We start from the raw sequence: 112,578 nt of genomic DNA on the forward strand, positions 1-112,578 counted from the left end.
GTCATCCCATCTGCGGCCAGTCCCTTGATGACCTGCAGCACTTCCCCCACCAGTTCGGGATCGAGGGCGGAGGTCACTTCGTCAAACAACATCAGCCGGGGAGACATCGCGATTGCGCGCGCGATCGCAACGCGCTGCTGTTGGCCACCGGAGAGCTGACCCGGATAGTGATTGGTGCGCGCCGAAAGGCCGACCCTGTCGAGCCAACGCTCGGCGATCGACCGGGCTTCGGCCTTCGGCGTCTTCTTCACCTTGATTAGGCCGAGCATGACGTTTTCGGCAGCCGTCATGTGAGGAAAGAGATTGAACTGCTGGAACGCCATGCCGGTCAGGGCACGCTGGCGGGCGATCTCCCTTTCGCTCTTGCGGCGGCGCGAAGTCCCTTCGATATGATAGCCGATCTCTTCTCCATCGAGGCTGATCGTGCCACCCTGAAACTCCTCCAGCATATTGACGCAGCGCAGCATGGTGGTCTTGCCGGACCCCGAAGAGCCTATGATCGAGATGACCTCGCCTTCCTCGACCGAACAGTCGACGCCCTTGAGCACCTCGTGGTTGCCGTAGGTTTTCCGCAAACCTTTGATTTCAAGCATGGTCTTGGCCATTGGTCAGCTTCCTCAGGATGGAAGGGCGGTCTTACGCTCGACGAATTTGCCGAAGCGCTCGATGCCGAAGTTGACGATGAAATAGAGGGCACCCGCCAAGAAATAGAACTGCAGGCTCATGAAGTTACGCGAGATGATCTCCTGCGTCCGCAAGAGCAGCTCGGCCACGCCAATGACCGACAGCAGCGTCGATGCCTTGACCATCTCCGCGGCGGTGTTGACCCAGGTCGGCAGGCACTGGCGCAAGGCTTGCGGCCACAGGACGGAGGTAAATGTCTGCCCGAAGGTCAGTCCGATCGCCTTGGCAGCTTCGGTCTGCCCGCGCGGTATCGCCTGAAGCGCGCCGCGCACGATCTCGCCGACGTGGGACGAACAGAAGACCGCCAACGCCAATACGCCGGCAGAGAAAGGCCCCAGATCGACGCCGACGGCGCTCGACACATAGTAGCTGGCGAGAACCAGGACGAGAACCGGCGTGCCTCGGATGATATCCGTATAGGCCCGGACGACCAGCCGGAGCACGGCATTGCCATAGGCGAGCGCCAGCCCGACGAAGACGCCAGCGACAGAGCCCGCCAGGATTGCGAGCAGCGAGATGGAAACCGTCATCATCAAACCGTTGAGGATGACGAAGCGGGCAATCCAGAGCTGTTCCAGGAAAGTGTGTGACATCGGCTTACCTCGGCAGGGCCAGCCGGCGCTCGACAAAGCGCATCGCGGCAGCGATGAGAAGACAGGTCGCGACATAAAGGGCGGTGGTCACCATCCATGTCTCGATGACGCGGAAACTCTCTACATTGATCTTACGGGCCGCGAAGGTGAGTTCCGAAACGGCAATCGTTGCTGCCAGCGACGTATCCTTGAACAGTGATATGATCGTCGAGGACAATGACGGAAGGACATTGCGGAACATCAGCGGCGCTATGATGGAGGTGCGGATCTGGTTGGAGGTCAGGCCAATCGCCAGGCCGGCTTCTGTCAGCCCCCTCGGGATCGAAAGCAGCCCGGCCCGAAAGACCTCTGCCAGATAGGCGCCCGAATAAAGCGAGAGCACCAGAACGAAGCTTTTGATCTTGTCGAGCCTGAAGCCCATTTGCGGAAGCGCGAAATAGGCAAACAGCACCAGCACGAGGATCGGCAGGTTGCGGATCAGGGTCACGTAGCAGCGCGCCGGAACGGCAGCCATGCTTTTCCTGGAAAGCAGGGCGAACGCCACGATCAGGCCGAGCAGAGCGCCGATCAAGATCGAGATCACCGCCAGCCCCAGGCTCAGCGCCAGGCCACTTATGAGAAAATCGAAATTGCGCCAGACCGCGGAAAAATTCAGCGTATAACCCATCTCGGGCTGCCCTTCGAAAGGAGGGAGCGAGGTTTCCCCGCCCCCTCGGAGTCAATTACTTGAATTCGACCGGGAAGCCGATTTGCGGTGGTGTCAGATCCTTGCCGAACCAGGTCTTGTAGGACTTCGCATAAGCATCGAACTCGACGCCCGTCATCGCCTCGTGCAGCGCGGTATTGACGAAGTTCAGCCAATCCTGATCGCCGCGCTTGACGCCGCATGCGTAGGTCTGCGGATTCCAGCCGTAGCCGGCGTCCTTGTACTTGCCGGGGTTCTGGGTCATGTACCAGGCGAGCGAGGACTGGTCGGTCGCAGCCGCATCAGCGCGGCCGGACTCAAGCGCCTGGTAGATCAGGTCGACGGAGTCGTACTGGTCTACCTTCGCATCCGGGAGTGCCGCGTGCACCATGGCTTCGGCGTAGACGTTCTGAAGCACCGACACAGTAACCGACGAGCCCGCAGCCTTAAGCGCGGCGTAGTCGGCATACTGGCCGCCTGCCTTAAGCATGAGGCCCACACCTTCGCGATAGTAGGGAATGGTGAAGGCGATCTGCTGGGCGCGCTCGCCGGTCACGGTCATGAACTGGCAGGTGATATCCACCTTGTTCGTCGTGATGTTGGGTATACGTGCGTCGGAAGACTGGTTGACGTATTCGATCTTGTCCGGATCACCGAATAGAGCCTTCGCGATAATATGGCCCATGTCGATGTCGAAGCCCTGAAGCTTGTCGTCGGCGCTCTTGAAGTGCCACGGCGCGTTGGTGCTGCCGGTTCCCATGATCAGGTGGCCGCGGGTCAGTACTTCATCAAGTTTGCTGCCGTCGGCCAAAGCCGGTGTGGAAAGTGCTGCAACGGCGGCCAGGGCGATCAGGCCGGCACGGAAAGAAATAGTCATCGCGTTCCCCTTTCTTATGAAACATTTTTATGTCCAATATACCAGACGTAAGTCTGTTTTATTGGATTTTCATAGGAAGCTGCATCGGAAATGAATTGTCAATAGAGACTGCCCCAAAAATCTGCAGCGAACGATGCTGGCTGCTTTTTTGGCGGCGCAGCATTCTTCGAGCCGAGGATTCCATGCTCTCGAGCGGCAACATTCCACTGAGATGGATACGCCGGTCGCGATGGTTGATCTGGATGTAACGAAGGGAAATATCGAGCGTTTTCAGAGTTATGCAGATCCTCATAGGTTGTGGGTTCGCCGCATATCGAGACCCACAAGCTGCCTGCCATCGCTGAAATGCATCTCCAGTCCGGCGCTTGCAGCATCAGCTACAAGGAAATGTCGGAAGACGAAGCCATAGGCAGGTCAGCGACGCCATTACCGGTGCAGTGATTGCCTGGAATATCCTCGGTCAAGCCAAGCTGAGGCGACCGCGCGCACTGGCGAACAAAACGCCCATATTGTTTGAGCGATGCTTTCGGGAAACGAAGGCTACGAGATGCGCCAATCCCTTGGCGAAGCCGTGGCATGAGATAACGGGAAGAAGCTTACACGCCCTACAGGGGCAGCAAGTGGCAATGGATGGAATATGGTCACGACTGTCGCTTCCTGAGCCTGACATTATGGACCGGCATGGCGTTATCGCCGATGTCTTCGGGCCATTGAGGTGAAAGCGTGCGAAACCCCATCGAGGCTCGCGCGGCGAATGTCGCGCTGCATCAAGAAGCCGAATATACGTCCGCAATTGTGATCTGATATCCAGAATTTGCCAGGCTTGTTGCAATCGGGCAGGGTCCATATACGCCCCACATATGTGGAAGACCCATTAACCGGCAAGAGCTGCTGTAACGAACGCATTCTCGCGTTTAACTGCCAAACGGCACGGGGATAAAATATGGGATATCTGCAAGCACCAGCTCATGGTGCATGCCACGCCCGTTTGAGACGCCTAGACAGATGCAAAGGGCTGGCGTTAAGCTTTGATTTTGTAACAGCGATGCCAGAACCATGAATATGATTGGATCCCCCGGGCAATCGGGAGAAGACAACGAGGAAAAGATACTGACCAATCCGACACGGCTTGGAGGCCGCCTGAGGCTCGCCCGACAAACCCGTGGCTTGACCCTCAAGGCTCTCGCCTTGGCTGCGGATTGCTCTGAAAGCCTGCTGTCGAAAATCGAGAATGGCAAGGCTTCGCCCTCGTTGCCGATGCTGCACCGGCTTGTCGGTGTTCTGGGCACGAATATCGGTTGGATGTTCGAGGAGGCCGACGGTGAAGAGGGTATCGTCTTTCGTTCCGGAACAAGGCCTTTAATCGGGCTGGACCCATTGCGCAGAGGGGAAGGCATTTCTCTCGAACGGATTATCCCTTATTCGCAAGGTCATCTACTTCAATGTAACATCCACCACATTGAAGCCGGCGGTCAAAGTGCCGGACCGATCCAGCATATCGGCGAGGAGGTCGGATACGTTCTTGCCGGCGAAATCGAACTTATGGTCGGTGAGCGCACGTTCCGGCTCTCCATCGGCGACAGTTTCGTCTTCAACTCGGAACTTCCCCACTGGTATCGCAATGTCGGTGCTGAGCGCGCGAGCATCTTCTGGGTCAACACGCCAGCGACTTTTTAGCTCCCACAGCTGTCACGGGAGCGAACTCGCGATCATCGTCAAAATCATCAATTCAAGTCACTTGACAAGAATTCAAGTTACTTGAATACTCTCCATGCAATCCAAAAACATGGGGAACAATCATGCGTCTTAACAAATACCTGTTCGCTTGCGCGCTTGGCGCAACGCTCACCCTCGCCTGCAGTCCCGGCGCCGCGATAGCGAATACGCTGGCTCTTGTGACAATCAATCAGCAGGCTCTGTTTTTCAACCAGATCAATGATGGCGCCAAGGAGGCGGCAAAGAAGGCCGGCGCCGATCTTGTCATATTCAATGCCAACAACGTTCCGAGCGCACAAAATGACGCCATCGAGAACTACATCACTCAGAAGGTTGACGGCATCATTTTGGTTGCCATCGACGTAAACGGTGTCAAACCGGCAATCACCGCCGCCAAGAAGGCCGGCATCCCCGTTATCGCCATCGATGCTCAGATTCCCAACGGCGACAATATCGCCTTCGTGGGTGTTGACAATACCAAGGCGGGCGAAGAGATCGGCAAATTCTATTCCAACTACGTCAAGGACAAGATGAGCGGTAGCGCCAAAGTCGGCGTGGTCGGCGCACTCAATTCCTTTATCCAGAACCAACGTCTCGACGGCTTCAAGTCTGCGGTAAAGACGGGTGGCCAGAAGGTCGATTTCCTCGATACAGTAGACGGCCAGAACGTGCAGGATGTCGCGCTTAGCGCAGCGGAAAATCTCATCACCGCCAATCCCGACATGACGACACTCTATGCGACCGGTGAGCCGGCACTCCTTGGCGCTGTTGCGGCCGTCACCAGCCAGGGCAAGACGGGCAGCGTGAAGGTCTTCGGCTGGGATCTGACCAAGCAGGCGGTCGAGGGCATTGATCAGGGTTGGGTGACAGCCGTTATCCAGCAGGATCCTGCCGGCGAAGGCAAGGCGGCCGTCGAAGCGCTCGTCAAAGTGAAAAAGGGCGAGAAGATCGATCCAATCATCAATGTGCCGGTGACCATCGTCACCAAGGAGAATGTCGACAAGTTCCGGGGCATGTTCAAATAACTCCCGCACCTCGTCACGTCATGGCCGATCGCTTCGGCCATGACGTTGTGGCATCATGGCTGAGGCCATTTCCGCAAGGCAGCATTGATATGACAAACGCTGATACCTACCGCGTCAAGATGACCGGTATTTCCAAACGCTATGGCACGATGCAGTCGCTGGACAATGTATCGTTGGCCTTGAAACCGGGCGAGGTTCTTGGCCTTGTCGGTGACAACGGCGCCGGAAAATCAACCTTGAGCAAGGTTCTTTCGGGTGCGGTGATCCCGGATTCGGGGACGATCGAGATTGACGGCAAACCGGTTTCCTTTGCTTCGCCAGCCGACGCACGCGCTGCGCATGTCGAGATGGTCTATCAGGACCTGTCTCTTTGCGACACGGTCGACGTGGCGGGCAATCTCTTCCTTGGGCGAGAGCCGAAATGGAAGCTTGCGGGCATTCCGATCCTCGACAAAAAGACGATGCATGAACGGGCGCGCCATATGCTGGAAGGGCTCGGCATCGTCATTCCGGACACGTATTCGAAGGTCGAAAATCTTTCAGGCGGCCAGCGCCAGTCGATTGCGATCGGACGAGCGGCGTCATTTAACCCGTCGGTCCTCATCATGGATGAGCCGACGGCAGCGCTGGCGGTTGCCGAGGTAGAGGCGGTGCTGGAGCTTATCCGCGCGGTCAGCGCGCGGGGCGTCAGCGTCATTTTGATCACGCATCGCCTCCAGGATCTATTTCTCGTCTGTGATCGCATCCAGGTGATGTACGAAGGACGGAACGTGGCCGAGCGCCTTATCGCAGAAACGAATATCGAAGAGGTCGTCAACCTGATCGTCGGTCGTAAGTTCTCTGCGCGCTCGGCCGGTCAATCCACTGAGCGAGGCGCTTCCGCATGACCATGACGTCTTCTCACACTCAAACCGGCCCGTCGTCTCGCCTGCGCAAGGCGCGCCTGTATGACAAGGCCATAGCCAATGGTGGTATCGTTTCGATTGCCTTGTTTTTCATCGCAGTCTGCGTTTTCTTCTCCCTGTTCACCAATGTCTTTCTGACCGCGCCCAATCTTCTCAACGTCGTCAGGCAATCCGCTCCCTTGTTGATCGTGGCGGCGGCAATGACTTTCGTCATCACCACAGGCGGTATCGATCTGTCGGTTGGATCCGTATTGGCCCTTGCCGCAACGCTTTCGGCTGCCTGCCTTCAGGCCGGAATCCCATGGCCGCTTGTTGTTGTTCTGATGATGTTTCTTGGTGGGACAACTGGATTGATCCAGGGATATTTCATCGCTTACGAGCGGATCCCCGCCTTCATCGTCACGCTGGCAGGATTATCGGTCATCCGGGGCCTGGCGCTCCTCATTACCGGCGGCTACTCGATCCCGATCGCTCCGGAAAGCCCGTTCACGGCGATTGGCCAGGCCTGGTTCTTTGGCGTTCCCGTACCTGCAATGATTGCGATCGTGGCCCTTGTCGCAGCCTATGTCGCCTTCAACGAAACGCCCTTCGGGCGATACGTTACCGGTATCGGCGCCAATGCCGAGGCGGTACGTCGCGCCGGCGTCAACACTCGACGCGTCACCTTGTTCGTCTATGTGATATCGGGTGTCGCAGCCTCTGTCGCTGGGATCATTCTCGCAGCGCGTCTGGGCTCCGGCTCTTCAAACGCCGGCCAAGGCTTCGAGCTAGATGTCATTGCCGCGGTGGTGCTGGGCGGCACGAGCCTCTTCGGTGGGCGCGGTTCGCTCGTCGGCACGGTGCTTGGAGCATTGACCGTCGCCGTTATCGCCAACGGTCTGATCCTCTCGCACCTGTCACCCTTCTTCACGCCGATCGTAACTGGCGTCATCATCCTTGTGGCGATCTGGCTGAACTTCCGCCTTTTCAAGGGCGCGACGAGGAGCCGTTGAGCATGATGGATCATCTTTTTTCGGACAACGCCAAAACGCGACATCCCATCGGCGTTCAAACCGGATGCGTTATGACCGTACTAGGCCCGATCCCGGTCGCGGATATGGGCGTGACGCTCATGCACGAGCACATTTTTCTGGACGGGGCGAGTTCGTGGAAATGCCCCTGCCATCCCGATGAAAAGGCGATCGCCGAACGGCCCGTGGGGATAGAGATCATCGGCGAATTGCGGATGAACCCCTATATGAACCGCGACAACGTCTCGCTGGATAATGGGGATCTGGCGCTCGCCGAACTCGGCCGCTTCCAGAAGCTCGGCGGCCACACCGTGGTCGAAACCACCAACTTTGGCATAGGGCGCGATGCCGAACAATTGCGCCGCATCGCCAGCATGTCCGGTCTGAAAATCATTATGGGTACGGGCTTCTATCTGGAGCATACGCATCCAGAATGGTTGAAAAGCATGGATCTGGACGAGGTCACGGCTTTCATCGTCAACGATGTCGGCGGTGGCGAGACTCAGCCGGACATCATGGCTGGCATCATCGGCGAGGTCGGCATCAGCAAGGATTTTACGGCCGAAGAGCAGAAGTCCCTGCGGGCATCGGCGCGAGCCTCGCGGCTGACTGGTCTACCTTTATCCATCCATTTGCCAGGATGGGAGCGCCTTGCCCACCGCGTCCTGGATGTGGTTGAGGAAGAAGGCGCGGATCTGCGTCACACCGTGCTCTGCCACATGAATCCCAGCCACAATGATCTTGATTATCAAAAGAGCCTCGCGGAACGTGGCGCTTTCCTGGAATACGACATGATCGGCATGGACTATTATTACGCCGATCAGGATGCCCAATCGCCGTCGGATGAGGAGAACGCCAAGGCGATCCGGGCGCTCGTCGACTTGGGCTTTGCCGATCGGTTACTTCTGTCTCAGGACGTCTTTCTCAAGATCATGCTGACCCGCTATGGCGGCTTCGGTTACGGCTACATTCTCAAGCATTTCCTGCCGCGACTGAAGCGCCACGGTGTCGATCAGCAGGCAATCGACCAAATGCTGATCACCAATCCCCAATCGGTATTTTCCGCCTCGGCCTGAAGGCTGGGTGCATTCAAGGAGCAGTTATGAGCAAGAAAAAGGTTCTTCTGGCGGGTGAATCGTGGGTTTCGACCGCCACCCACATCAAGGGTTTCGACCAATTTCCGACGGTTACCTATCACACTGGCGCCGACGAGCTGTTGAAGGCGTTGAGGGACAGTGCCTTTGACGTCACCTTCATGCCGGCCCATGAGGCGCAGCGCGATTTTCCGCTGACAGCCGAAGCGCTCGCGGAATATGAAGCGATCGTTCTGTCCGATATCGGCGCGAACACCCTGCTGCTGCACCCGGATACATGGATTCATTCCAGGAGGACGCCGAACCGGCTGAAGCTGCTGCGCGACTATGTGGCAAATGGCGGCGCGCTGTTGATGTTCGGCGGCTACTACAGCTTCCAGGGCATCAATGGGGGTGCGCGCTACCATAAAACGCCGGTCGAGGACGTGCTGCCGGTAAGCTGCCTGTCAATTGATGACCGCGTCGAGGTTCCCGAGGGATTCACGCCGATCGTATCGGGTAATGCCGACCATCCCGTTCTCAAGGGGCTGGGAAGCGATTGGCCTTATCTTCTCGGATTCAACGAGGTCGTCGTCAAACAGGGTGCAGAAATCCTTGCGACCGTTTCCAGCGAATATGGTTCGCAGCCGCTGCTGGTGACCGGCACCTATGGCGCGGGCAAGACGCTTGTCTGGACGTCGGATGTCGGCCCGCACTGGCTGCCACCCGAGTTCATCAGCTGGAACGGCTACAAGACCCTGTTCGAGCAGATGCTGGCCTGGGCGACAGCCAAGGACTGACCGCCATGCGCCTCCATGTCGTCGGCAATGTCTGCGTCGATACGAGCTTCCGCTTACCGCGCCTGCCGCGCCCGGGCGAAACGCTCAACGCGACCTCGGCGATTGAGGGCCTCGGAGGCAAGGGTGCCAACCAAGCCGTTGCGGCGGCCCGAAGCGGAGCAGATGTGCGCTTCTGGGCGCCGGTCGGCGATGACGATATCGCCGAGAAAATGACAAGGATGCTGGCGGGCGACCTTGATGTCGATCGACTGATCCGCCTGCCTCTTGCCACCGATCGTTCGACGATCCTGCTGGAAGAAGGTGGGGAAAACGCCATCGTCAGTGCCGTCGCCTGCGCGCAAGGCTTCGATCCGATCCATCAGACGGATCTGGCCCAGAGCTGGAGGAAGGATGACATCCTCTTGATGCAGGGTAATCTGCCGTGGTTGGCCACCGCTGTCTGTCTGAAACTTGCCAAAGAGGCGGGCCTGAAGACGGTGCTCAATCCGAGCCCCCTGTCAGACGTACACGTCGAGGATCTTGCCGATGTGGATCTTGTCATCGTCAATCAAGGTGAAGCCTCGACGTTGACCGGCGTGGAGACCTCTGCTGCTGCAGACCTGCTCTTCGACAAAGGGGGCAGAAGCGTGGTCGTGACGCTGGGAAGCAAGGGTAGCCTCGTTTGGGATCGGGAGGATGATGCACCTCTTGTTCTTGAGGCGCCCGAAAGCGCCGCTGTCGATACCAGCGGCGCCGGCGACTGCTTTGCAGGTACCCTCGTTGGCTTGCTCGCGCAGGGAAAGAGCTTGGTTGCGGCTGCAAGGGTGGCAACCAAGATCGCAGCCATCTCGGTTACTCGTCTTGGAACGCTCGCCTCCTATCCCTCGCGAGCGGAATTTTCGGAAATCATAAAGATATCAGAACTGGAAAACACATGACTGGGACAATGAAGCCAATCGGGCAGGTGGAGGGCAACGCGCTCATCGATCTCTTTGGGCGTGACAAGGCGATCATCGGCGTCGTTCACCTGGCGCCGCTTCCCGGAGCGCCACGCTATTCAGGAGAGGCGATTGAGACAGTGTACCAGCGCGGCCTCGACGATGCCCGCGCCTATCTTGCCGGCGGCTGCGATGCAGTGATCATCGAGAACCATGGCGACATTCCATTTTCGAAGCCCGATGATATCGGTCCTGAGACTTCGGCCTATATGGCCGTCGTCTCGGATCGCATCCGCCGTGAACTTCGCCGGCCGATCGGGATCAATGTTCTTGCCAATGCCGCCATCCCCGCGCTTGCGATCGCCAGTGCGGCAGGCGCGGGCTTTGTTCGTGTCAATCAATGGGCAAACGCCTATATCGCCAATGAAGGCTTTATCGAGGGAGAGGCCGCGCGTGCGATGCGCTATCGTGCGCGGCTCAATGCCCATGGTATCCGCATCTTCGCCGATGCCCATGTCAAACATGGAGCGCATGCCATCGTTGCGGACCGACCGGTCGAGGAACAGGTCAAGGATCTCGTCTTCTTCGATGCGGATGTGGTTATTGCCACGGGGCAAAGGACAGGGCATGCGGCGGATCTCGATTACATAAGCATGATCAAGCAAGCAGCGGGCCTGCCGACGCTTGTCGGCAGTGGCGTGACGCCGGAAAATGGCAACGATATTCTGTCGGTTGCCGATGGCGTGATCATAGCAAGCTCGCTGAAATACGACGGCGTCTGGTGGAATGCGGTCGACCCGCTGCGCGTGACGAACTTCGTGGCAGGCATCCGCCGATGAATGCATACCCGAAGATCAATGCGCCGCGCCTACTGCAGCGCATTGCCGATTTTGCAGCCGTCGGAGCGACCCCAGCAGGCGGGGTGAACCGTCAGGCGCTGAGCGCGGACGATCGCGCAGCCCGACGGCTGCTTGCGGAACTGGCCGTTGCACGGGGATTTGGCATCTATCAGGATGCGGTTGCCAACCTGTTCATCCGGCGCGGGGGGCGCGATCCCTCACTGCCGCCCGTGCTGATCGGTAGCCATCTCGACAGTCAACCTACAGGAGGTAAGTTCGACGGCGCGCTCGGCACGCTGTCTGCCTTCGAGGTACTGGAATCGTTGGAGGACGCGGATGTCGTTACGGAACGATCCATCGAAGTCGCGTCCTGGACCAACGAGGAAGGCAGCCGCTTTTCTCCCGGCTGCATGGGTTCAATGGCCTTTGTCGGAACGGGCGACATACTGGGCTGGCAGGACATGCATGGCGTCGACGGAGTAAGATTTGGCGATGAACTGGCGGCTACATTGAATGCGCTGCCGGAAGCTGTGACGCGGCCGATTGGCCATTCCGTTTCCGCCTTCGTTGAAGTGCACATCGAGCAAGGCCCTGTGCTTGAGCGCACGGGCGTGCCGATCGGCATCGTCACCGGCGTACAGGGAACCAAATGGCTGGAGATATCCTTCACCGGCGAAGCGGCTCATGCCGGTACGACACCACTGGAATTCCGCAGGGATCCGATGGCGGCAGCGATCGGCGCAATCGCGCGCTTACAGCAAGTCGTCATGCCCGCCGATCCACTGGCGCGGCTGACGGTTGGCCGAATGACCGTTGAACCCAGTTCGGTCAATGTCATCCCGGGCAAGGTCACGTTCACGGTCGACATTCGTCATCCGGAGGAAGGCATGCTTTCCTCCATCGAGGCTCAGGTCATTGCGGAATGCCGGGTGTCGTCGGAACGACATATGGTCGATGTGCATATCGAAAGGCGCTTCGACTTGGCGCCCGGCAAATTCGACAAGGCAATCGTGGATTTGATCGACAACGCTTGTGAACGGCTCGGCATTTCCAGCATGAAGCTGGTCTCGGGAGCTTTCCATGACGCACTTTTTATCACTCGCGTTGCACCGACAGCGATGATCTTTGTTCCATGCCGAGACGGCATCAGTCATAACGAGGCTGAATTCGTTACCCCGGAAAATATTGAGACGGGCGCAAAGGTACTGCTTGAAACCACCCTTTCTTTAGCTGGGGGAATAATGCGCGCCACCGGTTAGAGGCGGCCGACGATGACAGCGTTCCAATAGCCGCACGTTCATGGTTTGGTATGCAGGTCGCCGGCTGCCCAAATGCTCAGCCAATCGCCGAAGTACTGACACCCCAACAAGCACAGTCCCGTGCCATGTGGGAACCATGGCAAGGCGGCTGTCGTCCACACTTTAGATAGGACAGACCGCAAACAGGTATTCTTGAGGGGATTATGAATCTGGCAGCGCGCCCAGATAGGCAAGTTGGTGATATAACACCTTGCCGTAGAAGCTACTATTCCGTTTGAAGATCCTCTTTGTTGCTCGTATCGTCGAAGGCTGGACTTGCGCTTCCGGATTGTCGGCTTGCTCTCAAATCATTCTCGTCGAAGGCGTAGCGACGCAAAAGAGCGAAAAGTGCTTCGTTCATATGAGCCCCGTCCAAAAGCTCCGGATTATCACAGATCACGTTGATGGTTCGCTGCACAACGCGATCGGCCGCAGCCTCCGAGTCGACGAATTTTCTTGCCCATTTCAGAAGGGTGGCGCGAAGGTCAGGATCTTGCGACATTTCTGCCGGTTTCGGAAGCGGCATAGAATTCCTCGTATTCCTGAGACACCCGGTTCACACGTTGGCCTGTGGTCATGAGCATCTAGAGATTGATGGCAATGGCTTCATACTACGCGTCAAAATACGGGTGTCCACTTGGGAGCCTGATTTTATTACGGCACCCATCCTTGGCCTGAAATGCTCGACGGAACAACAAAGCTGGTCCGTCTACATGGAGAATTCGGCAACTGACCGACGACGTCAGGCTATTGCGGGCGGATCATCGCATAGCAAGGATAACCATCCCGCGCCGAATTACCCAGAAATCTCCTCAAACCTGATATCCTGAGCACCTTCCCATAACACCAGGCGGCCCAGTTCCGGTAGTTTGTCGAGGTTCGATGTAAGCGTGATGAAATGATTGCCGGCAAGCTGCCCCATCTTTGACGAGAAATCGACGCCGCCATAGGCAAGCAGGATTTCCGTTTCGCTGATGCCGCCGGGATAAAGAATGATCTGCCCGGGGGCAGGATGACTGGTATGGTTCTCGTAAGATACGCCGAAATCTCGTTCCCCAAGCGGAATCCACACGCCCTCGCCCGACCAGCGTACGTGTACGATTTTTCCTTCGAAAGGCATCTCCTTCAGAAAGGCCTCGCAGGTCTTGGGCGCCTTTGCCGTCTCCAGCATGGCATCGAATTCAAACGGGCCGGCGGTGATCTTCAGTTTCATTCCACTCTCTCTTGCTTCGGTTGTCTCTATTGTGGTCGGTTCCGGTCGAGGCGATGCGGTTTCCGCCGCATGTGAGCATCCATCAATGCCGGAGGATCTTGCCGAGGAAGGCTTCCGTTCTCGGATTATGACTAGCGGTGAAGAATTCTTCACTCGGCCTATCTTCGACGATCTCGCCCTGGTCGATGAAGATGACGCGGGTGGCCACGCGGCGGGCAAAACCCATCTCATGGGTCACCACCATCATCGTCATTCCGTCCTTTGCCAGGCCGGTCATGACGTCAAGCACTTCAGACACCATTTCCGGATCAAGCGCAGACGTCGGCTCGTCGAAAAGCATCGCCAAGGGGTCCATGGCGAGCGCGCGGGCTATGGCAACGCGCTGCTGCTGGCCACCGGAAAGCTGGCTCGGAAACTTCTTCGCATGATCGATCAGGCCGACGCGATCGAGCAATTGCATGGCCTTGGCCTCGGCCATCGCCGGGCTGCGTCCGAGCACGATCTTCTGAGCCAGCATGATGTTATCGAGGATGCTGAGATGTGCGAAGAGTTCGAAATTCTGGAAGACCATGCCGACGCGCGTGCGCAGGTTCGGCAGATCCGTTTTCGGATCGCCCACCTCGATCCCGTGCACCTGGATGGACCCCTCCTGGAAGGGCTCCAAGCCGTTGACGCATTTGATCAAGGTCGACTTGCCCGAACCGGATGGGCCGCACACCACGACGATCTCGCCGCGCTCGACCTTGACGCTGCAGTTCTTCAGGACCTGAGAGGTGCCGTAGAATTTGGAGACGCCGTTGATCTCGATCATGAGCGGCCTTTCGTAAAACGAGTGATGGAAAAGGGTTGCAGCGCCCTGCCGGTCTCGCGGCCAAGGACGATCTGGGCGGTAAGTTGGCCGACCAGGGGGCCGAGCGTATAGCCGTTGGAGGTCACGGCGTTGAAAAAGCCGGGTTGCAGCGGATGTTCGCCGAGGATGGGCGCGCCGTCGATATTGATATTCATCGCCGCCCAGCTACGGATCACATGGAGTTTGCGCAGCGCCGGCACCACATGCTGGGCCACCCAGAGATTACCTTCAAGGCTCGACAGCAGCGGGCGGGGATGCTGATGCACTGGATCGAGGCCCGCCGTCCAGCCGCCGCCGATGATGAAATTGCCGTTGCTTGCCTGCTTCAATGTCAGATGGCGATCGGCATGAGCAACGAGGCAGGTTATCAATGGGGCAGCCGCCTCCGTGACGACCATCTGCAGCGGTGCGCCGAAGACGGGAATGTCGAGCCCAAGCATAGCACCGATGCGCGAAGAAAAGGCGCCGGCCGCATTGACGATGCGTTTCGCTCTGATTGTCCCGCGCGACGTCGCCACCTCGAAACCAGAGGCATGCGCCGCAATGGCGACGACCTCGCATTTTTCGATGAGGCGCGCTCCCCTTGCGCGAGCGGCCTCGAGGATATGCTGTGTCGCGACGAGCGGGTTGATCTTGCCTTCCTGCGGACAATAGGCGGCCCCGACGAATGCGGGTGACAATGCCGGCTCCAAAGACCGCAACTCGTCTCGATCGATCAGGCGGCACTCGACACCGGCGCGTTGCTCGACGGCGACCTTATCGGCAAGGAAACGCATATGCGCCTCGCTCTCGGCAACCATCAAGCCGCCGGTCACCTTCATCTCAAAATCGCAGCCGAGCTCCCGCTGCAAGGCGGCCCAAAGGGCGATGGAATCGCGCTGCAAGGGCAGCGTCTGCGCCGCCGGCCCGCCACCACCTTCGGCACGCACGCCGTGATCGAAGGATAAAAGCTGCGCATGCAAGCTGCCAGCATTGCCTCCGGAGGCGAGCGAATTGGCAAAGGCACGTTCGACAACCGCAACGTCCTCACCTTCGCGTGCAAGAAAAAGCGCGGTCGATAGACCGGCGATCCCTGCCCCGATCACCAAGGTCGATGTTTCCGAGAACGGCAGAGGCTCAGCCGATTGCAACGGCTGCTTCTCGGGCAGCATTGCGCGCTTGTGTCCTCCCCATTCGGGCTTTTCGACTGCAAGGGCGGCCAGGGGAATGGGCCGCAACGGCATTTGCGGCGCCAAAAAGCCCTGCGTCTCTCCAGCGTTGCGCCTCTCGCCTGCGACCTTAGCCAGCATATGACCACAGTAACGGCTCTGGCAGCGTCCCATGCCGGCGCGCGAAAGTCGCTTCAATGTGGCGATATCCGCTGCACCTTTTGCAATGATCGCTTTCAAGGTGCCGGCTGTTACGCCTTCACAACGACAGATAATCGTCTCATCAGCAAGCGCCCCGCCTCGATCGGCGGTTGACGGCTTGAACGCCGTCCAGAGAGCGACCTGGAAAGCGCGATGGCGGGCAAGCCTGCGTTCGGCTTCATGATCGGATGTGCCGCCAAGACCCAGCTTGCGCGCGACCGCGAGCCCGGCCAGCCGGCCTTGCGCCCTGGCAATATGGGCACCGCCAAAGCGTGCAGCCTCGCCGACGACATGAATGTGAGAACGCGTCGTCTCGCCATCATCGGCGCTCGTAACCGCAAGCTCGCCATCGGCGACTGCGTGGCCGCAACCCAGTAGCCGCGCGAGCTCGTTCGAGGAAGCAAAGCCGCCGCCGATAAGGACAGTATCTGCGTCCAGTTTCCTGTCACCTTTCGGGCCGGATACGATAACGGAGTGGACGCCGGCGGGTCCATCAATGGAGGCAATCCTGCTCTCCCAGTAGAGCGGGGTACCGGCTGCCTGCAAAATCGCAAGCTGTCGGGCGCCGTGGATGGCAAGGCCGCCACCGAGCTTCAGTAAGCTCAAAGTCTCGAAAGGCTTCGACCATGGCGGCGCTGCGGCTTCGACCAGCGCGACCACCGTGCCGCCCGCCCTATGGATCTCATTGGCGACCTGGATATTGAGAGGCCCGTTACCCGCGATGAGGATCCTGCCGCGCGGTACCGTACCGTAGCTTCTCAGGAGGGTCTGCGCTGCCCCGGTCGTCATGACGCCCGCGCGCGTCCAGCCAGGCACCGGGTATGGTCGCTCGTAGGCGCCGGTTGCAATCACGATCATTCGAGGCCTGCAATAGAATGCGCCCGATGGGCGATAGCAGGCGATAACGGTAGCGCCTTCCCCGTTTTCAGCGCCCCAGACGACCGTTTCGCCGATCAGGGTCACGCCGGCCTTGCTGGCACTTCGGATCAGGTCCAGCCCTTCGCGTGCCTGCGCGTCGTGTTCCAGCTGCGCCACGGCCGTCGACGTCGCAGGCTGCTTATAGTATTGGCCGCCTGCAATCTTGCGTTCATCAACGATCGTTACCTTCGCACCGGCGCTGGCAGCCGCTTCTGCAGCGGCAAGACCGGCTGGTCCAGCGCCAATGACCAGCAGATCCATCTCCATGGTTGCGATAGATGCCGGGACGTCACAGAGATTTGCAATTTGCCCGGACGCGATAGCCGGACGCGAAGATGGCCTATGAACATGCATGCCAGCTTCGACGGTGGTCATGCAGGCGCGCTGGCTGACTTTGCCGTCGACGGTCACGAGACAATCATGACAAGCGCCCATGCCGCAAAAAAGCCCGCGCGCCTCGCCCTTCAATCCGCGCGAGAAACCGTGCGGCCCACTGGCCTCGATCGCCGCGGCAATCGTCATGCCGTGCACGGCATGACGAGAACGGCCATCGACGAAGAATTCGATGGTCGGCTCTGCTGCGGATCGAGGAGCGGGTGACACGGACGGCATCCTCAGGCGTCGAATTTCAGGCCAAAATCCTGAACCAGCTTTTTCATGGCCGCATCCTGTTCAGTGGGTAGAGGCAGACGCGGCGGGCGCGGCGCACCGGCGCCAAAACCCATATGCCGCAACAGCGACTTCGAACCGGCAACATAGGCCTGCCCGCCGACGGCCTGAATGATCGGCAGCCAATGGAGATAGAGGGCGCGGGCCTCGTCGATCTTCTTTTCGTCGGCCACCAATTCGAAAATACGCGCCATCGGCCCTGGAGCGATGTTGGAAGCGACCGCCACCCAGCCCTGCGCGCCCATGACGAAGGATTCAAAGCCGAGAATGCCGCCGAAAACTGTCATATTGTCGCCTGCAAGCCGGATGATATCACGCACGCGCGTCACCTCCAGCGTCGACTCCTTGATATAGTCACAGCCATCGATTTCAGCGATCCGCTTCACCAGCTCCGGCTTCAGGTCGACATTGGCCGTTGCGGGATTGTTGTAGACCATGATGGGAATGGAGATCGATGATGCGACGGTGCGATAGTGGTGCACCAGTTCGTCGTCGGTCGGGGTCGAATAAAAAGGCGGGATAATCATGACGCCGTCTGCGCCCATCGCTTCCGCCTTGCGGCTCAGACGAACACATTCCCGCGTGTCTTCCGCACCGGCGCCGATCAGGACCGGCACACGGTCGGCCACGGTTTCGATCACCGTCCGTGCAACGCCATCGCGCTCGTCTTCGCTGAGCGAGAGAAATTCTCCTGTCGACCCCAACGGTATCAATCCGTGGATGCCTTGGCGAACCTGCCAATCGGTGAAGGCGGCAAGCGCCTTCAGATCCACCGCACCATGCTCGTCCAGCGGCGTGATCATCACGGTATAAACACCGCGAAATTTCTTGGTCATGTCGATTATCCTGCTTCTAGCGCTTTTCCGTCATGGACAGCCGGGAGTCTGCCTGACCGAAGCGTTTCTCGATGTGGCTCTGGAAAAAGTCCCAGAGCGTAGTCAAAAGGAGGTAGTAGATGGCGGCTACCGAGAAGAGCTCCAGCACCATGAAGCGCTCCTGGATGAGGACCTGGGTGCGGCGCAGAAGTTCCTCCATGGAGATGACCGAGGTCACCGACGTCGTTTTGAGAAGGCCGTTGACCGAGTTTCCAAGCGGCGGAATGATGACCTTGAACGCCTGCGGCATGACGATATGGCGCATGATCTGACGCTCGGTCATGCCGAGCGCGCGAGCGGCTCTCGCCTGCCCTTCGGGGACGGCTTCGATACCGGCACGAATGATCTCGGCCAGATAGGCCGCCTCGTTGAGCGCCAGACCGATCAGCGCCGCCTCGACAACCGAAAAGCGGATGCCGAACTGCGGCAATGCCGTGTAGATGGCGATCAGTTGGACGAGCAACGGCGTGCCACGGAAAAGCCAGATGTAGGCCTTGGCTACCAGCTGAACCAGACGCGCCTTCGAACGCCGCATCAATGCCAGGGCGAATCCGAGGATCAGGCCTGCACTCAGCGAGACCACCGTCAGCCATATAGTGGTGAAGACACCCCCGAGAATGAACGGGTTGAAGAGGTATCCGAAGAAACCCGACCAGCTCCAAAGCTGCATGAACGTAACCTTCCTTCCGAAGCGCGCGGCCAAGCCGCGCGCAGCCCTTCCGATGGACCGATCAGTCCAATCAGCGGCCGGGCCCCTTCACGGAATAGTCGCCCGTCACCATCGGCAAGCCATACTTGTCGAACAACGTCTTTAGCGAACCATCAGCCTTCATCTCCTTCAAGGTCGCCGAAACGGCATCGGCAAGCTTGGGGCTTTTAAAGGCAAGAGCGACAGGGGCAGGATAGAGGCCGCTCACGGCGCGCTTGAAGTCGCCGCGCGCATCGTAGTCCTTTGCAACGGCATCGATCGAGACCACGCCTTGAACCTGACCGGCGCGAAGGGCCTGGTAGGCAAGCGCGAAATTGTCGAAGGTCTGGATCGTCAGGCCCGGCTTGCCCGCATCCCGCAGTTCCTTGTCGAGCAGACGCGTCTTGGTTTCTTCGAAGCCGCCGATTTCCACACCGATCGTCATGCCGGCCAGATCGTCCTTGCCGGCGATCTTCTTGTCGTAACCCGGCGCGACGGAGACACTGATCGCCTGATCCTCGTAAGGGATCATCTGCATGATCTTGGCACGTTCTTCGGTAAAGAAAATACCGGTATCGATCATATCCCAGCGCCCGGATTGCAGGCCCGGCACCATGGCGGAAAACTCGATGCGAATATATTCGGGCTCAAGGCAGAGGCGTTTGGCGATCTCGGTGCCAAGTTCGATGCGCATGCCTTTCAGATCGCCGCTGGAATCGACGAATTGCAGGGGCGGCAAGGTCGGGTTCGTCGACATGACGAGTTTGCCGGGAGCGATCAAATCGCCTGCCGCAACCTTCGGCGTGCAGGACTGGGCGAAAGCGACTGATGTCGTCAAGGATAGAAGCGAAGCGGCGAGCAGGCCGCGTGACATTGAAAATCGAAACATGCTGACCTCTGGAGTTATTTTTGTTATGCCCAGACACTTGCATTCATCTGGGATCCCAGTTTTATACAACACTTTCCCATCGATGCAAGAGATGACTCGATTGCCGTCAGAAATTTGTGAGAACGCCTTGGCGAACCGCCTCGAGATGACGCGTCATCGCTTGACGCGCGGCCTCGGGATCGCTGCCCGCCAAGGCGGCAAGAATGTCGCGATGCTCGGCAACGCCGGGCTTGGCCCGGACGACAGCCATCTGCCGCTCGAAGATCGTGGTATAGCGGCGCATTTCGCTGATCGTTGCCGCCATGAAACCATTACCGCTCGCATCGGCAATCGACATGTGCAAGGCATCGTCGAATTGCCAGACAAATTCCGGATCCGGCTCGGCATCCGCCTCGATTGCATCGAGCATCGCTTCCAGCGAATGCAGTGTCGTCGCCGGCATGCGCCCCGCCGCGACCGCGGCCGCGCTGGGTTCCAGCAACATGCGCATCGCAAGGCTATCGAGATAATCCTTCAAGGTAATGACGCGCACGCACAGTACGCCCTTATCGTTGCGGACAAGCAGCCCCTCGCCTTCGAGGCGTCCGAGCGCATGGCGCATCGGCGAGCGGGATACGGCATATCGACTTGCCAGCCGCCTTTGCTGCACCACCGATCCGCCTGCAAGCCGAGCCGAGAGAATTTCTGCCAGAAGCAGCCGATAGGTTTCCTCAGCCAGGCTTTCCTCGGCCGCATCGTCCATCCGGTCGTCCATGTATCCCCTTTTTGCTTCTTCATGAGTTCGGCTATCATATGTAACACCAATTGCGCCAAGGAAAGCCGTTCGTTGCCAGCGATGTCGGCTATGCGCAGAGCGAGGAAAAGGTGAGCGACATTTTAACCCTGCAGGATGTTACATCGACTAGCGGACAGCACAATCTCGCCTCGCTCGCATACAAGGCCGTGTCGGACATGATACGCCATCGCCGGCTGAAAGGCGGCCAGGTCATCGTCGAGGCGAAGCTTGCCGAGGCCCTGGGCATTTCCCGGACTCCTTTGCGTGAAGCCCTGCAGCGGCTGGAAGGTGAAGGCTCGGTACGCAAGGGAGACGGCCGCAACTACGTTGTTCGCCGTGTCGATATTGGCGAATATCTGCAGAGCCTGCGCCTGAGACTTTTGATTGAACCTGAAGCAGCCGTGTTGGCAATCCCCAACATCCCGCGCCGGCAACTGATCGTCGTCAGGCGTGAAATCAACGATCTTCTCGACGCAACGGCTTATCACACAGATGCCCATTGGGTATCGGACGACAATCTGCACAATCTCATCATCGACCATTGCGCCAACGCGGTCATGGCAAAGGTCTTGCGGGAACTGCGCGCCACCACGCGCCTGTTCGAGATCGATCGGCTGAAAGATCGGCTCAAGCCGGATTCGACAGAACATCTGCTCATCATCGAAGCATTGGAACGCGGCGATGCCCAACAAACACGCCTCGCTGTCGCTGACCACGTTGAGAGTCTGATTGCTTTTGCGAGAGATCAGTTGGAATGATGGCTTTTGAAGCATTGAACCCGCTAGATCGAGCGCGCGTCCTGATGGGACTGCTTACCACTTCCGCTGCCTAACGAGGAACCAGCGCGCCCTTCAAAATCGCACATTCTTCGTGCAAATTTTCAGATTGCCGAAATTTTCATCAACGGCGTGGCGCCCTTCCTCAAACAAAATCAATAAGTTATGATCTGGCACGCCACTTGCTTTGTGTCTGTCGAGTTGGTGGCTAGGGTTCCGGCGCTTCACACAGAGGCGTGTCTGGTCCGAGAGCCACCACCGGCTGGGGGAGAAATCCCACCGGATGCACGGCGGGATAAAAGCCCGGGAGACCTCGTAAGCCAAGGGATTGGCGGCGCGATGGTCTTTGCCGATCCCTTTTTGAAAAAAGCAAAAGGGGAATTTCAATGCAGACTTTTTCGAAAATCCTTTCCGTCACAGCCCTGTCCGTGTCGCTTGCCCTCGGGCTCGGCTCCGTCGCCAGCGCTGCACCGAAGACCAGCTTCAAGGTTGCCTGGTCGATCTATGTCGGCTGGATGCCCTGGGGCTATGCCGCCGATCATGGCATCGTCAAGAAATGGGCCGACAAATACGGCATCAATATCGAGGTCACCCAGTTCAACGATTATGTCGAGTCGATGAACCAGTACACCGCCGGCGCATTCGATGCCGTGACGCTGACCAATATGGACGGCCTGTCGATTCCGGCGGCGGGCGGTGTCGACACCACAGCGGTCATCGTCGGCGACTTCTCGAACGGCAACGACGCCGTCATCCTCAAGGACAAGGCCAATCTCGCCGACATCAAGGGCCAGAACGTCAACCTCGTCGAATATTCCGTCTCGCATTATCTGCTCGCCCGCGCGCTCGACAGCATCAAGCTCAGCGAACGCGACGTGAAGGTCGTCAACACCTCGGACGCCGACATGGTCGCGGCCTACAAGACGCCTGATGTTTCCGCTGTCGTCACCTGGAACCCGCTGGTTTCGACCATCCTCGAGGACCCGACGGCAAAGAAGGTCTTCGACAGTTCGCAGGTGCCGGGCGAAATCATCGACCTGATGGTCGCCAACAGCAATGTGCTGAAGGACAACCCGAATTTCGGCAAGGCGCTCGCCGGCATCTGGTATGAAACGGCCGCACTCATGAAGGCCGACTCGCCGGAAGGCAAGGCTGCCCGCGAGGCCATGGGCAAGGCGTCGGGCACCGACCTCAAGGGCTTCGAAGCGCAGCTCGCGGCAACGCGGCTTTTCGACAAGCCCGCCGACGCGCTCACCTTCACCACCTCGCTGAACCTGCCGAAGACCATGGACCTGGTGCGCAACTTCCTCTTCCAGAAGGGGTTGCTCGGCAATGGCGCGCCTTCCGCCGATGTCATCGGCATCGAAATGCCCGACGGCAAGGTGCTTGGCGACAGCAAGAACATCAAGCTTCGCTTCACCGACGCCTACATGAAACCCGCCGCCGACGGCTTGCTCTGAGCCTTCTTGAACGGCGGCGCGCCAGCGCCGCCAGCCATTCCTTCCGCGGAGCTCTTCATGCGTTGGATCAATACCAAGCCAAGTCCCGGTGCGCAGCTTGCCTTGACACTTCTGCCCTTTGCGCTGCTGATCATCGCCTATTCGATCGGTTCTGCCGCAAGGCTTGCCGAAAATGCCAATGACAAGCTGCTTCCCAATTTTTCGGGCTTTGCCGACGCCATCAACCGCATGGCCTTCATCGCCGATCCGCGTACGGGGGACTATCTGCTGTGGTCGGATACCGGTGCAAGCCTGGTGCGGCTGCTCTCCGGCCTTGGCATATCGACGGCGATCGCGCTTTGCCTGGGCATGCTGATCGGCATGCTGCCTTATGTGAGGGCGCTTCTGTCACCCTTCGTCGCCGTCATTTCGATGGTGCCGCCGCTGGCATTGCTGCCCATCCTCTTCATCGTCATGGGTCTTGGGGAAACCTCGAAGATCGCGCTGATCGTCATCGGCGTCGCACCGACGATGGTCCGGGATCTCGCCCTGAAGGCGCTGGAACTGCCGCGCGAACAGATCGTCAAGGCCGAGACGCTTGGCGGCTCCTCCTGGCAGATCGCCCTTCGGGTCGTGCTGCCGCAGATCCTGCCGCGGCTCATTACCTGCCTCAGGCTGCAGCTCGGCCCGGCCTGGCTGTTCCTGATTGCCGCCGAGGCAATTTCGTCGGACTCCGGTCTCGGCTACCGCATCTTCCTCGTCCGCCGCTATCTGTCGATGGACGTGATCTTTCCCTATGTCGTCTGGATCACGCTGCTCGCCGTTCTGATGAACTACCTGCTCGATCGCGTCCGCATCGCCGTCTTCCCATGGTCCGAACTGGAGAAGCAGGCATGAGCGAACTCAGAATCGAAAAGGTCTGGAAGGAATATGGCGACCAGATCGTGCTCGAGGATGTGTCGCTGACCGTCGCCTCGCGCGCCTTCGTCGCGCTCGTCGGCCCCTCCGGCTGCGGGAAATCCACCTTCCTTCGCATGCTGCTCGGGCAGGAACAGCCGACGCGGGGCACGATCCTTCTCGACGGCGCACCCCTTCCCTTGGAACCGGGCGCCGATCGTGGCGTGGTCTTCCAGCGCTATTCGGTCTTTCCGCATCTGACGGCGCTCGGCAACGTGCTGCTCGGCAAGGAGCTTGCCGCCTCGCGCTACAAGGCAAGGCTCTTCGGCCAGGCTCGCCGCAGCGCCATCGACGAGGCGCGCGCGCTACTTGCCGAAGTCGGTCTTGCCGGCGCGGAGAACAAATATCCGGCCCAGCTTTCAGGCGGCATGCAGCAGCGCCTGGCGCTTGCCCAGGCGCTCATCATGCGCCCCAAGGTGCTGCTGCTCGACGAACCTTTCGGTGCGCTCGATCCGGGCATCCGCGCCGAAATCCATACGCTGATGAAGCGCCTCTGGCACGAGACGCAGATGACCGTCGTCATGGTGACCCATGACATGCGCGAGGCCTTCACGCTTGCCACCCGCGTCGTCGCCTTCGAGCGCCGCCGCGATCGGCCGGAAGAAAAAGAGCGCTACGGCGCGACAATCACCAAGGACATTTCCATCTGGCCGCCGCGCATCGCCGGCACAGCCTCGATCTTTGGCCCCGACCGGGACGGCCCGGTCTCTTCCCTGGGGCACCGCCGGGACGACCTGGCACCGTCGGGAGACTTTTAGCCATGCAGCACGTCAGACGTTCGCCGGAAGAAATCGCCGCCAATCGCGCGCGATATGAAGATCATCAGAGGAAGGGGCTCAAATTCGCGCCCAAGGCATTGCCGGCGCCAAGTCCGCTTCCAGCCCCGTCCGTCGACCCCACCCTTGTCGTCCACCGGGAAATCCTGCCCGGCGGCTGGTACTGGTCGACACCTATCAAGACGGGCGAGACCTTGCGTATCGCGCAGGAGCAGGGTTTTTCCACCGTATCGCTGATTGCCTGGAACGAAGCGGATAAAAGCGAGCGGCTGAACCTCGTCGATACCGTCAAGATGCAATGGACGACGGCGCTGTCGAAGGGCCGGGTGATCTTTTCCGACATGGGGCGCGTCATGTTCTCGGTGACCGAGGATTCCTCAGGCGCCCATGATTGCCTGATGGGAGGCTCCACCGCCGCCTCTACCCTCGCCAAATTTGGCGAAGGCAAGCGCAACAGCCGCGATAATTTCATCCTGCTTGCGACCAAGGCCGGGTTGGATCGGCGCGACATTCCCGCAGCCCTTGCGCTTTTCGCACCCGTCCGCGTCGATGCGGACGGCAAGTTCGCATGGAAGCCGGAACTCTCGCATGATGGCGACTATGTCCACCTTCGCGCCGAGATGGACATGATCGTCGGCTTTTCCAATTGCCCGCACCCACTCGATCCAAGCCCGCATTATGCGCCGAAGCCTGTTGTCATCAGCCGCCTGGCTGCCCGGCCCGTCGCGTCCGACGATCTCTGCCGGACTGCCACCGCCGAAGCCGTGCGCGGCTTCGAGAACAACGCCTTCGCCAATCTTTGAGCCGGGAGAAGATCATGAGCGATTTCATCCAGACCGCGCCTTCCCGCACACTCGACAAGGCGGTGCAGGATCATTTCATCGCCGCCGAGGCGCCGTTTTCGACCATCGTGCGCAAAGGCCAGACGCTGCGCATCGAGGACAGCTACGGCCAGCAGGCGATCGACACGCTGTTCTACAATGCCGGGGATTATTCCGAGCGCTATTCCAACCAGGACACGATGCGCGAACAGGGTGCCGCCTACATCACCACGGGCACTCGCATCATCTCCAACGAGGGGCGCGTCATGCTGACCATGACCGCCGACAGCTGCGGCCGTCATGACACCTCGGCCGGCGCCTGCTCCTGCGAAAGCAACACCGTGCGCTTCGGCCATGGCACGAAATATCTTCACGCCTGCCGCGACAATTTCGTGCTCGAAGTCTCCAGGCACGGGATGGGCAAGCGCGACGTCGTACCCAACATCAATTTCTTCATGAACGTGCCGATCGAACCCACAGGCGAAATGACGATCGTCGATGGCATCTCCGCTCCCGGCGACTATGTCGAACTGAGGGCCGAGATGGACGTGCTCCTGGTCATCTCGAATTGCCCGCAGATCAACAATCCCTGCAACGGCTTCGACCCGACGCCGATCCGCGTACTCGTATGGGACGGCGAGGCTTGAGATGTTCAAGAAAATATTGATCGCCAATCGCGGCGAGATCGCGGTGCGGATCATCGGGACCCTGCAACGCATGGGCATTGCCTCGGTCGCGGTTTACTCCGATGCGGACCGCTTCTCCAAGGCCTCCCTGATCGCCGACGAAGCCGTCAGGCTCGGCCCGGCGCCGGCTCTCGAAAGCTATCTCGATATCGATGCCGTCATTGCCGCCTGCAAGGCAACGGGCGCCGAGGCCGTACATCCCGGCTACGGCTTCCTTTCGGAAAATATCGGTTTTGCCGAACGACTGGCAGGGGAAGGCATCGCCTTCATCGGGCCGACGCCCGACAATATCGCCGCCTTCGGGCTGAAGCACACGGCGCGAGAACTGGCGCGTAGCAGCGGGGTTCCGCTGCTTCCCGGCAGCGGCCTCGTCGAAACCAGCGAGGCGGCCCTCGCTGCCGCGGCGGAGATCGGCTACCCGGTCATGCTGAAGTCGACGGCCGGCGGCGGCGGTATCGGCATGCAGCTCTGCGACGATGCCGGCAGCCTGAAGGCTGCCTTCGACAGCGTGCAGCGCACCGCCAGGGCGAGCTTCGGCGATGCCCGTGTCTATCTGGAACGCTTCGTTTCCAATGCCCGGCACGTCGAGGTGCAGATCTTCGGCGACGGCAAGGGCCGCGTGATCGCGCTTGGCGAGCGCGACTGCTCGCTGCAGCGCCGGAACCAGAAAGTGATCGAGGAGACACCCGCGCCAGGCCTCTCGCCCTCCGTGCGCGAACGCCTGCATGGTGCGGCGGTCGCGCTCGGCACCTCCGCGCACTATCGCTCGGCCGGCACGGTCGAATTCATCTATGATCCGGCACGCGAGGAATTCTACTTTCTCGAGGTCAATACGAGGCTTCAGGTCGAGCATCCGGTCACCGAGGCCGTCTACGGCATCGATCTCGTCGAATGGATGATCCGCCAGGCCGCCGGCGAAGAGGTGATATCAGGCAATGACCGGCTTGTTCCGAAGGGTGCGGCGATCGAGGCGCGCATCTATGCCGAAATGCCGCATGCGGGCTTCCGGCCGAGCGCCGGCCTTTTGACCGAAGTGACCTTCCCGCAAGACACGCGCGTCGACGGCTGGATCGAGACGGGCACGGAAGTCACGCCCTTCTACGACCCGATGCTCGCCAAGGTGATCGTCGCTGCCGAGGACCGGCCGGCGGCGATCGAGAAACTCAAAACCGCACTTTCGCAAAGCTCCATCTGCGGCATCGAAACCAATCTCGACTATCTGAAGGCGATCGCCGGATCGGATCTGCTCGCCAGCGGCAAAGTGGCGACGACGGCGCTCAAGGATTTTCCCTTCGTGCCCGATGTGATCGAGGTGGTGGCGCCCGGCGCGCAGTCGAGCATCCAGGAACTCCCCGGCAGGCTGGGGCTCTGGCATGTCGGCGTGCCGCCGAGCGGCCCGATGGACGAGCGCTCGTTCCGCCACGCAAACAGACTGGTCGGCAACGCCGACGAGACCGCGGCCCTTGAGCTGACCGTCTCGGGGCCGGTGCTCAAGATCTTCTGCGACGTGACGATCGCGCTTGCGGGCGCTCGCATGCCGATGACCCTCGATGGCGTTCCATTACCTCATGATGAGGCCGTCATCGCCAAGGCAGGGCAGACGCTTGCCATTGGCGCCATAGACGGCCCGGGCCAACGCTCCTATCTCGCGGTAGCGGGCGGCTTTGCCGCGCCGCTCATGCTCGGCTCCAGGGCGACCTTCGGCCTCGGCCAGTTCGGAGGCCACGCCACCGGCACGCTCCAGACCGGGCATGTGCTGCGGCTGGCGCGCACCCCCCAACTTCATATCAAACCAGCGGCGATGCCCGCAGCCCTCACCCGGAGCTGGGAGGTCGGCGTCGTCTACGGGCCGCATGGCGCGCCGGACTTCTTTCTGGATGACGATATCGAGACCCTGTTTTCGACGGATTATGAGGTGCATTTCAACAGCGCCCGCACCGGTGTGCGCCTGATCGGGCCTACACCCAAATGGGCACGCAGCGACGGCGGCGAGGCCGGCCTTCACCCCTCCAACCTTCACGACAATGCCTATGCGATCGGCGCGATCGATTTCACGGGCGACATGCCGATCATTCTGGGTCCCGACGGACCGAGCCTCGGCGGTTTCGTCTGCCCGGCCGTCATTGCGCGCGACGAACAATGGAAGATGGGCCAGTTCAAGCCGGGCGACAAAATCCGCTTTCACCCGGTGGCACGCCGCGAGGACGCCATCGCCGGCCCGACGGTTCGCCGCGCGCCCGAAGAGACCGGAACGGCGATCATCGGCGAGAGCCGGGACGGACCGGTGCCTGTCGTCTATCGCCGGCAGGGCGATGACAACCTGCTGATCGAATATGGGCCGATGACGCTCGACATCGCGCTTCGTCTGCGCGTGCATCTGCTGACGCAGGCGATCGTCGACGCACGCCTGCCCGGCATCATAGATTTGACGCCAGGCATCCGCTCGCTGCAGATCCACTATGACGGGACGACACTGACGCGCAAACGCCTCCTTGGCCTCCTGAGCGAGATCGAGGCGGACCTGCCGACGGCGGATCAGGTGAAGGTCCCAAGCCGGATCGTGCATCTGCCGCTCTCCTGGAACGATCCGCAGGCCGAACTTGCCATGCGCAAATATCAGGAGCTCGTGCGCCCGAATGCGCCATGGTGCCCTTCCAACATCGAGTTCATCCGCCGCATCAACGGCCTGCCCGACGAGCAGGCGGTACGCGACATCGTCTTTGACGCCAGCTATCTGGTGCTCGGCCTTGGCGATGTCTATCTCGGTGCACCCGTTGCAACGCCGATCGATCCGCGGCACCGGCTGGTGACGACGAAATACAATCCTGCACGCACCTGGACACCGGAAAACGCCGTCGGCATCGGCGGCGCCTATATGTGCATCTACGGCATGGAAGGACCCGGCGGCTACCAGCTTTTTGGCCGGACGATCCAGGTGTGGAACAGCTGGCGGCAGACGCCGGCCTTCGCCAGGAATAAGCCGTGGCTTCTCAACTTCTTCGACCAGATCCGCTTCTTCCCCGTCAGCCACGAGGAGCTGAATGAAGCGCGTGCGGCCTTCCCGCATGGTGGCTATCCGATCAGGATCGAGGAGACGGAATTCTCCTATGCCGCCTACGAGGCCAGCCTCACACGCGAGGCGGCGGCGATCCATACCTTCAAGTCGAGGCAGCAAAGCGCCTTCGAGGAAGAACGACGGCGCTGGAAGGAGCTGGGGCTCGACAGCTTCTCGGTTGACGAGGGATCAGGTCCCGCTCTTGCCGGAGATGTGCCGGAAGGCTGCTTCGGCATCGAAAGCGCGGTCCCCGGCAATGTCTGGAAAATACTCGTCGAGGAAGGCCAGCCGGTTGCAGCCGGCGATACTTTGGCCATCATCGAGTCGATGAAAATGGAAATCAACGTCACTGCCCATGCCGCGGGCCGCGTCCGCGATCTGCGCGCCGCACCGGGGCGCAACGTCAAGGCCGGCGACGTGCTCGTCATTCTGGAGGAAATCTGATGCTGCCCACCATTCTCGATCTCACTTCGGTGCGAAACGCCTACAAAGCAGGTCTCTCGCCGCTCGACCTGGTGGAGGAGATTATCGAACGATGCAAGGCATCCGACGATCCGGCTGTATTCATCACCCTGACATCTCCAGAGGCCCTGCGACAGGCAGCCCGGGACTTGCTGGCGAAGGCACCCGAACCCAACAGCCTGCCGCTCTGGGGCATTCCCTTTGCGGTCAAGGACAATATCGACGTTGCCGGCCTGCCGACGACAGCGGCCTGCCCGGCCTTTGCCTATCATCCCGAGGTGGATGCGACGGTGATCGCGCGCCTCAGGGCAGCCGGCGCCATCGTCATCGGCAAGACCAATCTCGACCAGTTCGCAACCGGCCTCAACGGCACGCGTTCGCCCCATGGCGCGCCCCGCTCGGTTTTCGATCGCGCCTATGTCTCCGGCGGCTCCAGTTCCGGTTCGGCGGTCGCCGTGGCCGCTGGTCTTGCCAGTTTCTCGCTCGGGACCGATACGGCGGGCTCCGGCCGGGTACCGGCTGCCTTCAACAATCTCGTCGGCATCAAGCCGACACCGGGGCTCGTTCCCAATGTCGGCGTGGTGCCGGCCTGCCGCAGCGTCGACGTCGTCACGGTTTTCGCCGCGACCGTCGGTGATGGCATCACCATTCGCCGGATCATGGAAGGCTATGACGGGCGCGATCCCTTCTCGCGGGCAGCAACACCGGCGGCCCTGCCGGCAACACGCCCGCGCGTCGGCGTGCTCGAAGGAGCCGAGCGTGAGTTCTACGGCAACGGCCAAGTCGAGGCCCTCTACGATGCGGCTATCGACAGGGCGAGATCGCTCGGCGCCGAGATCGTGCCCTTCGACTACGCCCCTTTCCGACAAGCAGCCGAACTTCTCTACAGCGGCCCCTGGGTCGCCGAGCGCCTGGCGGCGGTCAAGGATTTCCTCGCCACCAACGCCGGCGATTTCGATCCGACGGTCAGAACCATCATCGAAGGGGCAAGGGGCTACGACGCGGTCGCCGCCTTCGAGGGCAAATACAGGCTGGAGGCATTGCGGCAAAAGACGAAGGCGGAATGGCAGAAGGTCGACTTCCTGATGCTGCCGACATCGCCCACGACCTATACGGTCGAGGAGATGCAGGCCGATCCGATCGTCAGGAACAGCCATTTCGGCCGCTATACCAATTTCGCCAATCTGCTTGATTGCGCGGCAATCGCCGTTCCCGCGGGCTTCGATGCCAAGGGGCATCTGCCCGCCGGTGTGATGTTCGTCGGACCTGCCTTCACCGATGATGCGCTCGCACCCTTTGCCGATGCCATGCATCGGACACTCGGCGCCGGAATGGGCAAGGACCGCACCGCCACCCTGCCCGAGGCAAGCCGCGTCGAGCCCGTCCCGGACGATATGCTCCCAATCGTTGTCGTCGGCGCACATCTGACCGATATGCCGCTCAATCATGAACTAACCCGTGTTGGAGGATATAAACTAAAGACCTGCCGAACCGACAACAGCTATCGCCTGTTCGCACTCCCAGACACCGTGCCGCCCAAGCCTGGGCTGGTCCGAGAACCACATTTTTCCGGCGCCGGCGTGGAAGTCGAGGTTTGGGCTTTGCCAGCCGAGGCGTTTGCACGTTTCGTCCAAAAAATTCCGGCACCGCTGGGCGTTGGCAAGATCATGCTCGATGATGGCGATTGCATCACCGGATTCTTATGCGAGGCCCATGCGGTCGTAGGCGCACGAGACATCACCGAATTCGGTGGCTGGCGCCATTTCGTTCTTTCCCACAGCTCGGCTATCTAAGAGGAAACACGATATGCGACTTCTGTCCAAGGCAATGAACCTCGTTCGCCAAGGTCTGATCGCCAGAACCGGTGCCATCGGCATAGGTTATTCCACCAGACGCAATTGTCGACGAAGAGTACCCCGAACCGGAAGCTCTTGAAAGGTGCCGAACCATCGCCCCCATTCTCGAAATTGCGTAAACCTCTGTAACAATTGATATTCCGCAATCTCGAACCAGATTCCCTCGTCCGGGGGGCAAATCAATTCAATTCCTGCTTCCCGCTGCCAATGCATCTGCAATTGAATTTTGGATTTCACGGAACGCCGTTAGCCACGAACTCGGACAGATGTAGCGGTCACCGAGAACAGGAAACGGCTTTAACGTGCTTGCGAGATTAACAACTTATGCCTGCACAGGAAGCGCCGGACAATCCGGCGCTTCCCTCGTGGCTAATCAGCTTGCGTGCTTTTCCGGCATGGCAGACGAATGGTGCGTCGAGATCAGCCACTTGCCGTCCTTGAACTCGTAGGTGAAGGTGTAACGTGCGGGCACCTTGGAGCCGTCCTTCAAGGTGAAGGTGTAGGTTCCGGTGTCGGTCGCCTTGTTGCAGCCGATCTTGATCGTGCGGCTATCGATCTTGCCCTGCGGATGCTTTTTCAGGAATTCGACGAAGTAGTCCCTTCGCTCCTCCTGCGTCAGGCGCGGCTTGTTCGAAACGGTTGGCAGCAACACCGCGTCCGGGGCATAGTTCTCGATCACCTTGTCGGGGTTGAGCGTTGCGAGCGAAGCATTCCAGCGGTCGAACAGCTGCTCCACCTGGGGCTTGGTGATCGGCGCGCATTCGCTTGCGAGAACCGGGGTCGCCATCAGAGCGATCACGGAAGCGGCAAGCATGTGTCTTATCATTTCAGTCTCCATCTTGGGTCTTGTCTTCCGGCAGCACTTGCGCCGGCTTCCAAGAGATGGTCTGCCGCCTCCCGTGTCGCGTCTGCTGGATGGCGCCAATCGAATATGCCGAATGGCCTATGCACCGTGACGGATAGGCATACTATCTAGGGCTATCAGGACGTTCGAAGGATCGGCAAGCAGATGGAAGAGGCAAACGAGGGTGCAATGGCATCCCCCATTCGCGAATTGCGGCGGCTTTACAGAGATGCCGAAGCCAAGGCCGCCCGCCTGAGGTTGATCGTCGACGTCCGCTCCATGCTCGACCGTTCGCCATGGAAAACCTCCGTGCACGAGGTCCTATCCGCGATTGCGGGCTTTGCCGGTGCGAACAGGGCTTCGATCCATTCGCAGACCGGGGAAAATTGGCAATACGGTGCAGGGTCAAGCCCACCAACTGCCGATACCGTCGAGATGCGATTCATCGGCGCGGCATGGATGGGCATAGAACAGTTGGAACTGGCCTTGTCGCGGTCCGCTTTTCCCATTCACGAGGACGATCGCAAGACGATCCAGATCGTCACGGATCAGCTTGCCGGTTCCTTGGCGGCCGAGCGTCAGCACGCCGTCCGCGAGCAACTGACGATTAATCTTCAGGCACGGGAGCGTGAACTGGCCCGCCTGGTGGAGGCCATGATCGGCGCACAGGAACAGGAACGCCGCCGGATCGCCTATGACCTGCACGATGGCGTCGCCCAGTCGCTTGTCAGCCTGCTTTTTCACCTGGAAGCAGCCGGCGTTGCAATGGATGATGCGGACACGGCAAGACGGGCGATCGAAAGCGGCATCGAAATCGCTCGATCGTCCATTCGGGATGTGAGAGGCGCGATTGCAGCACTTCGCCCTGCCGAGCTCGACGATCTCGGGCTCGAGGCGGCGCTGCGGGCACGGCTCGACAGCATTGCCAATATGGATGTTCAGTTTCGGTCGGACCTGAACGGGCGGCGGCTGGCCGGTCCGCTGGAGGTTACGTTTTACAGGGTCGCTCAGGAGGCACTGGCCAATGCCACCAAACACTCCGGATGCAGCAGGATCGATTTGCGGATCGCGTTGGAAAGTCCGCAGTCCGTTTGCCTCACCGTAACCGACAATGGTCGTGGTATTGCCGTTGCTCCCGCCTTCAACGATCAGGAAGGAGGGGGTGTCGGCCTGTCCGCCATGCGCGAACGAATGGCGTTGATCGGCGGCTCACTGACTATCCATTCAACGCCTGGCACGGGGACTGTCGTCGTCGCACAAGCCCCCATTCCCAACCCCATGAAAGAGCTCTCTTGAAGCGCCATCGAATATTGATCGCAGACGATCACGATCTTGCCCGCTCCGGCCTTAAGGCCATCCTGACAACGGCTGATGATCTTGAGGTCATCGCCGAAGCCGCCGATGGCCAAACGGCCGTCTCGCTTTGCTACGTCATCCGGCCGGATATCGCCCTGCTCGATATACGCATGGCCGGCATGGATGGGCTGGAGGCGGCTGCCGAGATACGCCTCAAATCGCCCGACACCCGCGTCATCATGCTGACCATGCATGACAGCGTCGACTATCTGGAAGCCGCCATCAAAGCCGGAGCAAGCGGCTATGCGCTCAAAGATATCAGGCGCGACGAACTGCTGCAGATGATCCGCAATGTCGCCGCCGGGCAGTCCTTTTTCAATATCGAGCTGATGCGCCGCTTATTGCGTCGCGTTTCGCCTGAGGCGACCGACGAAGGTGCGATCGAGAAATTGACCGTGCGCGAGCGAGAGATCCTTGAGCGTCTGACGACCGGTGAAACGAACAAGGAAATTGCCAAGGCGTTGGCGATTTCGCCGGGCACGGTCAAAGTACATGTCGAGCGCATTCTCTATAAGCTTCGCGTCACCGATCGAACGCAAGCAGCCGTCGTTGCCGTGAGAGCCGGGCTGGTCGATCGGGAGCGCCTATGATCCACCGGCGTCTCTTTACCTCGCTTTCGAGGCGCTTTCTCGATCAACCCCTCGCCTTCAAGGGATTGATCGTCATTGCCGTGCCGTTGATCTGCTTTCTCATCGCACTGACTTCGGTCTTTTTCGCGGACCGCGAAAGCCGCAAAGCGGAAAATTACGTCCGGGTTACACTCGCTATCCAATCCGATATTCTCGAGCTGCACGCCCTTCTGGCCGAGGCGGCTTCCGGCGTGCGCGGTTATCTGCTCACCGGCAACGAGACATTTCTTGCGCCGTTCGACAAGGCGCGCTTAGAGCTTCCCGGCGTCTTTGCATCCATGCGGCCGAGGATCAGGGACGGCGAGCAGCTTGCCCGGCTCGATGCGATGGAGCCGCTGGTGACTCAAAAGCTGAAGGGTCTCAGCGCGCTCCGTGACACAGCCGGCAAGGCTGGACAGCCATCAACGGAGGACATTCGCAAAACCCTTGTAGAAAACAAGGTGCTGCTCGATACGCTTCGAACGAAGATCGACGAGATGCGCGAGCGGGAAGATGTGCTTCTGGCGGTGCGCACGGGCGAGGCCGACGCCATCCGGGACCGCTCGCAGTGGATTACCTTGTTCGGCGCCCTCTTCGGACTTCTAGGCGGCATTACGGCCATCATGCTGATGTCCAACGGCATCGTTCGACGCGTCGGGGTGCTCAAAGAGGCCGCCCACAAACTTGCAGGCGGCCAGGAACTTGAGCGCATCCCGACGGCACGCGATGAGCTCGGCGAGCTCGCGGCCGCACTCGAAGATTCGGCGCGCCTGCTCAAGGCTCGTGAAGGTCAATTGCGTGAAAGCGAGGAACGTTTCCGCCTCCTCGTCGACGGCGTGCATGATTACGGCATTTTCGGCCTTGATGACGCTGGCCGTGTCGTTAGCTGGAACAGCGGAGCGGAACGCATCACCGGCTATGAGGCAGACGAGGTCATCGGTACGCATTTCTCGGTCTTCTATCCCGAGGAAACGCGCAGGACCCATCCTCAGCAAGAGCTCTCGCAAGCCAAGGACCACGGCAGGGTCGAGGACGAAGGCTGGCGCATTCGCAAGGATGGCTCACGCTTCTGGGCCAATGTGGTCGTGACCGCCCTTCGGGACGAGCAAGGCAAGTCGCGCGGCTTTTCCAAGATCACCCGCGACATGACGGATCGAAAGAATGCGGAGGAAGCGCTGCTTTCGGCACGGCGGGAGGCCGAGCGCGCAAGCCAAGCCAAAAGCGAATTTCTGTCGCGCATGAGCCATGAGCTGCGCACGCCTCTTAACTCGATCCTGGGTTTTGGCCAGATCCTCGAGATGGACCTTCACGATCCCGATACCCAATCGTCCGTCAAGCAGATCCTGACTGCCGGCCGGCACCTGTTGAGCCTGATCGATGAAGTTCTCGATATCGCCAGGATCGAAGCCGGGCGGATGGATCTGGTATTGGAGCCGATCGATGCGGCCGAAGCCTTGCAGGAAGCATTGGCGCTAGCCCGCCCGCTGGCGGAGGAACGCAGCATCAGCCTGCATCTCGACGATGCGCAGCTTGTGGGGACGTACACGCATGCAGATCGGAGACGGCTGCTGCAAGTGCTCCTCAATCTTCTATCCAACGCCATCAAGTTCAATCACGCTGGCGGCAAGGTCATCGTTGCTGCACGAAGGGATCGGTCCGGCCGGCTTGCGGTCGATATCGGTGATACCGGAAGCGGTATTTCTCCCGACGAAATGAAGCGTCTGTTCCAGCCCTTCGAACGTCTCGGCAAAGATCGCAATGCAACAAGTGGCACAGGATTGGGGCTCGCCTTGTCCAAACATCTGATGGCGGCAATGGGTGGCGAGCTGGAGCTGTTACGGACCTCGGGTCAGGGGAGCATCTTTTCTCTCCATCTGCCTGCTGGTGGGAGTAATGAGTACATGGCGCACACCCAACCGATGCAGATGACGGCAACGGATGCAAAAGGGGTTGGAATTGCCAGGGTCCTGTGCATTGAGGACAACTCTCAAAGCCTTGACCTGATCGAGAATGTCATGGCGCGCAGCTTCGGATGCAGCGTCATACCGGCGATGCTCGGAGAATTGGGTATTGCTCTTGCCGTCCAGCATCGGCCCGATCTGATACTTCTCGATCTCGACCTTCCTGACATCAGCGGCCTTGATGTTCTTAAGCGATTGCAAAATGATCAACGGACGCAGGCAATCCCCGTTATCATCATCAGTGCCGATGCCACGGATACGAGCCGCCAGAAGGCCATGGCAGCTCGGGCTGCAGGCTATCTGACCAAGCCCCTAGACCTGCACCTTCTCATACGGACAATGGAAGACCTTGCATGCAAATGAGCACGACGATCGACATCCCCAGCGAGGCGAAGATACTGATCATCGATGACGAACCGGCCAACATCGCCCTGCTGACACGCCTCTTGCAGCGCGAAGGCTTTGGCAAGATCAGCTCCACATCCGATCCTCGCCACGCACGGGATCTGTTTCGAAGCCTGCAGCCCGACATCGTTCTCCTGGACCTCATGATGCCGCATGTCGACGGCTTCCAATTATTGGAAGCCTTCTCTCGCATCGCCGGCCCGCAAACCTTCATACCGGTCATCGTGCTTACGGCGGATGTTTCGACCGAGACCCGCAGGCGGGCGCTCTCGTTGGGCGCCAAGGACTTCCTCGTAAAGCCGCTCGACGCCGTCGAAACAGTCTTGCGTATCGTCAATCTGCTTGAGACGCGCTTTCTATTTCTGGAACTACAGAGACTGAATGCCAACAAGGCATGATCGCAGTGCGGCATCTCGTATGGCCACAGCAATGGAAACGAAAATGAGACTTCGCTCTCCGCTTCCTTCTGCTCGCCTTGCCCCGACGAGCGAGGCAAGGGCATCGTCGCAAGATACCTGACACGTTATCCGCCAATCAGGCGACTTCCTCCGACAGACGTTCAAAGATCGGCTTCAGCCGTCGATGACGTCCCGCTGGCGGATGCTCAATTTCCACGCGGCGCCCTGATTTCTTCTGTCGTTTCAGCCATTCGCGCAGGGTTTCGGCACTCGTATGATCCAGATAGTGCAGGCGAGCGCCCGCGATCCTGATCTTACGGCCCTCGGGAAGCGTTTCCAGCATGTTGAGCAGGGTGGGAACGTCCTTGCATGTCGCCACGCCGACGAGGTCGAGATGGATGGTTTCCCCATCTTCCAACCTGTCGATGGCAAGTTTGCGACGCAGATATGGAAGGATTTCCAGTATGGACAGCGCAAGGCCGAGCGCCACGCCGACAAGCAGATCCTGAAGCACCACCATCGCCACCGTCGCGGTCCAGATTCCCACGGGAACCCAGCCGTGATGGTCGAAGAGGTGCCGGACGTGATGGAGGCTGATCAGCCGCCATCCAGTCACGAGCAGCACCGCGGCAAGCGCCGTTAGCGGCACCATTGCGAGCAACTGCGGTAAAAATGCCACCAGCCCAAGGATCCAAACACCATGTAGAACGGCTGACACCCGGGTGCGTGCGCCGGCCTGAATATTGGCGGACGATCTGACGATGACACCTGTGATCGGTAGAGCACCCAGCAGGCCGCAAAGCCCGTTGCCGATGCCTTGGGCAAACAGTTCCTTGTTGAAGCGGGTCCGCACGCCATCGTGCATGCGATCAACAGCGGCGGACGACAGCAGCGTTTCCGCACTGGCGATCACCGCGATGACCAGTGTCGTCATAATGATGCCGGATTCGACCATCCTGGAGAAGTTTGCAAGCGTCGGCAGCGAAATGCTTTCGACGAGAGACGACGGCACCTCCACTCTTGCGATCGGCAGCTGCATCGCAGCTGTCAAGATCGTACCGGCTGCCACCCCCACCAGAGCACCAGGCACCAGCAACAGAGACTTCGGCCTGAACTTCTCCCAGGCAATCATGGCAAGCAGCGAAATCAAGCCCACGAGAAGGGCAACCGATTCCCGCGTCAGCCCAGCACCCCATACACGAGCAAGTGTCTGCTCCATGGCTGTGACGTTCTCTATGCCGCCGGCGGCCGGTCTTGCCCCCATCAGCACATGGATCTGGCCAAGAATGATGAGGATGCCAATGCCTGCAAGCATGCCATGAACGACCGCAGGAGATATTGCCCGGAACCACGAGCCAATCCGCAAGAACCCCGCAACGACCTGCAGAAATCCCGCGACGATCAGGACAGGGCCGAGCATGGCGATCCCATATTGCTCGACGAAGCCGAATACAATCACGGCAAGGCCCGCCGCCGGACCCGAGACCTGAAGCGGAGAACCGGCCAGAAGGCCAACGACGATGCCGCCGACAATACCGGAGATAAGGCCCATGGCCACGGGAACTCCCGACGCCACCGCAATCCCCAGGCAAAGCGGTATGGCGACCAGAAACACGACGAGCGACGACGCGAAGTCGCGCGAAAGAACGGAGCTGGAAATCATCGGCCTACTCCGCAGCTTGCGGGATCACATGCGGACGACCACGACCGGTGACCCCGACAGGCAAGGGCCTGTCTTCATGGATTTCCGTGAAACGAGCCGCGGCACCGTCATAGACGAGCACCTCCCCCGTCTGAATATCGAAGAACCAGCCATGCAGAGTAATGTCGTTGGTCGCCAGCTTGGCCGCCACGGAAGGATGCGTGCGCAGGTGATCGAGCTGGACGACGACGTTTTCCATCGCGATGGCGCGTATTCTTTGACGCTCGGATAGGTCTGAGGGGTAGGCCTCGCAAACAATCGAATGGGCGGCATGGCTATGTTTCAGCCAGGCGGCGACATTCGGCATCGGTTTCAAAAGATCGGGATGGCAAAGTCCCTTCATCGCACCGCAATCGGAATGCCCGCAGACGATGACATCCCGAACGCCGAGCGCGATGACGGCATATTCGATGGCCGACGATACGCCGCCGTTCGCCGTGGAAAACGGGGGAACGATATTTCCGGCATTGCGGCAGACGAAGAGTTCGCCGGGACCAGATTGCGTGATCGTTTCGGGCATGACCCGGCTGTCGGCGCAGGAAATCATCAGCGCTTGCGGCTGCTGCCCCTCCTCCGCCAGCTTACGATAAAGTGCCTGATGGTTAGGAAAGACGGCACCGCGAAAGCTGGAGATACCCTTGAGCAAATCACCCATTGTCGAGTCCTTGTGATGGGCCGGACGGCAGGCAGGGGGCATACCCATGCCCGGCGGGTTGGAATGCGCGATCATTTCGCAAGTGCGAGATAGGTATGGGCGACGGGAAGAAAATAGCCCTCGTAAATTTAGGTTGACCTAATTTATAAAAATCTTGTGAGTGGCTTGTGAGATGTTTTCAGTTGACCTTCGAAACACGCGCCACGCGAAAGGTTACGAGTTGCATCGTCGATTGAACGATATGGAGAACCTCATACGGCATGAGGCTCGAAAGGTTTCGGTAGATCGAGATCAATTGGTCCTTGAACAGGCTGGCTGATCCGCTCGACAAGGTATGTCCGTGCCGCCGTTCGGCGGTGCTCGGCAAGAGGTCACGGGATACAAAAGGGAAATCACATCGTCCGCTTCGACCAGAAGAAGTCTCGCCCGTGCGAGGGCCATCCGACCATAAGGAAGGATCCGATCATCGATTGGTGCAAGTTGGTCCACAAAGAGTGCACATCAGTGCAGATTGCAAGCCCCCGCTCCACATCCCATCGACATTCAATAGCTAGCTGCTATCAGCGGCTGTTTCATCAACACGGAGGATCCTCCTTTGCGTAAGAAAATCATCTCGATCGTTTTGGGCTGTGCACTCGCATCTGCGTCTCTGCCCGCCATGGCAATCGCCAGCATTCCGCATGCGGCCGACAACAGCCTGACCGGCGTTGCCGTACCCTCGCAGAAAGGCGTATTGCAGCTTTCCGCAGCCCGCATGTCCGCTGAGCCGGTACAAGTGGCGCTGGTGGATTCCTGCTCCGATGCATGGTACTGGCGCAGCTTGATCGAAGAATTCGCCTGCGGCTTCTCGGGCCAGGGCTGGATCAACTGAACAAGGACTTCGAAAGAGCGCCCGATCGGGGCGCTCTCTCACGACTGCGACCGATCCCTGGAGAGCAGAATGCGGCAAATGCCTTGTCCGCCATTTCGTTGCATCCGGGCCGTCGCCCGATCGATTCCGGCTAAGCTGAGGGGACGAACGGCAAGGATGGACATCCGGACCATTCCTTGAGCAAGGCTTGTGCCAATCCTTTTCTCCAAGTGTTTCCTGCGATATGTCACTTCCGAAAAACAGCCCTCTCCGCGACGAACAAAGCGGCCTCTCGCCTGAGACTCGTTACCCGCTGAATGCGATACCCGCTGTTAAGACCAGCAGGAAACGCAACCGTAGCTGGTTGTGGTTGATCGCCCTGCTTGCTGTCGCAGGCACGGGCTATTGGTTTTGGAACCAATATTCCGCTGGGCCGGCCGCGAGTGCGAAGGCGACACAACCTGTCATTCGCGGCGATATCGATAACGGCGTAACCGCTGTCGGTAAATTGGAGGCGGTCAAATCGGTTGATGTCGGCGCGCAGGTCTCTGGTCAGTTGAAGACGCTTTACGTCCAAATTGGCGACATGGTCGCACAAAACCAGCTCATTGCCGAAATCGACCCGGCGCCCATAGAGCACAAGCTCGAAATCGACGAGGCCGAACTCGCGATGCTCGAGGCCCAGCGCATCGCAAAGAAGGCGCAGCTCGCCCTGAAACAAACCAATATTGATCGGCAGCACACATTGGTCGCGGCCAGAAGCATGGCGCAATCGTCGCTGGACCAGGCCGTTGCGGATCTTGCCACGGCACAGGCCGACGTTGACGCGATCGAGGCACAGATTCGTAAGCAGCAAGCAACGCTTGACAGCGACAAGGTCGATCTCGGCTACACGAAAATCTATGCGCCCATCTCGGGCACCATCGTCGCCAATCCCGCAAAACAGGGGCAGACCCTCAATGCGAACCAGACTACGCCCACCATTGTCACCGTTGCAGACCTGTCGACGATGGTCGTGAAAGCGCAAGTCTCCGAAGCCGACATCGGCAAGCTCAAGCTCGGAATGCAGGCCTACTTCACATTGATCGGCGAGAGCGGCAAACGGTTTCCCGGAACGCTTCGCCAGATTCAGCCTATGCCGAGCACGGACAATAACGTCGTGCTCTACTATGCTCTTTTCGATGTGCCCAACCGCAACGGCGAACTGATGATGTCGATGAGTGCGCAGGTCTTTTTTGTAAAGGCTGCTGCGGCCGGCGTCTTGCTGATCCCTGCCTCCGCGCTCCATCCAGTTGCCGGCAAGCCCGGAGAGGCGCAGGTATTCGTGACAAACCAAAATGGCAGCATCGAAACGCGTCACGTCGACGTCGGCATACGCAACCGCGTGAATGTCGAAATCAAGGACGGGCTTCGCGAGGGTGAGGCCGTAGTCGTCAATGACGACGGCAAAACGAAGCACGCCAGCGATACGCATTCCAGCCCGCTGTTCTAAGGTCGAGACCATGCCCGAGCTGCTGTCGCTGAGAAATGTCTCCAAGAGCTACATTAACGGCGATCTTTCCACCGCTGTCCTGCACGATGTTTCCCTTGATATCGCCGCCGGGGAATTCGTGGCGATCATCGGACAGTCCGGCTCCGGCAAGTCGACATTGATGAACATTCTCGGCTGCCTGGATCAGCCTACCGGGGGTGAATACAGTATCGACGATGAGCCCGTGTCGCAGCTGCACGGCGACGCACTGGCCGCCCTTCGCCGCAAAACCTTCGGCTTTGTCTTTCAAAGCTACAATCTCATCGCGACCGCGACAGCAAGGGAGAATGTCGAGGTTCCGGCAATTTATTCCGGCATGTCCGCTCGCGCGAGGCATGAGCGCGCCGAAAGGCTGCTACATTCCCTGAAACTCGGAGATCGGCTGGATCATCGTCCAAGCCAGCTCTCGGGCGGTCAACAGCAGCGTGTGTCGATCGCACGCGCCCTGATGAATGGCGGCCGCGTGATCCTGGCGGATGAGCCGACCGGCGCGCTCGACAGCGCAAGCGGCAACGATGTCATGGCGCTGCTGCGCAGCATGAACGACAAGGGCCACACGATCATCGTCGTCACCCATTCGCGATCCATCGCCGAACAGGCCGACCGGCTGATCGAGATTCATGACGGCCGGATCGTCAGCGATCGGAGACAAAAGAAACAGGGGAGCGTGGTTCGCCCCCTGCTGTCGCAGCTGTCGGCGGTAGAAGGATCGGCGGCGATCGCCGACATGAGCGAAGCTGTGAAAATGGCGCTGCGGTCGCTCCGCGCCAATCTCTTTCGGACCATCCTGACGTTGCTTGGCATCATAATCGGCGTCTGCTCGGTCGTCGCTATGCTTGCGATCGGAACCGGCGTGCAGGAATCGATCCTGAACCGCATCACTGCGATGGGATCGAACCTACTGATCGTACACCCGAACATGGCCAATTTCCGTGGCAATATCGACAATGCCAGCGCCACGCTGGTATCCGCCGACGTTGATGCGATGCTTGCCATCCCAAACGTCGCCTTCGCGGTGCCTGAAATGCAAAAGGCGGTCACAATCCGTCGCGGCGGCATCGACTATCGTACCACCGCCAACGGCATCGTACCCCAGTTCACGGCCGCGAAATCCTGGCAAGTCCTACGCGGAGAGTTTCTGAACCAGCAGGACGTCGACAGTTATGCGCCGGTGGCGGCGCTTGGCCAGACCGTCGCCAAGGCGCTGTTTATGGAAGGCGAGAATCCGATCGGACAATATGTTCTGGTTGACCAGGTCCCGTTCCAGGTGATCGGGATCATGACGGAAAAGGGAGCGGGCGCAGGCATAAACGACCAGGACGACGTTGTCCTCGTACCTTTGACAACCGGCAGCGTGAGACTTTTCGGCGAGCACAACGTTCGTAGCATCACCGTTCAGGTAAGGGATAGCGCCGCGCTCGAAGCCACCCAGCAGGCAATACAGAAACTGCTGGATGAACGGCACAAGCGTCAGGACACGCAAGTGACCAATATGTCTTCGGTGCGGGAAACCTTTGCCAATACCTTCGCGATGATGAAACTCTTCCTGGGATCCGTCGCGGCGATCTCGCTGCTCGTAGGCGGAATCGGGATCATGAACATCATGCTTGTCAGCGTCAGCGAACGCACGAGAGAGATCGGCGTAAGAATGGCGACTGGCGCGCGTCGACGCGATATATTGTGGCAGTTCATCATCGAAACGATGGTCGTTTCCATCGTTGGCGGGGTGATGGGCATTGCCTGTGGGATCGGCATCGGTCTTCTGGCCCACCTCGGCGGACTGCCGGTGAGCTTTACCCCAGGTCCTATCGTGCTCGCACTTGCCTGCTCGTTTCTGACGGGGCTTCTCTTTGGTCTGCTACCAGCACATAAGGCGTCCCACCTGCATCCGGCCGTGGCCCTTAGCTCGGATTAAAGCCAGCCTGACTGCATCACGCCTTCAGAGTTAGGTAGTAACGCCTGTTGAACTTCTGCCCTGACTTGTCTCTCGCCTGGAGGTGACCCACTCGGCGAAAGCCTGCATATGAATCGCCAGGTCCGGAAGTACGCCCCAGAGACCGAATATCGTTGAACTAGTTTTCGGCATCGAACCGAGCGCCCTGACGGAAGTCGTAGCCCTGCTCGCTCGGAACCTCGGGCACAGGGCGCATGGCAATGGAGAACACGGGTCTCTCCCATCGAAATGCTAGCAGCAGAGCCAGTGAACGCGCCTCATGGTAGGCTTTCGCTATGGGTAAGTTATCTTGCGCTCCGCTCCCGACAACTTTTCTGACGGCAAAGGGCAAGGCCATGAGTAAGCAAGAATCCAACATAACTGCCAGGCGACGCGTCAAATGCCAATGAATACCCGGATTCACGCACGATATGAGGCTTCAGACCGCAGGTGTCGGCTCGCCCAAGGAAAGCATCAGCCGGTTCGCCCAATTGAAGAAGGCAGCCCCATGGATCACGTCCGCTATCTCCAGATCGTCTAGACCCTCCTCGCGCAACCTGACGATCTCTTCGGCTCCGAATTGCGATGGCGTCGCCGTGAGCGCGGCTGAAACCTCGACGACGGCATTCCAGCGGCTGCCAAGGTCCGCCTGAAGCCCATCATCCAGCAGACGCTGCACGTCATCCGTCCGCTTGGAATGATGAGAGGCGAAGCGAGAATGGACCGATGCGCAGAAAATACAGCCATTCGCCCGCGATGCCGCCGTGGCAGCCAGTTCACGCTCAGCGCGGGGAAGGCCCGCCGAGACATTGTAGAAGATATCCTTGTCCGTCTTGGTACGGGCCTGGAGGATGTCGGGGTCGCGCACCAGCAACATGAAGTACGGCGACTTCGCGCGGGATGCGTCCACAAGGCCTGCCCAATGACGCTCGGTCAGATCGGCTTCGTCAATTGGCTGCAGCCAGGGCGTCCAGCCGATTTCGGCTTGGGTAAAGACATTTGGCCGGTTTGCGATTTCGGGATGAATGACGGTTTCGGTCATGAAAGGATTCCTTGTTCGTGCGACTAGAGCAATCCCAGGAAAAATGCGTAACGGTTTTCCGTCCGGAATTGCGTGAAAACAAAGAGATAGAGCGGTTCGAAGATTCAGCGAAAAGCTGAACCGCTCTAGGCTTGCGCGACCTGTCCGATATTGGCCGGGCTCTTCGCGAGCGCCCTCAACCCGGCGACCACCCTGATCTGAAACGCCAGAAATGCCGTGATCTGTGACAAGGTGACAATGCCTGTGGTCGTCCAGCCGGCGTCCAGCAGCTTCTGCAGCGCCGCAGCGCTTGCCTCCCTCGGACGGAAGACCAGAAGATGGCTGTGCTCGAGCGCCGCGCTGAGCTTCAGGTCCAGAAGTTTCCGGCTTTCGCCCGAAACCTCATAGACGAGGCCCGGCCGGTCCTCGCGGGAAAGCGGGCCAGCCGGATAATGGCCGTAAGGTCCGGTTGTATCGCCGGCCTCCAGCTCCGCGCCGATGACGGCAACGAGCTCGGGGCCGTGTGCCTCATCCCGCAGCTTGGAAGAATAGAAATTCGCGATTTCCGGTGCCTTGTGAAGGCCGGCGACAAAGGCGGCGACAGCAAAGCGCTCCGCCGGGGTCACGCGTCCCCAATGCGCGGGCTCGAAAAGAGCTTCATAGCTCTTCTGAGCATTGAGGCGCGTCTCGGGCCGTTGTGCCCGAAGGCTGTCAAGATCGGACCCAGGATCTATTCCTGCAAGGAAATCGATGACGTCTCTGATCTGCAAAGTCATAGTCTATGCCTTTTCTTCGGATGCAGCTATTGGACTTGTGCCGCCAAGCGGCGTTCATTTCCGATGGGGCGCTGTTGTATCCAACCAAGCGCTGGGGCGACATGAGCAGCCGTCAGTTCCAGCGAGCGCAGGATATGTTCATGCGGCGGATCGACGGAATGCACCTGAAAGACCAGGTCCGTGACCCGCGCCAATGCTGTGTCTGCCTGAAGCGATGCAATAACGTCGTCAGGGGTGCCAACGTGAACATCAAACGCTCTGATCAAATCAGCCGTGGTTTCGCCTGGGATCACAAAACCCGTTGCCTTGAAGTGCTCGATGATCCGCCTCAGGCCGATATCGGCAAAATGAAGGGCCTCTTTCCTGCTGTCGGCGACAAAGAGGCTGCGTGAACCCAATATTCGTGGCTGACGCCCTGCCGGCAATGCCGACAGATAGGCATCGATAATGGGATCCTGCAGATCCCACAGCTTGGCGTTCGGCGTCTCGGGCGGCCGAGGCTGCGTGCGCGACAACATCAACCCGTCGCCATCGCGGCCGGCACGTATGCCGCCGCCAACGGAAAATGTCGCCTGCCAGACACGGTCGCGCAAATGCGGCGCTGCCGGATAGAGGTGGTTGCCGCCTGTAAGCTCTCCACCCGCCCAGGCATCGCGCACCAGAGCAAGATGATTGCCGTAGACCTCCGTGCGCTGGCTGCTTTCCAGACCAAAGGGAAGGAAGGCTTGGGGGGTGCCGCCCGTACCGAAGCCGACCTCCAGCCGCCCGCCGAGCAGCTTGTCGAGCACGGCCGTATCCTCGGCGACCCGCACCGCGTTCTCCATCGGCAGCGTAATGACACCCGTCCCCAAACGAATATGCGAGGTCTGCGGGGCCAAGGCTGCGAGAAACACCAATGGCGCAGGCAAGCCACCTTCGTCTCCGTTGAAGTGATGCTGCGCCACCCAGGCCGTATCGAAGCCATGCTTTTCGGCATGGACGATCTGCTCGGCAACCAGCCTGTAGCGGGTTCCGGCATCCACCTGGTCCAGAACCCGGCTGAAGAAGCCCAGTCTCTTCGGTGATGTTGGCGTACTCATGGGATCATCCTGCGCTGATTAAGCTGGGCTTGGTGGCCCGCGGAAACTTCTTGCCTGGCACCGCATCGATCAGCTCGCGCGTGTACGGGCTGCTGGGATTGGAAAAGACGTCTTCGACCCGACCCGTTTCGACCAGCTGCCCGGCGTTCAGCACCGAGACAGTGTCCGCGATCTGTCGCACGACGGCGAGATCGTGGGAGACGAACAGATAAGTCAGCCCGAGCTCGCGCTGCAGCTCGTCCAGGAGAGCAAGGATCTGCGCCTGTACCGTTACGTCAAGTGCGGACACGGCCTCGTCGAGCACCAGGATCTGCGGGTCGAGCACCAGGGCACGCGCAATCGCGACGCGCTGGCGCTGCCCTCCCGAGAGGGCATGCGGCCGACGTTGCAATATGTCGGCTGGCAGCCTGACCTTGTCGAGCGTGGCCGCTACCTTCGCCAGTCGCTCGCGCCGGGATAGGCGTTCGAAATTCAGCAACGGCTCCTCGACGATCCCCGTAATTGTCTGGCGCGGATCGAGCGAACCATAGGGATTTTGATAAACGAGCTGGATCTTCTTGCGCAGCAGTCTCAACGTTTCGCCGCGCAACGAAGACAGGTCGAGCCCGTCGATCAGCACCTGACCCGAAGTCGGCTTCTGAAAGGCGGAAACGATCCTGATCGTCGTCGTCTTGCCGGAACCGGATTCACCGACGATTGCGTGGGTGCTGCCGCGGCGAACACGAAAGGATACATCGTCGACCGCCCGGAAACTGCCGCTACCACCGGCATCGAAATCCTGCACCAGTCTATCGACGACAACGATGTCGTCGGCCGGCGCGACGGATGCAACCGGGTGTGCCGGCGAGGCCTTCGGCCGCGCATTCAACGATGGCGCGTCGGCAAGCAGACGGCGCGTATAGTTGCTTTGCGGGTTTGCGAGGATATCGGCCGTGCGTCCCTGCTCTTGGATGCGGCCGTGCTGCAGGACGATCAGCCTGTCGGATCGATCGGCAGCGACCCCGAGGTCATGGGTCACCAGAAGAACCGCCGTGCCATATTCCCGTCTCAGATCGTCGATCAGATCAAGAATGTGCCTCTGCACCGTGACATCCAAGGCGCTGGTGGGTTCGTCGGCGATGATCAGCGAAGGTTTCAGCGCAATGGCAATGGCGATCAACACGCGCTGACGCATGCCGCCGGAGAGCTCATGCGGATATTGCCTGGCACGCAATTGAGGCTGGCTAAGGCCGACGCGTTCCAGCAATTCGATCGCTTGAACGCGAGCAGCCGCTCCAAAGGCCCTGCCATGCACCGTCAGGATTTCGGCGACCTGTTCGCCGATCGTCCTCACAGGATTGAGCGAATTGCCCGGATCCTGCGGTACGAGGCTGATGATGGACCCGCGAATGCCGTCCAGCCGCTTTTGTGGCCAGCCGGCAATATCCTGACCATTCAGGCGGATGGTTCCCTGCTGGAGAAGGCCACCTTCGGGTAGAAGGCCGATCAGCGCCTGTGCCGTGGAACTCTTGCCGGAACCGGATTCGCCGACGAGGGCGACCACTTCGCCGGCGCGAACCTCAAAGTCAATATCGTGGACAACCGTGCGCTGGACGCTCTTGTCGCGATAGGCAACCCTAAGGCCCGCAACATCGAGGATCGGTGCACCCTTTTCCGCAATCGTTCCAATGATCGGAGCCGTCATTTCCCGATGCCCCCGATTGCCCGGCTGATGCGATTGATGGAAATAACCACCAGGACGACGACAAGACCGGGCGCGGCCGTCAGCCACCAGGCGGTTGCGATATAATTGCGTCCTTCGGCAATCAGCAGGCCCCATTCCGGTGTCGGTGGCGGGGCGCCATAGCCGAGAAAGCCGAGCGTCGCGAGCTGCAGGATCGCCCAGCCGGCCTGAAGTGCCGCAAAGGCGATCACCGAGGTCAGTGAATTCGGCAGGATGTGGCGCCAAAGCACCTTGAGGAATGTCCCGCCGCTTCCGAAGGCGGCCTCGACATATTCGCTTCGGCGCACCGTCACGACTTCGGAGCGAACCAATCGGGCAAACTTGGCGATCAGCGTGCAGCCGACCGCGATCGCGGCATTGACGGTGCCGAAACCGAGCAGAACGATGATGCTGAGCGACAAGAGAAGATCCGGTATCGACAGCATGACATCGACCAGCCTCATGATGACCGTCTCAATCCTGCCGCCGAACGATCCGGCAAGCACGCCGAGCGTCGTGCCGGCCACAAGCGCGATGCCAACGGCAGCGAGCGCGCCCGATAGCGAGTGGATAGCACCATGGACGATGCGGGCATAGAGATCTCGCCCAAGCGAATCCGTGCCCAGGAGATGGGTGGCACTGGGCGGTCGTAGATGTTGCCCGGGCAGGCCCTGGACAGGGTCATAGATCGTAAAGAGGCTTGGGAAGAGTGCCCAAAGGACAGCCAGTGCCAGGATGAGGCACGCAAGGAAGAGACCAGGCTGCATGCGCGGAAAACGCCCGCCAGCTCCGGCGTTCTCGTGAAAATCGGCCTCAAGCGTCACGGGCGATACACTGACTTTCCGGTCGGACGCATCGAGGTCTGCATGATGTCGAGCGGTTTCGATCGTCGCCATCATGCGGCTCCCAGCTTGGTCTTCAGACGTGGATCGAGCACGGGATAGAGAAGATCGACCACGAGGTTGATGACGACGAACGCGGTCGCGGCAATAACGACGATCGCCTGAAGAACGGCGACATCCTGGCTGTCCACAGCCTGTTTCGTCAGCCCGCCGATACCATTGAGGCCGAAGACCGTTTCGGTGATGACCGCGCTGGCGATCAGCTCTCCGAACAGCAAGCCGGCAACGGTTAAAACCGGCAGCAGCGTGTTCTTGGCGACATGCCGCCACAAGACTTTGGCATGAGAAAGTCCCTTGGCCCGTGCCACGGGCACGAAGGGCTTCGTCAGGACCTCGTCTATGTTCTTCAGCAATATCTGCGCGAGCGGCGCCGAAATCGGCACTGCGACCGTCAGGATGGGCAGGAAAAGACCCTCCCATGGACCCGGATTGATGACCGGCACGAGGCGAAGCCGGAAAGAGAATATCTGAATGAGCATGATGCCGAGCCAGAAGGTCGGCACCGATATGAACAGCGACGGAATGGATTGGATCAGGCCACGCAGCCAGGCAAGACCGGAAAGATTGCAGGCGATTGCGATCAGAACGGCAAGAAGCGTCGCCACCATAAACCCCGATGCTGCAAGCAGGAGGGACGGTGGCAGGTTGGTGGCAAGCAGCGAGCTCACCGGAACGCCTGCCTGCAGGGAATAGCCGAAATCCCCCGTCAGAAAATTCCAGACCGCATGGGCATATTGGTGCAGGAACGATCCGTCGGCGCCATAAGCCGCCCTGATATCGGCAAGCTGCTCGGGGCTCAATCCGTAATCCGGGTTCTGGAATTTGATCAGCACCGCGTCGCCTGGCAGCGACTGCAGCAATACGAATGAAACGGTGAAGGCAGCCCACAAGACGAACAAAGCCTGCCCGAACCTCGATAATATGTATCTTGCCATGCCACTACCATGTCTTCGCGGAAGGACGGCCCGGCACCACGCCGGGCCAGCCCCGTTTTTCCTCAATGTTCGGCAAGCCAGGTGCTGTAGAAGGACGGACGTCCGACGGCCTCGAACGCAATTCCCTTCACGTAAGGTGCGCCGGCAAAAACCTGTGGCTCCTCGAAGAACGGGATGACATAGGCCTGATCGAGCAGATATTCCTGCGCGGCCTTTGCCGCCGCCAGTCGCCTGCTACCATCGGTCTCGGAGGCGACGGTTTCCAGGATGCCGTTCAGCTTGTCATCCGAGAAGCTTGCCTTTGGATTGAGGCCACCCTTCTGCAGCAGGGCGTCGCGGTTCTTGGCATAGAACTGGCTCTTGATGACATCAGGATCGGCGCGGCCGACTTCGGCGACGACCAGCGGCGTCTTTGCCGGATCGACATTGTCGGTCACCAGATTTCCCGAGGTGCCAGCAAGAACCTGAAGCTTGACGCCGAACTTGGCCCATTGCTGCGCGACCAGCTGCAATACGGCCTTGTTCTGTGGCTGGGGCAGGGATTCGTAAACGGCAAGCGAAAGCGGCTTGCCATCCTTCTGGCGAACGCCGTCGGCGCCCTTCTTCCAGCCCGCCTCGTCAAAGAGCTTTTCAGCAAGAGCCGGATCATAGATCAGTTTTGACGACAGATCCGCGTAGCCGGCCGCAGCCGACGAGATGATCGATTTTGCCTGCGGATAATTTGCCGAAAACAGCGTATCGACGATTTCCTTGTTATTCGTCGCATGCAGGAGCGCCTGGCGAACCTTGATATCGGCAACGAGCGGATTGTCCGGCCGGAAGGCGACGCTGTCGTTGACGCCGCGGGTTGGCGCCGCATAGATCGAAAAATTCTGGTCGCTTACCTGCTTTTCGTCATAGGCCTGCAGCTGGCGGATGAAATCGGCCTGGCCGGAAAGCAATGCGCCGATGCGCACGCTGTCTTCGCCGGTGACGATGTATTTGATACCGTCCAGATAGGCCCGGCCCTGATGTTCCAGCTTGCTTGGACCCCAGCTATAATCTGTCCGCGCCTTCAGCGAGAGCTGCTTGCCGAGCGTCTCGCTCTCGACGACAAAGGGGCCGGACCCGATGATCTTCGTCGCATCGCCGAGCTGGTCGAAGGACAGCGCCAGCGTCTTCAACGAGACCAGGCCGGACCCGATGACGGACGTTCCCTGCAGAAAACCCGGGGACGACTTCTTGAAATAGAACTTTACGGTATAGGGATCGACGACTTCGCTGTGGTCGTAGTTGTTGATGACCTCGGAAACCGGCTGTTTCAGCTCCTTGTTGCCAAGGCCGAACGTATCATAATTCTTGGCGACGGCATTGGCATCGAGCGGAGTACCATCGGAAAAGGTCACGCCCTTGCGGATCTTGAACGTATATTCCGTCGCCGCATCGTTGACCGCCCAGGATTCTGCAATCCACGGTTCGATCGCGAGCGTCTTGGGGTTCTGATAGGTCAGCTTGTCGGTGATCTGGTTGAGAACGCCGCCGTTCGGATAGAAACCGCCGGCCGGCGGGTAAAGGTTCGTATGCGCCTGCTGCTCAAGGTAAATCAGCGTACCGCCTTTGACCGGCTGGTCATCGGCAAATGCTGCCGGCGCCGCCAATAGCCACACGCTCAGTAAACTTGCCGCTTTGAGTTTGGCTTTGATGCCCATTGTGTAAGCCTCTGTAGGAAAATGCGCATCAACCTACGGCAAACCCCTATCTATCTATAGAATTAATATTCTAATTTCCGCACAGCTCGGGAAACGAACGCGCGACAATCGCACTATGGTCGAATAGGCCCGCCGAGCCGCCTTCGGGCCTATCGCGCCGCAACCTCGGAACCTAGCGGGCCTACGGATCTCAGTCTTGCACCCGGTCGTATCGACCTGGACATCCAACCATTCACGCCGCCTTCAACCTGCTTTCGACAAGACGGGCAAACAAGGTGGCACCGACAGGGAGAATGGCGTCATCGACGATGAAACCGGGATTGTGAGCCGGAACATTGCCGGCGTGCCCCAACGTGAAGAATGCGCCCGGAGCATGCAGCAGCATGTCGGCGAAGTCCTCGCTACCCATCGCCCGCCCAGGCACCGTCGAAACCCGATCCTCGCCAAGAACCTCGCGGCCGATATCGGCGATGATCTCGACATGATCCTGATGATTGGTCAGAACGGAAAAAATGTCGCGGATATCGACGCTGGCTTCGATGTCGTAAGCTGCGGCTATATTGCGGGAAATCGTGGTCAGGCGCTCGCGGATCAGACGCCTGATGTCATCGGAAAAAGCTCGTATCGTTCCGCCGACGCTCGCGCTTTCGGGTATGACATTGTAGGCGGACCCACCGAATATCTTCGTCACGGACAGCACAGCCGGCTCCGTCGGCGGGACGTTGCGGCTGACGATCGTCTGCAGAGACTGCACGAGTTCGGCAATTGCGGGAATTGGGTCGCGAGCGACATTCGGATGAGCGCCGTGCGCACCCTTGCCCTTGAACGTCACGTCAAAAAAATCGGCCCCCGCCAGTACCGCTCCGGCCGAGACATGGAGATGATTGGGCGGCAGTTGCGTCGCATTGTGAAGCCCATAGATTTCGTCCACCGGGAAGCGTTCGAACAGGCCGTCGGCGATCATGGCCCGCGCGCCGCCCAATCCCTCTTCCGCTGGCTGGAAGATGAAGGTCACCGTGCCTGCAAAATCCCTCGTTTCGGCAAGATAGCGTGCAGCACCGAGCAAGATCGTCGTATGGGCGTCATGGCCGCAACCGTGAAACCGGCCGGGATGGACCGAGGCATAGGCAAGACCGGTTTCCTCCGGCATCGGCAAGGCATCCATATCGGCGCGCAGGCCCACCGATCTGTTGCCGGGATGGCGTCCCTTGAGAAGGCCGACAACGCCCGTCTTGCCGATACCACGATGAACTTCGATCCCCCAGGACGACAGCTTTTCGGCGACGATCCCCGAGGTACGCACTTCCTCGAAGCCGATTTCGGGATGGGCATGGAGATCGTGTCGGATTGCGACGAGCTCTGGCTGGTAGCCTTCGATCCGATCGATGATATTCAAAACAGGCTCTCCTGCGAGCGATGCGACGGACTTATTCATGGCGCGGATATCCAAGGATGGAGAAAGACAGAGCAGCGTTCACCTCACGCCGGACGCCTGTGATCGACACGCCCATGTACCTCGTTTCCTCGCTTCAGAAGATTGAGGATTGGGCAAAGCCTCTCCACGGCGGCCTGCAACCTTGCTATCTCCTCCCCGCTTGCAGACGACACCAACGTTACAACGTAATTGATGTCGTGGGGATAGACGGGAATATCGTCATGGCCCTCGGCACCTCCACGCGGATCGATCGAGGCGGAGACTTCCGCTTGCAACGATTCCAACGGTACCCCCTGGTCGGACGCATGAATGAGATATGTATGCGTCAGGCAGCTCGAGAGCGCGCCGAGCAAAAGTTCGGGAGACGAAGGCCCTAGATTGTAGCCGGCAAAATCCGGCGGGCTGTCGGAAATAACCTGAAAGTCCCTGATTCTGATGCGACGCACCCCACTGCGGCCCTCGGCACTTGCACTCGCGTTCAACGTAACTGCGCCAAGCTCCCCGGATTTTACCCGCTTGCGCCGGCTGTGCAGGGCTTCCCGCTTCTGCCCGAGATATTCGTTCAAATTTGTCACTACCGATTTCCTTCACGTCGACGGCTGGCGCCTCAGGCGTCAGTTCAGAACCACAATGATTGACGGCACCATTTATAGCCGGACGCCATCATAATAGTCTATTAAAATTATAGACTATAGGAGCACAGCAATCCCTTTTGACGAGGAGCCGAGACCTCCAGCTACGAAATGGCATCCCTACCCGAACTCCAAAGTCCGATCGATGCCGGATGGCAGCGTCCACGAGCCTTGCATGTTTGACGCGATCGGCTTCCGCCCGGAAATCGAGCGCAGCAATCCCGGTTCGTTAAAGAACACCTGCGCAACCTCCGGCCTCTGCTCTTTAAGAGTCAGCGCATCTTGTATTAGAATTGTTTTTCGCCATGACGCGATTATTTGGCATCATGGAGAATGGTCTTCCGCATTTACCATACATATAATCTATTAAATTGATGGACTAATCGAACTTGGAATGCCCGGATAGTTCGTTCGGAAGAAGCAATTTCAACAGGTGGTGATAATGACCAGACAGGTGATTGAATATGCCGGCATTCCGGTGGGCATCGTCGTTCCGGACAAGGGCGCGCTGAAGTTCATCGCGGTCAAGTTTCATGTCCATGATCTCGACGGCCAACATTTTTCTGCCGCCTCGGACGTGCTGCGAGCAATCCATAAATTGGCATCCACAACGTCTGGCGGCCTCAACCGGGCAGCGTAGAGGAGGCGTATCATGGGCAGGCTGCATCATTTCTTTCGCCTCTCGGCACAACGCGACGAGATAGAGACAAGGCTGCTCGCTCAGGAATATCGGGCGCTCATTCTCGATGATCTTGTCGATGATGGTACTAGCCATGAGCTGCAATCGAAATGCGCCGAACTATCTCATGAGATCGGTTCGCATCGACGCCGGCATTACCGTTGATTAAGAAAATCCTGTCCGATACATATTCATGAGCAGCCACGGATACTCTTCCTCCTATCGACCTTGCAGTCCTGCAACCGACCCTCATCGGTTTGCGAACATGGTTGCTGATGTGATCGCTAAAATCGCGACCTTCCGGATGCGACAATCGTTATCCAGCTCAGCAATAAAAAGGGACTAAGCGGGCCGTTAAGAGCTGCATGAAGCGGTAACAGCACCTACCGGCGCGTCTTCATTGGCAGCGAAAGCACAAGATCGACACCAAAACCAAATGCAGCAATCGACGGGGAACATGGCAGATGCCTTATAGAATGTACATCAGGAACACTTTCTCCATGGCTCTTAGGCTCGGCGCAGCAATCGTTCTGGGCGTCGCCATGCCGATGGTCTTTCACAATACGGCGGCAGCAGGCCAGAAGGTGCTTTTATCCTATGAGGCGACGCCTTCCTCCGGCTTCAACCTGCCGGGGCTTGCTCGCGCAAGCTACGACGATCGTGCGGCGTTCTCGGCGCAAGTGCTAAAGCAGATCATACCGCAAATCATATCGGCAAACGGCATCGATCCGGCGACCTTGGAGACGGAGGTCACGCCCGGCGGCTATCTGCTGAAAACCAATGCGTCGCTTCAAACGGAGGGCGAGCTCGACGATATCACCGCCGATCGGCTGGCCGGCTCGCTTGGCTATGTCTTTCGTCAATACAGCGTGCTCGTCTCTCGCCTCGACGATACGTCGGGCAAGACCGGCTTTGTCATTGTCCAGTTTCCCGAAAACACCCTCAACGCCGCCGTCGCGCAGAAATTCTTCGAGGCGGCCGACGCGACGAAGAAGGGGCTGGGCGGCGGCTACACCGCATTCGGAGATGAGCAGATCTACCTCAACGTAACGAATTCCGAAGGCAAGCCCTATAGCGGCCTTGATGACGACGCCTTCCTGGATGGCCTGAAACAGACGGCTGCGTCTTTTCATGCTCCGAAGCCCGAAATCGCCGCATCCGGCAAGGCGACCGCCCGCTTTATCGGCAATGACTGGGACAAATCCGGAGGTGGTGAAGACTACTTAGGCCAGCTCGGCGGCCCCCATTCCGCCTTGGTGGAAAAACTCGAGACGATTGGCAAGGACTACGCATCTCTCGTCGCGACAACAGCCGAAAAGAATGGGTGGAACCACGATTTGACCTATCTCCATGCCCTAACCTATCTCTATGCCGGGAGCCCCACATATGGCCGTTACTGCCCAACCTCTCATCCTCGATCACGCGGTCGTTGGCGTCCTTGACCGGCTGGACGAGGCAGCCGCTGTCTATCGCAAACTCGGCTTTGCATTGACCCCACGGGGCTACCATACGCTGGGCTCCATCAATCATCTTGCCGTGTTCGGTGAGAACTATCTGGAGTTGCTCGGATTTCCGCCTGACAGTAACGAGAAACGCGCCGATCTCTGGTCTTATCCGACCGGTTTGAACGGGCTTGCCTTTCGAACCGCCGACGCAGCCAGCCTGCAACGCGAATTGGGCGAAGCCGGCAAACCCGTCACCGAATGGCGTGATTTCTCGCGCCCCGTCGACGTGGGAGGTACGCAGAAGTCAGCCAGTTTCCGCACCTTTCAGATCGGCAAGGAGGCGATTTCCAACGGCCGCTTCTTCTTTTGCCAGCACAATACGCCAGACCTGGTATGGCAACCGCGCGACCAGAGCCATCCCAACGGTGTGCTCGATATCGTCGACGTCTTTATCGTCAGCCGCGCTCCCCAGACGCTAATCGAACTGCTAGGCGGATTTGCCAATACCGTTGCTCCTGAAATCACCAGGGACGGCATTGCAATTCACACCGGCATCGTCACACTTCATATTCTGTCCGAGGCTAACGCGACTTCCCGGTTCGGCTTAGCCATTCCGGCAAGCTTTGACGGCAACGAAAGAAAAGTGGCGCTGGGACTGAAAGTGCGATCGCTTCAGGTGACGGCAGACGTCCTGGCGCAAGGGGGCCTTTCATCTCGTCCCTTCGAGGGTGGCCTGCTGGTCGATGCCGATGCCGCCAATGGAGTCGCGCTGTGGTTCAAGGAGTGAAAGAGCCGAAGCGCATACGCGACGCCGGCGCGCAAACAATACGGCAGGAGCTTCCGAACGACTGCAATTGAGATGCCGGTTCCGGCATTGCGGTCATTCAGCGCTTCGATATCGAAATCAATGCAAGGAACGCGACATGGCCAATCAGCCCGTCACCACCCGCATCGTGCTTGCCTCCCGTCCCGTTGGAAAACCGGTGACGGCAAACTTCCGACTTGAACGGGAAACATTGCGGGATCTCGACGAAGGCGAGGTTCTTCTGCAAATCCTTTATCTTTCCCTCGACCCCTATATGCGGGGTCGGATGGACGACGCGAAATCCTATGCCGCGCCGGTCGAAATTGGCGGCGTGATGGAAGGAGGAACCGTCGCGCGCGTCGCCAAATCACGCAATACGGCATTCACGCCAGGAGACATTGTTCTCTCCCATTCCGGCTGGCAGAGCCATGCGATCTCAGACGGCGCGGGATTGCGCAAGCTTGACCCGGATGCAGCACCGATCTCGACGGCACTCGGCATTCTGGGAATGCCGGGCTTTACCGCCTATGCGGGGCTGCGCAATATCGCACGACCCAAAGCCGGAGAGACATTGGTCGTTGCCGCAGCAAGCGGCGCGGTCGGCTCAGCCGTCGGGCAGATCGGCAAGATCTTTGGTGCAAGGGTGGTCGGGATCGCAGGCGGCCCGGACAAGTGCCGCTATATCCACGACGAACTCGGCTTCGATGCCGCAATCGATCACCGGGCCGACGACTTTCAAACCCAGCTCGCGTCGGCTTGTCCGAACGGCATCGACATTTACTTCGAAAATGTCGGTGGCCACGTCTGGAGCGCCGTGTTTCCACTGCTGAACGATTTCGCGCGCGTGCCGATCTGTGGACTGATCGCACACTATAACGAGGATCAGTCCACTTCGCGCGGATCAGACCAACTGCCCGCGGTGATGCGCGCCATCCTGAGAAAGAGCCTGACCATCCGGGGTTTCATACAGCGCGAATTCGCCGATCAGCGTCCCGATTTCTATCGCGAAGCCGGAAAATGGATTTCCGAGGGGCGCCTCAGGTACAAGGAGGACATCGTGGACGGGCTCGAAAACGCTCCGGACGCTTTCCTTGGGCTGCTGGAAGGGCAAAACTTCGGTAAACTGATCGTGCGTGTCGCACAGAGCTGACAGCGATCAGCACGCCACCGAAGCCGGCTGTCTCGGCTCCTTCAGCGCAATCTGCCAGCAATGGCCTGGGCGACGTTTCTTGCCTGCACGCGGATATCCGGCACGGCGGTAATTTCCCAGAATTGGCCCGCAGTCAGTGCGCCAACGGCATAAATGACGGCATCGTTGCCGCTCGAACCAGGAACGCGCGAGCGAGCGTCGACCGTCAACCCAAGACGAAGCGGGTCTGCGTTGATCAGGCCCTTGCGCTGCATTTCCTGCAGCAATGGGGAATGCGCGATGCCTGCCCGTTCCATGCCAGTGCAGTTCACGATCCAATCCGCCTCAATCCATGCGGCGAGGCTTCCGCCGCGAGGCCGGTAATGCAATGCCAAAGCCCCCGCCTCCTCCACATTCTGCAGGTAGCCGGCTCGGACGGAAACCTGGCCGCTTTGCATCATCGTTTCGAATCTCCGGAAGACGTCCGGTGCAACACGGTGACGATGGACGTTCCACCATGGCAACGCATGACGTAAAAAGCGGCGACGCTCGAGTTCGGGCAATCTCGACCAGAGCGCTTGCGTTTTAGGGCGCAACCCATCCATGACGCTGCGCCAGTCGCCCGCATCCTTGCTTTTGCGACGGAGAACGTGCAGGAGTTCGCTCATCCGCGTGGGCAACGCACCGACATCGATCTCCGCCGCCGGCTTCGCATGACTGGCATGATCGAGCGGAACGAGGCCGCGTCGTGACAGCACGACTATCTTGCCCATGAAGCCGTGGGCGGACAGTGCCAAAACCTGGTCGATCATCGTCAGTCCGGAACCGAGGATACAGATCGTATCGATCTTACCCACCCGCCTCAGCCATGACAGCCGCCAAGGATTTTCGATGATGTGGGAGCGTGCGCCAGCGGATAGTCGGGAAACATCAAACGGCAATTGCGCATTTCCAACGCCGAGACAGAGCACGATGCTTCGGCCGGCGATCTCATTGCCATTGTCCAATAAAAAACCGAGTGCGGAACCGTAACGTTCGACGCATCCCGTCGCCTTCGCCTTGATGAAATCGACCCGGCAGCGGCCCTTCCTGTTGCGCAACAGGGCAGCCAAGCTATCTCGAATGTAGAGGCCATAATCCTGTCTGGAGGCGAAATCTCCCGCGTCCAGTGGTCGCTTGCGTTCCCGCAACCATTCGACAAAGGCGTTCGGGCGGTCCGGAAAAAGGCTCATGCGACCGGCCGGCACATTCAGGCGGTGCAGATAGAGTTCTGTCCGATAGGCAGTCCCGCGACCAAATCCGGGATCGTCGCCGACAATGGCGATCGATGCCGTTTCAGGGAGTAGCTCCACGAGATTGCAGACGGTGGAGATGGCGGAAAAACCAGAACCCACGACAACGGCATCATAGATCATCGCTTGCCTCCTCTACGTTCCGACGCGCAGAATGAACAACCGACGCCGCCTCATTTCATCTAGGCGATGGGAACGGATTTTATAGACCCCGTCTCTTGAGCAAGACGTACTAGCTAGACCGTTGATGAGATTGCGAAGGCACGTTCGAGGTCAGCGATAAGATCTTCGACATCCTCCAGCCCGATCTGAAGGCGGATGACCGGTCCTTCCGTGGGCACCTGCGCAATGCGACGATCACTGAGATCGACGCGCAGCGCCAGGCTCTGATATCCACCCCAGGAGTAGCCGAGACCGAACAGCGAAAGCCCATCGAGAAACCTTTCCGCCTTCAGCTTGAAATCCTCTCCTCGACCGGCTGCGAGCACAAAGGAAAACACACCGCCGGCTCCCTTGAAGTCACGCCGCCAAAGCGCGTGTCCAGGAAAGCTTTCCAGAGCCGGATAGAGAACGCGAACCACATCGTTCCGTCCCTCCAGCCATTTTGCAACGGCAAGACTGCCTGCTTGATGCCGCTCCAACCGAACGCCCATGGTGCGCAGTCCACGAAGAACCTGATACGCATCGTCCGGCGTACCGCAAAAGCCAAGCGCGCCATTGGCACGTTTCAACGTTGGCCAATGCTTGGCATTTGCCGAAATCGTACCCATCAGCACATCGGCATGGCCGGCTGGATATTTTGTCGAAGCCTGGATAGACACGTCGACGCCAGCATCAAGGGGTCTGAAGAAAAGCGGTGTCGCCCAGGTATTGTCCATGGTAACAATCGCGTCATGCCGATGAGCGACTTCGACGATCGCGGGAATGTCCTGCATCTCAAACGTGTTTGATCCAGGCGCTTCCGTATGAACCAGTTTCGTGTTGGCCCTAAAAAGCGCCTCGATATCCCGGCCAATCGAAGGGTCATAATACTCAACATCGACGCCGAAACGCGAAAGCATCGTATCGCAAAACTGCCGGACATTGCCGTAGACGGAATCGACGATCAGTGCGTGGTCTCCGCGCGACAGATACGCCAGCAGCGCGGTCGTAACGGCGGCAAGGCCGGACGGGACCAGGATCGTGCCGGCCGCCCCTTCGAGTTCATTGATCGCATCGCAAAGCGCGTCCGTGGTCGGCGTGCCTCGCGTCGCATAGGTGTATTTCTGCCCGTTGCGATCCATCGTTTGCGCATCCGGAAACAGAACCGTCGATGCATGAACCTTCGGTGGATTGATGAAGCCATGATAGTCGAAGGGATCGTAGCCTGCGCGTACAAGCTGGGTATTGGGACCTGCCGGGTTAGTCGGATCATTGCCCCTGGTCATTGTGTCTGCTCCGTCGAAATCGATAAGTAGCGCTCACCGGTATCGGGCAAGATGGCGACGATGACCTTGCCGGCATTCTCGGGCCGGGCGGCCAACTGCGTTGCCGCCCATAGAACCGCCCCCGACGATGTTCCCGCGAATATCCCCTCCTCCGCAGCAAGCGCATGCGCCGTCGCGCGAGCATCGGCAGTGCTGAGAGCGATGATTTCATCGGCGATCGTCGTATCGAAATTGCGCGGCAGCTGCTCCGGCGAGACTTCGCTCACCTTGTGGACACCATCGATCTCATCAGGATAGGGAGCGTCCTCAGTGGGCAGCGACTCTGCCGCCGGCTCCGCAATCACAACCTTCAAATCAGCCTTTTGCGATTTCAGGAACCTGCCTGCTCCAGAGATCGTGCCGCCAGTGCCGACACCGGCAACGAAGATGTCGACCGCGCCATCCGTGTCACGCCAGATTTCCGGGCCTGTCGTTTCAAAATGTGTCTGCGGATTTGCGGGATTGGACAATTGATCGGTGAAGAATGCCGTCGGGTTCTCCTCGCGTATGCGTGCCGAGATTTTGTCCAGTGCTTCGGGATCAAGGAAGAACTCGTTTTGCACCGTAACGATCTCGGCGCCGAAGTGCCGCAGGAGCTTCACCTTATCCCGGCTGATATTGTCACTCAGGTAGAATTTCGTGCGATAGCCGCGCGATGCCGCCACCGCCGCCAGGCCTATCCCGGTATTGCCGCTCGTCACGTCGACGATGAGATCTCCTTGCCGCAGCCTTCCCTCATCTTCCGCCTGCCTGACAAGGCCCCAGGCGATCCGATCCTTCACGCTGCCCGCCGGATTGAAATATTCGATCTTCGCAACGATACGGGCACCGAGCGCCCGGCTCCGGCGATAGTTATGGAGTTCAAGCAGTGGCGTATTGCCGATCAGCTCCGAGAAGCTTTGATAGATTTTCGTCACGCGATACTTCTCCGATATCCGGCAAGCAGGAGCAAAGATCGAGAGGGAGGCGCGAAATTACGCCCCGGCCCCTTCACGCTGTGCGCAGCAATAGAAGCAGTGACAGGAGGAGCGTGAGGCCGACAAGAGCCAACTGTGCAATCGTCCAGGATCCGAGACCCACTGGGCGACGCGTTTGCGTTGTGAGCGAGGCGAGGTAGAGAACAGTATCCATGCGAGCTCCTGATTCCGGCGTCGGCCGCGCACTGAGCCGTTAAACGGCATCGCGGTGGCAAACGCCCATCCAATGCCGAGACATTATCCACAAATCCAGTAGATTAAAGGAATAGGTTTCTGCCGTTACCGCTCGAATCGGCAAAATGAATTTCTTCGCCTTAATATCCAGGTCGGAATCATCACGCCCCGGACCGATGCTGGCGCCTGGAGGCATCTGCTATAATGGATAAATCTCTGCAATAACAACGATACCGATCAAACAAACAGAGACATCTCTATTCTATTGGAGGAAAGAATATTAAAATAATTTTTTGCATTGAACGGGAAAATTAGTTGGCATAACTCAACTTTCATCGAAGGCCAGAACACGGCCGATTTCGGGAGATGACGATGATGAACCCTGCAATGAACATGATGCCGATGATGAACCCCATGATGAGCAACATGCCGATGATGGGCGCGATGCCAATGATGAATCCCATGATGAACCCGATGATGGGTTCCATGATGGGCGGCATGCCGATGATGAATCCGATGATGATGCCCATGATGCAGATGATGATGGGCAAGATGACCTGCAAGATGACGCCGAAGGGCATGGTCTGCGAGATGATGCCGATGGAAGGCATGGACAAGGACATGTTTATGGAATGCTGCAAGCGCATGATGTCCATGATGTCCTCGGGCATGCCGATGATGATGATGTGCGGCAACATGATGATGTGCTGCATGATGGAAGCTGCCTGATATTATCAGGCAGATACGAGCACAAAAGCGGCTCACCGCTCAAACATATCACGCAGAACTGTGCCGCGGCTTTGCGTGATATGCACGAAAGCAATAACCTGAAGCGCAGGAGCGAATCTTAGGAGATCGCGACTGCTTCAGGGATTACCTCTTCATTCGCATGGCGCAAACTCAGCCGCGAACTTCCTCGACATAAGTGGTGACGAGATAGAGCACTGCCTCGTTGCCGGTCATGTTGCGATAGCTGTGGGCAACATCCGCCTCGAATATGATGGCATCGCCTTCGCCAAGGATCTGCGGCGCATGTCTGCCGGCAACGACCTCCACCGTACCGCGCGACACGACGAGATTTTCAACGGTGCCAGACCGATGCGGTTCTGCGGTTTCAGTATGGTGGGGAGCAATTCGCAGCTCGTAGAACTCAACCTTACGCTCGCTCTCATAAGGGAAAAGCGCCCTGGTCTGAAAGCGCCCTTCGGATGCGGAAAGGACCTTTGCTTTCGCGTGCGTCAGCACATGGAGGGTGGCTTCATGCGGCTCGGCGATCAATGAACCACAGGATACTTCGAGGGCAGCCGCGATTTTCCACAGGATAGCGACCGTGGGACTGCTCTTGCCGGTTTCAATCTGCCCGAGCATGGCCCTGCTGACGCCCGATATCTTGGCCAGCCGATCCAGCGAATAGCCCCGCCGTGTTCTCAGACGCCGCAGATTTTGGCCGGTCAACGTCGAGATTTCGTCGATTGCCTCTGCCCTGGAGACCAGATGCAGCGGCCCGCCCAGTTCAGCTGCCATAGGTTTGATTGCCGAACGGCATCACGGGAATAAAGCCGACGAAGGGCACCCACATCAGAAACGGCTGGGCCGGCCAAGTTGCGCCGGCAGACGACACCACCGCTGAGGTTTTCTCGCGGGCATCGCGATAGGCCTGGAAATCAATGATATTGGCAGCCTGACGGGACATTCTAGTTCCTCAAATCTAACATGATAAATCTACTATTTCACTGCACTACTGTGGAGAGAGCCGTACCCAATCTTGGCAAGAGCGGCGGAATGTTTTTGCAAAAGGGCGCGTTTGCGACGAAAGGCCTGCCCGAGAAACGGTCGATCAAGTGGTTGTTGATCCTCCTGTTGCCAGGCAGGTCCCATTCGCGCCGCCGCGGCTGCAGCAATCGCACTCCAGCGCGCTTCATGCGCTCATTGAGAATGGCAAAGTCCGCACTGCACGCGACAGATTTCCCGAACCCCAGCGGCGCAGGATCTCTAACGACGGCTATCTGTCGAAACCTCAAAGGAGACCTCAGCTTCTCGGTTGGCCGGATTCAAAGCATAAATATTCTACAAATTTTATAGAAAAAGAACGACCTGTCTTTCTGCAGCATTCCGGCGACGTTAGCATCCTGTCCACAATCCGGTGAAGCAAACCATAGGGACATAGACATGCCGACCGAATTCATCAGCGTCACCTTTCCAAATGCCTCGACCGAGCTCAACCCTCTCGAAAATCCCGCGCTCGACCCACAATTCATCGAGCGCTATGCCCGTTCGCTCGATGATTATGGCTTCAACTACACCCTCATTCCCTATGACAGCGCGTCCTTCGACCCCTTTACCATCGGCGCGACCGTGGCGGCGCACACCAAGAACATCAAGATCATCATCGCCCTTCGTCCGAATACGATCTATCCAACGGTCGCTGCGAAATCGCTGGCGACGCTCGATCAGCTGAGCGGCGGGCGGGTGGTTGTCCATTTCATTGCCGGCGGGAGCGATGAAGAACAGGCCAAGGAAGGCGACTTCCTCGACAAGCATCAGCGTTATGAACGGCAGGAGGAGTATATCCGCATTCTGCGACGCGTCTGGCAGTCGAGCGAACCCTTTGACTTCGATGGCCGCTACTATCAATTCAAGCAGTTCCACAGCCGCGTGCGTCCAGTGAACGGCACCATCCCGGTGTCGGTCGGCGGCTCATCGGACGACGCCTATCGCATCGGCGGCGAGCTTGCCGATATCTTCGGCCTGTGGGGTGAGCCGCTGGCCGAAACCAAGCAGCAAATCGACCGGATCCATGCAGAAGCCGCCCGCGCCGGTCGCAAGGATCGTCCGCGGATCTGGGTGACGTTCCGTCCGATTGTCGCAGAGACGGATGAGCTTGCCTGGGCCAAGGCGCATCGCACCCTCGACCTTTTGAAGGAAAATCGCGCAAAAGGCCTTGGCAAGGTGCCGCCAACCGCGCCTTCTCCGCAGAATGCCGGCTCGCAGCGCCTGCTTGAAATCGCCTCGCGCGGCGATGTGCATGATCGGGCTCTTTGGTACCCGACGGTGACGGCGACCAATGCGCGCGGTGCCTCCACCGCCCTGGTAGGCTCGCCAAGAACGATTGCGGATTCCATTCTCGATTACGTCGATCTCGGCGCGGATCTGATCTCGATCAGAGGCTATGACAACCTCAACGACGCCATCGACTACGGCCGCTATATTCTGCCGCTCGTCAGGGCGGATCTGGCGGAGCGAGAAGCACCGCGTCAAGCGGTCGCCTGACCGCCGCATTGTCATGCATCAACAAATGAAATTTGGCGAACGCCATTCGGTTTGTGTTTGCAAAGACAGGCCATCGCGCGGCAAAGCCCGCGCATGGCGCCGCTCACTGCTTCAAAAAGGCTGATGCAAAGTGTCCTATAGCACCAACGATCTGGCGGATGTGACCCGCAAGCTTGCTGCCGCAGCTGTGTCGGCAGATGAATCCGGCGCCTTCCCCTGGGCCGGCATCGAGGCCGTCCATGCCGCGGGCCTTCTCGAAAGCACGGTGGCACCACGGTTCGGCGGGAATGGTGCGGGTATTGCCGATGTCGGACGTATCCTCGCAGCTCTTGGGCGCGGCGATCCTTCGGTCGCTCTGATTAGCGCGATGACCATATTCACCCATCTCGGACAGGCCGCGGGCAGCAAATGGCCTGAGCCGCTTTATCGACGTTTGCTCGACGACGCGCGCGATCGTCCGATCCTGCTGAATGCGGCACGGGTCGAGCCCGACCTCGGTTCTCCCGCCCGGGGCGGGCTTCCCGACACATTGGCGCGCCGAACCGCCGGCGGATGGGCGATCTCTGGGCGCAAGCGTTTCGTTACCGGCGCGCTCGGCCTGACCCATTTCCTCGTCTGGGCGCGCACCGATGAAACACCGCAACGCGTCGGCACCTTCGTCGTTCCGTCGCAACGCCCCGGCATCACGGTGATCGAAAACTGGAAAAGCCTGGGAATGCGGGCCAGCGGCTCGCACGATGTCGAGTTCAAAGATGTCGAGGTGCCGCTCGAAGACGTCCTCGATCTGGTCGACACCTCCGTCGGCACGCAGGACAATCGTGCCCATGCTGCTGCTTCCGTCGCGCTGACCGCCATATATCTTGGAGCCGCGGAAGCGGCCCAGGAGGCATTCATCCGCTTCGGTCATGAACGGATCCCCGCCAATCTCGGCGTTCCGATCGCAAAAACCGAAAGGTTCATTTCCGCAGCCGGCGAGATCGACCTGCTCGTGGGCGGCGCAAGACAGATCCTGTTCAACGCGCTCGACCATTCGCTGGATGAAGCGGAAACACTCATCAGGGCGCGCCTTCTTGCGGCACGCAACATACGCGACGCGGTTCAACTCGCCGTGCGCACGCTTGGCAATCCCGGCCTCAACGGTGATCTCGGGATCGAGCGGCATTTCCGCGATATCCAATCGGTTCTTGTCCACGCGCCCCAGGAAGACACTTCTCTTTCCATTCTCGGGCGCTCGGCATGTGACAGATGGAGCCGCAAGACAGAAGAGCAGCCGCATCTTTTCACAGGGGAAAGGGCACACGCTGCACCCCCCGCCCCCCGGCAAGCAGGCGACACACGAGAGCTCGTGAATGCCGTTTCAGGAAGGCGAGCATGACGCGCTACGTCATCATCGGAGCAGGTGCCGTGGGCGCCAGCCTTGCCGCGCAGTTTGAGCTTTCGGGTGTCGACTACGCCCTTGTCGGACGCGGCGCCCAGATCAGGCACATCATCGATCACGGCCTCGCCTACCATCGGCCTGCCGGCATGAGGCGGCTGCGCCTGAACGCCTTCGATACGGCAGAGCCGCCATCACTGCGGCAGTCCGATATCCTGCTGCTGACGGTAAAATCGCAAGATGCCGCCGAAACCCTCGCTTTTTGGGCCTGGCGGCCAATCGACCATTCTCAGGGACTGACAACCTCCGCCCTGCCGATCGTCACATTTCAAAATGGCCTGGCCACGGAAGCGACAGCTCTTAGACTTTTTTCGAATGTCTACGGCGCCAGCATCCTGACGCCCGCCCGCTTTACGGAAACCGGCCATGTCGTGGTCGGAGGCGATCCGCAGGTGGCGATCGTGACCGTCGGTCGTTATCCGCACGGCACCGATGAGACGGCAGCCAAGATCGTCCTGGATCTTAGACGATCGGATTACATCGCCGAGACAACAAGCGATATCAAGCGATGGAAGGCGGCGAAGCTGCTTCACAATGTGCGCAATGTGCTGGAGCTTTTCGACGGAGCGGACGCCGAACGAACGGCATTCGGCACAGCCCTTGTCCAGGAAGCCGAGACGGTTTTGAAGGCGGCAGGCCATGCCTTGGCATCACCCTTGGAACGGACCGTCAGTATCGCGCACTGGAAGATCGCCGAAAACTCCGGCATTCGGCCCGGCCAGCAATCGACCTGGCAGAGTTTCACGCGCGGCGCTTCAAGTGAAGTCGACTATCTGAATGGAGAAATCACTCTTCTCGGGCGTCTGCATGGGGTAGCGACGCCCTATAACCGTGCTGCCCAGGAAATTGCCGGATCGACGGCGCAAAAAGGTGGCTTCACGGCGCTCCTTCCTTTCGCTAGTCTGCGCCGGCTTGCCGAGAACTACCTGTCTTTCTCTACCCCTACCCCTTCGAGGCCGAAAGCACATCAGACGGGCTAGTCCCGAGATCATGCAATGACGGCATCCGGACCGACGCAATGAAAATATCAGATCATATCCTGACCACCGCCGGCACCCTTTTCTACAAGGAAGGCATTCGCGCTGTCGGTATCGACCGCATCGTCGACGAAGCCAATGTTGCAAAAGCCACACTCTACCGGCACTTTCCGTCCAAGGATCATCTTGTCGCGGCCTATCTGACCGACCGTCACGAACGCGTCCTTCTTCAACTGAGAGAGGTCACATCCACTGTGACGCTACAGCCGCGTGATCAGATCGCCCTGATTTTCGAACGCCTGTTCGAAAAGGCCGACAGCCCGGAGTTTCGCGGCTGCGCCTTCGCATTGGCGGTCGCTGAGCACGGTGATTCCGAACGGGTCGTTTCCATCGCTCGCGAGCATAAGAATGCCGTGCGCGATATCTTCCGTTCCGTCATGTCGGCCGCAAGGTGTCCGACCGAACAGGCTGCCGCGCACATGTCGCTGCTTTACGAAGGGGCGCTGGCGACGGTTGCCGTCGGCCGTGATCCCCATGCTGTTCTGGTGGCGCGCGATTGCGCGCTGTCCGTCTTCGATATGGCGACGACAGCGACCTTTAAAGCTACTGCATAATTCATCCCGTCAGGAGAAATGCCTTATGACCAAAACCATTGATTACTTCTTCGGGATCGGATCGCCATGGGCCTATATAGGCCTCGATGCGTTTGTCGAACTCGCTGCGCGATCCGGCGCTGAAATCCGTCCCTATCTCATTCCGCTGATCGTCGAAAATGGCGCGATCTATTCGCGCGATCGCCCCGACGCGCGCCGCGCCTATTGGCTGAAGGATCTCCGGCGCTGGGCCGCTCTTCGCGGCAAGCAGCTCGACTTTACGAATCGGTCGGCGCTGTCCGACCCGACGCCTGCGGGCTTTCTCGTTTTGGCCGCTCAGCTCGAAGGGCAGGATTGGCCCGGCCTCGCCCGCGCGCTACAGCATGCTTTCTGGGGCACCGCCGCGGATATCGGCAATCCCGATGTGCGAAAGGCGATTGCCGACGCCGCAGGCTTTGACGGTGAAGCGCTCGAGGCGCGCGCGGCGCGCGCCGATATCTCCGAACTCTGGAACAACAATCGCGACATTGCCAAGGAGGCGGGCGTCTTCGGCCTTCCGACCTTCCGCTACGAAGGCGAGCTCTATTGGGGGCAGGACAGCCTCCCCTTCCTGGAGCGTCATCTAAATGGTGAGAAGCTGGTGGCCTGACAGGCCGCCAAAAGACTTCAGGCCGAACGGGCCTGAAGTCTGTACCATTCTTTGCCATATCGGAGATGGCAGCGACGATTCCGTATTTGCCATCGGGCCAGAAGGCCAAATATTTTCACGCAAGGCATCGGGAGCTTGTAATTGCTCCAGGGATCGACCGGCAAACTTGCACGGGTCGAGGCGGAATGATTTGCCGGCAAACTACCGCCGGCGCGGATCGTCGAGATCCCTTGTTCAAAATCGATCCTGATAAGAACGGCACCGAGGCGCTGAACACCAACGAGGGTTAAGCCAGCAAATCCCTCACCAAGCCGCCTGAAAAATGCTGATCCCCGCACAAGACCAAACCCGACAAAATAATCCATAAATTTAGTAGAAAAAGAACAACCAGTCTTTCTCCTTTTGGCTCGACCTGAATAGGCTTTGCTTCAGATTTCGCGGAACCCGAACCATCAGGATTTCTCCATGACCGAACGCCTTTTCTCGCTGTCTCTTTCCCGACGCCGTCTGCTGATCACCACTTCGGCCGTGGCGACGGGCGCCCTGGTTGCGATGGCGGGTCTCACACCGGCGCATAGTGCCGGTGAGCCGGCCAATGGCGGCGACATCACCTTCCTCATCGATTCATTGGGCGACAGCTGGATACCGAACAACAGCGCGATTTCCAGTTTTCAGGGTCACATCTGGGGTCACGTAACCGACAAGCTCGTCTACGTGGACGCTGACGGCAAGGTCAGCCCCTGGATTGCGGAGCGTTGGGAGCAGAACGACAGTGCCACCGAGTTCACCCTCCATCTCAAGAGTGGCGTGACCTTTTCGGACGGCACACCTCTTGATGCGTCTGCCACGGTTGCCAACCTCGACATCTGGTATGCCGGACGCAAGAAGGAAAGCATCAATCCGATTGGGCTCTTCCCGAAGACCTACGATCACGCCGAGGCGGTTGACGCAACCACCGTAAAGGTCTTCTTCAAAAAGCCGACGCTCGGCTTCATTCCGACCCTGGGCTATCACGGCTCCATTCTGATCTCTCCCAAGACCATCGCACAGCCGGCCGCGCAGCAAGCCAATCTCAGCAAGACCTCCGGCAGCGGACCTTATGTGGTCGATTCCTGGAAGGAAGGCGACTTCGTCAAGCTCACCAAACGCAAGGATTACAACTGGGGGCCGGCGGCCGTTGGTCATACTGGTCCGGCCTATCTCGATACGATCACCTACAAGTTGGTGTCCGAACCGTCACTGCGCGTCGCCGCGGTCCAGTCCGGCCAGGCAGACATTGCCTATAACGCCTCGCCGCAGGAACTGACGTCACTCAAGCAGGACGGCTTTACCATCGCGACACCACGTTATCTCGGCTTCGTCAACGGCTGGGCGATCAATACGAAACTCGCGCCTTACGATGACGTCAAGGTACGCCAGGCCTTGCAGGCCGGCATCAATCGCCAGGAAATCATCGATACGGTCTATACGCCCGACTGGAAGCTCGCGACGTCATTCATTCAGAGCAACGTCCCCGGAGCGACCGATCACGGCGACCTTTTGGCCTATAATCCCGACAGGGCCGAGAAACTCCTCGACGAGGCGGGCTGGATCAAGGGGGCCGACGGCATACGCGCCAAGGACGGCAAGCAGCTGTCATTGACGCTCAACTCCAACCCCTACCTCGTAACCTCGAAGTCGATCGACGAACTCATCGCCCAGCAGCTCGGCAAGATCGGTTGGAAGGTCGATATCCGGGCCTATGACGTCGTGACATACGGTCAGAAGGTTCAATATGGCGGTGCCGGTGTGCCAGCCTACGAGGTGACGCGCAGCTTCATCGACGCCGGTACCGTTGCAAGCATCCTGACCGACGCCAATAACGGCGAGAACTGGTTCGCACTCGGAGAGAGCGACAAGAAGATCAACGAACTGCGCGACAAGATCGCCAGTGCAGGTTCTCTCGAAATCAGAAATCCGCTGCTGGACGAGCTTCAGAAATATGTTCTTGAGCAGGGCTATTTCATTCCACGCACGCAGATGGTCCAGCGCATCTATGTCCAGTCACCAAAGCTGAAGGGCGAGATATACAACGGCGTCGCCTATGCCAGCTACTACACGGCCACGATCAGTGACTAACCCACAGCACAGCCAAGGAGCGCAAGGAGATGACCGGCATGAACAATGCCTATCTTAGCTATGCCACAAAGCGCCTCGTCCAGGCCGTCATTGTCATCCTGCTGGCCTATGTCTTCACCTTCATCGTCGTCAGCGTTCTGCCGGGCGATCCCGTTACCAACGTTCTGCGCAACCCGCAAAACGGCTTCAGCGAGGCGGAGATCCAGGAAATCATTGCCGCCCAGGGCCTCGACAAGCCGGTTCTCGTGCAATTGTCGACATCGCTTTCCCACTTCCTCATCGGCGACTTCGGTTTGTCGATGCGAACCAACCGTGCCGTGACGACCATGATCGCCGAGGTGCTGCCCTCGACGCTCGTTCTCGCCCTTGTCGGTCTGGTCGTCGCACTGATCCTGGCGACCGCAATTTCCTACGGCACTCAGTTCCTGCCAAAAAGGTTTGGCCAGGGCTTGCTGCGAGGCTTCCCGTCCCTGTTCCTGTCCGTGCCGAACTTTGTGATAGGGCTGGTGCTGATCCACATCTTCGGCTTCCAGCTCGGTCTCTTCCGTGTGATTAACCCGGACAGCTTCTGGGCAACCTTTTTCGCGGCGATCGCGCTCGGCATTCCCATCTCGGCGCAGATCGCCGAGGTGCTCATCGCCAACCTCGATCACGAAACCGGGCAGGAATATGCCGCCGTTGCGCGCAGCCGCGGCCTCGGCCAGCTGCAGCTTTTTGCCAGGCATCTCCTCAAGCCGTCTTCGCTTCCGGTCATCACCGTCGTCGCGCTGACGATCGGCGAACTGCTCGGCGGCTCGCTCATCACCGAGGCGGTGTTCGGACGCAACGGCGTCGGCAGCCTGGTGCAGCGCTCGGTCAGCACCCAGGATCTGCCCGTACTGCAGGCGATCGTATCGCTCGCGGCGATAGTTTTCGTGCTGGTCAACCTGATCGCCGATCTTGTCTACCCGCTGCTCGACCCACGCGTAAAGGTGCTCGGCCGTGCCGCGCATCGACCCGTCACCTCTGATGGGGGTTCCGCGGGAATTTCGAAGTCGGTGCTGTCATGAGCCTGATCTCGACCAACACCTCCTCGCGCCTCACCACGGGCAGCCGGTTTGCCGGTTTCCGATTGCCGGCTGCCGTCGCGCTCTCGTTTGCGATCGTGGCGATCGTGATTGCCTGGTCGCTCGCACCTGGCCTGTTCACGAGCCACAATCCGGCGGTGGGCATTCCCTCTCAGAAACTGCTCGGCCCGAGCGCCGAACACTGGTTCGGAACCGATCAGCTAGGCCGTGATCTCTACACCCGCGTCGTCTATGGCTCTGCCTCTTCGGTCAGGAGCGCACTGATCGCCGTCGTCATCGGTGCGGTCGCTGGTGGCTTCATCGGCCTCAACGCCGGCTTCTTCGGCGGTCGTGTGGACACGGTACTTGCCCGCCTGGTCGACGTCCTGCTTGCAATTCCGAAATTCCTGCTTGCTGTCATCGTCGTCACAGCAATCGGCTTCGATACCACGAATGCCGCGATCGCCACCGGCATCTCGTCAGTGGCCGTCTTTGCCCGCGTCATGCGCTCGGAAGTCATCAAGACGAGGCAGGCGACCTTCATCGAGGCTTCTTTTCTTTCCGGAGGCTCGCGCTGGCACATCCTCTGGCGGCACATATTACCGAACGCATCCCGTTCCGTGCTTCCGCTTGCCGTGCTGCAGTTCGGCGACTCGATCCTGGTGATCGCCAGCCTCGCCTTCCTCGGCTACGGCGATCCACCGCCGGCCTCCGACTGGGGTTTGCTGATTTCAATTGGCAAGGATTACCTGAAATGGCCGTGGCTGGTTTACGCACCCGCCTTCGTCACGATCGCGACCGTCCTCTCTGTGAACAGGATCAGCCGATGGCTTCGCAAGATAGACTAGACATATCTCTCGACCGCGCTGGCGAGCATGCGCGGATAGCGCAGCGGTCAACGCCATTGCTTCAGGTAGACGGTCTGTCCGTTTCCTACGGGCCGAATGAGGTCGTCAGCAATGTCGGCTTCGAACTTGGGCGCGGCAAGAGCCTTGCGCTCATCGGGGAATCGGGCTCGGGCAAGTCGACCATTGCGCGCGCGGTATTGCGATTGCTTCCTCGCACGGGACAGGCGACCGGCCGCATTACGATCGAGGGCCAGGACATACTGCAGCTCTCCGAGCGCCGCTTTCGCCAGCTTAGAGGCCGGACTATCGGCTTCGTGCCGCAGGACCCGGGAAACGCGCTCAACCCGGTGCGGACAATCGGTGCGCAGGCGATGGAAGCCGCAGCCCTTGTCGACGAGCCGAGCAAGGCAATCCGCAAGGCGCTTGTGTTAGAGACGTTCGCCCAGGTCGGGCTGGACAATCCCCAACGTGTCTATGATTCCTATCCGCACCAACTGTCCGGCGGCATGCTTCAACGCGTCCTGATCGGCCTTGCGGTCCTGCCGCGGCCGCTGCTGCTGGTCGCGGATGAGCCGACCTCTGCGCTTGACGTCACGATCCAGAAGCGAATCCTCGACCTGCTCTCACGACTACAGCAGGATCTCGCCATCAGCCTGCTGCTCATCACCCATGATCTCGCTATCGCGGCCGAACGGGCAAACTCGCTGGTGGTGCTCAGGGATGGCGTCGTTCAGGAGGCCGGCAGCACCGCAGCGGTTTTCTCGTCGCCGACATCGGCATATGCAAAAGAGCTGCATGCCGATGTTCCAGCTCTTAATCCCGACCGTTACCACAAGCTTCGAGACCCTGGCTTTCGTTTCCTTGATGTCGACAACAACAAGGCACCGAAGATCGAAGTCAGGGGTATCACCAAGAGCTTCACGGTCGACGGCAAGGTTCTGACGGCCGTCGATGACGTCTCCTTTACCGTTCCGGCAGGCACCACGCACGCGCTGGTCGGCGAGTCCGGTTCCGGCAAGACGACGACGATCCGGCTGCTGCTTGGGCTCGATCAGCCGGACGCCGGCAATATTTCGGTCGCCGGAGAAAAACTGAACGGTCGCTCGCACCAGTCACTGCGTTCGGTGTGGCGCCAGCTTCAATTCGTCTATCAAAATCCGTTCACCTCGCTCGATCCAACCTGGAAGGTCGAACAGCTCGTGCGCGAACCACTCGACAGGTTCGACATTGGAACGCGTGTTGAGCGGACGGAACGAGTCCGCGAGGCATTGGCCAATGTCGGGCTTGGCGAGCACCTGCTTTCACGCAAGCCGCAGGCCCTGTCAGGCGGTCAGCGGCAGCGCGTTGCAATTGCCCGGTCGCTGGTTCTAAAGCCGGAGGTGATCGTGCTTGACGAGCCGACCTCGGCACTTGACGTCAGTGTCCAGGCCGACATCGTCGAAGTATTGCTCTCGCTGCAGGCAAGCCTTGGCCTGACCTATGTATTCGTCTCCCATGATTTGGCCCTCGTACGCCAGCTCGCGCATACCGTGTCCGTCATGCAACGTGGGCGCATCGTCGAACACGGTAACGTCAAGGACATCTTCGACAAGCCACACGAGCCCTACACGGTGTCGTTGCTGGAATCGATCCCAACCGCCACAGGTACTGTTCGAGTACCACCCGCAAAAATCCGCCGGATCATTAGCCAGGAAACGATCGCATGAGTATCGCTGCCCCTGCCAATACGCTGCCCGCGACGTTCCGCCCGAAGCAGCGGCTTGGCTTCAACACCCGCGTGTCGTTCAACGATAAGGCCGGTCCGGCGCAGGGACTGCGCGACGGGATAGAACTGTTCAAGGCAGCCGAACGGCTGGGCTATCAGTCGGGCTGGGCCTACCAGCGCCACTTCGATCACTATTTGTCCTCGCCGATCCCGTTCTTCGCCGCAGCCGGCCAGCATACAAGTCATATCACGCTGGGATCGGCTGTCATCCCGATGCGCTACCAGGACCCGATCCTGCTTGCCGAGGCGGCTGGTACGGCCGACCTGCTCATCGGCGAAAGGCTTGAGCTTGCCATCTCCACCGGCGCCAACGCTGCGTTTGACGCGGTATTCGGCTCGGTCGACACCGATACCCGAACGGAGGCCAAACGCCGCCAGGCGCGTTTTCTTGCAGCAATCGCCGGCGAGGTTCTTCACACCATCGATGGTCCGGGCCAGGGCGCCCCGGAGGGCACCGAGCTGCGCGTGACCCCTCATAGTCCGACGTTGCGCTCCCGGATACGGCAGGGTTCGGCGAGCCTTGCCTCAGCCGTGCAAGCAGCCGAACTCGGGATCGGGCTCATCTCGGGAACCGTGCAGCACGACCATGCTGAGGGCGAGAGCTTCGGTCAGTACCAGGCCCGCGCCATCGAAGCCTTCCGCACGACATGGCGCCAAAAGCACGACACCGAGCCGCCGCCGGTTACCGTCGCAGCATCGATCCTGGTTGGCACCACCGCCGAACTACGGGAGAAATACGCCGCCTACGACCTTGAGCGCCGAACCAAGGGCATCGGGGCGTCCCGGCCCAGTGGCGCCCTTGAACCAACAGCGCCGGCCATTCAGCCACCGGGCATCCAGATTTCTCCAGTCTTCCACGGCACTCCCGACCAGGTGATCGAGGCGGTACTCAAGGACCCGGGCTTGGCGGCTGCAGACGAAATTGTCCTTTTCCTGCCGCCCGCCTTCGGGCTTGCGGAGAACGTACGGCTATTGACTGATCTTGCACAGACGGTGGCTCCAAGCCTCGGCTGGTCGCCCAGCACGTGACGACCTATTTGGGGATGGCGAGAGGCTGATCCTCCGCCTCTTCTGTTTCCGCACAGCGTATCTTGGAGGCCATCATGCATTCCTTTACGATCGAGCGTCCGGGTGCCGAGATGCGATACTCCGAATATGAAGGAGCCGGCATTCCTCTCCTGATGCTCCACGGCCTCGGCTGTGCGTCATCATTCGAGTATCCTCATGTCGCCGCTGCACCCGCCTTACGTGGAAGGCACCTTATTCTTATCGATCTACTCGGCTTTGGCTTCAGTGATCGCCCTGAAGGTTTCGGATATCGCATCCACGACCATGCGCTGCAGGTTCATAGCTTCGTACAGAAACGGGGTTTCCGGCAGATCGATATCTACGGGCACAGCATGGGTGGCTCCATCGCCATAGAAGCAGCAGAGCTGCTTGGAGACAAGGTCAGGAATCTTGTCATTTCCGAAGCCAACCTTGACAGCGGCGGCGGAATATTCAGCCGAGCGATCGCAGCTTCCAGTGAAGCGGATTATGTCAACACCGGCCATTTCGCGACTCTGATTGAAGCTCAGCAGGCGGGAAATGAGGCGTGGGCTGCAATGATGCGCGCTGCATCTGCGCTCGCAGTTCACCGCTGCGCCACGTCGCTTGTCGAGGGAAGTTCCCCAGATTGGCGCTCTCGGTTTCTTGGTCATTCATCTCGGAAGACTTTTATCTTTGGGGATCATAGTTTGCCGGATCCAGACGCTGAGTTTCTGGCGTCCAACGGCATTCAGGTATACATCGTGGCAGACGCGGGCCATTCGATGGCGGTAGAAAATCCGCAGGGGCTGGCAATGGCGATAGCCCAAGCAACGCTAGACACCTGACCTGCGGAGAAAACATGCCGCACGATCCAGCGATGCAATAAGCTCCAAGCCTTGATGGAACGAATTGAGATCTTCCCTTGGCTAAGACCGAAGCATTTACGCCATCTCCGCCGTATTGCCGGCTTCAAACTGAGCTCCCCGCCATATGGCGGAGGCTTCCGAATCGGCAAACAGCAATCGCAAATGAGCGATGAGCTGGCCCGCACGTGGATCGGCCAGACGGTAGACAACCGCCTTCTTGAGCCGCGTCCCCACGATGATTCCAGCATCCCGCAGTTCCCCGATTTGTTGTGAAAGCGTCGGCTGGTGGACATCGAGAATTTCCTCCAGCTCGCCTACCGTCCTTGCACCCTCCATGAGCACGCACAGGACTGCCAGCCGCACCGGATTCGCCATAGCTTTCATGAAATCCGAGGCCGCACCAATGGCGCGGCATTTGACCTTGGGCTCATGCGGTTTGCGTTGGCGGCCTTTGTCGTCTTCAGTCTTCATAATTCGTTTCGGGCCTTGCGTTTGGCGAGAATAGTTTTCTCTGTTTCACCGAATTTTCAGCGTCGAATTTCTCGCCACCAATTCTCTACTCATTATATAAATTTATATAACAACTGGCAACGAGGTAAATCTCTTGGCTTTCAGGATTGGCCACCATCCGAACAATCTGCATCTTCATCTGGCGTCCCTCTGGCCTGGGGCGTTTGCTGCCATGAACCCGGAATTCATCAGCTATCAGGAAGGGCGCGAAACGGCAGAAAAGCTTGTTCGCGGCGAATTCGATATTGGCGGAACAGGGTCCACGCCGCCCATCCTTGCTGCGGCATCAGGGCTTTCGGTTTCCTATGTCGCGGCTTCGGCACCCCGCCCTGCCAATGGTGCGATTCTGGTGACAAAGACCTCCGACATCGAAAGCGTTATCGATCTCAAAGGCGAGGTGGTCGCCCTGGTCGACGGCTCCTTTCTGACTTACTTTCTTGCCAAGCAGCTCGGGGAGGCCGGCCTGACGCTGGGCGATGTCCAGCGCCGCGACATGCCGCCCGTGTCGTCACGGGATGCGTTGAAGGACGGAACCGTCAAGGCTTGGGTCGCCATGGCGCCCCATCTCGAGCAGGCGCTGCTCAGCGGCGAGTTCCGTGTGCTTGCTCATTGCGGCGACCTTATTCCGAACCGTTCCCTGTTCTGGACCATTCGGGAACGACGCCTGTCGAAGGCGATAGCGATCGACTTTGCAGGCGAGCTGAAGCGGCTCGGCAAGGAAATAGCAGCTGATCCGGAAAAGGCAGCCTCACTCCTTTCGAAAGATGGAGACGAAACAGAACGGCGGGCCTGGACGCGTATCGTTTCGAGCAGGAATTGGCAGGTGAGTGCCACCGATGCCATGCTTCTTCGTGAGCAGCAGGCGGAGGCCAACACGCTTTTCGAGCATGGCGATCTGCCGGCCAGACTGACAATAGAGACGACAAGCGACAAAGAGATCTGAAATGAACGTACTCTGGTACATGTGCGCGCCGGATGGTGCCTATCCATGGAAAGCCGAAGGCTCGCGCACGATCAACTACGGCTACTACAAGCAGCTCGCGCAGGCCTATGATCATCTGGGCTTTACTGGCGCCTTGTTTGCAACCGGTGCCCACGACGTCTGGCCACTTGCCGGCGCGCTCCTTCCTTATACGGAGCGGATGAAATTTCTCATAGCATTCCATCCAGGCCTCATCGCCCCGACGCTCCTGGCCAAAATGGCTGCGACCTTCCAGGAGTTCTCGAACGGCCGGCTGATGCTGAATGTCGTCTCCGGGGACGCCAAGATGCTCGGCGCCTATGGCATGATGCTGCCGCACGACGAACGCTATCTAATGGCAGATGAATATCTGACTATCTGGCACCGGCTGATGGCCGGCGAGAGCGTTACCCATAAGGGTAAGTATTTTCAGACGGAAGGTGCAAAGCTCGCACTCCCCGCCGGCACGGGCATCAAGCCGCCGCCGTTGTGGTTCGGCGGTTCGTCCGACAGCGCGATCGAGGTCGCTGCCAAGCACGTCGAGACCTATCTCTCATGGGGCGAGACCCCGGAGCAGATGGGAGACAAAGTTGCCAAGGTGAAGCTTCGCGCCGAAGCTCACGGCCGATCGCTCAACTATGGTATCCGCCTCTATGTCATCGTCCGCCGGACGGACGAGAAAGCCTGGGAGGCGGCGGCAGATCTATACGCGCAAATGGACGAAGCCGCGATTGCGGCCAACCAGCGTTTCGTTTCCAATACGGATTCCGTCGGCCAGCAGCGAATGAGCGCGATGCATGGCGGCATCAAGCCCGCCAATCTGCGCGACCTGGAAATCTCTCCCAATCTATGGGCCGGAATAGGATTGGTACGCCCCGGGCCAGGCACCGCAATCGTTGGCTCGCCGGATACCGTGGTCCGCACGCTGGAGGCCTATCAGAAAGTTGGTGTCGACACCTTCATCCTCTCCGGCATGCCGCTTCTGGAGGAGGCCTACCGCTTCGGCGAACTCGTTCTGCCACGGCTTCCCGTTGAGCGCGCATCGCCAGAACGCAAGCATTTCACCTGGTCGACACTGTTCGATCGCGACCTTGGCGGAAAGCCCGCGCATGGCTGAAATTTCGACGACAGATCGAGACATCTCCCGCCGCCTCAATAGCTCACCCCCGCATCGATCGGCTAATAAAGGATTGGCGCGATTTGCGACCCGCCTCGTCTCGCCGGTCGCAATCATCATTGTCTGGCAGATCGCCAGCATGACGGGACTTCTGTCACCGCACACCCTTGCCTCGCCCGGCGAAATCCTTGGCGCAGCAGATCGATTGATCATGTCGGGCGAACTGATAACAGGCCTCGCAATCTCTTTCTTGCGCGTCTTGCTCGGCTTTTCCATTGCCTTCGTCGCCGGCGTCGCGCTGGCGCTTGCGGCAGGCCTCTCCAGGCTTGGGGAATCCGCCATCGACCCTCCGCTTCAGATGCTGAAGGCCATGCCGTTTCTCGGTCTTTTGCCCCTCTTCATCCTGTGGTTCGGTATCGGCGAAGCGCCGAAGATCGGCCTGGTCGCGTTCGGCGCTGTCTTCCCGATCTATCTGACCCTGCACGGCGGCATTCGCGGTATTGACCGGAAACTCGTCGAAGCCGGCCGCACGCTCGGTCTCGATACATCGGGCATTATCCGCCATATCATCATCCCCGGCGCGCTGCCCTCCCTTCTGATCGGCGTTCGATATGGCCTCAGTGTTGCTTGGTTGAGCCTCGTGGTCGGCGAACAGATCAACGCGTCCAGCGGCATCGGCTACATCATCACCTACGCCCGGGACTTCCTGCAGACGGATGTCATCGTGGTCTGCCTTATGGTCTATGCCATTATGGGGCTGGTAACGGATGGGTTCGTCCGGCTGATCGAAGCCTATGCGCTACGCTGGCGCCCTCAGGTGATCGCATGACGGCGCTGGTCGATATTCGTGGCCTTACGCGCTCCTTCGGCGGTCCGGCAATCCTTAGCGGCATCGATCTGACGATCGCGAAGGGCGAATTCGTTGCCCTGCTCGGCCGCAGCGGCTCGGGTAAGTCCACTTTGCTGCGCGTGCTTGCCGGCCTGGATGATGCGCCGGCTCAGCAATTGCAGCTCCCCCGCCGTCGTTCGGTCGTGTTTCAGGAGCCGAGACTGATGCCGTGGAAAACCGTGATCGACAACATCACGCTTGGCGTCAAACGTCAGGATGCACGCTCCATTGCAGAGCAAGCACTCGAGGATGTCGGCCTTTCGCATCGGCGGAACGCCTGGCCACTCACCCTCTCTGGAGGCGAGGCTCAGCGTGCGGCCCTCGCCCGCGCGCTCGTGCGCGAGCCCGAACTCCTGCTGCTGGACGAGCCTTTCGCTGCCCTCGATGCGTTAACGCGCATGCGCATGCATGGGCTGGTGTTCGATCTCTGGCAAAAGCATAAGCCTGCAGTGCTGCTGGTCACCCACGACATCGGAGAGGCCATCACCCTCGCTGACCGCATCCTGGTGCTCGAAAATGGTCGTTTCACCAAGGAGATACTCGTGACCCTCGACCATCCTCGACAGCGCAACGGCCCGGAAGCCAGTCGCATTGAAGCCGAGCTTCTAACAGAGCTCGGCGTAGAACCTTCACATGCCTGAATTCATCGCTTCTCAGCACGCCATTTCGGCAGATCGGAACAGCAAAATGATCACCAAACGCCAATTCTTCATTGCCATGGCGGTAACGGCCGCAATCGCGAGCCTTGCACCTGCCGCCCAGGCAGCCGATCAGGTCGTGCGCATCGGCTGGCTAAGGGGGCCGAACGACATCACGCTCGCCAAATCACGTGGCACGCTTGAAAAAGCACTCGCTGAAAAAGGCATCAAGGTGGAATGGGCCGGTCCCTTTCCTGCGGCCGCTCCCGCCTTCGAAGCCCTGAATGCCGGCAGCATAGACATTACGGCCGGCAGCTCGACATCCGCAATTGCGGCACTTGCCGCCAAGATTCCGCTGGTCGTCTTCGCCTATCAGAAGATGGCACCGGGATCGGAAGGCATTGTCGTCAAGAAGGATTCCAGCATCAATTCGATCAAGGATCTTGTCGGCAAGAAGGTTGCAGTCAATCGCGGCGGCACGGGCGAATATCTGCTCATGCAAGGTCTCGCGACCAATGGTATCGACCCGAAAAGCGTGGAGCGCGTCTATCTCAGCCCAAGCGACAGCGGCCCGAGCTTCACGCAAGGCCATGTCGACGCCTGGGCGACTTGGGATCCGTTTCTAACGATTGCCGAGAAAGCCTATGACGGCAAGGTTGTTGCCGACGGCACCGCCATACGCTCGGACAATGCCGTCGTCCTGGTCGCAAGCAAGGAGTTCGCCCAATCCAAGTCTGACCAACTGCAACTCGTCTTCGACGTGATCAAATCGGAAAATGCCTGGGCAATCGCCAACAAGACCGAAGCCGGAGCCATCTGGGTCAAGGAAATGAATGTTCCGGCCGACCTTGCTCAGAAAATCGGCGAAAACAATGCTGTACCAACCACTGCGGTCTCCAAGGCCGATGCCGATCAGATCACCAAAGTGGCCGAGTGGTACGCCAGGAGCGGCATCATTCCGACCCTTCCTGACGTCGCCTCGGGCATTGTCTCGCTCAAATAGGTGGCAAGAAGCGATACTTTTTCCAATCCCTACCACGTCGCTGCGGTCACCCCATTCGCCACCCGCCGTTCACTGAAATCACGGTTCCGGTGACAAATGATCCCGCCTCCGACGCAAGCCAGAGTACGGCACCCGCAATGTCGGCCGGGCTACCCGCGCGGCCTATCGGAGTTGCGGCGATGATCTCTGACACACGATCATCCGGCCAGCTCTCGGTAAAACCGGTGCCTGCGATGAAGCCGGCCGCTATTGCGTTTGCGGTGATGGCGCGCGGCGCAAGTTCGCGCGCCAGAGCGTAGGTCAGACCATGCAAACCAGCCTTGGCGGCGGCATAGGCCAACCCTCCGGCTCGACTTCCTCCCGTTTGCGCACCGATCGAGCTGATATTGATGACGCGGCCACCAGGACTGGCAAGCTTCGGCGCCGCGATCGTGGTGGCAAGGAAACTGCCCTTCAAATTGGCATCGACGACAGCGTCCCAATTCCGCTCTGCTTCGTCAGCCTGGGTCGCAAGGCTGACAGGGAGAACAAAGCCTGCAGCATTCACAAGAACGTCTATGCGACTGAAATCCGCAAATGCGCTTTCCACTTCGCTTCGGTTACCAACATCGGCACGACGCCATTGCGTGAACGGGCCTAGACGATCCGCAGCCTGTACAAGCCGGTCTTTATTGCGTCCCACGATCACCACTGTGTAGCCGGCTTGCACCAACGACTGGGCGATGCCAAATCCTATCCCGCTTGCACCCCCGGTCACGATTGCAATCTGCGTTTCTGTCATGCCGACATCTCCTTCGCGCATCGATTTCAAAAAGGATGAGCCAGGCTTCTCAATATGTCGAATACACTTTATCGCATCGTTTGATATGATATATGTATCACATGCTCAGCCTTCGCCAATTCCAGCAATTCCTTGCAGTTGCCGAAACCATGAATTTTCATCGTGCGGCGGAACGCCTCAACATGGCACAGCCGCCACTGACGACAGCCATCCGTCAAATAGAGGAGGAAATCGGCGTACGTCTGTTCGAGCGCACCAACAGGATCACGGGCCTAACCCCAGCAGGCGAGATCTTCCGTGAGGAGGCACGGCGGACCATAGCTCAGGCCGAACGTGCTGTGGCTTTGGCAAAACGTGCCGGCGAAGGCATCATTGGAACGTTGCGCATCGGTTTTGTCGCCAGCTCCATCCACCATCTCGTGCCGCAAATCGTCGCCGAGTTTCGAAAGGCCTATCCCTTGGTCGCGCTGGAATTGGAAGAGGCCACATCCGCACGGCAGCTCACCGCGATCACGGCGGACCGGATGGATATCGGCCTTGTGGCGTTGCCAATCCCTCCTGACAAGAAAACCCGTGTATCGACAAGCGTTCTGCCGCAAAGCCGGCTTGTTGCCGCGATTCCGGCCAGCCATCCTTTAGCATCGGCACCGTTGCTTCCCCTTGCGGCCTTAATAGAGGAATCGTGGGTTCTATTTCCAGAAGGCGAAGGTCCGGGGCTTCATTCCGCAATCATGCGGGCATGCGCCGAAGCAGGATTTTCACCGCGCGTCGGTCAGCGCGCCGTGCAAATGGAAACGATAGTCGGTCTGGTCGCCGCAGGCCTCGGCGTATCGTTGGTGCCTGAAGCATTTCTATCGTCCAAGCGGGAGGGAGTAATTTTTCGGCATCTCGATGGCGTGGGCACGCCCATACCCTATCAGCTAGGTTTCGCGTGGCGGAGCGAACAACCTTCACCCGTCCTATCTTCTTTTCTGCGTTTCCTGGAGCAACTCAGGCAAGGCGGCTTTCTTTCGCTGGCAGGAGCTTGATCATTCCTTGCCTCCTCGAATTCAAATCGCCACCGGCTCTCTTAGTCGTGACAACCCGAGGAAGATCGGAGTGACCCCCTAGGGCTGGACCACGGGACATGGAAAAACTGATACGCTCTATGGGCCTCAATCGGAGAAGGCTCGTGAAGTCCCGAGGATCATATCGACGGCACTCGACACCGTTCGAGTTGCAGCTTTGCCAGGATATTCGAAGCGGCGTCATCGGACGGCACGATGTCTTTCCAGATGTTACAACAGCGGCGAGTCGTTCGATATCGCCCGAATTTAAACTTCCTGCTTTTCGTCGCCCGAACAACGATACGACATGGTTACGAAGCCGTGCCAAGATTTCGGATTTGGTTCTTGCGTTGGTCGGCTCGCCTGGCCGCCAGCCTCAGCCGGATCTTCACCGGCGCGACGCTTCCAAGTTTGGCTTTGGCAATTTTTCTAGCTTACTCAAGGGTAATCACACCAAAATGTCTGATGGTCAGAATGCGCAGTGTCGCTGATCGACCGCCACCATCCGTTCGATACTTAATGATGAAAGCTTTGATGCCTGTGAGGGCAGCGCGAAGACCAAAATCGGAAAGCTCGATATCTCAAATGAGATAGCGGTCATGATCGGGACAAGCTGCATCAGTGACGCGGTTGGTTAAAACACGGTACTTCGCCTGCCCATATTTCACCTCTAGGACCTTGAACGAGATATCACCACGATCAGAAATTGGAGAATAATGGTAGCGGAAAACGCGCCGGTACATCAATACAACATATTGATATAGTTCATAAATCAACATAGCAGATCATTATAGAATAGTCCAAGTCCGTTCGAATATGGAAGGCGAAGTCATATGAAGAAAATCGGATCGCAGATCGAAACGCCACGGCTGCTGCTCCGTCCTTCGCTTCTATCCGATACCGCCGCCCTATTTGAATTTCTGGGCGACAAGGAAGCCATGAAGCATACCCATATGGATGCAACACCTGTCGCCTGCCGTCGCCGGATCGCCGTTCACGAATGGCGCCGCCGACGCGACGGATATGCACCCTGGACCGTTATCAGAAAGGATGATGCAAAAATCATTGGCTGGGGCGGCCTGTACGACGATCCCTTTGAGCCAGGCTGGGGTTGCGAAATCGGATACTTCTTCCGTCGGGACGCCTGGGGCTACGGATATGCATCGGAGCTGGTCGCGGTGGCGTTGCATCGGGCAGACTGGGAACTGCGGATTCGAGAAGTCCGTGCCTTCGCCCACCCTGAAAATGCGGCCTCAAGGAAAATCTTGGAGACGGCAGGCTTCAGGACGGTTCGCTTCGTCCCAGAAATGAACCGCCTGCTCCTTTCCAGACCCAGACGAGAAGATAACACAGCCGATTGAAGCCAATGAAAGGCGTATCTTCCATCTGGAACGCGCAGGCAGAAGTTGCGAATGCCTGGCGGCTCCATCGCTCAAATCGGCAAATTTATTGCGCAATTCCAACGACCCGGACGCCTCGACCGGATGAGGAAGGTCGAGGCGTCGAAGGAAGCCGTGATCGCAGATCAGGCCACGATCATTCCGCATGTGCATATTCGGCGAAAGCAAAGCCTAGTGGCGGTCGTGGCCATGACCGTGGTCGCCATGATGCTCCGACGAGCTGGACGACGTCGATGGCGCACTCACCCCGACATTGCCTGAGTCAATCAGGTCAGCGGAGGATGCGGTGCGGTCAAGGAGTGCGTCGACCCGATTCAGATCGCCCTCGCATCGTCCCTCCTGCCGATTGTGATGGGCGTCCATCGCGGCGGAATAAAGTCCCATGGCTTCGCTCTTCTGTTGCCCCATCGGAGCATCTCGCAGCTCCGTTCCGGTCAGTTGAAGACCTTCCACGCAGCTCAACGCGGCAAAGCTTGGAACGGATGAAGCCGCAAGAGCGGCAAAACTCGCTCCCAGGACAGCGAAAACGATCGTCGGTTTGGGCATTCTCAACATTGCAACCTCCATCAGAAGCGATTGCCGGTTCTGCCGAACGGGCACGATCTCCGATTTGTGAAAGCCCGGCGGTTTCTGCAACGCCGGCATCTGACAGTCTGAACCGCTTGGGATAGGCCCGATATGATCTGGATCAATGCATTCAACCTTTCGGCTGCATCGATCTAGGCAAATATGTCAGAAGTTGAATTTTCTTTTGCGACCAAGAAAGACGCGATTGCCGCAAGGATGGTGATTGGTCTTGGCGTGCTGCCTACCAGGGGACGAAGCTACCGTCAGCTTAACCTTTGTTCCCAATATGAAATTTCGTCCGGGCAATTACCAAAACGGGGTACGCTTGCGCATATCATCCCCCAATGGCATCCAGTTATTTCCCGTGTGGTCTTTTGCCATTGCATGGGAGTTGAACAAATCATCACAACTGTTTCACTAAGAAGTGCTTGGCTCGTGATACCGATCGCCCGCTGCTCATTACCCTGCTAATATGTTGTAAGATTTCAGGAAATCCTCAAATCTTCCCGGAAAGCGCTGCCTGCTTCTCGCCAATTGTTAATCCGAGTTAAGTTTTCGAAAAATACTCTCCATTATAATATTCTTCGCCGGGGGAGTGTGTCGATCTCGAATGCTGGAAGCATCCTATATGCCGCATGATCTACTTCCACCTGGCAGAAAGTCCGGCATCCCTTCTGCCACGACAAGCCAGAATATGTATCACCTATCCCTGCATATGTCCTACTTGACTAATGGTAGAGGGGCACTGGATGCGCTTGTCACTCGCAAACGCATCTGCATGAAAGGATGTGATATCATCCACGAGGGGAAGGAAGGTCGAAGCGCGTATTTGATTTATAGTGGCTGGGCCTGCTCTTATCGGCTCTTGCGCAATGGAACACGACAGATCATCAATTTCCATGTGCCAGGTGATCTGTTGGGTATTAGGCGACTTATATCCCCCAATTTCGACGATAACCTTTGCGCCATAACATGTATTGAAGTAGGAGAGATCGACATTGATAGCCTTTTAACGATGCTTTGTACCGACAATCGCCTTTCCATGTCTATTCTTTGGTCTGCATTTCGAGAGGAGGCCATCGTAGCCCAACATCTGGTTGATATCGGGCGACGCAAGCCCATCAATAGGGCCGCACATTTTTTTCTCGAACTTGGTGCCAGATTGAACCTTGCCGGCTTCGGCGCGAAGACTGAATATGATTGTCCCTTGACGCAATCTCTGATCGCCGATGCACTGGGGCTGACCGCCGTTCATTTCAATCGCGTTCTAAAGCAGCTGCGCGAGTTGAATGCGATGACATTTCATAACGGGCGAGTGGAATTTCTTGATGATCGAAAGCTGGAGCATCTGGCGGATTTCGACTCGTCTTACCTGCGATAGCCAGCGCGCGATATCGGTCGATTACGCCTGGCTATATGGTATGGACAGCTAAGCCGCACGCTGGAAAAAGGGGCTCCGGACGCTGGCTAGGCAATCTCGGGCTTTCGATAGTCGATGCCGTTTGCTGCAAATCGTTCCCGAATCCATTTCGCCGCCGGGCCGGCCGGACGTTGTTTGTGCCACACGAGTTCGAGCGCGACCGGATGAGCGCCTTCGTCAAACTGAAGCACCGGCATCGCCAGTCTGGAAGCCAGGGGTGAGTTTTCCAGAATATGGGCAGGGATCAGCGCCCAGCCGATCCCCTGCTGCAGGATCTGCAAGATGACCCAGTGGCTTTCGACCCACCATACCTCCGCGGCAACGCGCAAACGATGAGTTTCCGTGCCGTCGCTTCGCTTCGTCACCATGATCTGACGGTGACGTTTGAGCTCTTCCCAGGTAACGGGAGCCTGCGCCAGGGGATGGTCGCGGCCGCAGACCAGAATGAGGGGAACCCAGCCTATGGTGTGAAAGCCGAGCATGGACGGAAGATCTTCCTGCCGCCATATCACGCCGAGATCGGCCTTGCCATCGAGAACGAGACCAACGACATCCTTGGTTGGCGGAAACAACAGTTCCAGTTCGACATGCGGGAAGCGGTTGGCAAAGGCGGCAAACAGCGCCCCGGTCGATGGCTCGGGATACAATTCGTCAATCGCGACGACAAGCCGCGTCTCGACATGCTCTTCGAAGCTTCTTGCAACGCCGATCAAGTGTTCGCGACGATCAAGAAGCAACCTCGCCTCCGGCAGCAGCCGCCTGCCTGCCACAGTCAATGTCGGATTCCGTGTCGCCCTGCTGAAAAGCTTGACGCCGAGATCATCCTCCAATGTCGAGACGAGAAGGCTTACAGCCGACTGCGCCTTGCGCAGATGCCGCGCGGCCGCCGAAAACGACCCGGTTTCGACGGCGGTGACGAAGGCTTCCAACTGCTCAAGCGAAACGGTCATCTATTCGAATTTCAGATACTATTTAACTTTAACTATGAGGAATATCAGATAGAAACACCGTCGACAACAACAGAGGACTTTGAAATGCGTAGCTTCAAGGACCGCGTCCGGCATGCGGTCATGTTCGAACTCATCGGTCTGGCGATCTTTACGCCGGGCGCCGCTTTGCTGTTCGATCAGCCCGTCGAGCATATGGGCGTTGTCGGCATCATCTCCGCCACGGCGGCGACGGTGTGGAATTTCATCTATAATCTGGGCTTCGATAAAGCGATGATGCGCATCCGGGGCAGCGTCCAGAAGACCATCCCGATCCGGGTCGCCCACACCGCTTTGTTCGAAGCGGGCCTGATCATCGTGCTCATTCCCTTCATCGCCTGGTATCTCGGGATCAGCCTGATGGCGGCGCTGGCGATGGATATCGCGATCGTCGCGTTCTACCTGGTTTACGCCTTCTTCTTCAACATCGCGTATGACCGCGTATTTCCCATTGGGATGCTGCCATTACCACGGGCATCCTGAAGACCCGAGGCCCCCTCGTCCCGAAACCTGATCAGCGCACCGCAGTGGTGCGCCGGCTTCAGCATGACGACCGGAGCCTCCGACCTTTGCACATAGTATAGACGCGTGCTCTGTCACCCGGCGCGCTTCATGCAGCTCTCGTCGGGAAAATGCCCAACGAGAGCCTTTTGGTATAAAGAAATAATATGACTGTTTTCCTCTTGTTTGTGACCCGCTGGCAAGGCTATATCGCGCGGCGCTTTCATCCGATCGCGCTGACAATAGCCATCGGGATATTTTCGTGACCATATTGAAATCAGTTTTGACCATTTCAGCTCTTTGCGCGGCGCTCGGCTTTGCCGCAACCACGGCCTCCGCCGCTTCGACCAGCTATCCCCTGACCATCGACAATTGCGGCGTCAAGGTCACCTTCCAGAAGGCTCCGGAGCGCGCGATCGGGCTCGGGCAGAATAGCGCCGAAATCCTTCTCCTGCTTGGCCTTGAGGGCAAAATGGCCGGCACCGCCTTTTGGCCGAGCAAGGTCCTGCCGCAGCTCGCCGAGGCCAATGCCAAGGTCAAATTGTTGACCGTCGAGTTCCCGACTTTTGAATCGATCCTCTCGGAAAATCCTGATTTCGTCGCTGCCGCCCTGCCGAGCCTGATGGGACCGAGCAGCAAGGTCGCCAAGCGGGAGGATTTCGAAAAGCTCGGCATCCCGACCTATCTGTCGCCGAGCACATGCCTCAGCACCGCCGTGGTCAAGGATCAGTATGGCAGCCGCCCCCAGCTTTGGAACATGGACCTCCTCTACAAGGAGATCGACGATCTCTCGCAGATCTTCAACGTGCCGGATCGCGGGCAAACCTTGATTGCCGATTTCAAGGCGCGTGAAGCGGCTCTGCGCTCCACCGTATCCAAGGATGGCAAGCAGCTCTCCTATGTCTTCTGGTTTTCCAGCCAATCGCCCTCTTCCGACGCCTATCTCGGCGGCAAGAACAGTGCATCCGGCTTCATCGCCGATCTGCTTGGCGGCCATAATGCGATTACTGCGGAAGCTGAATGGCCGACGCTCGGCTGGGAAAGCATCATCGCGGCCAATCCGGATGTCATCGTCGTCGCCAGCCTTGACCGCAATCGCTGGGAACTCGACAAGCCGGAAGCCAAGATCAAGTTTCTCACCACCGATCCCGCCGTCAGCCAGCTCCCCGCGGTCAAGAACAAGGCGATCGTCGTCATGGACGGTCAGGCCATGAATCCGACCATCCGGACGATCTATGGCGCCGAGCAGGTCGCCCAGCAACTCAAGACGCTTGGTCTCCTGAAGTGACCAACACATACCGAGCCGTGAAGCAGCTGGCCATTCTCGGCCTGCTGCTTTTTGCCTCTCTTGCGGCGATCAGCCTGACGATCGGTGTCAGCGTCGGCATCGGCGACCTGCCAATCCCGCTTTCAACGACTTTCTATGCCATTACCAACAGGCTGGGATGGACGGGTGTAGAGCTTAACCGCATCCATGAAACGGTGATCTGGGACTATCGCCTCAGCCGAGCACTGGTGGCCGCTTTCTGCGGAGCAGGGCTGGCGCTCTCCGGGGCGATCATGCAGTCGCTCCTCCGCAATCCGCTTGCCGAACCCTATGTGCTCGGCATTTCGGCGGGCGCTTCGACCGGCGCCGTGGCCATCGTCATACTCAATATCGGCGCCGGCGCGGTTTCGCTTTCGGCTGGCGCCTTTGCCGGGGCATTTGCGGCCTTTGCCTTCGTCGCTCTACTTTCAAACGGGACGCGAGGCGGTGCCGATCGTACGATCCTTGCCGGCGTTGCCGCCTCTCAGCTCTTCAACGCTGCGACCTCATATGTCGTGACGACGTCGGGAAACGCACAGCAGGCGCGGGATGTGATGTTCTGGCTGCTCGGCAGCTTCGGCGGCGTCCGCTGGCCGGAATTCATGCTCGTGGCGACCATTATCGGCTTAGGACTCTTGGTCTGTCTGCTCTATGCGCGCGTCCTGGATGCCTTCGCCTTTGGCGACGAGGCCGCCTCGTCTCTCGGCGTCAATGTCGGGCGGGCGCGGATCGGGCTCTTCGCATTGACCGCGATGATGACGGCGACGATCGTGAGCATGGTCGGTTCGATCGGCTTTGTCGGCCTCGTCGTGCCGCATGCGGCGCGCTTCTTCGTCGGCCCGCTCCATATCCGGCTGCTGCCAGCCTGCGCCATCGTCGGAGCGATCTTCATGGTGCTGGCGGATATCGCCTCACGCGCCCTCATTCCCCAGCAGGTTCTGCCGATCGGCGTGGTCACGGCTCTGGTCGGCGTTCCCTTCTTCTCGATCATTCTCTACCGGTTTCAGCGCGCATCATGAGCATCAAGGCCGACAACATCATCTGGAAAATCGGCGCAAAGACCGTACTCGACGGGGTCTCTTTCGAGGCACCCACGGGCAAGATGCTCGGTCTGCTCGGGCCGAACGGCTCCGGCAAGACATCTCTCCTGCGTCTGCTTGCCGGCTTGAAACGGCCGAATTCCGGTCGCATCACGCTCGAGCAGAAGGATCTGCAGCGAATGTCCCGCCGTTCGATCGCAAGGCGCGTCGCCTTCGTCGAGCAGCACAGCACCACCAATGCCAATCTCAAGGTCATCGATGTCGTAAAGCTCGGCCGGTTTCCGCATCGATCGATGTTTTCCGCCTGGACATCGGCAGATGACGAGGCGGTCGAAGACGCTCTTGCGCGTGCCGGCATGAGAGAGAAACGCAACGACCGATGGCAGAGCCTGTCGGGTGGCGAGAAGCAACGCACCCACATCGCACGCGCACTGGCACAGTCGCCGAAGGAACTGATCCTCGACGAGCCGACCAACCATCTCGACATCCAGCATCAGATCAGTCTGATGCGACTGGTTGCCGGACTGCCCGTCACCAGCATCATCGCTCTTCACGATCTGAACCATGCCGCCATGTTCTGCGATGAACTGATCATCATGCAGCATGGCAGGATCGTCGCTTCCGGCACGCCGGAAGACGTATTGACCCAAGATCTGCTCGAAAATGTATTTGCCGTTGAGGCAAGGGTGGAAACCTCTCCTCACCACTCCCGGCCGCATATTCACTATCTGCGATAACGGGAAATCCGGAACCGGTGCCCGATTGTCCTTGCTTGCGAATGGAACGGAGCGCATCTTTCGCAACGATCTCGGCAGGTTCGAGGATGTGAACGGCAAAGGACCGCATGGCGTCGGTCTCAGGCGTGCGGCAGATGGGGGAATGCGTGACGGACAGGCTCAAGGGCAAGATTGCCATCATTTCAGGCGGCGCAACCGGTATGGGCGGTGCGGCGTCGCGCTTGTTCGCGGCGGAAGGTGCGAAAGTCGCGATCATCGACCGAAACGGCGATGCCGCGGCAGAGACCGTGCGCGCAATCCGCGAAACCGGCGGCACCGCCGATCATTGGGTCGCCGACGTCTCGGACGAAGCGGCCGTCAATACCGCGGTCAAGGGCATCGAGGACCGCTTCGGCGCCGTGACCGTGCTCTTCAATCACGCCGGTACCATCGTCATCAAGCCATTCCTCGAAACGACGCTCGAGGAATGGGAGTGGCTGCACGGCGTCAACGTGCGCTCGATGTTTCTCATGACCAAGGCGGTACTGCCGGGCATGATCGCTGCTGGCGGCGGCTCCATCGTCTGCACATCGTCGATCTCGGCGGTCGCGGCGACGCCGATGGAAGTGCTCTACGATACGACGAAAGGGGCGGTGCACATGTTTGCCCGTGCTGTTGCCGTCGAGTTCCGCGACCGCAATATCCGCTGCAATGCCGTATGCCCCGGCTTCATCCGCACGCCGCACGGCCTGCGCGAGGTGGCCGAATTGCAGGCGCTTGGCGTCGATGTCTCGGACGAAGCAATTGCAGCACAGCAGGGCCGGATTGGCGAGCCCGAAGATGTCGCGCGTGCCGCCCTCTATCTGGCCTCGGATGAATCCAATTTCGTCAACGGCATCCACCTCTTCGTCGACAACGGGTTTACCGCCATTTGATCGCAAACAGCGGTATGCTGGTAGCTTTACGCATGGCTTCATTGTCCGGGTATCCTTGGCCACCTATGGCCTGGCCCCAAACACCGGTATGATTGGTGATGGGTCACATGGCGAGTGCGTATGGCGCCTGCTCAGCCTGAAGATAAGCAAGCATCCGCGCAATCCCTTCCTCCAGGCCGACCAAGGGGGTCAGTCCGTAGGAGCGTTGCAGGGCCGTGTCGCCGCAACGATAGAAGACACCTTCCGGATGGTTCGATCGGCCTGTTACGGCTGGCTGCCAGCCGATCTGCCGGCTAATCGTCTCGGCCAGCGCGATGAAGGAAGTGGCAATGCCGGTCGATAGATTGAGGCTTGCCCCGTCGGGAAGCAGCTCCCTCGTTTGCCAGATGAATTCGATGCAGTCCGAGATATGGATAAAATCCCGGCACTGATGACCCGAACCCCATACGAAGACCTCGGACGCACCCTTTTCCGCGAGCAAGCGCCGACAGATCGCCGGAAAAGGATAGGTAAGATCCTGATCTTCGCCGTAACCGCTGAACGGTCTGTAGGCGATGGCACGTCGGCCGTAGCGCTCGACATAGAGCTTCATCAGATATTCGCCGGTCAATTTCGCCCATCCATAGCTGAGATCGGGGACACCGACGGCGGCGTCGAAATTGATCATGTCCTCCGACAGCAACTGATGATTGGCGACGGTTTGTAACGACACCGGATAGGCCGCACTGGAGCTGAAGAATATCACCGAACCGGGTTTGGCGCGTGATGCCCACTGCCACAGTTCCGCATCGACCGCCAGATCCTCGGCGACGTCGAGCGCGCGCGTCTCGAGCATCAAGCGACCCCCGACGAGCGCGGCCAGATGGAAGACATAGTCGAAATGCTCCGGAGGGCGCGAGAAGAACGTCCGGCAATCCTCTTCATAAAAGGTGAAGCGGGAACGCTGAAGCCGCTGCCACAGTTCCGGATGCAGTGCACCCGTTCCCGCGACCAGTGAATCGACGCAGACGACATCCAAGCCCTCAGCAAGAAGCCGCCGGACAAGATGCCGGCCTACGAAACCGCAACCACCAGTCACCAATGCGCGTGCCATTGTCTCCCCCAACCCCTATGCAGAAAAATCACCCCGCCCCAGATAGATATCCACCATGCGCCGCCCCCATTCCGCTCTGCTCGGCGCGATACGACGGCCAAGGGCCAATGCCCCTTCGCTCAGCCGTCGCATCAAGTGGTCGTCATCCGTCGCCACCAGCTTCTCAGCCAGCGAATCCGCGTCGCCACTATCGAAAACGAGACCGGCGCCATTCTCCTCGACCTCCGTCGCGATCAGCGCATTGCTGCTGACGATGACCGGGATGCCGGACATCAACGCTTCAGCGGCGACCAGACCATAAGGCTCGGGCATGCGGGACGGCATGACGAAAACGCGCGCCTTGCAGGCGATCTGAGTTACCTCTTCATCGCTTAGCCAGCCAGGCACATAGCAATGCGGCAACAGCTGCTGCATCTCGGCAAGCAATGGCCCACGCCCGATCAGCGTTGCCGTCCTACCCGTCCTGTTGAGTGCATCCGCCAAGGTGTGAACCCCTTTTTCCCAACACATGCGGCCAAGGAAAACAGTGCGGCGGTTGCGCCACGCCTCTACCGGCGCCGGCGTCAATGGCTGCGTTGGCGTGCGCAGTGTCGTGAAATGCCGGAAGGGGCCGGTGCGCAGAAACGCCTCCATGCTTTCGTGCGCAAGCACGATACCCACCCGGCTCCAAAATCCCTCACCGACACCCTGCTGCGTCAGGGTGCGACGGAAACGCCAAAGCTTATGGAGATAACTGCGCTTGTCGCAATTGGTCGTCAGACAGGCGAGAGACAACGGCTTGATGTCGCAGACCTCGCCGCTGCGGAAATTGATAAGTCCCCCATTTGGACAGGTCAGGAAGAAATCATGCGCCGTGACGATGACTTTGACCTGATGCCGGGCAAGCGCATAGAAAATCGAGGGCGAGAGGATCTGCGACCAGCCGTGTACATGAACAACGGTTTCCTCATCCGACTCCCGCAACAGGCCCTCCATCGCCTCATAGGCTCGACGGTTGTAGTTCTTCGCAAGGATATCAACGGTCGCCGGGCCTTCCCGAAGGGGGCGTTCACCCAGCGCGACCGTCCGGATACCGGCAAAGCGTGGCTTGAGGCCTTCGCCATCATCACCGACTAGTATGGCGCAGGTCAGCCCGGCATCCCTGCTCGCCTCAAGACATTGCAGCGCCACCTTGGTTGCGCCACCGCGAACGGTCGAAACATCATTGACAAGTATGAGACGCATGAGATCAGCAACTCGCCCGCTTGCGTTATCCAGGCGCGGCGAAAGAAATCATCCCCTTACGTTTCGCGCCCTATATATAAGGCGCCCTAACCCAACAGCTTTTCAATTCATCCATTCGCACGAGAGCATCCCGCTTTCAGGTTGAATCCGCAGGATCTCATCGATGCAGGAGAGGGAAATGCCGGTAGCGTATGCTTACAGATCTATGTGCCTTGGCTTCGCCATTCGCGCGGTTGTCAGAACAACCTGTTCCAACCGAAACGTTAACGCATAACCTGGTCCGGTGACCTGACGGGAACATCGAACGGCAGGAAGTGTTTGAGATTGGCGGTAATCACGGTGAGCTTATGAATGCTTGCAGTTCCCGCGATGATCGCATCCGCCGCGCCAGGACTATGTCCGGCAATGACGGCCTTCGCCTCAAGCCTTCCGGATTCAAGAGCCACATCCTTGTCAACGGGCAGGATGCGATCAGCATATCCGGCGATCAGGCCTTGCAGCCACGTATGAATCCCGGCCGCCCTTGCCTTGGCGCCCTTCGCCTCCAATAACCGGACGCCCTTTTCGATCTCATGGATCGTCAGGACTGAAAGGTAAATTGCGTCTTGCCGATCCTGTTCATCCACCCATTCGGCAAAATTGTTTGATGCACTTGCCTTGGACGGAGCGAACATGGAGATCGCGTTGGTATCGAGAAGAAAGCTCACAGATCGACCTCGCGAGAGGGAGCGGGATTCCTGGAGAAAACGTCATCGATTGGATCGAAATCAGCAGGAAAGGTCTTTAGATACTGAATGAGGCTGGGGCGGCCCTTCCGGATCACCTTTTTCGCCTCCTCGGCTGCCTTCACACTGACAACGACGGCGGCAGCACGCCCGTGGCGCGTAATCGTCACGAACTCGCCGGCCGCGGCCTGATCGACGATATGAGAGAACGATGCCTTGGCATCCTTTAAGCTGATCGTTGTCATGGCAAGCTCCTAAAAGAGGTCACTTATGACTACTTTTAGGAGTGTATTTGTGCAAAATCAAGGCGGGGAATAGGGATTGCGGTGACGTTCTATCGCTGCCGTCGACACGGAGCAAAGAAGTCCGCTACTCTCTACCCCCTCGCTTTCTTGACTGCGATCTCCATTTCCTTGAACGGACGGCGGAAGGTGGGCACGCGCTCGTTAACAAGCGGAAATGCGCCGAACGGCTTGTGCGGCTCGGCCTGATACCAGAAGGCGACCGAGGATATATCGTCGGAGCGGCGATTGGCGTGACCGTGTTCGATCGTCACGCGGATGCTCTTCTGGAAGATTGCCGGATCTTCGATATGCCAGCGATAGAGCGTCACGGGTTCGGTCCAGTTCGGGCCGCCTGCGGCGATGATGCCATGATAGGGTGCGCTATATTCCTGCGTCGGGCACCATGCCGTGTTGAAATAATCCTCCGTGCCGGTGCCGTGCAGCGTCGGCGGCCAGGCATCGTTGGCGCCGGGCGCGGATTCCGGCCGAGGCTCGATCAACGTCGCCTTCGGGCCGATGCGCGGATCGGGCTTGCGCACCGTGTCCGGCACGGAAAGCCCCTGTTCGCCGTCGATAAAGATCATATCATCGCCTTCGCCGTACCAGTCCCACACATCAGAGCGGCGGCGCGAATAGACGCTGTAGAGAACGCCGACATAATGGCCGCGTCCCTCTGCCTCAAGGATCGTGTAGTTTTCCTTGCCGTCGACATTCTCGCCGCCGAAGAGATATTCCTCGTTGGTGAGGCTCGCGTCGCTCATGCCCTTCGGCTGCGACTGGCGATACTGCGCGTGGAAGCGTCCCATGCCCTCTTCGAGCTTTTCATGCAGTTCGAGATCGACATAATAGTAGAAGAGCAGATCGTGTTCGGCTTCGTTCGTTACCGTCAGCTTCATGTGCGAACCGAAGGGCATGGGGAAATAGCAATTGAATGCCTTGCCGTCCTCCGGGCTCGCCTGCATCGGCAGGCTGGCGTAATTTGCTGTGCGGCCGTGGCCCATGCCGAAGAAATCGCCGATCGGCGCCTCGATGCTTGGCTCCGCCTCGCCATCCCAATAGGCGCGCAGCACGATCTTGCGCAGGAAATTTTCGCTCTCACAAGCAAGCGTCGCCCAGATATGAGTGATGATACCGGCACCCGAATGCTCCGCGATGATCTCGGTCTTGCCCGGTTCGATGTGGAAGCGGTCGTCATTGCCGCCGGTGCGGTCGTAGCTCGAAAAGCGGCGCGTCTTTGCCGCGCGCAGTTTTGCAAGCCCGCGCAGGGGTGAAAGGCCGAGATTGCTCATGAAGGTCTCCTGTCTTGAATGAAGCCGGCTATTTCAGGCCGCTGGTCTTCAGCGAGTCCATGATTTGCCGCTGGAAAATCACGAAGAGAATGAGGGTCGGAATGGCGACGATGGTGGAGGCCGCCATCATGTAGTTCCAGGATGCCGAATACTGGCTCTTGAAGTTGGCGATGCCGACCTGCACCATCCAGAGATTGGGATTGGAGGTAATGGTGAGCGGCCAAAGGAAGGAATTCCAGTTGGCGAGGAAGAACAGGATGGCGAGCGCCGACATGATCGGCCGGCTGAGCGGCAGGATGATGCTCCAGTAAATACGCCAGTAGCCGGCGCCGTCGATCACCGCGGCCTCCTCGATTTCGCGCGGCAGCGAAAGGTAGTATTGTCGCAGCAAAAAGATGCCGAAGGCATTGAAGATCGCCGGCACGATCAGGCCGGCATAGGAATTGATCATGCCCATCGCCTTGACGATGATGAAGAGCGGCACGATCACGACCGGCAGAGAGACGAGAAAAGTCGAGAAGATTGCTAGGAAGATGATCTCGCGTCCGGGAAAGCGGAGCCGCGCCAGCGCATAGCCCGCCATAGTGTGGAAAAACAGCGCGACGATCGTCACGGTCGCCGAAACGAAGAAGCTGTTGAGCATGTAGCGGATGAAGGGCACGCCGGTCAGCACATAGATGAAATTATCAAGCGTCGGTGCTTCCGGGATCAGCGACGACGAGAAGGATTCGGCTGCCGGCTTGAAGGCGATCGACACCATCCAGAGCAGCGGAAACAGCGTCATCAGTGCGAGTATGGCTGATATCGACATCCACAGGCAGCGCACCAGCGTGACCTGCGATCGCGCGAAATAGGCGTTCGAAGCGTCATTCTGCATGATCGAAACGTCCTCCGCGCGTGACGGCAAAGAAAATCGCGGTGACGGCCATAAGTGCGATGACGAGGATCGACGACATTGCGGCCGCATACCCGAAGGCACCGAAGGAGAAGGCCTGCTGATAGATGTAGACGATCAGCACCGCCGTCGAATTCGCCGGACCGCCCTTGGTCATGACATAGATGATGTCGAAGGCCTGGGCGCCGGCGACGGCGGCAACCATCGACACCATGAAAACGAAGAAGCTGGTGGGCTTCAGCAATGGCAGGGTGATGTAGCGGAAGCGCTTGGTCGGGCCGGCGCCGTCGATCATCGCCGCCTCGTAATACTCTTTCGGTATATCCTGCAGGCCACCGAGGAAGATCAGCATATAGAAGCCCATCAGGAACCAGAGGCTGACGAGCACGACAGTGATCAGCGCGAAGTTCGGATCGCCGAGAAATGAGATTGCCGGCAGACCGAGGCTCGCCATGGTCTGGCCGACGACGCCGATCTTGTCGATCACCATGAATTGCCAGACGAGGGCAACGACGACGAGGCTCACCATGTTGGGTGCAAAGAACATCGAGCGGATGACCGCGTTGAAGCGATTGGTCTGCTGCACGAGAAGCGCAAGCCCCAGGCCCGTGACATAAAGCGACGGCACGAGCATGACGGCATAAAGCGCCGTTACCCTCGCTCCCTTCCAGAACAGGGGATCATGCCACATGCGGATATAGTTCTTGGCGCCGACGAAATTGTAGCCGCCAAATCCGTTGACTTCGTAGACGCTCAGCACGAGCGACAGAAGCATCGGCACGCCAAGAAAGAGGAAGAGGCCGAGCGCATCGGGGAGCACGAAGAGGTAACCCGCGATCCACTCGCGATGCCGGGCGGAAAGGCCTTTACGCCTGCTATTTGCGTGGTGTGCCGTCTCATCTGCAATTGTCGTCATGTTTCGCCTCGAAAAGAGAGGCCGCTCACGCTGGATGCGGAGCGGCCGGCGTTTCCTAGAGGATCGGCGCACCGCTATAGGAGCCGAGGAACGAGTCGAGCTGCTGCGACGCCGAGGTCGCGGTTGCCTGGGGATCGGCGCCGCCGAGCTGCGTCTGCTGGATCGCATCGGAGATGATCTTGTAGACCTCCGGTGGCAGGCGCGGTTCGGCACGGGCGCCGGGATAGACATCGGAGGCGAATTTGCCGATCATTCCGGTCTTGAAGGCATCGCCGCCAGCAGTAAGCGCGCTTTCGCGCGGCGGCATGTCCGACTTGCCCTTGGTGCACCAGTCGGCGACGCGCTGGACGGAGTCCTTCTCCTTGGAAGCCAGCGCCCAGGCGCAGAATTGCGCCGCCGCATCAGGGTTCTTGCTCTTGGCATTGGCGACGAAGGCCCAGCCGCCGCCGACAGTCACGTATTTGCCGTTCGGCGGTGTCGGCAGGCGGAAGACGCCATATTTGAAATCCTTGGCATTGCTCTGCAATTGCGAGATGCCCCAGATGCCGACGTTCTGGATGGCGCAGTAGCCCGAGGCGAGGTTAGCGACCGTGTCGTTCGCGCCGCTGCCCATGACCTGGCGCGGCGCTGCGCCTGAATTGACGGCATCCTGCCAGAACTTCAGCGCCTGAACCGTCGCAGGCGAATCGAAGGCGCTCTTGCCGTCCTTCCCCTGAAATTCGCCGCCGCCCTGCCAGAGGAAGGGATACCAGGTGAAATTCTGATAGTAGCCCGGCTGGGTCTCGAACAGCACGCCGAAGCGCTTCGGCGTCGTCAGCTTCTTGGCCAGCTCGAGCAGGTCGTCCCAGGTCTTCGGAACGTCGTTCTCGTTCAGCTTCGCCTCTTCGAACGCCTTGACCGAGTAGTACATGGCCATCGGCTCGACCTCCATCGGAATGCCATAGATCTTGCCGTCGACCATGCGATTGGCGATCACGCTCTCCGGAAAATCCTCCTTTGCGTCGATATGGGGCGTCAGATCCTGCAGGACGCCGCCATTGTAGTAGCGCAAGAAATCGCCCGGCGAGATGAGGAAGATGTCCGGCCCCTCGCCGGAAGCAAAGGCGGTCGCGAGCTTCGGCCCGTTGATGTATTCCGCATTCGGCACATATTCGAGTTCGACCTTCTGCGGATGGCTGTCGTTCCAGGCCGCGACCGCTTTTTCGAACCAATCGATCTGGCTCTGGACCGGGCCGCCCGGTGCATAGAACTGCCAGAATTTCAACGGCGCGCTCTGTGCGCGGACGGCCATGCGCGACACATAGGGAAACCCGCTCAACCCGGCAGCCGCGCCGGCGGCCAGGATCGCGCCGCCCTTGAGCACGCCGCGACGGGTTGCGGCGGCGATGAACTTGTCCTTACCAGTCATGACTTCCTCCCATTTTCACGTTGCCGCCACCACACTCCTCCCGGGTGACGGTGCCTCACTTCATGCGGTATCGAAGGCGTGCAGATTGCAGGGGATCACGTCCGAACGTGCCGGCCCCGCATAGGCTCCCGAAAGCCTCTCCAAAAGCATCTCGGTTGCGCGATGGGCAAGCAGCGACGGCGTATTGCCGACCCTCGTAATCCGCGGCCTGACATATTCGAGCTGCGGTTGATCGCCGAAGACGGCGATGCCGATATCTTTCGGGACGCTGATGCCGCGATCGAAAAAGGCGGCGAGAGCGCCCGCCGCCATCAGGTAGTTTCCGAAGAAAATCACCGAGGGCAGATTGTCGCCATAGTTCGCCAGAAGCCAATCGACCGCCTCTTCCCCTGACGGGCCGAGATAGCTTCCCTCGCGCCGCAGTTCGGCAATCGGTTCGACACCGCTGTCGCGTAAGCCCTGTTCGAAGCCGGCGGCGCGCGCCATGGCTTCGGCGAAGAAGGCCGGCCCTGTCAGATGCGCGATCCGCCGATGGCCCTTCTTGGCCAGATAGGCTCCCATCTGACGGCCGCCGCCGAAGTCGTCGATCTTGACGCTATCGACCGCCTTGTTCGGCAGGTCGCCGATGAATACTGTGGGAAGATCGATTTCGAGCAACGCATCGTGCATGCCGTGCAGCGCGAAATCGCCGACGATGAGGCCATCGATGCGTCGGCTGCGGATCTGGCGGAGATAGTGCTTGCCGTGCTCCTGGGAATGGCCACCCGGCACGTCGGTGTTGAAGACCAGGAGATCGACCCCGATCGCCTCGAGATCGGATTGCGCCGCCTGGACCATCTCCGGATAGAAGGGGTTGCGAATATCCGGGATCAGCATCGCAACGAGATTGGTGCGGCCGGTCCTGAGGCTTTGAGCGAGCGGGTTCGGAACGTAGCCAAGCTCCGCGATCGCCTCCTGTACGCGCTTGCGCAAATCCACCGAGACACGATCGGCGTGATTCAACACATGCGACACGGTGGTCGGCGACACTCCGGCACGCTTGGCAACTTTGGCGATTGTGGTCATATCGATACGCTACGGTATTGTAAATCGATTTGCAAATGCTTTTGCAAATCGATTTATCTATCAATCTCCCCAACTGTGCCCACACATAATTCGTTCATACACTACCACTCACCCTTGCCGGATTGGCCGGCTGAGCCAAATAGGGATTGTCGCCGAGCTTCCCTGAGTTGCAGGCGGCCAATGCCACTACTCGATCGCATCAGGCAATGACCCCATCGGCTGTCAGCAAAGCGAACAAGGCGCTCTATACCCGGATCATCGCCGGTATCGGCGGGCTGCTGGCGGGCGCACTGTCGCTTGGGTTTTCGATCTACGAAACCCGCACAGGAACGGAGGTGGCGCAGGTGGCACCCGGCAAACCCGTCAATGTGGGCCAGTGGCTGGTTACTCTCAATTCCGGCGGCATCGCCGCGGAGACACCAGATGGCCGACACCTTCCCGATGGCAAGAAAGCGCTGACACTCGATTTGACGCTTGAGAACATGACGGCAGAAAGCTCGAACTTGTATCGCGATACGCTGAAGCTCGAAAATGTCGCAAACCCACCACTTCCACAATTCTATCTTGTCCGGGACAATGACTTGCTTTGGGACCTCCAGCCGATGATGCCGGAAAAGGTCAAGGTCGTCTGGCAATTGCCCGCGACACAAACGCTCCCGAAAGTCCTGAACGTCGCGATCGTCGGAACCACTTACAAGCCGAAGGACAATCTCTACGCCGCGCCGGGCTGGTTCAATCCGAATGACGTGGCGCGCGTCGGCTTGCCGCTTTCAGCCGGGCAAGGAGCAAATCCTTGATACGCCTTTTGCTTTCCCTGTTGCTCGTCGGCGTCACCGCCCTGCTTTTGGCCTTCCTGCAATCGACAACACCGAGCTATGCGGTGCTGACCGGCCCCATCGAGACCGCCGGGTTGCAGAAGGATACCGTGTCGAGCAAGATCTTCAGCGTCAAGGTCGCCAAGGTTTTGCGTGCAAAGACGATCGCGTTTACCTCTTACGGCAAGCCGATTGAACGGCAGACCGAGGGGGTCTGGCTGATCGTCAGTGTCGAGCTGCAATCGAAATATGACACCATGACCATCCAGGCCGCAGCGATTGAAGGGGCTTCCGGTCGCTCCTATCGGCAGACCCATCGTGCCGACGGCGCGCCTCGCCTCATACCATCAAAGGATTTGCAGCCGGGCCTGCCGACGACGGGCATCTTCATTTTCGAACTGCCGGAAGGTGAAACGAGCAATATGACGCTGGTGCTTTCCAGGCAGCCCTCCCCCCAGCTGGACTCGGAAATTCGTGTAAAGCTCGACGGCGGAAGCATCGAAACGCGCGACCGTGCGGAGATCGGCAACAATGGCGTCTAGACGGGAACGGCGGCTCTGGTTGGCATCCTTATTAAGCCTGCCCATCCTGCTGGCGGGCAACTACGCTATCAACGCATGGCGCAACGCCGAAGATTACATCAAGCGAAACGAGCTGCGCATAAACGACAGCCTCAGTGGACAGCCTTATGCCAAGGCCTCCTGGACACTCAACCAGGCAAGACTGATCGGCGATGGACGTGACGGGAAAATCACCTTTCCTGGCCAGATGCGCCTCGTGATCATAAGGCTCGCTGCGACGGCTGAAGACGATATTGGGCAGTCCTGGGCTCAATGCAGCCTGACCCTGACGGACCCAAAGGGACGACGCTGGCAGCCCCTCAATTTCATTCTTTCCAAGGATCTTAGCCGCGACCTCGATCCACAGGCCACACCTATCGATGGCTGCGATACCGTGTCGCGCCAACCGCCCGCCAAGGGCGCAAGTACACTCATGGAGGAAAAATTCGTCGTGCCGGCCGATGCACTCCCGTCTCTGTCGGCACAACTGAGTTTTGCTTCGACGAGGCCGGACGCCATATCCTTCCCGTTACGGCTGAACTGACGCACTTCCGTAAAAGCTGAGCCACTCCAGGCATCAGCTTCCGCCGCGACGCCATTCCCGTCCTTGCGCGAAGCCGATTTCGAGCGCCGCAGCAAGCAGGCAAATCTTGATCGGCATGATGAGGACACCATCGCCCGGCGCGCTTGGATTGCCAAAGACGAGCGAAATGGCCTGCGCAATCATCTGCCACAAGGGCAGATCGTGCGGCCCAATGAGCCTGGATGTAGCGTACCAGGCCCAGGCCGATCCCCAATCCAGCAGCCGATACAGCAGAATGACTGATAGCATCAGCCCAAGACCGGAACCCAGGGTAAGCCCGACGCCCTCGGCCAAGGCACGATAGCGTTTCGCCGTCCCCGCGATGAAATGCGAAATGAAGTCGCGGATCGCTTTCGGCAACGACTGCCAGCGCGAGACGGCACGCGCCACGCGGCCCTCCGTCAGCGGACGTTCGCCATTGATGTCATAGCCATAGACCAAGGCGGCGAGCGTCAGCCAGACGACGGGATAAAGAGCGTAGAGGAACAGGCCGCGCATTTGCCCGGAAAGGGAAAGCGAGGCATCTTCCGCCGTCGGCGGAAAGAGAGTTGCCGCTGCAGCATCGGCGACCGGGTTGAGAAAGCCGAAGAAATGCCCGATCGCTTCGGGAAGCTTGGCGATCCAGGAGCGGATATCGCCTTCCCAGTTTGAAATGACAAAGAGACCGATGAAGGCCCAGTTTGCCTCGCAAACGACGATGATAACAGCCCAGATCGGCGCTTTCGAACGCGCATGCATGAATTTGGCGAAGCGCCTGACCACCCAGGCGACGGCGACCGACACAAGGAGCCAGGCGCTGCTGCCGAATTTCAGGGGATTATAATCCTCGCCGAACAGCATCAGGTCGAGCGAAAGCCTGGAATATTCCCTCACGGTATCGCCGAGAAAGCCCCAAGCTGCGTAGTAGGCGAAGAACGGCACGAGGGTCAGCGCGAGGATCGAGGTGAAGCCGGCCGTCGCAGAACTGTCGCCGGTATCGGTTTCCGGCCGGGCAGCCGCAACGCGCGAGGCGGCGTCAAGCGACGGTAGCCCGGGCCGCACGGTCTCGAACAGCGCGACGATGATGACGAGCTTCAGGAGCACGACAAGGGCCAGGGTGGAGAGCCCCGCCAATGCATTCAGCCGGCCGATCATGACGGCAAGTTCGTTGAGAAGCGAATTACCAATCAGCCCAAGCAGCCAGAGCGCCATCAACTGCGGCCAGAAGCGCCACAGCAGTTGCAGGGTCAGCGATGGCAGCCGGAACAGAAGCCGGAGCGGCGGGCGGGTATCCTGGGAGAGAACCGTCATGACGCGTATAGTAGCAATCGGACCGCCAGTCGCCAAGACGCCGCTCAACCTGCCAAGCGAACGGATCGCCTGCGGCTGACCGCGGGATCCATCAAACCTTTCGCACTTTGCGCCCGGTTCTAACGCCAACCGGTGCGGCAACGGAGGCACGTTTGACAAGCGAGCACTCCAGCTTGGTGATCTGGTAGCGGCGCTCGCGAGGCAGCACAGCCGTTTCGAGATGTTCGATCGCCCATTGGCCCATGGCCATGTGAGGCAGGACCGAGGTCGTCAAGGGCGGCACGAGATGACGGCAAATGTCTTCATCGTCGTAGCCCATGACCGACATGTCCTCCGGAATGTGGAGCCCCGCCTCCTTCAGCGCTTCGTAGCAGCCGATGGCGGTGCGGTCGTTCTGGCAGAAGATCGCAGTTGGACGTTCGGGAAGCGAAAGCAGCTTCATGGTACCGGAATAACCGGCGCTCGCCGACCAGTCGCCTTCGATGACGAGCTCCGGATCGAATGGAATGTCGGCTGTTGCCAAGGCTCGGCGATAGCCGGTCAATCGATCCTGGGCGGCCTGCATCCACGGCTCACCCGTGATCGTCGCAATGCGATGGTGGCCATGCGAGATCAGATGCCGGGTCGCGGTCTGCCCGCCGGCGATCTCGCTCGGAACGACAGCCGGAAAGGCATAGTCGGACGTATAGCAATTCAGGAGAATGATCGGAATATTGAGATCGTAGAGATAATCCGGCACCTCCACCTCACGGGTGAATATCGTCATGTAGATGAGCGCCGAAATACCGCTGTTGCTGAGCGCCTTGATCGCTCTCGGCTCCATAATGGGATCGCTCATGGTCTGTGCGACAAGCAGAACGTTTCCGGCGTTCCAGCATGCCTCCCGAGCCCCCTCGATCGCAACGACGGCTTCCGGACTGGTGGCGAGCTGGTCGACGGCAAAGCCGATGACGCCATCGAGCTTCGATGGCGACAGGAGCGCCGGCGGCGTGGCAAGCACGGGCGCGACATAGCCGAGCTGGCGGGCTGCCTCGATGACCCTCTCCCGGGTCTGCTGCGACAGGCGCATGCCGGGCGTATTGTTAAGAACGAAGGATACTGCGCTCTGCGAACATCCGGCCGCCTTGGCAATATCGGTCATCGTGACCCTGCTGCCGGAACGACGGCCGCTTCGCTTCGATATCCTGTTGTCGACGGCCGTGCGATCGCCGTTTGCGGCCGATATCTTCTTCATAACTGCGTCTCATCTCCCCTGAAGCGAAATCGGCCTACAATCCCCACGGCCGTTTTCATGCGCTAATATTTATTATCATCAATCGAGCAATTTCGGCAACCGGTGCAGATGCGCATACAATCATCACCCACATCTTCAGGCTCAAGATCTTTTGCAATTGAAGCAAATAGCTAGATTTTCGGGACTTCGGCGCTTAACCCGCGCGAAATTGTATTACTAATTCTATTTACTAATCGAAATTAGTCGTATACCGTCGCTCCCGTGGTTGGACGTGCCTTATCTCGCTTGGCGAGAAACCCTAGGAGGGGGTTCAGGACGGACGGCTGCGAGTTGCAACTAGATCCCGTCAGCGGATCTATGGGAGGATGATCATGAAGTACGTAACACGGGGCGCTGCCGCCTTTGCGGCAGGGTTGCTGCTGAGCTATGCAACGGCGACCTATGCCGCCGACAAGCCGACTCTCGCATTTGTGGTCAACGGCGCATCCGACTTCTGGAAGGCGGCCGAAGCCGGCGTCAAGAAGGCCCAGGCCGAACTGCCGGACTTCAATATGGAATTGAAATACCCTGAACAATCGTCGGTCGCGATCCAGCAGCGACTGATGGAAGATCTCGTCGCAGCCGGCGTCAAGGGCATCATGGTTTCCGCCGTCGATCCCAAGACTTCGACGGAGGGGCTGAACAAGATCGGCTCGGAAACCGCGCTGTTTACCACCGATAGCGACGCACCGGATACGAACCGCGTCGCCTATATCGGCTCATCGAACATCGATGCCGGCAAACAGGCCGCCGAAATCGCCAAGAAAGCCATGCCGAACGGGGGCAAATGCATCGGCTTCGTGGGGCTTCTCGGCGCCGACAATGCCAAGGAGCGCATCCAGGGCATGAAAGACGGCCTGGCGGGCACGAAGATCGAATTGACCGACGTGCGCGGCGATGACATCGACCAGACGAGAGCAAAGAAGAACGTCGAAGACGCGCTCGTTGCAAGCCCTGACGTCACCTGCATGGTCGGCTTCTATTCCTACAATACGCCGCGCATCTACGAAGCGCTGCGCGAAGCCGGCAAGCTCGGCCAGATCACCGTCGTCGGTTTCGATGATGATCCGATCACGCTTGGCGGCGTCAAGGAAGGAACGATCGCCGCAACGGTCGTGCAGCAGCCCTATCTCTGGGCCTATCAGGGCATGAAGCTGATGGCCGCCTATCTGAAGGGCGACAAGTCGGGGATCCCGGACGGCAAGCTCATCATCATCCCGACCAAGATCATCGGCAAGGACGATGTCGATGCCTATGCGGCCAATCTGAAGGCTATGGCAGGCAATTAAGGCCAGCCCGCAGCAGCGCCGGTTGCGGGGACCGGCGCTGTTCGAATGCAATTGCTCACGTCGCCGCGGCTCTCGAAGCCACATCGCACAGGCATGATATTCGTTATGAATCAACGCTCGGATACATTGGCATCGGCTGAAACCACAGCACCCTTTCTCAGCCTTTCGGGGATCGGCAAGACCTATCCGGGCGTGGTAGCGCTCGATAATTTCTCGATGGACGTCAGCCCCGGCGAAGTGATCGGTCTTGTCGGCGAGAACGGCGCGGGCAAATCGACGCTCATGAAAATTCTCGGCGGCGTCGTCAAACCGGATCACGGCAGCATTCGGCTCGATGGAGCCGAGCACGGCGCCTTCACGGTCGAAAGCAGCATCGCGTCCGGGATCGCCTTCGTCCATCAAGAGCTTAACCTATTTGAAAATCTCGATGTTGCGGCCAATATTTTCCTCGGCCGCGAACCACTGCGCGGCGGCGCCCTGAAGCTGGTCGACCGTACCCGCCTGCGTGAGATGGTCGCCCCTCTGCTGAAACGCGTCGGCGCCAATTTCTCACCGGATACGCCGGTTGCTGCGCTTTCGCTTGCCCAGCAGCAGATGGTCGAAATCGCCAAGGCATTGTCCATCAATGCCCGCCTCGTCATTCTCGACGAGCCGACCTCGAGCCTGCCGCTCGCCGAGACGGAAAAGCTGCTGGCTGTCATATCCTCGCTGAAGGCCGAAGGCATCAGCGTCATCTTCATCTCGCACCGCCTGCATGAGGTCGAGCGCGTCGCCGATCGCGTCATCGTTCTGCGCGACGGCACGCTTGTCGGCACGTTGCCGAAAGACGCGATCGACCACGATCGCATGGTGAAGCTGATGATCGGTAGGGCATTGGCTGCACGCTCCGTGGAGGCGGCCCGTCCGCCGGGCGATATCGCGCTGAAAATCGCGGCAATTCGCACCGCCGCCTATCCAACGCAGCCCGTCAACCTGGATATCCGTTACGGCGAAATCCTCGGTCTTGCCGGCCTCGTCGGCTCAGGCAGGACGGAGCTCGCACGTGTCCTCTTCGGGGTCGATCACAGCTATGGCGGCAACATCGCCCTTGGCGGACGGGACCTGAGACTGCGATCGGCGAGGGACGCCGTCGCCAATGGCATTTTTCTCGTGCCGGAAGATCGCAAGCTGAACGGCATTCTGCTCGATATGCCGATTTCGCAAAACATATCCCTGCCCAACCTTCCCGCCTTCGCGCGTCGTTCCATGGTTTCGCCGGAGCGCGAAAATGCCGTGGCCGAAACGCAGCGCAGGCAGCTCGCCATCAAGACGCCATCGGTCTCGACCCGCACCGGCACGCTTTCGGGCGGCAACCAGCAGAAGGTCGTGCTCGCCAAATGGCTTGCCATGCACCCGAAGGTGTTGATCTTCGACGAGCCCACCCGTGGCATCGATATCGGCGCAAAGAGCGAAATCTACAGCCTGATGCGCAAGCTCGCGGATGCTGGCGTCGCGATCCTGATGATCTCGAGCGACATGGAGGAGGTGATCGGCGTCTCCGACCGCATCGCGGTCATGCATGAGGGCCGGATCTCCGGCATCCTCGAGAAGGATCAGTTCAGTCAGGAAAATGTGCTTTTGCTGGCCGTCGGCAAGACGCTACACTAGAGCGGTTCGGCTCCCCATGGAATCTTGAACCGCTCTATCTCATTGTTTTTATGCAATTCCGGACGGAAAGCCGCTGCGCAATTTTCCTGGAATTGCTCTAACGGCTGCTGCCAATGGGAATTGATATCGATGAGTAAGAAAGATCTGGGCCTGCTTCTGTTGATCGTCGTCGTCGGCATCGTCGTGACGATCATCAATCCGCGCTTCCTTCTGCCGATCAACCTCGCCAATACGTCGAACCTCATCGGCTTGTTTGGAATCCTGTCGATCGGCCAGGCCTTCGTCATCATCACCGGCGGCATTGAGCTTTCCGTCGGCTCGCTGGTTGCCTTGCTCGGCGTGCTGTTCATCGATTTCATCGCCGTCCAGAACATGCCCTGGGCAATTGCCCTGCCCTTGATCCTGGTGCTTGGCGGCGTGCTGGGGGCGATCCACGGCTGGCTGATCACCCGGCTCAATCTCCAACCCTTCGTCGTGACCCTCTGCGGCCTCCTGATCTATCGGGGTGCGGCGCGCTTCTACACCGCGGACGGCACGGCCGGCTTCGCCTTCGGCCAGAACTTTCCGACCTTGGAATTCCTGACCGCCGGCCGCTTCTACGGTGTGCCGAACACCTTCATCGCGCTCGTGATCATTGCTGCCGTCATGTGGATCGTTCTGCATCGCTCCGTCTACGGCCGCTATCTCTACGCCATCGGCAAGAATGAGGAGGCGGCAAAATATTCCGGCATCCGCACCACGAAGATGGTCACGATCTCCTACATCATCTGTGGCGTGCTGACGGCGCTTTCGGCGATCTATTTCGCCATGTACACCCGCTCCATCTCACCGGCGAGCCACGGGCAGTTCTATGAACTCTATGCGATCGCCGCAGCGGTTCTCGGCGGCTTCTCGCTGCGCGGCGGCGAAGGGTCCCTGATCGGCGTGGTGCTCGGCACGATCCTGCTGCAGGAATTGCAGAACCTCGTCAATCTGCTCGGCATCCCCTCCTCGCTCAACTTCGCCGTGATGGGTGGCGTCATCCTGATCGGCGTCCTGATCGATCAGCAATGGAGCGCCATCCGGGCGCAACGACGCCTGGTGTCTGCCGCACGCCAGACGGAAACGCGCCAGCCTGCCGAACAACCGCAGTCATGATGGTGTTGCAAGCCGAACCGCCGGAAAGATATCACGTGCGGTTAGTAACGCGTTGCCCCGTGCCCAAGGGCTTCAGGAGGGCATCGACCTATTGCAGATTGGGCATCCGTCAGCATGCATGATGATCCCATGGGTTTCACAGCGGCCGAAGTTGCTCTCGGAAAAGGTCGAATGGATTGCCGCATCGTTTGGCCTGATATCGTGTGGTCCAAATGCCGACACAAGCATTCGAAAACGCATCAGGCACGGCATCAACCAGTCTTCTTTCGGCTCGTAGCCCAGCTTTTCCCAACCGATCTTCGATTCGGCGGCGGTAATCGTCCGGATCAGAAAATTCCGATCCTCGGCAAATGTTGCGATGTGCCAGGGCATTTCGGCAATGTCGAATCCCACTGCTCCAAGCCCCAAGACCGCCTGATCCCGCGATGCGATCCATGATGCAAACGCTTGCTCCGATCTCGTCTGCGCCAACGCCGACGCGGCAATGGCGACAACTTCCATGAAGACGTCGGTCAATCCGTTCTGCATCTGAATTGCAGGCAATTCCGGTCGAGCATTGCATGTTATTCGGTTTGCCATGGCTTTGAGATGGCTCCATTCACTGCTGGGTCATCGACGGAAAAGAACAAGCCCGATCTTGCTCAGGTCATCCACTTGCGGTGCTCAACGAAACGCTCCGCCAAGAGGTCGATGAACAAGCGCACTTTCGTCGGCAGATGGCTACGGTTCGGATAGATCGCGCTGATCGTAAACTCCACGGCCCGATAGTCGGGCATGGCGCGCACGAGGCGACCGGCGGCAACCTCGTCATAGACGATGAAACTCGGGGCAAGGAAGATGCCCTGCCCGCTTGCCAGGAGAAAGCGCAATGTCTCGGCGCTGTTGGAGACGACATTGCCAGAGATCTTGACCCCCACCTGCTTGCCATCGGCATCCTCGAAACGCCATTCATCGCCGTAAGGGTAATAGGTATATTGCAGGCAATTATGCTCCGCGAGGTCGGCCGGCACCTTCGGCATGGGATGTGTGTCACGATATTCGGGCGAGCAAACGAGCATATGACGCCAGGGCGCAAGCTTGCGTGCGACAAGCGTCGAGTCCTGCGCAGGCAAGGTTCGGATCGTGAGATCATAACCCTCCTCGACCATGTCGATCGACCGTTCGCCGACGTTGAAATCGAGAGAGATCGCAGGATATTGCGTCATGAATTCATTGACGACGGGGAGCAGGAAGCGGACGATGGCGCCGCTGGTATAGAGCTTGAGCGTTCCCCTCGGCATGGTGCTAAGGGCGCCCGCCGCCCGATCGGCTTCCTCGAGATCGGCCAGGATCTGCGAGGAGCGCTCATAATAATATTTGCCGGTTTCCGTCAGGCTGACCCGGCGCGTCGTCCGGTTCAGGAGCCGCGCGCCGAGACGGTCTTCCAGCGATTGCACATGATTGCCCACCATGGTGACGGACATGTTGAGCCGGCGGGCGGCGGCTGAGAAACCACCACATTCCACCACCCGGCCAAAAACTGCGAGGCTGGTCAAACGATCCATATTGTCCTCGGATTATCCACTGTGACTTGATGATCCTTCCCGATTTGAGGAGATTATCAGAAGGACCGATCGGACGCATCTTCATCGCATCAAAAATGGCCCCATGCAAAAGGGGTGCTGCACTGAAGGAAACGAACAATGGTCGAACTCCCCCGCAACGAGGCGTTCAAGAACGCAAGTCAAGCCGATGCAGCTCCGGCCAGCGAGGTAGCCAAGTCTCCCGGTACCGAGGCTCCGCAGGGTGTAACGACCGAAGCGCCTGTCGCTGCCGCCACGCCCAAGGCAGACAGAAAGCTCATCAAGCGCGGCGTGCTGATTGCTGCGCTGCTGGCCGGCGTCGCGGTCGCAGCCGACTTCGGCTATCGCTACTGGACGGTCGGGCGCTTCATCGAAGCCACCGACGATGCCTATGTGAAGGCCGATTACACCACGATTGCCCCAAAGGTCGCCGGCTATATCAAGGACGTGCTGGTCAACGACAATGACAAGGTCAAGGCCGGCCAGGTGCTTGCCCGCATCGACGACCGCGATTTCCAGGCCGCACTTTCCCAGGCAAAGGCGGATCTCAAGGCCGCGGATGCGGCGATCGCGAACATCGATGCACAGATCCAGCTGCAGCAATCGCTGATCGGGCAGGCCAAGGCAACGGTCGACGCATCGCAGGCCTCTCTGGATTATGCCGTGTCGGATGCCGCGCGTTCGGCTCGCCTGATCACCAACGGTGTCGGCACGCAATCGCGCGCTGAAGAGACCGAATCGGCCAGAAAACAGACCGCCGCCGCTGTCGAGCGCGATCAAGCCGCGCTCGTCGCCGCGCAGAACAAAGTGCCGGTGCTGCAGACCCAGCGAGATCAGGCAGCCGCCCAGCGCGATCGCGCAGCCGCCGCCGTTCAGCAGGCTGAACTTAACCTGTCCTATACGAACATCGTCGCCGCCGTTGACGGCACCGTCGGCGCCCGCTCGATCCGCGTGGGGCAGTACGTGACGTCAGGCACGCAGCTGATGGCGGTAGTGCCGCTGCATTCGGTCTATGTCGTCGCGAACTTCAAGGAAACGCAGCTCACCTATGTACGTCCCGGACAGTCGGTCGAGATCAAGGTCGACAGCTTCCCCGACGCCACCATCAAGGGCCATGTCGACAGTCTCTCGCCGGCAAGCGGGCTCGAATTCTCGCTGCTGCCGCCCGATAACGCTACCGGCAACTTCACCAAGATCGTCCAGCGCATACCGGTGAAGATCGTCATCGACGACGAGCATCTGGCCGGGCTGTTGC

At 59.2% G+C, this 112,578-nt stretch carries 108 protein-coding genes and 1 riboswitch (2 of these 109 only partly in view); of the genes, 62 read left to right on the forward strand and 46 right to left on the reverse strand.

The window, feature by feature from the left end; translation table 11 throughout:
- The 4 genes in view from AC13Q5_RS24200 to AC13Q5_RS24215 are tightly spaced (at most 55 nt apart) and all read right to left on the reverse strand, a layout consistent with a single transcriptional unit that may run on beyond the window.
- Positions 1–605: the 5' portion of an amino acid ABC transporter ATP-binding protein gene (locus tag AC13Q5_RS24200; RefSeq protein WP_075854619.1), read on the reverse strand. 166 nt of this gene lie to the left of the window's left edge; only the first 605 of its 771 coding nucleotides appear in the window; it begins with the start codon at positions 603–605; its stop codon lies beyond the left edge, outside the window.
- Between the two features lie 12 nt (positions 606–617).
- Positions 618–1,277 carry an amino acid ABC transporter permease gene (locus AC13Q5_RS24205; protein WP_075854620.1) on the reverse strand — a complete coding sequence of 220 codons (660 nt, stop codon included), beginning with the start codon at positions 1,275–1,277 and terminating at the stop codon, positions 618–620.
- A gap of 4 nt (positions 1,278–1,281) precedes the next feature.
- Positions 1,282–1,944 (reverse strand): amino acid ABC transporter permease, encoded by a 663-nt coding sequence (locus AC13Q5_RS24210; protein WP_457879314.1) that lies wholly within the window; start codon positions 1,942–1,944, stop codon positions 1,282–1,284.
- A 55-nt stretch (positions 1,945–1,999) separates the two neighbouring features.
- The gene (locus AC13Q5_RS24215) at positions 2,000–2,839 is read right to left on the reverse strand and encodes a transporter substrate-binding protein (protein ID WP_075854622.1); all 840 of its coding nucleotides are present in this window, start codon (positions 2,837–2,839) and stop codon (positions 2,000–2,002) included.
- A gap of 1,062 nt (positions 2,840–3,901) precedes the next feature.
- On the opposite strand from AC13Q5_RS24215, the gene AC13Q5_RS24220 reads away from it, so the two are divergent.
- From AC13Q5_RS24220 to AC13Q5_RS24260, 9 genes are all read left to right on the forward strand, one after another.
- Positions 3,902–4,516: a cupin domain-containing protein gene (locus AC13Q5_RS24220; RefSeq protein ID WP_143525495.1), complete on the forward strand. Its 615-nt coding sequence runs from the start codon at positions 3,902–3,904 to the stop codon at positions 4,514–4,516.
- Positions 4,517–4,638: 122 nt separating this feature from the next.
- The gene (locus tag AC13Q5_RS24225; protein WP_457879315.1) at positions 4,639–5,580 is read left to right on the forward strand and encodes an ABC transporter substrate-binding protein; all 942 of its coding nucleotides are present in this window, start codon (positions 4,639–4,641) and stop codon (positions 5,578–5,580) included.
- A gap of 89 nt (positions 5,581–5,669) precedes the next feature.
- Positions 5,670–6,467 carry an ATP-binding cassette domain-containing protein gene (locus AC13Q5_RS24230; RefSeq protein WP_075854767.1) on the forward strand — a complete coding sequence of 266 codons (798 nt, stop codon included), beginning with the start codon at positions 5,670–5,672 and terminating at the stop codon, positions 6,465–6,467.
- Between the two features lie 2 nt (positions 6,468–6,469).
- A complete protein-coding gene (locus AC13Q5_RS24235; RefSeq protein WP_488503526.1) occupies positions 6,470–7,477 on the forward strand; it encodes an ABC transporter permease in 1,008 nt (335 codons plus the stop codon).
- Between the two features lie 5 nt (positions 7,478–7,482).
- Complete coding sequence (locus tag AC13Q5_RS24240; RefSeq protein ID WP_488503527.1) at positions 7,483–8,571, forward strand: phosphotriesterase family protein; 1,089 nt, start codon at positions 7,483–7,485, stop codon at positions 8,569–8,571.
- Between the two features lie 26 nt (positions 8,572–8,597).
- The gene (locus AC13Q5_RS24245; RefSeq protein ID WP_488503421.1) at positions 8,598–9,368 is read left to right on the forward strand and encodes a glutamine amidotransferase; all 771 of its coding nucleotides are present in this window, start codon (positions 8,598–8,600) and stop codon (positions 9,366–9,368) included.
- Between the two features lie 5 nt (positions 9,369–9,373).
- On the forward strand, positions 9,374–10,285 hold the full coding sequence (locus tag AC13Q5_RS24250; RefSeq protein WP_488503422.1) for a ribokinase: 912 nt from the start codon (positions 9,374–9,376) through the stop codon (positions 10,283–10,285).
- Positions 10,282–11,124, forward strand: coding sequence for a BtpA/SgcQ family protein (locus AC13Q5_RS24255; RefSeq protein WP_457879318.1), 843 nt, complete (start codon positions 10,282–10,284; stop codon positions 11,122–11,124). The genes AC13Q5_RS24250 and AC13Q5_RS24255 overlap by 4 nt, the downstream gene beginning before the upstream one ends.
- Positions 11,121–12,383 (forward strand): Zn-dependent hydrolase, encoded by a 1,263-nt coding sequence (locus AC13Q5_RS24260; RefSeq protein WP_488503423.1) that lies wholly within the window; start codon positions 11,121–11,123, stop codon positions 12,381–12,383. The genes AC13Q5_RS24255 and AC13Q5_RS24260 overlap by 4 nt, the downstream gene beginning before the upstream one ends.
- Before the next feature lie 835 nt (positions 12,384–13,218).
- Here the strand turns inward: AC13Q5_RS24260 and AC13Q5_RS24265 are convergent.
- From AC13Q5_RS24265 to AC13Q5_RS24295, 7 genes are all read right to left on the reverse strand, one after another.
- Entirely contained in the window at positions 13,219–13,635 is a 417-nt protein-coding gene (locus AC13Q5_RS24265; protein ID WP_457879320.1) for a DUF3830 family protein, read from the reverse strand.
- Between the two features lie 82 nt (positions 13,636–13,717).
- Positions 13,718–14,446, reverse strand: a complete 729-nt coding sequence (locus AC13Q5_RS24270) for an amino acid ABC transporter ATP-binding protein (RefSeq protein ID WP_488503424.1) — start codon at positions 14,444–14,446, stop codon at positions 13,718–13,720.
- Complete coding sequence (locus AC13Q5_RS24275; RefSeq protein ID WP_488503425.1) at positions 14,443–17,364, reverse strand: FAD-dependent oxidoreductase; 2,922 nt, start codon at positions 17,362–17,364, stop codon at positions 14,443–14,445. Before AC13Q5_RS24275 ends, AC13Q5_RS24270 begins: the two co-directional genes overlap by 4 nt.
- A 2-nt stretch (positions 17,365–17,366) precedes the next feature.
- Entirely contained in the window at positions 17,367–18,257 is an 891-nt protein-coding gene (gene dapA, locus AC13Q5_RS24280; RefSeq protein WP_488503426.1) for a 4-hydroxy-tetrahydrodipicolinate synthase, read from the reverse strand.
- 16 nt (positions 18,258–18,273) lie between these two features.
- A complete protein-coding gene (locus tag AC13Q5_RS24285; RefSeq protein WP_075854636.1) occupies positions 18,274–18,966 on the reverse strand; it encodes an amino acid ABC transporter permease in 693 nt (230 codons plus the stop codon).
- Positions 18,967–19,036: 70 nt separating this feature from the next.
- Positions 19,037–19,873, reverse strand: coding sequence for an ABC transporter substrate-binding protein (locus AC13Q5_RS24290; RefSeq protein ID WP_488503427.1), 837 nt, complete (start codon positions 19,871–19,873; stop codon positions 19,037–19,039).
- Between the two features lie 106 nt (positions 19,874–19,979).
- Positions 19,980–20,627: a GntR family transcriptional regulator gene (locus AC13Q5_RS24295; protein WP_488503428.1), complete on the reverse strand. Its 648-nt coding sequence runs from the start codon at positions 20,625–20,627 to the stop codon at positions 19,980–19,982.
- Between the two features lie 110 nt (positions 20,628–20,737).
- Between AC13Q5_RS24295 and AC13Q5_RS24300 the strand changes: the two genes are divergently transcribed.
- The 8 genes from AC13Q5_RS24300 to atzF all read left to right on the forward strand — a co-directional run bounded on the left by AC13Q5_RS24300 (position 20,738) and on the right by atzF (position 31,413).
- Entirely contained in the window at positions 20,738–21,406 is a 669-nt protein-coding gene (locus AC13Q5_RS24300) for a GntR family transcriptional regulator (protein ID WP_488503429.1), read from the forward strand.
- Positions 21,407–21,621: 215 nt separating this feature from the next.
- Positions 21,622–21,736: riboswitch (guanidine-I (ykkC/yxkD leader) on the forward strand.
- Positions 21,737–21,810: 74 nt separating this feature from the next.
- Positions 21,811–22,884, forward strand: coding sequence for a putative urea ABC transporter substrate-binding protein (locus AC13Q5_RS24305; RefSeq protein WP_488503430.1), 1,074 nt, complete (start codon positions 21,811–21,813; stop codon positions 22,882–22,884).
- 57 nt (positions 22,885–22,941) lie between these two features.
- Positions 22,942–23,760, forward strand: a complete 819-nt coding sequence (locus tag AC13Q5_RS24310; protein WP_488503431.1) for an ABC transporter permease — start codon at positions 22,942–22,944, stop codon at positions 23,758–23,760.
- Positions 23,757–24,578, forward strand: a complete 822-nt coding sequence (locus AC13Q5_RS24315; protein ID WP_488503432.1) for an ABC transporter ATP-binding protein — start codon at positions 23,757–23,759, stop codon at positions 24,576–24,578. The genes AC13Q5_RS24310 and AC13Q5_RS24315 overlap by 4 nt, the downstream gene beginning before the upstream one ends.
- 2 nt (positions 24,579–24,580) lie before the next feature.
- A complete protein-coding gene (locus tag AC13Q5_RS24320) occupies positions 24,581–25,399 on the forward strand; it encodes an urea amidolyase associated protein UAAP1 (RefSeq protein ID WP_488503433.1) in 819 nt (272 codons plus the stop codon).
- Positions 25,400–25,413: 14 nt separating this feature from the next.
- Positions 25,414–26,064 carry an urea amidolyase associated protein UAAP2 gene (locus tag AC13Q5_RS24325; RefSeq protein WP_488503434.1) on the forward strand — a complete coding sequence of 217 codons (651 nt, stop codon included), beginning with the start codon at positions 25,414–25,416 and terminating at the stop codon, positions 26,062–26,064.
- A 1-nt stretch (position 26,065) separates the two neighbouring features.
- The gene (gene uca / locus AC13Q5_RS24330; RefSeq protein ID WP_488503435.1) at positions 26,066–29,602 is read left to right on the forward strand and encodes an urea carboxylase; all 3,537 of its coding nucleotides are present in this window, start codon (positions 26,066–26,068) and stop codon (positions 29,600–29,602) included.
- On the forward strand, positions 29,602–31,413 hold the full coding sequence (gene atzF, locus AC13Q5_RS24335; RefSeq protein ID WP_488503436.1) for an allophanate hydrolase: 1,812 nt from the start codon (positions 29,602–29,604) through the stop codon (positions 31,411–31,413). The genes uca and atzF overlap by 1 nt, the downstream gene beginning before the upstream one ends.
- Before the next feature lie 436 nt (positions 31,414–31,849).
- Here atzF and AC13Q5_RS24340 read toward each other — a convergent pair whose 3' ends face one another.
- Positions 31,850–32,290: an SgcJ/EcaC family oxidoreductase gene (locus AC13Q5_RS24340; RefSeq protein ID WP_457882087.1), complete on the reverse strand. Its 441-nt coding sequence runs from the start codon at positions 32,288–32,290 to the stop codon at positions 31,850–31,852.
- Positions 32,291–32,509: 219 nt separating this feature from the next.
- Between AC13Q5_RS24340 and AC13Q5_RS24345 the strand changes: the two genes are divergently transcribed.
- The 4 genes from AC13Q5_RS24345 to AC13Q5_RS24360 are packed head-to-tail and all read left to right on the forward strand — an operon-like array spanning position 32,510 to position 37,048.
- Positions 32,510–33,616, forward strand: coding sequence for a sensor histidine kinase (locus AC13Q5_RS24345; RefSeq protein WP_488503437.1), 1,107 nt, complete (start codon positions 32,510–32,512; stop codon positions 33,614–33,616).
- On the forward strand, positions 33,613–34,266 hold the full coding sequence (locus tag AC13Q5_RS24350; RefSeq protein WP_488503438.1) for a response regulator: 654 nt from the start codon (positions 33,613–33,615) through the stop codon (positions 34,264–34,266). The genes AC13Q5_RS24345 and AC13Q5_RS24350 overlap by 4 nt, the downstream gene beginning before the upstream one ends.
- Positions 34,263–36,608: a PAS domain S-box protein gene (locus AC13Q5_RS24355; protein WP_488503439.1), complete on the forward strand. Its 2,346-nt coding sequence runs from the start codon at positions 34,263–34,265 to the stop codon at positions 36,606–36,608. The genes AC13Q5_RS24350 and AC13Q5_RS24355 overlap by 4 nt, the downstream gene beginning before the upstream one ends.
- Positions 36,599–37,048, forward strand: coding sequence for a response regulator (locus AC13Q5_RS24360; protein WP_488503440.1), 450 nt, complete (start codon positions 36,599–36,601; stop codon positions 37,046–37,048). The genes AC13Q5_RS24355 and AC13Q5_RS24360 overlap by 10 nt, the downstream gene beginning before the upstream one ends.
- Positions 37,049–37,184: 136 nt before the next feature.
- Here the strand turns inward: AC13Q5_RS24360 and AC13Q5_RS24365 are convergent, their stop codons facing one another.
- Both AC13Q5_RS24365 and AC13Q5_RS24370 read right to left on the reverse strand, forming a co-directional pair.
- Positions 37,185–38,711 (reverse strand): SulP family inorganic anion transporter, encoded by a 1,527-nt coding sequence (locus AC13Q5_RS24365; protein WP_488503441.1) that lies wholly within the window; start codon positions 38,709–38,711, stop codon positions 37,185–37,187.
- A gap of 4 nt (positions 38,712–38,715) precedes the next feature.
- Positions 38,716–39,405: a carbonic anhydrase gene (locus AC13Q5_RS24370; RefSeq protein WP_457882000.1), complete on the reverse strand. Its 690-nt coding sequence runs from the start codon at positions 39,403–39,405 to the stop codon at positions 38,716–38,718.
- Positions 39,406–40,000: 595 nt separating this feature from the next.
- Between AC13Q5_RS24370 and AC13Q5_RS24375 the strand changes: the two genes are divergently transcribed.
- The 3 genes from AC13Q5_RS24375 to AC13Q5_RS24385 all read left to right on the forward strand — a co-directional run bounded on the left by AC13Q5_RS24375 (position 40,001) and on the right by AC13Q5_RS24385 (position 43,701).
- Positions 40,001–40,276: a hypothetical protein gene (locus AC13Q5_RS24375; protein WP_457882001.1), complete on the forward strand. Its 276-nt coding sequence runs from the start codon at positions 40,001–40,003 to the stop codon at positions 40,274–40,276.
- A 223-nt stretch (positions 40,277–40,499) separates the two neighbouring features.
- Positions 40,500–41,747, forward strand: coding sequence for an efflux RND transporter periplasmic adaptor subunit (locus AC13Q5_RS24380; RefSeq protein ID WP_488503528.1), 1,248 nt, complete (start codon positions 40,500–40,502; stop codon positions 41,745–41,747).
- Positions 41,748–41,757: 10 nt separating this feature from the next.
- Positions 41,758–43,701, forward strand: a complete 1,944-nt coding sequence (locus tag AC13Q5_RS24385; protein WP_488503442.1) for a MacB family efflux pump subunit — start codon at positions 41,758–41,760, stop codon at positions 43,699–43,701.
- 457 nt (positions 43,702–44,158) lie between these two features.
- Here the strand turns inward: AC13Q5_RS24385 and AC13Q5_RS24390 are convergent, their stop codons facing one another.
- From AC13Q5_RS24390 to AC13Q5_RS24430, 9 genes are all read right to left on the reverse strand, one after another.
- Positions 44,159–44,761, reverse strand: coding sequence for an alkylhydroperoxidase domain protein (locus AC13Q5_RS24390; protein WP_075854654.1), 603 nt, complete (start codon positions 44,759–44,761; stop codon positions 44,159–44,161).
- 125 nt (positions 44,762–44,886) lie between these two features.
- Complete coding sequence (locus tag AC13Q5_RS24395) at positions 44,887–45,516, reverse strand: CMD domain protein (RefSeq protein WP_488503443.1); 630 nt, start codon at positions 45,514–45,516, stop codon at positions 44,887–44,889.
- A 26-nt stretch (positions 45,517–45,542) separates the two neighbouring features.
- Positions 45,543–46,595, reverse strand: a complete 1,053-nt coding sequence (locus tag AC13Q5_RS24400) for a putative FMN-dependent luciferase-like monooxygenase (RefSeq protein ID WP_488503444.1) — start codon at positions 46,593–46,595, stop codon at positions 45,543–45,545.
- A gap of 4 nt (positions 46,596–46,599) precedes the next feature.
- Positions 46,600–48,279: a dipeptide ABC transporter ATP-binding protein gene (locus AC13Q5_RS24405; protein ID WP_488503445.1), complete on the reverse strand. Its 1,680-nt coding sequence runs from the start codon at positions 48,277–48,279 to the stop codon at positions 46,600–46,602.
- The gene (locus AC13Q5_RS24410; RefSeq protein WP_488503446.1) at positions 48,276–49,193 is read right to left on the reverse strand and encodes an ABC transporter permease; all 918 of its coding nucleotides are present in this window, start codon (positions 49,191–49,193) and stop codon (positions 48,276–48,278) included. Before AC13Q5_RS24410 ends, AC13Q5_RS24405 begins: the two co-directional genes overlap by 4 nt.
- On the reverse strand, positions 49,193–50,134 hold the full coding sequence (locus AC13Q5_RS24415; RefSeq protein WP_075854659.1) for an ABC transporter permease: 942 nt from the start codon (positions 50,132–50,134) through the stop codon (positions 49,193–49,195). The genes AC13Q5_RS24410 and AC13Q5_RS24415 overlap by 1 nt, the downstream gene beginning before the upstream one ends.
- A 62-nt stretch (positions 50,135–50,196) precedes the next feature.
- A complete protein-coding gene (locus tag AC13Q5_RS24420) occupies positions 50,197–51,822 on the reverse strand; it encodes a TIGR04028 family ABC transporter substrate-binding protein (protein WP_488503447.1) in 1,626 nt (541 codons plus the stop codon).
- A 232-nt stretch (positions 51,823–52,054) separates the two neighbouring features.
- Positions 52,055–53,257, reverse strand: coding sequence for a M20 aminoacylase family protein (locus AC13Q5_RS24425; RefSeq protein ID WP_488503448.1), 1,203 nt, complete (start codon positions 53,255–53,257; stop codon positions 52,055–52,057).
- A gap of 44 nt (positions 53,258–53,301) precedes the next feature.
- Entirely contained in the window at positions 53,302–53,832 is a 531-nt protein-coding gene (locus AC13Q5_RS24430; protein WP_075854662.1) for an OsmC family protein, read from the reverse strand.
- Positions 53,833–54,331: 499 nt separating this feature from the next.
- Here AC13Q5_RS24430 and AC13Q5_RS24435 point away from each other — a divergent pair, with 499 nt between their 5' ends.
- From AC13Q5_RS24435 to AC13Q5_RS24455, 5 genes are all read left to right on the forward strand, one after another.
- Positions 54,332–54,529, forward strand: a complete 198-nt coding sequence (locus AC13Q5_RS24435) for a hypothetical protein (RefSeq protein ID WP_075854663.1) — start codon at positions 54,332–54,334, stop codon at positions 54,527–54,529.
- Between the two features lie 12 nt (positions 54,530–54,541).
- Positions 54,542–54,733, forward strand: coding sequence for a hypothetical protein (locus tag AC13Q5_RS24440; protein WP_075854664.1), 192 nt, complete (start codon positions 54,542–54,544; stop codon positions 54,731–54,733).
- A 335-nt stretch (positions 54,734–55,068) separates the two neighbouring features.
- Positions 55,069–56,010, forward strand: coding sequence for a hypothetical protein (locus tag AC13Q5_RS24445; RefSeq protein ID WP_488503449.1), 942 nt, complete (start codon positions 55,069–55,071; stop codon positions 56,008–56,010).
- Positions 55,955–56,800, forward strand: a complete 846-nt coding sequence (locus AC13Q5_RS24450; protein ID WP_488503450.1) for a VOC family protein — start codon at positions 55,955–55,957, stop codon at positions 56,798–56,800. The genes AC13Q5_RS24445 and AC13Q5_RS24450 overlap by 56 nt, the downstream gene beginning before the upstream one ends.
- A 136-nt stretch (positions 56,801–56,936) precedes the next feature.
- Positions 56,937–57,968, forward strand: coding sequence for an NADP-dependent oxidoreductase (locus AC13Q5_RS24455; protein WP_488503451.1), 1,032 nt, complete (start codon positions 56,937–56,939; stop codon positions 57,966–57,968).
- Positions 57,969–58,009: 41 nt separating this feature from the next.
- On the opposite strand, the gene AC13Q5_RS24460 is transcribed toward AC13Q5_RS24455, so the two are convergent.
- The 4 genes from AC13Q5_RS24460 to AC13Q5_RS24475 form a co-directional block, all read right to left on the reverse strand.
- Positions 58,010–59,362 carry an FAD/NAD(P)-binding protein gene (locus AC13Q5_RS24460; protein ID WP_488503452.1) on the reverse strand — a complete coding sequence of 451 codons (1,353 nt, stop codon included), beginning with the start codon at positions 59,360–59,362 and terminating at the stop codon, positions 58,010–58,012.
- Positions 59,363–59,475: 113 nt separating this feature from the next.
- Positions 59,476–60,666, reverse strand: coding sequence for a cystathionine beta-lyase (locus AC13Q5_RS24465; RefSeq protein WP_488503453.1), 1,191 nt, complete (start codon positions 60,664–60,666; stop codon positions 59,476–59,478).
- On the reverse strand, positions 60,663–61,622 hold the full coding sequence (locus AC13Q5_RS24470) for a PLP-dependent cysteine synthase family protein (protein WP_488503454.1): 960 nt from the start codon (positions 61,620–61,622) through the stop codon (positions 60,663–60,665). The genes AC13Q5_RS24465 and AC13Q5_RS24470 overlap by 4 nt, the downstream gene beginning before the upstream one ends.
- Positions 61,623–61,695: 73 nt before the next feature.
- Complete coding sequence (locus AC13Q5_RS24475) at positions 61,696–61,836, reverse strand: hypothetical protein (RefSeq protein ID WP_457882017.1); 141 nt, start codon at positions 61,834–61,836, stop codon at positions 61,696–61,698.
- Positions 61,837–62,228: 392 nt separating this feature from the next.
- Between AC13Q5_RS24475 and AC13Q5_RS24480 the strand changes: the two genes are divergently transcribed.
- Complete coding sequence (locus AC13Q5_RS24480; protein WP_159444803.1) at positions 62,229–62,585, forward strand: hypothetical protein; 357 nt, start codon at positions 62,229–62,231, stop codon at positions 62,583–62,585.
- A gap of 171 nt (positions 62,586–62,756) precedes the next feature.
- On the opposite strand, the gene AC13Q5_RS24485 is transcribed toward AC13Q5_RS24480, so the two are convergent.
- Both AC13Q5_RS24485 and AC13Q5_RS24490 read right to left on the reverse strand, forming a co-directional pair.
- Positions 62,757–63,380: a helix-turn-helix domain-containing protein gene (locus AC13Q5_RS24485; protein ID WP_075854671.1), complete on the reverse strand. Its 624-nt coding sequence runs from the start codon at positions 63,378–63,380 to the stop codon at positions 62,757–62,759.
- Positions 63,370–63,549, reverse strand: a complete 180-nt coding sequence (locus tag AC13Q5_RS24490; RefSeq protein WP_488503455.1) for a hypothetical protein — start codon at positions 63,547–63,549, stop codon at positions 63,370–63,372. The genes AC13Q5_RS24485 and AC13Q5_RS24490 overlap by 11 nt, the downstream gene beginning before the upstream one ends.
- A gap of 476 nt (positions 63,550–64,025) precedes the next feature.
- On the opposite strand from AC13Q5_RS24490, the gene AC13Q5_RS24495 reads away from it, so the two are divergent.
- The 11 genes from AC13Q5_RS24495 (at position 64,026) to AC13Q5_RS24545 (ending at position 76,431) form a co-directional block, all read left to right on the forward strand.
- Positions 64,026–65,126 carry an LLM class flavin-dependent oxidoreductase gene (locus AC13Q5_RS24495; protein WP_457882018.1) on the forward strand — a complete coding sequence of 367 codons (1,101 nt, stop codon included), beginning with the start codon at positions 64,026–64,028 and terminating at the stop codon, positions 65,124–65,126.
- Between the two features lie 130 nt (positions 65,127–65,256).
- Positions 65,257–66,501: an acyl-CoA dehydrogenase family protein gene (locus AC13Q5_RS24500; RefSeq protein ID WP_457882019.1), complete on the forward strand. Its 1,245-nt coding sequence runs from the start codon at positions 65,257–65,259 to the stop codon at positions 66,499–66,501.
- Entirely contained in the window at positions 66,498–67,541 is a 1,044-nt protein-coding gene (locus AC13Q5_RS24505; protein ID WP_488503456.1) for a ketopantoate reductase family protein, read from the forward strand. Before AC13Q5_RS24500 ends, AC13Q5_RS24505 begins: the two co-directional genes overlap by 4 nt.
- Positions 67,542–67,579: 38 nt before the next feature.
- Positions 67,580–68,152, forward strand: coding sequence for a TetR/AcrR family transcriptional regulator (locus AC13Q5_RS24510; RefSeq protein ID WP_488503457.1), 573 nt, complete (start codon positions 67,580–67,582; stop codon positions 68,150–68,152).
- Positions 68,153–68,177: 25 nt separating this feature from the next.
- Positions 68,178–68,780 (forward strand): DsbA family protein, encoded by a 603-nt coding sequence (locus AC13Q5_RS24515; RefSeq protein ID WP_488503458.1) that lies wholly within the window; start codon positions 68,178–68,180, stop codon positions 68,778–68,780.
- 465 nt (positions 68,781–69,245) lie between these two features.
- Positions 69,246–70,898: an ABC transporter substrate-binding protein gene (locus AC13Q5_RS24520; RefSeq protein ID WP_488503459.1), complete on the forward strand. Its 1,653-nt coding sequence runs from the start codon at positions 69,246–69,248 to the stop codon at positions 70,896–70,898.
- A gap of 38 nt (positions 70,899–70,936) precedes the next feature.
- Positions 70,937–71,947 carry an ABC transporter permease gene (locus AC13Q5_RS24525; RefSeq protein WP_075854678.1) on the forward strand — a complete coding sequence of 337 codons (1,011 nt, stop codon included), beginning with the start codon at positions 70,937–70,939 and terminating at the stop codon, positions 71,945–71,947.
- On the forward strand, positions 71,944–72,792 hold the full coding sequence (locus tag AC13Q5_RS24530; protein ID WP_488503460.1) for an ABC transporter permease: 849 nt from the start codon (positions 71,944–71,946) through the stop codon (positions 72,790–72,792). The genes AC13Q5_RS24525 and AC13Q5_RS24530 overlap by 4 nt, the downstream gene beginning before the upstream one ends.
- Entirely contained in the window at positions 72,771–74,498 is a 1,728-nt protein-coding gene (locus AC13Q5_RS24535) for a dipeptide ABC transporter ATP-binding protein (RefSeq protein ID WP_488503461.1), read from the forward strand. The genes AC13Q5_RS24530 and AC13Q5_RS24535 overlap by 22 nt, the downstream gene beginning before the upstream one ends.
- A complete protein-coding gene (locus AC13Q5_RS24540; RefSeq protein ID WP_488503462.1) occupies positions 74,495–75,586 on the forward strand; it encodes an LLM class flavin-dependent oxidoreductase in 1,092 nt (363 codons plus the stop codon). Before AC13Q5_RS24535 ends, AC13Q5_RS24540 begins: the two co-directional genes overlap by 4 nt.
- A gap of 74 nt (positions 75,587–75,660) precedes the next feature.
- Entirely contained in the window at positions 75,661–76,431 is a 771-nt protein-coding gene (locus tag AC13Q5_RS24545) for an alpha/beta fold hydrolase (RefSeq protein WP_488503463.1), read from the forward strand.
- Between the two features lie 96 nt (positions 76,432–76,527).
- Here AC13Q5_RS24545 and AC13Q5_RS24550 read toward each other — a convergent pair whose 3' ends face one another.
- Positions 76,528–76,923: an ArsR/SmtB family transcription factor gene (locus tag AC13Q5_RS24550; RefSeq protein WP_488503464.1), complete on the reverse strand. Its 396-nt coding sequence runs from the start codon at positions 76,921–76,923 to the stop codon at positions 76,528–76,530.
- 133 nt (positions 76,924–77,056) lie between these two features.
- Here AC13Q5_RS24550 and AC13Q5_RS24555 point away from each other — a divergent pair, with 133 nt between their 5' ends.
- The 5 genes from AC13Q5_RS24555 to AC13Q5_RS24575 are packed head-to-tail and all read left to right on the forward strand — an operon-like array spanning position 77,057 to position 81,570.
- Positions 77,057–77,905, forward strand: a complete 849-nt coding sequence (locus tag AC13Q5_RS24555; RefSeq protein WP_488503465.1) for an ABC transporter substrate-binding protein — start codon at positions 77,057–77,059, stop codon at positions 77,903–77,905.
- A gap of 1 nt (position 77,906) precedes the next feature.
- Positions 77,907–79,040, forward strand: a complete 1,134-nt coding sequence (locus AC13Q5_RS24560; RefSeq protein ID WP_488503466.1) for an LLM class flavin-dependent oxidoreductase — start codon at positions 77,907–77,909, stop codon at positions 79,038–79,040.
- Positions 79,033–79,869, forward strand: a complete 837-nt coding sequence (locus AC13Q5_RS24565) for an ABC transporter permease subunit (RefSeq protein WP_083961398.1) — start codon at positions 79,033–79,035, stop codon at positions 79,867–79,869. The genes AC13Q5_RS24560 and AC13Q5_RS24565 overlap by 8 nt, the downstream gene beginning before the upstream one ends.
- Positions 79,866–80,570, forward strand: a complete 705-nt coding sequence (locus AC13Q5_RS24570) for an ABC transporter ATP-binding protein (RefSeq protein ID WP_075854685.1) — start codon at positions 79,866–79,868, stop codon at positions 80,568–80,570. Before AC13Q5_RS24565 ends, AC13Q5_RS24570 begins: the two co-directional genes overlap by 4 nt.
- Before the next feature lie 46 nt (positions 80,571–80,616).
- Positions 80,617–81,570 carry an aliphatic sulfonate ABC transporter substrate-binding protein gene (locus AC13Q5_RS24575; protein WP_488503467.1) on the forward strand — a complete coding sequence of 318 codons (954 nt, stop codon included), beginning with the start codon at positions 80,617–80,619 and terminating at the stop codon, positions 81,568–81,570.
- 46 nt (positions 81,571–81,616) lie between these two features.
- On the opposite strand, the gene AC13Q5_RS24580 is transcribed toward AC13Q5_RS24575, so the two are convergent.
- The gene (locus tag AC13Q5_RS24580; protein WP_488503468.1) at positions 81,617–82,351 is read right to left on the reverse strand and encodes an SDR family NAD(P)-dependent oxidoreductase; all 735 of its coding nucleotides are present in this window, start codon (positions 82,349–82,351) and stop codon (positions 81,617–81,619) included.
- A 101-nt stretch (positions 82,352–82,452) separates the two neighbouring features.
- Here AC13Q5_RS24580 and AC13Q5_RS24585 point away from each other — a divergent pair, with 101 nt between their 5' ends.
- The 3 genes from AC13Q5_RS24585 to AC13Q5_RS24595 all read left to right on the forward strand — a co-directional run bounded on the left by AC13Q5_RS24585 (position 82,453) and on the right by AC13Q5_RS24595 (position 84,758).
- The gene (locus tag AC13Q5_RS24585; RefSeq protein ID WP_488503469.1) at positions 82,453–83,379 is read left to right on the forward strand and encodes a LysR family transcriptional regulator; all 927 of its coding nucleotides are present in this window, start codon (positions 82,453–82,455) and stop codon (positions 83,377–83,379) included.
- Between the two features lie 98 nt (positions 83,380–83,477).
- Complete coding sequence (locus tag AC13Q5_RS24590; protein WP_488503470.1) at positions 83,478–83,888, forward strand: hypothetical protein; 411 nt, start codon at positions 83,478–83,480, stop codon at positions 83,886–83,888.
- Between the two features lie 342 nt (positions 83,889–84,230).
- Positions 84,231–84,758 (forward strand): GNAT family N-acetyltransferase, encoded by a 528-nt coding sequence (locus AC13Q5_RS24595; RefSeq protein WP_488503471.1) that lies wholly within the window; start codon positions 84,231–84,233, stop codon positions 84,756–84,758.
- 210 nt (positions 84,759–84,968) lie between these two features.
- On the opposite strand, the gene AC13Q5_RS24600 is transcribed toward AC13Q5_RS24595, so the two are convergent.
- A complete protein-coding gene (locus AC13Q5_RS24600; RefSeq protein ID WP_488503472.1) occupies positions 84,969–85,352 on the reverse strand; it encodes a hypothetical protein in 384 nt (127 codons plus the stop codon).
- Between the two features lie 622 nt (positions 85,353–85,974).
- On the opposite strand from AC13Q5_RS24600, the gene AC13Q5_RS24605 reads away from it, so the two are divergent.
- Complete coding sequence (locus tag AC13Q5_RS24605; protein WP_488503473.1) at positions 85,975–86,745, forward strand: Crp/Fnr family transcriptional regulator; 771 nt, start codon at positions 85,975–85,977, stop codon at positions 86,743–86,745.
- Between the two features lie 86 nt (positions 86,746–86,831).
- On the opposite strand, the gene AC13Q5_RS24610 is transcribed toward AC13Q5_RS24605, so the two are convergent.
- Positions 86,832–87,734 (reverse strand): LysR family transcriptional regulator, encoded by a 903-nt coding sequence (locus tag AC13Q5_RS24610; protein ID WP_488503474.1) that lies wholly within the window; start codon positions 87,732–87,734, stop codon positions 86,832–86,834.
- A gap of 84 nt (positions 87,735–87,818) precedes the next feature.
- Here AC13Q5_RS24610 and AC13Q5_RS24615 point away from each other — a divergent pair, with 84 nt between their 5' ends.
- From AC13Q5_RS24615 to AC13Q5_RS24635, 5 genes are all read left to right on the forward strand, one after another.
- Positions 87,819–88,253: a PACE efflux transporter gene (locus tag AC13Q5_RS24615; protein ID WP_075854689.1), complete on the forward strand. Its 435-nt coding sequence runs from the start codon at positions 87,819–87,821 to the stop codon at positions 88,251–88,253.
- A 280-nt stretch (positions 88,254–88,533) separates the two neighbouring features.
- Positions 88,534–89,559 (forward strand): ABC transporter substrate-binding protein, encoded by a 1,026-nt coding sequence (locus tag AC13Q5_RS24620; protein WP_488503475.1) that lies wholly within the window; start codon positions 88,534–88,536, stop codon positions 89,557–89,559.
- On the forward strand, positions 89,556–90,596 hold the full coding sequence (locus AC13Q5_RS24625; RefSeq protein ID WP_488503476.1) for a FecCD family ABC transporter permease: 1,041 nt from the start codon (positions 89,556–89,558) through the stop codon (positions 90,594–90,596). Before AC13Q5_RS24620 ends, AC13Q5_RS24625 begins: the two co-directional genes overlap by 4 nt.
- Positions 90,593–91,354: an ABC transporter ATP-binding protein gene (locus tag AC13Q5_RS24630; RefSeq protein ID WP_488503477.1), complete on the forward strand. Its 762-nt coding sequence runs from the start codon at positions 90,593–90,595 to the stop codon at positions 91,352–91,354. The genes AC13Q5_RS24625 and AC13Q5_RS24630 overlap by 4 nt, the downstream gene beginning before the upstream one ends.
- 146 nt (positions 91,355–91,500) lie before the next feature.
- Positions 91,501–92,268 (forward strand): SDR family NAD(P)-dependent oxidoreductase, encoded by a 768-nt coding sequence (locus AC13Q5_RS24635; RefSeq protein WP_488503529.1) that lies wholly within the window; start codon positions 91,501–91,503, stop codon positions 92,266–92,268.
- A gap of 103 nt (positions 92,269–92,371) precedes the next feature.
- On the opposite strand, the gene AC13Q5_RS24640 is transcribed toward AC13Q5_RS24635, so the two are convergent.
- From AC13Q5_RS24640 to AC13Q5_RS24680, 9 genes are all read right to left on the reverse strand, one after another.
- Positions 92,372–93,361 (reverse strand): NAD-dependent epimerase/dehydratase family protein, encoded by a 990-nt coding sequence (locus AC13Q5_RS24640; protein ID WP_488503478.1) that lies wholly within the window; start codon positions 93,359–93,361, stop codon positions 92,372–92,374.
- Positions 93,362–93,376: 15 nt separating this feature from the next.
- The gene (locus AC13Q5_RS24645; RefSeq protein ID WP_488503479.1) at positions 93,377–94,585 is read right to left on the reverse strand and encodes a glycosyltransferase family 4 protein; all 1,209 of its coding nucleotides are present in this window, start codon (positions 94,583–94,585) and stop codon (positions 93,377–93,379) included.
- A gap of 263 nt (positions 94,586–94,848) precedes the next feature.
- A complete protein-coding gene (locus AC13Q5_RS24650; RefSeq protein WP_457882042.1) occupies positions 94,849–95,292 on the reverse strand; it encodes a type II toxin-antitoxin system VapC family toxin in 444 nt (147 codons plus the stop codon).
- Positions 95,289–95,555, reverse strand: coding sequence for a type II toxin-antitoxin system Phd/YefM family antitoxin (locus AC13Q5_RS24655; RefSeq protein ID WP_075854696.1), 267 nt, complete (start codon positions 95,553–95,555; stop codon positions 95,289–95,291). The genes AC13Q5_RS24650 and AC13Q5_RS24655 overlap by 4 nt, the downstream gene beginning before the upstream one ends.
- A gap of 131 nt (positions 95,556–95,686) precedes the next feature.
- Entirely contained in the window at positions 95,687–96,883 is a 1,197-nt protein-coding gene (locus AC13Q5_RS24660; RefSeq protein WP_488503480.1) for a glycoside hydrolase family 172 protein, read from the reverse strand.
- Positions 96,884–96,911: 28 nt separating this feature from the next.
- Positions 96,912–97,760, reverse strand: coding sequence for a carbohydrate ABC transporter permease (locus tag AC13Q5_RS24665; protein WP_488503481.1), 849 nt, complete (start codon positions 97,758–97,760; stop codon positions 96,912–96,914).
- The gene (locus AC13Q5_RS24670; protein ID WP_488503482.1) at positions 97,750–98,694 is read right to left on the reverse strand and encodes a carbohydrate ABC transporter permease; all 945 of its coding nucleotides are present in this window, start codon (positions 98,692–98,694) and stop codon (positions 97,750–97,752) included. The genes AC13Q5_RS24665 and AC13Q5_RS24670 overlap by 11 nt, the downstream gene beginning before the upstream one ends.
- Before the next feature lie 55 nt (positions 98,695–98,749).
- Positions 98,750–100,102 carry an ABC transporter substrate-binding protein gene (locus AC13Q5_RS24675; RefSeq protein WP_488503483.1) on the reverse strand — a complete coding sequence of 451 codons (1,353 nt, stop codon included), beginning with the start codon at positions 100,100–100,102 and terminating at the stop codon, positions 98,750–98,752.
- Between the two features lie 60 nt (positions 100,103–100,162).
- Positions 100,163–101,167, reverse strand: coding sequence for a LacI family DNA-binding transcriptional regulator (locus AC13Q5_RS24680; RefSeq protein ID WP_488503484.1), 1,005 nt, complete (start codon positions 101,165–101,167; stop codon positions 100,163–100,165).
- Between the two features lie 206 nt (positions 101,168–101,373).
- Here AC13Q5_RS24680 and AC13Q5_RS24685 point away from each other — a divergent pair, with 206 nt between their 5' ends.
- Genes AC13Q5_RS24685 through AC13Q5_RS24695 form a run of 3 tightly spaced genes read left to right on the forward strand, consistent with a single transcriptional unit; the run spans position 101,374 to position 103,086 of the window.
- Positions 101,374–101,964, forward strand: a complete 591-nt coding sequence (locus tag AC13Q5_RS24685) for a hypothetical protein (RefSeq protein WP_488503485.1) — start codon at positions 101,374–101,376, stop codon at positions 101,962–101,964.
- Complete coding sequence (locus AC13Q5_RS24690) at positions 101,961–102,524, forward strand: DUF4352 domain-containing protein (RefSeq protein WP_488503486.1); 564 nt, start codon at positions 101,961–101,963, stop codon at positions 102,522–102,524. Before AC13Q5_RS24685 ends, AC13Q5_RS24690 begins: the two co-directional genes overlap by 4 nt.
- Positions 102,514–103,086 carry a hypothetical protein gene (locus AC13Q5_RS24695; protein ID WP_457882049.1) on the forward strand — a complete coding sequence of 191 codons (573 nt, stop codon included), beginning with the start codon at positions 102,514–102,516 and terminating at the stop codon, positions 103,084–103,086. Before AC13Q5_RS24690 ends, AC13Q5_RS24695 begins: the two co-directional genes overlap by 11 nt.
- 33 nt (positions 103,087–103,119) lie before the next feature.
- On the opposite strand, the gene AC13Q5_RS24700 is transcribed toward AC13Q5_RS24695, so the two are convergent.
- On the reverse strand, positions 103,120–104,415 hold the full coding sequence (locus tag AC13Q5_RS24700; RefSeq protein ID WP_488503487.1) for a hypothetical protein: 1,296 nt from the start codon (positions 104,413–104,415) through the stop codon (positions 103,120–103,122).
- Between the two features lie 91 nt (positions 104,416–104,506).
- Positions 104,507–105,649: a LacI family DNA-binding transcriptional regulator gene (locus tag AC13Q5_RS24705; RefSeq protein ID WP_488503488.1), complete on the reverse strand. Its 1,143-nt coding sequence runs from the start codon at positions 105,647–105,649 to the stop codon at positions 104,507–104,509.
- Between the two features lie 371 nt (positions 105,650–106,020).
- Between AC13Q5_RS24705 and AC13Q5_RS24710 the strand changes: the two genes are divergently transcribed.
- The 3 genes from AC13Q5_RS24710 to AC13Q5_RS24720 all read left to right on the forward strand — a co-directional run bounded on the left by AC13Q5_RS24710 (position 106,021) and on the right by AC13Q5_RS24720 (position 109,761).
- Positions 106,021–106,977: a sugar-binding protein gene (locus tag AC13Q5_RS24710; protein WP_075854782.1), complete on the forward strand. Its 957-nt coding sequence runs from the start codon at positions 106,021–106,023 to the stop codon at positions 106,975–106,977.
- A gap of 105 nt (positions 106,978–107,082) precedes the next feature.
- Entirely contained in the window at positions 107,083–108,624 is a 1,542-nt protein-coding gene (locus tag AC13Q5_RS24715; protein WP_488503489.1) for a sugar ABC transporter ATP-binding protein, read from the forward strand.
- 129 nt (positions 108,625–108,753) lie between these two features.
- Positions 108,754–109,761 carry an ABC transporter permease gene (locus tag AC13Q5_RS24720; RefSeq protein WP_174172813.1) on the forward strand — a complete coding sequence of 336 codons (1,008 nt, stop codon included), beginning with the start codon at positions 108,754–108,756 and terminating at the stop codon, positions 109,759–109,761.
- Between the two features lie 72 nt (positions 109,762–109,833).
- Here AC13Q5_RS24720 and AC13Q5_RS24725 read toward each other — a convergent pair whose 3' ends face one another.
- Positions 109,834–110,277 carry a hypothetical protein gene (locus AC13Q5_RS24725; protein ID WP_488503490.1) on the reverse strand — a complete coding sequence of 148 codons (444 nt, stop codon included), beginning with the start codon at positions 110,275–110,277 and terminating at the stop codon, positions 109,834–109,836.
- Positions 110,278–110,402: 125 nt separating this feature from the next.
- On the reverse strand, positions 110,403–111,305 hold the full coding sequence (locus AC13Q5_RS24730) for a LysR family transcriptional regulator (protein WP_488503491.1): 903 nt from the start codon (positions 111,303–111,305) through the stop codon (positions 110,403–110,405).
- Positions 111,306–111,443: 138 nt separating this feature from the next.
- Here AC13Q5_RS24730 and AC13Q5_RS24735 point away from each other — a divergent pair, with 138 nt between their 5' ends.
- Positions 111,444–112,578, forward strand: the 5' portion of a protein-coding gene (locus tag AC13Q5_RS24735; protein ID WP_488503492.1) for an HlyD family secretion protein. It continues 92 nt past the right edge of the window; the window shows 1,135 of its 1,227 coding nt (coding positions 1–1,135); its start codon is at positions 111,444–111,446; its stop codon lies off the right edge, out of view.

The sequence above is a fragment of the Martinezella sp. CNPSo 3964 genome, from assembly GCF_057784375.1.

What these genes read in the sequence shown, in the direction of transcription:
- AC13Q5_RS24305 (WP_488503430.1), top strand. Translation starts at nt 21,811, where the DNA reads ATGCAGACTTTTTCGAAAATCCTTTCCGTCACAGCCCTGTCCGTGTCG.
- AC13Q5_RS24485 (WP_075854671.1), bottom strand. Translation starts at nt 63,380, where the DNA reads ATGGCAGCTGAACTGGGCGGGCCGCTGCATCTGGTCTCCAGGGCAGAG.
- AC13Q5_RS24465 (WP_488503453.1), bottom strand. Translation starts at nt 60,666, where the DNA reads ATGACCAGGGGCAATGATCCGACTAACCCGGCAGGTCCCAATACCCAG.
- AC13Q5_RS24250 (WP_488503422.1), top strand. Translation starts at nt 9,374, where the DNA reads ATGCGCCTCCATGTCGTCGGCAATGTCTGCGTCGATACGAGCTTCCGC.
- AC13Q5_RS24295 (WP_488503428.1), bottom strand. Translation starts at nt 20,627, where the DNA reads ATGGACGACCGGATGGACGATGCGGCCGAGGAAAGCCTGGCTGAGGAA.
- AC13Q5_RS24365 (WP_488503441.1), bottom strand. Translation starts at nt 38,711, where the DNA reads ATGATTTCCAGCTCCGTTCTTTCGCGCGACTTCGCGTCGTCGCTCGTC.
- AC13Q5_RS24605 (WP_488503473.1), top strand. Translation starts at nt 85,975, where the DNA reads ATGCTGGAAGCATCCTATATGCCGCATGATCTACTTCCACCTGGCAGA.
- AC13Q5_RS24475 (WP_457882017.1), bottom strand. Translation starts at nt 61,836, where the DNA reads ATGGATACTGTTCTCTACCTCGCCTCGCTCACAACGCAAACGCGTCGC.
- AC13Q5_RS24445 (WP_488503449.1), top strand. Translation starts at nt 55,069, where the DNA reads ATGGCTCTTAGGCTCGGCGCAGCAATCGTTCTGGGCGTCGCCATGCCG.
- AC13Q5_RS24230 (WP_075854767.1), top strand. Translation starts at nt 5,670, where the DNA reads ATGACAAACGCTGATACCTACCGCGTCAAGATGACCGGTATTTCCAAA.
- AC13Q5_RS24710 (WP_075854782.1), top strand. Translation starts at nt 106,021, where the DNA reads ATGAAGTACGTAACACGGGGCGCTGCCGCCTTTGCGGCAGGGTTGCTG.
- AC13Q5_RS24560 (WP_488503466.1), top strand. Translation starts at nt 77,907, where the DNA reads ATGAACGTACTCTGGTACATGTGCGCGCCGGATGGTGCCTATCCATGG.
- AC13Q5_RS24240 (WP_488503527.1), top strand. Translation starts at nt 7,483, where the DNA reads ATGGATCATCTTTTTTCGGACAACGCCAAAACGCGACATCCCATCGGC.
- AC13Q5_RS24700 (WP_488503487.1), bottom strand. Translation starts at nt 104,415, where the DNA reads ATGACGGTTCTCTCCCAGGATACCCGCCCGCCGCTCCGGCTTCTGTTC.
- AC13Q5_RS24435 (WP_075854663.1), top strand. Translation starts at nt 54,332, where the DNA reads ATGACCAGACAGGTGATTGAATATGCCGGCATTCCGGTGGGCATCGTC.
- AC13Q5_RS24440 (WP_075854664.1), top strand. Translation starts at nt 54,542, where the DNA reads ATGGGCAGGCTGCATCATTTCTTTCGCCTCTCGGCACAACGCGACGAG.
- AC13Q5_RS24525 (WP_075854678.1), top strand. Translation starts at nt 70,937, where the DNA reads ATGAACAATGCCTATCTTAGCTATGCCACAAAGCGCCTCGTCCAGGCC.
- AC13Q5_RS24355 (WP_488503439.1), top strand. Translation starts at nt 34,263, where the DNA reads ATGATCCACCGGCGTCTCTTTACCTCGCTTTCGAGGCGCTTTCTCGAT.
- AC13Q5_RS24695 (WP_457882049.1), top strand. Translation starts at nt 102,514, where the DNA reads ATGGCGTCTAGACGGGAACGGCGGCTCTGGTTGGCATCCTTATTAAGC.
- AC13Q5_RS24270 (WP_488503424.1), bottom strand. Translation starts at nt 14,446, where the DNA reads ATGATCGAGATCAACGGCGTCTCCAAATTCTACGGCACCTCTCAGGTC.
- AC13Q5_RS24425 (WP_488503448.1), bottom strand. Translation starts at nt 53,257, where the DNA reads ATGAATAAGTCCGTCGCATCGCTCGCAGGAGAGCCTGTTTTGAATATC.
- AC13Q5_RS24730 (WP_488503491.1), bottom strand. Translation starts at nt 111,305, where the DNA reads ATGGATCGTTTGACCAGCCTCGCAGTTTTTGGCCGGGTGGTGGAATGT.
- AC13Q5_RS24595 (WP_488503471.1), top strand. Translation starts at nt 84,231, where the DNA reads ATGAAGAAAATCGGATCGCAGATCGAAACGCCACGGCTGCTGCTCCGT.
- AC13Q5_RS24600 (WP_488503472.1), bottom strand. Translation starts at nt 85,352, where the DNA reads ATGTTGAGAATGCCCAAACCGACGATCGTTTTCGCTGTCCTGGGAGCG.
- AC13Q5_RS24415 (WP_075854659.1), bottom strand. Translation starts at nt 50,134, where the DNA reads ATGGCAAGATACATATTATCGAGGTTCGGGCAGGCTTTGTTCGTCTTG.
- AC13Q5_RS24385 (WP_488503442.1), top strand. Translation starts at nt 41,758, where the DNA reads ATGCCCGAGCTGCTGTCGCTGAGAAATGTCTCCAAGAGCTACATTAAC.
- AC13Q5_RS24550 (WP_488503464.1), bottom strand. Translation starts at nt 76,923, where the DNA reads ATGAAGACTGAAGACGACAAAGGCCGCCAACGCAAACCGCATGAGCCC.
- AC13Q5_RS24370 (WP_457882000.1), bottom strand. Translation starts at nt 39,405, where the DNA reads ATGGGTGATTTGCTCAAGGGTATCTCCAGCTTTCGCGGTGCCGTCTTT.
- AC13Q5_RS24380 (WP_488503528.1), top strand. Translation starts at nt 40,500, where the DNA reads ATGTCACTTCCGAAAAACAGCCCTCTCCGCGACGAACAAAGCGGCCTC.
- AC13Q5_RS24660 (WP_488503480.1), bottom strand. Translation starts at nt 96,883, where the DNA reads ATGAGCAATCTCGGCCTTTCACCCCTGCGCGGGCTTGCAAAACTGCGC.
- AC13Q5_RS24570 (WP_075854685.1), top strand. Translation starts at nt 79,866, where the DNA reads ATGACGGCGCTGGTCGATATTCGTGGCCTTACGCGCTCCTTCGGCGGT.
- AC13Q5_RS24575 (WP_488503467.1), top strand. Translation starts at nt 80,617, where the DNA reads ATGATCACCAAACGCCAATTCTTCATTGCCATGGCGGTAACGGCCGCA.
- AC13Q5_RS24400 (WP_488503444.1), bottom strand. Translation starts at nt 46,595, where the DNA reads ATGAGTACGCCAACATCACCGAAGAGACTGGGCTTCTTCAGCCGGGTT.
- AC13Q5_RS24220 (WP_143525495.1), top strand. Translation starts at nt 3,902, where the DNA reads ATGATTGGATCCCCCGGGCAATCGGGAGAAGACAACGAGGAAAAGATA.
- AC13Q5_RS24310 (WP_488503431.1), top strand. Translation starts at nt 22,942, where the DNA reads ATGCGTTGGATCAATACCAAGCCAAGTCCCGGTGCGCAGCTTGCCTTG.
- AC13Q5_RS24565 (WP_083961398.1), top strand. Translation starts at nt 79,033, where the DNA reads ATGGCTGAAATTTCGACGACAGATCGAGACATCTCCCGCCGCCTCAAT.
- AC13Q5_RS24670 (WP_488503482.1), bottom strand. Translation starts at nt 98,694, where the DNA reads ATGACGACAATTGCAGATGAGACGGCACACCACGCAAATAGCAGGCGT.
- AC13Q5_RS24545 (WP_488503463.1), top strand. Translation starts at nt 75,661, where the DNA reads ATGCATTCCTTTACGATCGAGCGTCCGGGTGCCGAGATGCGATACTCC.
- AC13Q5_RS24590 (WP_488503470.1), top strand. Translation starts at nt 83,478, where the DNA reads ATGGAAAAACTGATACGCTCTATGGGCCTCAATCGGAGAAGGCTCGTG.
- AC13Q5_RS24675 (WP_488503483.1), bottom strand. Translation starts at nt 100,102, where the DNA reads ATGACTGGTAAGGACAAGTTCATCGCCGCCGCAACCCGTCGCGGCGTG.
- AC13Q5_RS24275 (WP_488503425.1), bottom strand. Translation starts at nt 17,364, where the DNA reads ATGCCGTCCGTGTCACCCGCTCCTCGATCCGCAGCAGAGCCGACCATC.
- AC13Q5_RS24680 (WP_488503484.1), bottom strand. Translation starts at nt 101,167, where the DNA reads ATGACCACAATCGCCAAAGTTGCCAAGCGTGCCGGAGTGTCGCCGACC.
- AC13Q5_RS24405 (WP_488503445.1), bottom strand. Translation starts at nt 48,279, where the DNA reads ATGACGGCTCCGATCATTGGAACGATTGCGGAAAAGGGTGCACCGATC.
- AC13Q5_RS24390 (WP_075854654.1), bottom strand. Translation starts at nt 44,761, where the DNA reads ATGACCGAAACCGTCATTCATCCCGAAATCGCAAACCGGCCAAATGTC.
- AC13Q5_RS24610 (WP_488503474.1), bottom strand. Translation starts at nt 87,734, where the DNA reads ATGACCGTTTCGCTTGAGCAGTTGGAAGCCTTCGTCACCGCCGTCGAA.
- AC13Q5_RS24490 (WP_488503455.1), bottom strand. Translation starts at nt 63,549, where the DNA reads ATGTCCCGTCAGGCTGCCAATATCATTGATTTCCAGGCCTATCGCGAT.
- AC13Q5_RS24265 (WP_457879320.1), bottom strand. Translation starts at nt 13,635, where the DNA reads ATGAAACTGAAGATCACCGCCGGCCCGTTTGAATTCGATGCCATGCTG.
- AC13Q5_RS24530 (WP_488503460.1), top strand. Translation starts at nt 71,944, where the DNA reads ATGAGCCTGATCTCGACCAACACCTCCTCGCGCCTCACCACGGGCAGC.
- AC13Q5_RS24520 (WP_488503459.1), top strand. Translation starts at nt 69,246, where the DNA reads ATGACCGAACGCCTTTTCTCGCTGTCTCTTTCCCGACGCCGTCTGCTG.
- AC13Q5_RS24360 (WP_488503440.1), top strand. Translation starts at nt 36,599, where the DNA reads ATGCAAATGAGCACGACGATCGACATCCCCAGCGAGGCGAAGATACTG.
- AC13Q5_RS24345 (WP_488503437.1), top strand. Translation starts at nt 32,510, where the DNA reads ATGGCATCCCCCATTCGCGAATTGCGGCGGCTTTACAGAGATGCCGAA.
- AC13Q5_RS24580 (WP_488503468.1), bottom strand. Translation starts at nt 82,351, where the DNA reads ATGACAGAAACGCAGATTGCAATCGTGACCGGGGGTGCAAGCGGGATA.
- AC13Q5_RS24645 (WP_488503479.1), bottom strand. Translation starts at nt 94,585, where the DNA reads ATGCGTCTCATACTTGTCAATGATGTTTCGACCGTTCGCGGTGGCGCA.
- AC13Q5_RS24320 (WP_488503433.1), top strand. Translation starts at nt 24,581, where the DNA reads ATGCAGCACGTCAGACGTTCGCCGGAAGAAATCGCCGCCAATCGCGCG.
- AC13Q5_RS24410 (WP_488503446.1), bottom strand. Translation starts at nt 49,193, where the DNA reads ATGGCGACGATCGAAACCGCTCGACATCATGCAGACCTCGATGCGTCC.
- AC13Q5_RS24325 (WP_488503434.1), top strand. Translation starts at nt 25,414, where the DNA reads ATGAGCGATTTCATCCAGACCGCGCCTTCCCGCACACTCGACAAGGCG.
- dapA (WP_488503426.1), bottom strand. Translation starts at nt 18,257, where the DNA reads ATGACCAAGAAATTTCGCGGTGTTTATACCGTGATGATCACGCCGCTG.
- AC13Q5_RS24615 (WP_075854689.1), top strand. Translation starts at nt 87,819, where the DNA reads ATGCGTAGCTTCAAGGACCGCGTCCGGCATGCGGTCATGTTCGAACTC.
- atzF (WP_488503436.1), top strand. Translation starts at nt 29,602, where the DNA reads ATGCTGCCCACCATTCTCGATCTCACTTCGGTGCGAAACGCCTACAAA.
- AC13Q5_RS24235 (WP_488503526.1), top strand. Translation starts at nt 6,470, where the DNA reads ATGACGTCTTCTCACACTCAAACCGGCCCGTCGTCTCGCCTGCGCAAG.
- AC13Q5_RS24395 (WP_488503443.1), bottom strand. Translation starts at nt 45,516, where the DNA reads ATGACTTTGCAGATCAGAGACGTCATCGATTTCCTTGCAGGAATAGAT.
- AC13Q5_RS24215 (WP_075854622.1), bottom strand. Translation starts at nt 2,839, where the DNA reads ATGACTATTTCTTTCCGTGCCGGCCTGATCGCCCTGGCCGCCGTTGCA.
- AC13Q5_RS24255 (WP_457879318.1), top strand. Translation starts at nt 10,282, where the DNA reads ATGACTGGGACAATGAAGCCAATCGGGCAGGTGGAGGGCAACGCGCTC.
- AC13Q5_RS24640 (WP_488503478.1), bottom strand. Translation starts at nt 93,361, where the DNA reads ATGGCACGCGCATTGGTGACTGGTGGTTGCGGTTTCGTAGGCCGGCAT.
- AC13Q5_RS24210 (WP_457879314.1), bottom strand. Translation starts at nt 1,944, where the DNA reads ATGGGTTATACGCTGAATTTTTCCGCGGTCTGGCGCAATTTCGATTTT.
- AC13Q5_RS24340 (WP_457882087.1), bottom strand. Translation starts at nt 32,290, where the DNA reads ATGCTTGCCGCTTCCGTGATCGCTCTGATGGCGACCCCGGTTCTCGCA.
- AC13Q5_RS24630 (WP_488503477.1), top strand. Translation starts at nt 90,593, where the DNA reads ATGAGCATCAAGGCCGACAACATCATCTGGAAAATCGGCGCAAAGACC.
- AC13Q5_RS24315 (WP_488503432.1), top strand. Translation starts at nt 23,757, where the DNA reads ATGAGCGAACTCAGAATCGAAAAGGTCTGGAAGGAATATGGCGACCAG.
- AC13Q5_RS24510 (WP_488503457.1), top strand. Translation starts at nt 67,580, where the DNA reads ATGAAAATATCAGATCATATCCTGACCACCGCCGGCACCCTTTTCTAC.
- AC13Q5_RS24245 (WP_488503421.1), top strand. Translation starts at nt 8,598, where the DNA reads ATGAGCAAGAAAAAGGTTCTTCTGGCGGGTGAATCGTGGGTTTCGACC.
- AC13Q5_RS24715 (WP_488503489.1), top strand. Translation starts at nt 107,083, where the DNA reads ATGAATCAACGCTCGGATACATTGGCATCGGCTGAAACCACAGCACCC.
- AC13Q5_RS24585 (WP_488503469.1), top strand. Translation starts at nt 82,453, where the DNA reads ATGCTCAGCCTTCGCCAATTCCAGCAATTCCTTGCAGTTGCCGAAACC.
- AC13Q5_RS24685 (WP_488503485.1), top strand. Translation starts at nt 101,374, where the DNA reads ATGACCCCATCGGCTGTCAGCAAAGCGAACAAGGCGCTCTATACCCGG.
- AC13Q5_RS24260 (WP_488503423.1), top strand. Translation starts at nt 11,121, where the DNA reads ATGAATGCATACCCGAAGATCAATGCGCCGCGCCTACTGCAGCGCATT.
- AC13Q5_RS24450 (WP_488503450.1), top strand. Translation starts at nt 55,955, where the DNA reads ATGGCCGTTACTGCCCAACCTCTCATCCTCGATCACGCGGTCGTTGGC.
- AC13Q5_RS24540 (WP_488503462.1), top strand. Translation starts at nt 74,495, where the DNA reads ATGAGTATCGCTGCCCCTGCCAATACGCTGCCCGCGACGTTCCGCCCG.
- AC13Q5_RS24480 (WP_159444803.1), top strand. Translation starts at nt 62,229, where the DNA reads ATGATGAACCCTGCAATGAACATGATGCCGATGATGAACCCCATGATG.
- AC13Q5_RS24705 (WP_488503488.1), bottom strand. Translation starts at nt 105,649, where the DNA reads ATGAAGAAGATATCGGCCGCAAACGGCGATCGCACGGCCGTCGACAAC.
- AC13Q5_RS24225 (WP_457879315.1), top strand. Translation starts at nt 4,639, where the DNA reads ATGCGTCTTAACAAATACCTGTTCGCTTGCGCGCTTGGCGCAACGCTC.
- AC13Q5_RS24515 (WP_488503458.1), top strand. Translation starts at nt 68,178, where the DNA reads ATGACCAAAACCATTGATTACTTCTTCGGGATCGGATCGCCATGGGCC.
- AC13Q5_RS24290 (WP_488503427.1), bottom strand. Translation starts at nt 19,873, where the DNA reads ATGTTTCGATTTTCAATGTCACGCGGCCTGCTCGCCGCTTCGCTTCTA.
- AC13Q5_RS24505 (WP_488503456.1), top strand. Translation starts at nt 66,498, where the DNA reads ATGACGCGCTACGTCATCATCGGAGCAGGTGCCGTGGGCGCCAGCCTT.
- AC13Q5_RS24495 (WP_457882018.1), top strand. Translation starts at nt 64,026, where the DNA reads ATGCCGACCGAATTCATCAGCGTCACCTTTCCAAATGCCTCGACCGAG.
- uca (WP_488503435.1), top strand. Translation starts at nt 26,066, where the DNA reads ATGTTCAAGAAAATATTGATCGCCAATCGCGGCGAGATCGCGGTGCGG.
- AC13Q5_RS24720 (WP_174172813.1), top strand. Translation starts at nt 108,754, where the DNA reads ATGAGTAAGAAAGATCTGGGCCTGCTTCTGTTGATCGTCGTCGTCGGC.
- AC13Q5_RS24655 (WP_075854696.1), bottom strand. Translation starts at nt 95,555, where the DNA reads ATGACAACGATCAGCTTAAAGGATGCCAAGGCATCGTTCTCTCATATC.
- AC13Q5_RS24420 (WP_488503447.1), bottom strand. Translation starts at nt 51,822, where the DNA reads ATGGGCATCAAAGCCAAACTCAAAGCGGCAAGTTTACTGAGCGTGTGG.
- AC13Q5_RS24205 (WP_075854620.1), bottom strand. Translation starts at nt 1,277, where the DNA reads ATGTCACACACTTTCCTGGAACAGCTCTGGATTGCCCGCTTCGTCATC.
- AC13Q5_RS24665 (WP_488503481.1), bottom strand. Translation starts at nt 97,760, where the DNA reads ATGCAGAATGACGCTTCGAACGCCTATTTCGCGCGATCGCAGGTCACG.
- AC13Q5_RS24535 (WP_488503461.1), top strand. Translation starts at nt 72,771, where the DNA reads ATGGCTTCGCAAGATAGACTAGACATATCTCTCGACCGCGCTGGCGAG.
- AC13Q5_RS24285 (WP_075854636.1), bottom strand. Translation starts at nt 18,966, where the DNA reads ATGCAGCTTTGGAGCTGGTCGGGTTTCTTCGGATACCTCTTCAACCCG.
- AC13Q5_RS24455 (WP_488503451.1), top strand. Translation starts at nt 56,937, where the DNA reads ATGGCCAATCAGCCCGTCACCACCCGCATCGTGCTTGCCTCCCGTCCC.
- AC13Q5_RS24460 (WP_488503452.1), bottom strand. Translation starts at nt 59,362, where the DNA reads ATGATCTATGATGCCGTTGTCGTGGGTTCTGGTTTTTCCGCCATCTCC.